Source organism: Gilvibacter sp. (assembly GCF_965601605.1).
In the GTDB taxonomy this organism is placed as follows: domain Bacteria; phylum Bacteroidota; class Bacteroidia; order Flavobacteriales; family Flavobacteriaceae; genus Gilvibacter.
Genome location: NZ_CBFCWJ010000032.1, coordinates 57,672 through 173,014 on the forward strand (window position 1 = coordinate 57,672; position 115,343 = coordinate 173,014).

Sequence of the window (115,343 nt, forward strand, 5' to 3'; positions counted from 1 at the left end):
AAGAAAGAGAAGCTATTACGCGACTGTCTCGTGTTGGTTATGATGGGGTTATTGGATATCTACTCGGCGGCTTCCAATACTGGAAAAACTCAGGAAGAGAAGTCGATACTATTGGACGAATCAATGCCAAGACTTTTGAAAACATGATGATCACTAACGGCATTGAACTCTTTGATGTACGCAAAAGAAGTGAGTTCAACTCCCAACATGTTTTGGAAGCCACTAACATTCCACTCAATGAATTGAACCAGCATTTGGCGAGCTTCCCCAAAGACAAACCGCTGGTTTTGCATTGCGCCGGAGGTTACAGAAGCATGATCGCGGCTTCTATGCTCAAACAAAGAGGCTGGGAAAATATTACCGATGTACAAGGTGGTTTTGCAGCTATTAAGGAGACCACTGTGCCTTGCACAGACTATGTCTGCCCAACCACGCTCTTGTAGTTTTTTTTAGTTGTTGCACGCCCGGGGTTTAGACTCCGGGCTTTTTTCTTTAAGTGTAACTCAAGTTACCGTAGTTCCCGTAATGGGCTGCTAATTTTGGCAGAAATCCTACAGGTATGAACATATTGATGGAACCATGGCCCTGGTATATTTCGGGTATTTTGATCACCGGGGTCATGGCCCTGCTGTTGTGGGGAAATAAGAGTTTTGGGGTTTCGGGAAACTTCAGAACGCTGTGTACACTATGCGGCGCGAATAAAAGAGCTTCTTTTTTCAAATTTGACTGGAAGGCACAACGCTGGAACCTCTGGGTGATGGTTGGAACTATTTTGGGCGGATTCATTGGAGCGAATTTTTTGAGTGATGAATCTACTGTTTCGATCAACGAATCCTCTGCAGAAAGACTCCGACAAATTGGAGCCGCTGATGCAGGCGAGGCCTACTTACCAGAATTCCTCTTTGGAACCGAGGCTCTAACAGAACCAAAATCTCTAGCCTTATTGATCATAGGCGGATTCCTCGTTGGATTTGGGGCGCGCTATGCCGGTGGATGTACCTCTGGCCATGCCATTTCTGGCCTGAGTAATTTGCAATTGCCTTCGCTACTGGCTGTAATGGGTTTCTTTATTGGCGGCCTTGTCATGGTTCATTTAATCTTTCCAATTCTTTTTTAACATGCGCACGATCTACTTTTTAGCTGTCGGAGTTCTATTAGGCATTACTTTGTTCAAATCAGAAGCTGCATCTTGGTTTAGGATTTACGAGATGTTTCAGTTTGATTCTTTCCATATGTATGGGATCATCGGTACGGCAGTCGGACTGGGAGTCCTCGTAGTTCAGCTCATCAAACGTAAAAAACTCAAAGGATTTAACGGAGCTCAAATTCAAATCAACCCTAAAGAAAACAGACGCTACAGCTACCTTTTAGGTGGAATACTCTTTGGATTGGGTTGGGCCTTGGCCGGAGCTTGTCCTGGTCCTATGTTTACGCTATTGGGCAGTGGTTATCTAAGCATGCTCGTGGTCATTGCAAGTGGTTTGTTGGGCACCTTTGTTTACGGCTTAATCAGGGAAAATCTCCCGCATTAAAAAAGCAGAATTTAGTACATTGGCAGCACCAACCAAACAATCATGAAAAAGCTGCTGATGCTTTTGTTGCTGTTCACTTCTGAAGCACAAGCTCAAATTCTAAACGCTGAATCTTTAAGAAAAGTAACCGATACCTCAGGCTGGTCTGGTTCTGCGACCGTGAACTTTGCCTTGGTGAGAAACGTGAATGATATTATCAGTTTGGGGTCTGATATACATGTGCAATACAAGACCGAAAAACAATTGTTTCTTATCAAAAATCAAATCGCTTTTAGAAAACTCAACGAAGACGATTTCTCCAATTTTGGAATCACTCACCTGCGCTATAATTATGTGCTTTCTGACCGTTGGCGTTGGGAAGCCTTTGCTCAAGGGCAGTACAACCGCGTGGCTTTAATTGACTTTAGAGGGCTTTTGGGAACTGGACCGCGCTACAAGATTTCTAATTCTGAGAATTACAAGTTCTATTTGGGGAATCTGGTGATGTTTGAATACGAGGAAGTAGCCGATGGGATCACGCCAAACCAGCGCGATGTGCGTTTGAGTTCTTATTTATCATTCAGCCTTTATCCTAACGAAAATGTGAGTTTCGTTAGCACCACCTACTACCAACCACAGCTGGACCAATGGTCTGATTTTAGGATCTCATCAGAATCAACCCTACTGGTCAAAATGTTTAAAAACCTAAACTTGAATGCGACCTATGTGTTCATTTATGACGCCTTCCCTGCTGTAGGGATTCCCAACTCACAATACCGCTTCAGCACTGGGGTAACCTATACATTTGACTAGAAATGAGCGCCTTTTACCGAAAGGGCTAAAAAAGTCATATTTCTGCGTAAGCTATTCCCCCATAGCGAGACTACCTTTGTATCTTTACGAATTACAAAACCAGAACGAGCAAAATCTCGTATGTAAAACAAAGAGAACTTATGGCAAATTCTTATTACGATCCTGCCGATCTGCGCAAATTTGGAAAGATCACCGAATGGAGTGAAGAACTCGGAACCAAATTCTTCGATTACTATGGAAAAGTTTTTGAAGAAGGCGCCTTGTCTGCCCGTGAGAAATCATTGATCGCCTTAGCCGTATCCCATGTGGTTAAATGTCCATATTGCATTGACGCTTACACCAAAGACGGTTTACAGCGAGGAATCACCAAGGAAGAAATGATGGAAGCGGTTCATGCTGGAGCGGCTATTGAGAGCGGAGCCACACTCGTTCATGGTGTTCAAATGATGAACAAATACAATAAACTGAGCATGTAGCTCACTGCTTTTATGGCGACAAAATCCTTAAAGAAACGCGAAAGCGAATTGGCCAACGCGCAAAGGCAATTGGAACTTTTGTCCAACGGTATTTTTGCCGATGGAGAATTGCCCACTTTTGCCGATAAGATCAAAGGCGTAGGACATTTTCCTTTGCGTCCAAACAAATTGGAGATCCTTCAGATCAATGTTGGGTATATGTGTAATCAAGTCTGTGAGCACTGCCATGTGGATGCAGGTCCGGATCGGAAAGAGATCATGACCCGTGAAACCATGCAGCAGTGTTTGGATGTGATTCGCAATACAGGTGCGCATACATTGGATCTTACCGGAGGTGCTCCTGAGATGAACCCAGACTTCAGATGGTTCGTGGAAGAAGCCGCCAAAGCAGGTATTAAGGATTTTATTGTTCGATCCAACCTAACGATCATTCGCGCCAATAAAAAGTACTACGACCTCCCCGATTTCTTTAAGAAACACAACATTCACGTAGTTTCTTCTATGCCGCACTGGACGCGTGGCAAAACGGACAAGCAACGCGGTGACGGTGTTTTTGACAAATCCATAAAAGCTTTGCAGGAACTCAATGACCGTGGCTACGGTATGCCAGACAGTTCGTTGCGCTTAGATTTGGTTTACAATCCTTCTGGAGCATTCTTACCCGGAGATCAAGCCAGTATGGAAAAGGATTTTAAAAAGGCTTTGATGGAAGATTTTGGAATTCAGTTCCACAATCTGTTCGCCATTACCAATTTGCCGATCTCGCGCTTTTTGGATTATTTAATCGCCTCAGACAACTACGAGGACTATATGTATCAATTGGTGGAAGCTTTTAATCCAGCTGCAGTTGCCAATGTGATGTGCACCAATACGCTTTCCATAAGTTGGGACGGCTACCTGTATGATTGTGACTTCAATCAAATGTTAGGGTTACCTGTAAATTCCAAGGTAAAACACATCTCGGAGTACAATGAGGACTTACTTCAAAACAGAAATATTGTGATCTCTCAACACTGCTATGGCTGCACTGCGGGTGCAGGAAGCAGTTGTCAGGGAACCGTTGCCTAATGAAAAGATTACTGTTTTTATTGCTGCTGATTAGCTCTTTGGCCTATGGTCAACAAGATTGGGATGCGTTGCTCCAAAAGTATAATGAAGACTCTGTGCCTTATATCACGGCCTCCCAAACCGCGACTGCCTTAGAATCAGATCAAAAAGTGGTGGTTTTGGATGCTCGAGAAACAGCAGAATACCAAACCAGTCATTTACCCAATGCCATTTTTGTGGGATATGATGATTTCAAACTGAGCAAAGAGGCTAAAAAGTCCCTGAAAGAGGCGGATCAGATCATCGTGTACTGTACCATTGGGGTGCGATCCGAAGACATTGGTGCACTGCTGCTGCAAAAAGGGTACACCAACGTTCACAATCTCAAAGGCGGAATTCTCTCTTGGAAGAATAACGAATTTGAAGTCTACAATATGGATCAGCAACCCACGGAAGACGTACATGTCTACGGCCCAAGCTGGGGCAAATATTTACTTAAAGGAACCGCTGTACATGACTGATTCAGCTTTAATCATATTTACGCGCAATCCTGAGTTGGGCAAATGCAAAACACGTTTAGCGGCCACCATTGGTGATCAAAACGCTTTGGAGGTTTATCAATTTTTGTTAGATCATACGGTTTCCATTTCCAAAAACCTGCCTTTTGATCGGTATGTATTCTATTCTGAGAAAGTTCATCACAACGACCGCTGGGATGAGAACATCTACCAAAAAGAGGTTCAAAGTGAGGGAGATCTAGGCCTAAAGATGCGCGCAGCCTTTGAGCAATTGTTTGCTAAAGGCTATAAAAAATTGGCCATTATAGGAAGCGACCTTTTTGATCTGCAGAGTAAAGATCTGATTGACGGCCTGGAGCTTTTAGACCAGTACGAAGCCGTTATTGGCCCTGCGCAGGATGGAGGTTACTACTTTTTAGGCATGACCCACCTCATCCCAGAAGTATTTGAAAACAAAGAATGGGGAACCGATACCGTGATGATGGATACTATCAATGATTTACTGAATAAAAACTTCAGTAGTCTTCCGGTTCGTAATGATATTGACTATTTTGAGGACATTAAAGACAAAGCGGAATTCCAACGATTTATACCTGAACACTTGCAATGATAAACCTGATAGAACAAACCACTGATTTTTTAAAAGGCAAAGGATTTGACAATCCGGAGATCGGAATCATTTTAGGAACTGGCTTAGAACGCTTGCCAGAACATGTCGAGATTCAAAAGGAGATCTCTTATAATTTGATCCCGAATTTCCCCACTGCTACCGTGGCCTTCCACAAAGGCAAACTCCTATATGGAACCTTAGCGGGAAAACGAGTGATCATCATGCAAGGACGCTTTCACGTCTATGAGGGATACACTTTGCAGGATGTGACCTATGGCGTGCGAATCATGCATGCTTTGGGCATTAAGAAACTTTTGGTTTCCAACGCAGCGGGCGCCATCAACCTCAACTTTAAAAAGGGAGAATTGATGCTTATTGATGATCATATCAATTTGCAAGGAGGTTCACCACTTGCTTTTAACGGCGTGGATCAGTTGGGAGAGCGGTTTGTAGATATGGCAGCGCCATACGACACCGAGATCAACACAACTCTTGAAGCTTTAGCCAAAGCGTCTGGGATTCAATTGCACAAAGGAGTTTACGCCAGCGTTGTAGGCCCGCAATTGGAAACGCGCGCAGAATATCGCTACCTCAAGATCATTGGAGCCGATGCCGTAGGTATGAGTACCGTACCGGAGGTCATTGTGGCCAATCATTTGCGTTTGCCAGTTGTCGCAGTTTCTGTATTGACAGACGAATGCGATCCAGACAATTTGCAGCCCGTTGATATTCCGGAGATCATCGCAATGGCAGAAAAAGCAGAACCGGATATGATAGCCTTATTCAAAGGCCTGATAGAATCACTGTAAAATGCAGTAAGGTCAGCTAATCAAACACGACTGAGACTTACGTTAACAAACCACTATGAGTTACTTAGAGACAACCCACGATGTATATAAAGAAGCAGCACTAACACCAGATGTAGGGCTGTGTTGTACCACCAATCCAATCTGGGAATTGCCCGGGCTGAAGATCCCAAAGATCATGCAAGAGATGAACTACGGCTGCGGAAGCACGGTTCACGCTCGTGATTTGGTAAACGACCCTAAGATCCTTTACGTAGGAGTTGGTGGAGGTATGGAGCTGTTGCAGTTCAGCTATTTCTCACGCCAAAAAGGTGGAGTAATTGGTGTGGATGTGGTGGACGAAATGTTGGAAGCCTCTAAGAAGAACTTTATTGAAGCAGAAGCTCAAAACCCATGGTTTAAAAGTGAGTTTGTAGAGTTGCGCAAAGGTGACGCGATGAACCTCCCACTAGAAGACAATAGCGTGGACGTCGCGGCTCAGAATTGTTTGTTCAATATCTTTAAAGAAGACGATCTAAAACAAGCCATTGCAGAAATGTATCGCGTGCTAAAACCACACGGACGCTTGGTGATGAGTGACCCGACCTGTGAGCAGCCAATGAACGATACGCTGCGTAATGACGAGCGTCTGCGTGCCCTTTGCTTGAGCGGAAGTTTACCAATTTCAGAATATGTAAAAGCCTTGACTGATGCTGGTTTTGGAACTATCGAAATTAGAGCGCGTAAGCCTTATCGCATCTTGGATCCAAAGAACTATCCGACCGACGAGCTCATCTATATTGAAAGTATAGAAGTAGCTGCCATCAAAGACCCAATGCCAGAAGACGGTCCGTGTGTCTTTACAGGAAAAGCTGCGATTTACTTTGGAGAAGAAGAATATTTGGATGACAAAAAAGGACACATCCTATTAAAGAATCAACCCATTGCCGTTTGTGATAAAACCGCTGGTAATTTGGCAGATCTGGGCCGTGATGATATTTACATCAGCGAGTCTACTTGGCATTACGACGGTGGCGGTTGTTGCTAATACAAATCCCATGAAAACCCAAAACCTACTTATTCGCTTTGCCTTAGTTGGCTTTGTGGCTTTGAGTCTGCAATCTTGTGGTCTCTTAGGAGCCGCTGGACTCAGCAAACAAGGGCTTTCTGCTAAGAAAGCTCCAGCAAATCTTACCGCTGCAAGCAATACGTCTTCTGAAATGTTGGACCACAGCAATTGGACCACTTTGCTGCAGAAACATGTAGATGAAGCCGGATTTGTAAATTATAAAGGTTTTCAAGAAGATAAAAAGGATTTAGATGCTTACTGCAGCTATCTCTCGAGTTTTCAGCCGGATGAGACCTGGTCTGTGCAAGAGCAATTGGCTTACTATATCAACCTGTACAATGCCTATACCATCAAGTTGATCTTGGAAAATTACCCAACTGCAAGTATCAAAGACTTAGACGGGCCTTGGACCAAAGCTTTTGTACCGGTAGGAAATAAAAATCTCAGCCTTGGTGGCATAGAGAACAGTCTGCTTAGAAAAATGAACGAACCGCGGATCCACTTTGCGATCAACTGCGCGTCTTTTTCATGCCCAAAATTGCTCAATGAAGCTTTTACTGCTAATGACATTGACGCCCAATTGAACCTGGTCACCCGTGACTTTATCAATTCTGAGCGCAACGAGATCTCAGAAAATCAGGCCAAAGTATCTCAACTTTTCAATTGGTATGCGAAGGATTATTTAGCCAATGGAACCCCAAGTGTAAAAGAATTCATCAATCGATACAGCGATGTACAAATTGCTCCAGAGACCACTTTGGAATTTTTGGAGTACGATTGGTCCCTGAATGAACAATAAGTCACCCAAACTCAGTATAATTGTTCCGGTGCTCAATGAGGCCGACCAACTCTATACCCTTTTACAACATCTGTATCAGCAAATGAGCTTCCCTGAGCAGGTGGAGGTACTTATCATTGATGGCGGAAGTACTGATGAATCAGCAAAAGAGTTTGAACGCTACCACAATCAGCACACGGAATTTAATCTCAAATGGATAAGTTCTTCGGAAAAAGGAAGAGCTGTCCAAATGAACTTGGGAGCACAAAATGCTATTGGCGCCATATTCTACTTTTTACATGCAGATAGTTTGCCTCCAGTAGGTTTTGATGCCTTGATTTATCGCGAGGTGGAACGAGACAACCAGGCCGGTTGTTTTAGAATGCGTTTTGATTCTTCCCATTGGTGGTTGCGCTTGGCGGGATGGCTTACTAGACTGAACTGGAAGATCTGTCGCGGAGGAGATCAAAGCCAATTCATTACACGGGAGCTTTTTGAAAACATAGGTGGTTTTGATGAATCCTACCGCATCTTTGAAGACAATATGCTCATAGAAGCCCTTTACAAACGTGGACAATTCACGGTGATTCCTAAAACGCTGGTCACTTCTTGCAGACGTTACGAAAAGACCGGAATTTGGAAACTGCAGTACCATTTCTGGATGATCCAGCTCAAACACCGTCGCGGAGCCGGACCAGAACACCTTTACGCCTACTATCAAAAACACCTTGCGAAATAGCACAACTTCACTATCTTTAAAGAAGTGGAAGCTTGGGAAGTATTATTGGTCGTATTGCTCTGTGCAGGAGCTATTCAAGGCATAACCTTTGGGATCATTCTCTGGCGCAGTCAAGGACCACATGCTTTGGCCAATCGATTTTTGGCCGCGATCCTCTTCTTTTTCTCTTACCGGCTCATTGTTGAGACCATGAAGATCTTTGAACTGGGACGCTATGACTTCTGGTATCATGTGCTCTTGGAATACAATTGGGTCTACGGACCACTGCTATATTTGTTTGTGCTGAGTTATGTGCGACCCAAGTTCAAATTAGAACGCATACACTTACTGCACTTCCTTCCCGTGATCATTGAGGTTATCTGGAGTTTCTTTATCAAAAGTCAGAACTTTTACTGGGATGGCACCCGAGAAAGTCTGAGCTGGCTAGGCTATTGGGGTTATGTAGTTTGGATGCACTACCCGACTATGTTTGTGATCTCAGCGACCTTGATCATTATTTATGCCCGTAAGTCTGTTAGGGTGCTCAATGAAGCTTTGAACGATCCCCAAATTCGAATCATTCCAGAGCGGGTCGTTTGGATCAAGCGCGTGATTCAAGTACTGCTCGTTTTTACCGCACTCTATTTGATCGGTATTGGGATCGATTACTTCTTTTTCAGTTACAACAGCAATCTGTTTTATGGGCATCCTGTTTTTGTGGGAATGGCAGCCATTACCTATTGGATGGGATTGGAAGGGTTCTCCCGCCGCAATGAAGACGCCTTTAGAAGCAATGCAACAGTTTCTGATAAGAACTTGGATCAGCTGCAACAAGTAGCCGATAAGATCACCACAGCTATGGAAGAGCAGCAGCTCTATAAAGATCCCGAGTTGAGTGTAAAAAAACTGGCTGATCTCTTAGACACCAAATCCTATTTGATCACAAAAGCACTTAATGTAGTCCTTAAAACCAAGTTCAGTGATTTTGTCAACGGCTACCGTATTGAAGCGGTAAAAACTCTTTTAGCCGACCCCAAAAACGAGCAATTCACCCTCTTGAGTTTGGCTTTTGATGCCGGATTTAACTCCAAAGCTTCTTTTAATCGTGCGGTTAAAAAAATCACGGGAAAATCTCCTAGCGCCCTGAAATAGCGCTTTTTGAGGTCTCATTTTTCAAAATGACACCTGCAGTTTTCTTCTAATCAGGTCTCATTTCTCCAATCGAGACGATTGGCATCATTTCTTGCCGCATCTTTGGCTTGTCATTGCGAATCACCCATTGGCGATCGCTTAAAAATTTACTCAGATGAAAAACACATTCAAGACTCTTTTACTAATCTGCTTTTTAATTCCATTAAGTGCCTGCGGACAAAACAACACACAAACTCAAGAACTCATTGGTACTTGGAAACTGGATATGAGTCCACAAGACACCACCGATGACAATTTTGCAATGATGCGAATAGAAAAGATCAGTGGCAACAGCTTTGAAGGCACCTTTTACAGAGAAGGAGTCAAGTTGACCAACGGTCAATTAAATACACAACTTGGGATTGTATACGGCGCACTGGTCTCTGGAGACAATAGCGGCTCATACAACACAACCTTCTACCTCAAAGAAGGAAAACTTTACGGCACTACTCATGCTATTGACAGAAACTTTTTAGCTGTCTGGATCGCCACTAAAACTCAGAACTAATGAGAACCCTGCTGCACCTGATTCTTTTGGTAACTGCCGTGAGCTTTGCTCAAGTCAATTACGGCACACCGCCAGAGGGGCTCATCCCAGAAGCCTTGGAAGGGATTCCACAAGCTTTGGAAGTCATGCACTTCCCCAAAGTGAACCACCCGGTCAAGATTGATGAGCGTTACTATTGGAAACACGCTACGGGTGTGATGAGTAATCAGGCACCGGTAAAGATCATTGAATACGGCGCTTATCTGTATTACAACGACCAATGGAACCTCAGAAAGAAATACCCACTTAAAGAACTCAAAAAGAGCTTTGGGATCAAAGATCAAGAGTTGTTGCAAGGTCATCCTTATGTCTGGACAGACAACTGGCGCACAGACGATAGACTCTTTGGCGGATGGGCCATGTGGTATTTCATTGCAGAAACTCAGGACGGGCAGCGCGTATGCGGATACGCCACTATTCACACCACCGATCAATTATTAAATCCTTAAAAAAACTTGTTATGAAAGCTATTGTTTTACTATTTACTTTGATGTTGTTTCCTCACTTCGGACTTGGACAAGAAACGCTCGAACTCAAAAACACCAAACCCCTAACTTGGCAGGGTAAAGCCGCCATGGGAAGCTATGCACCAGAAGGAACCTTGGATGTCGACAAGGCCATAATCACTATAGAAAACGACCAAATTACCGCCTTGACCGTTGCCGTAGATATGAAAAGTCTTTCTCAAGAGAATAAAAAACTTGAAAGGCATTTGCGCAATGAAGACTTCTTTGATGTTAAGGTCTTTCCTCAGGCTGTTTTCACCCTTACGGCACCGGTGAATCTCAACAACGGAAACTGTCAATTAGAAGGCGTGATGTCTATTAAGAACAAAGCGGTTGCTGAGGAGATTCCAGCTTGGATCAATATTACCGATAAACTGATCACCATAACTTTTGATGCCGAACTGGATCGTACGGCCTACGGTATTACCTATAACTCGCCGAGCATATTCACAAAGTTGAAAGATCAGGCAATCGCAGATGCCTTTAATTTGAAAGGTGTGCTGAGTTTTCCGAATCGATTCTAGAAGTACTGCCCAATTCCGAAGACAAATCCGCGGGTTGCCTTATCGGAGATCCCATAGCCGTAATCAATCCTAAAAATTGCGTTGAAGATTCTTTTGTGAATAAAACGCAAGCCAACACCCGGATAGATCCGAACGTTCTGACTGTCACCAAAATCACTGAGGTCTCCCCCAGGATTGCGCCAGCTTCCACTGTCGACAAAGACATTGCCTTGCAGCACAAACCAATCTTTGTCGACCAGGGTGTGACGGTATTCGGTATTGAGCACGATCACTCCAGTACCCCGATCAATGATGTTCCCCACCCCGCGAATGTTCAAGTTGTTATCCACGGCAAAAGGCGCAAATGGCGATTCGTCATTACTGGCCAAGCCCACACGTAAGCGGGAAGCCCAGTTTCCGCGTTTACCCACACGTTTGTAGTAGATAAAATCGTTCCAACCGATTACAAAATCAGGCAGAACAGGATCTGAACTCAATACGTATTGCAGGTTGAGCATGCTGCGGAATCCCTCTAAATACTGAAAGTAGAAGTCTACGTTACGGTATTCATAAATACCCTTGAAAAGGACCTTATCTACGTCAAAGTCTAAGGGAACTCCATCCTGAGTTGCACCTTCCACATAATCGTAATCTTCATTAAAGAAATTGATTCCGAATTGGGCGCTGTGGAAAAAATTGAATTGATAAAGCGCTAAGGCCTCAATAGAAGTATTGTTGTAGCGATAATCGGCATCGCCATCATTCAAAAACACAGGCTCTAAGGTGGTGATGTCTCCAAAGTTTACCGCCAAACCAAACTTACGCGAAAAGAGGTTGGGCGCCCTAAAATTCAATCCGAAGGAGGAAAAGATATCGTCTTGATAAAAACCGCCAATCGTAATGTTTCGGCCTAAAAAATTGTACTCATAAAGACCTACACGATAAGCAAATTCGTCATCATTGGTCGTATAAACATTGAGCTGTGGAATGAGTGTAAAATTGTCCTGAACCCCAAAAACCACTTTAACCGTGCCGTCCTCTTTGGGATGTACTTGGTAATAGGCGTGAGAAACTCCCGCAAGGCGAATCATAAAATTCACATCGCGTTCCAATTGGGCCGAGTCCAGTTTCATTCCGGGACGTAGCTCTACCAAGTTCTTTAAAAAAGCGGTCTTAGAGCGTTTGTTTTCTTGGAAGACGATCTCAGAGACCTCTTGCCCAAAACTGGCTGCGCTTAGCAGCATAAACGCCATGCAAAATATTGCTCTCACTGTTTGCCGTACTGTTGTTGAATGATTTTTTCTACCGGTTTGTTCTGCGGAGTGAACTGGCTGTCTGTCTCGCCATTGATGCGCTCGTCAAAGGTGAACCATTTCCAGATGAATCCGCCGGCGAACCAAGGCTCTGACCAGACCGATTCAAACAGCGCCTGAGTGGTATTGGTCTGCGCTTCCAAGTTAACTACAGTTTTGGTGTGATCACTATCCCAGGGTTCCTTCCCAGAGAAATCTGTAGATCTGTAGCCGTACTCCGTAAAGATGATCGGCCGCTCCTCTCGAGCACTGACCGATGCGAGTTCCTGCTTCCAGGGCAACCAACCCGCTTTGGCTTCTTCCACGCTTGGCGTTTTACTGTCCGCAACAGGGAAATAAGCATCTACGCCGATATAATCGAGTTCTGACCAAAAGGGAACACGCTTGTACTCATCCCAATTGGCTGCATAGGTCAATTCCCCTTTATAAATGGTTTTGATCTGCTGAATTAATGAGGTCCAATATTCCGGTCTGTTCACAATGAACTGCTCCAACTCCGTCCCGATACAGAACATTTCGGCTTGGGTATCTGCCGCCATCTGGGCATACTCCAAAATGAACGCGCTGTAAGAGGCTTCCAGGGTTTTCCAATCTGCTTCGGAGGTCATTTTCATATAACCGGTGAATTCGCCACGCCAAATCCAAATTTGTGGCTTGACCATGACTTTAATTCCATTTTCTTTAAGGACTTTGATATACTGAGTAGCACCTTCACGAGTCTCTCCAAACCATTGTCGCTCCGTATTGTGTATAATGTTTGGATTGTCCAAAGACCGAATAAACCCAAAAGGCATCACTGCAGCAAAGTTTGCATTGACATTCAGCACATGTTGTACCTCTGTATTGTCTGTCGGATTCCTGGCAGCGACATAACTCACACCATTGATCAACTGCTTTTGCTGTTGAGCGCAGCTCCATGTCACCGCGCCAAGCAATCCAACAATAAAAATCTTTAGGGTAGCCTTCATCTGCAATTTTATTTGCATATGAATTTACAAAATACCCACGGTTAAAACACCGCTCTTAACCCAATATTAAAGGTTTCACCAAGTCCTGTATCGTTCCCACGAACAAAGTTGGTATACAGACCTTCGATATTGAGTTCTTTGGTCAATTGGTATTTAACACCGCCACCAACGGCAGTAAAGTCTTGTGAAAAATCACTTCCCAGATCGATCAACTGAGAATGTTGTGCTAAAGCAAGTACCGTAAACTTACTGCTCGGGAAGTAACTCAAGAATACTCCAGGAGTTAGTCTCAAACTGTTATTGGCAAAACTGGCCTCTTTATCTCCAAAGTTTAATTCAGAATTCAGCTCTGTAAATAACTGCCAATCTCCACCTGGGAATGTATAGTCATAAAAGAAGCGGTTCTGCCAAATGAATCCGTCCTGATCTAAAAAGACACCGTCTTCTACTTCATTATCTACCAAAGGAATAAAAAACGAACTTTGAATGGAGAAGTTGTTTACGTTTTTAAGCGGAACAAACTTTACCGAGGGTGCAATGGAGGTCAATCCCGAACGCGCCGTTCCCCGTTCTCCATCAAATTGAAATACCTCTAAAGCGCCGCGATCTGCGATCACATTACTTCTAAATTCCAAGATCACCCCTAAATTCCAGCGGCGGTTCTCACCAATACCGGTATAGGCCTCTAAGGTTGATGTAAAGAACGTTTCACGAGGCTCCGTGCCGTCTGTAAAGGTACTTTCTGTTTGGGTGTATAGGTTGTTGAACCATTTAAGGTCATACTGACCTTTTCCGATCAATTTAGAAGGGGTTAAGGTTTGAATTACAGAACCTTCTGTTTGATCGTCGTCTTGAGCGCTTAGCCCTAAGCTAATCAGTCCTAAGAAGACCGTTAGCAATATTTTCTTTTGCATAGTTGTTTTTTTAGTTTGTGCTTCTTGTGGTTCAAGAGTTATCGTATCAAACTCTTGAACACACAGAAGACTTTGGATATGTATTATTGAGCGTTTAGACGCCAATCATAACTGTAATAGCTAATCTTAGCTCCATCCGCGATGGGTGTAGTTCGGTACTTGTTCAAAAACCCAACTAGGGTTTGATCCTTCGTCACAAAATCTTCCTTGTACCATTTAAAAATCTCAGAGACTCCAACTTTCTTGCCCTTTACTTTGATAAAGCTCGGGTTGTTGACCGCCAGTTTGGTTTGTTGTTCCAAAAGCGAATCTACATTGGCTGGAGTGTAGGCCTGACTGATGAGCGGGGGGCATCCTTGCGCACCACAGACCAAGACAAAATGCACACGCGCGTCATTAAATACAGCACGTAGCTTTTTATTTTCAATATCATTTAAGGTGATCTTCTCTCCTCCTACGGCGTATTTGGTCTTATCAAAAAAGCCGGCTTTGTCTAGTGGAGAATTGATTGGGTAGTTGTCAATGATCCCTTTAATCACCAACAAGTTGTAAGTGTTGATCCAAAAGGCGCGATACGTATCGGCATCTGAGGCATTAACCTTAATATCGCGGGCCTGATCCAAAAGTGCATTCAAGGCAGATGGATCGGCATTGATTCCTTTATAATCTACTTTTCCGTCAGTGACATGAGCGGCAAAAAAGCGCTCCGACCCACTAAAGAAATCTTGTGTAGATTGAGCTACAGCCATCCCTGGGAGTAGCAACCATAGTAATGTTATATATATTAAACTTTTCATAGTTCTTTTTGGTTTTGATGCCTTTTAGGTCGAAGGGTACAAACCATTACTTACAACATATTTTGAAAAATTTTGCGTAGTAATAAAATTCAATTCCTTACAAGACTTCCAAAATTTAAAGCCATTCTAAATTGCTGATCTGTGTAATGTTACTAACTTTAAGTACGACTGATCGCTCAACTAACTCTCCAAAAATGGAACACATTGTAATCATTGGCAACGGTATTTCCGGCATAACTACAGCGCGTCATATCCGCAAGTTATCCGACCATAAAATAACCGTCATCTCTGCCGAAACGGACCATTTCTTTTCACGTACTGCCCTGATGTATATCTATATGGGACATATGAAATACGAGCATACCAAACCCTATGAGGATTGGTTCTGGAAGGAAAATAGAATCGATCTTAAACGCGGATTCGTGGAATCTGTAGACACTGCAAACAAAAGCCTGCAATTTGCAGACGGCGGCAGTATGAATTATGACAAATTGGTATTGGCTACCGGCTCTAAACCGAATAAGTTCGGCTGGCCTGGTCAAGATCTAGACGGCGTACAAGGATTGTATTCTAAACAAGACTTAGACGCTTTAGAGGTCAATGCTCCTAATAATAAAGTCTGCAAGCGCGCGGTGATCGTAGGTGGTGGACTTATCGGTATTGAATTAGCAGAAATGCTCAGTACTCGTGGAATTCCGGTGACCTTTTTAGTTCGAGAAGAGAGTTTTTGGAACGGCGTATTGCCCAGCGGAGAAAGCGGCATGATCAACCGACATATTGTGAGTCATCACATTGATTTGAGATTGGGTAGCAACTTGCGTGAAATTCTCGCCGATGAAAACGGCCGCGCACGTGCGGTGGTAATCGATGAAACTGGAGAAGAACTGGCCTGTGATGTAGTTGGACTGACTGCAGGAGTATCACCAAACATTGACTTTTTAAAAGACAGCGGTATTGAATTAGGCCGCGGAATCAAGGTAAACCGTTTGTTGGAGACCTCAGCAAAAGATGTTTATGCCATTGGGGATTGCGCAGAACAGCGAGAAGCCATTGGTAATAGACGCCCCATAGAAGCCGTGTGGTACACCGGCCGTATGATGGGCGAAACGCTGGCTCAAACCCTATGCGGAAATCCTACGGAATACAAGCCCGGTCATTGGTTCAATTCTGCTAAGTTCTTTGACATTGAATACCAGACTTACGGTTGGGTATTTAGTGATCGCAACAAAGCAGACCACGAACAACACTTCCACTGGGCCCATGAAGACGATACCAAATGTATTACTGTGGCCTATCACAAAGACTCTCGCTTGTTTTTAGGAATCAACACTTTTGGGATCCGCATGCGTCACGAAGTTTTTGACCGCTGGCTCACAGAAGGCCGCGATGTGGACTACGTTATGTCCCATTTAAAACAAGCGAACTTTGACCCCGAGTTCTTTGCACATTTTGAAAACAATATTAATCAGGCGTTCGCCGCACAATTACAAACCGCATAATCATGAGTAGATTTGATAAATCCATGAGCTTAGCCGGAGGACCTCCGGTAGCTATGAAAACAGGTCAAAAAATTGGAACCCTGCTCGGTTTGTTCGGTTTGGGTATTCTCACTTTGGCAACGTTCAATGTGAGCCTTCCCAATCAAGGATTGTGGCTGGCCCTAGCCTTATTATCTATAGGCGGAGGTATTTTAGTCTACAGCAAATCCTTGTATAAAGACACCCTTCCGGGGATAAAGAATCACGGAGTTTGGTTAAAATCGGTTTCGAGCCGAGGCTTTTGGGCCTGGGTGGCCGGTATTGCCTTAACCGGATTCTATATTGTTCTATACTTTTTTGCCGAACTTTTAGGACAAGGCAGCGGAGGCGCAGAAAATACAGGGCTCATCGGTCTTTTTGATCCTCTGAGTTATGCCTTGAAAGGTCAACCTGCTAGCCAGTGGTTTGTTTACGGAACGCTATACACACTGGCCATTCTTGCCTTCGGAATCAAATTCATCTGGAAGTATCGCCACAACAGTTATGAAAAGATCCGTACCGGAAGTGTGATGTTCTTTCAAACAGTTTTTGCCTTTTTGATTCCAGAGATCATGGCGCGATTGAATGGCGATCTGCCCTATTACGACCTTAAGAACGTATGGCCTTTGAATTACTACCTTTTTGACCAGTGGAATGTAGACGCATTATTGATCAACGGTAGCTTTGGACTGACCTTACTGATCTGGGGAATCGCTTCTATCTTGGTGATCACGCCTATCCTAACGTACCGTTACGGAAAGCGCTGGTACTGCAGCTGGGTATGTGGTTGTGGAGGTTTGGCAGAAACTGCCGGAGACTCTTTCAGACAGCTTAGTGACAAATCCAGATCTGCTTGGCGTGTAGAACGCTGGGTGGTACATTCTGTATTGGTGTTCGCTGTGGTGACCACAACTGGAGTTATTCATTCTTATTTAGGCGATGGCAGCCAGTACTGGTTTAGCCGCGGCACTTTCTTGATCACCGTAGGAGTAGTGCTTACCATTCTCTTCGGATTGATCTGGAAGTACAAAAGACACGAACTTAAAAAAGACGCACGTTACGGCGCTATAGGATATTTAGTCATCATTTTGGCACTTATTGGATTGCACTTCAGTGCTGCGTCAGACAATTTATTGATCTTTCAAACGCACGAAGTACGATCTACCTACGGCTTTTTGATTGGATCTGTTTTTAGCGGTGTAATCGGAACTGGCTTCTACCCTATCTTTGGGAATCGCGTTTGGTGCAGAATGGGTTGTCCAATGGCAGCCATTCTAGGATTGCAACAGCGTTTATTTTCTAAATTTAGAATCACCACCAACGGCGGTCAATGTATTTCCTGCGGGAACTGTTCTACCTATTGTGAAATGGGAATTGACGTTCGTGCTTACGCGCAAAAAGGTGCCAATATTGTACGTGCTAGTTGTGTTGGCTGCGGAATCTGTTCAGCAGTTTGTCCACGTGGCGTGCTAAAACTAGAGAACGCCGATACCAAAGGCCGTATCAATTCTAACGATGTATTGTTAGGAAATGATGTTGATCTGATGGACTTGGTAAATCAGCGCTAAAAAAATTGAAAATTTATTGAAGAAAATCGTTAGGGTCAACCCGAGGCTTCGTCTAAGGTTGTGTAATGAAACTTCAAAAAACCATAATCTTTTGCAGCTTGCTTTTCCTTCTGGGAATGCAAGCTGCATTTGGTATGGAAAAGTCCTACCACAAAAGCTATTATCCCGATGGAACTATCAAAGCAGAGGGCTGGTTGATGGACACTCAAAAGGTTGACTTTTGGATCTATTATCATCCCAACGGAAAGGTAGCCTCCAAAGGACATTATAAAGCCGATATCATGCACGGCTACTGGCACTTCTACTATCCGCAGGGAAAATTGAAAAAAGAAGGTCACTTTGTCCTGGGAAGCGTGGAGAATTGGTGGATTTTTTACGAACTTGGCAGCCGTAAAAAGAGCAAGTTTCAATTCAAAAACAACCAAAAAAACGGGTTTTGCCTGCGATATGAAGGCAGTAAGCTCATTTTAGCCGAGAAGTATATTGCCGACAAAAAAGTGGGACAATGGACTTCAGTTCGCGCCTTTAAAAGAGATAATCCCGACGTTTCGTTTCGATGAATCCCCGTATCAAAGTCATTATTCCTGCCTATAATGAAGAAGATTCCATAGGCAAAGTCATTGCAGACATCCCTGAGCTGGTGCAAGAGGTGATCGTGGTGAGCAACAATTCCACGGACCAAACTGAGGCTAACGCAACCAAAGCCGGTGCTACGGTTCTAAAAGAAACGCGCAAAGGATACGGTTATGCCTGTTTAAAAGGAATGCACTACATCGCAGAATCTGAACCCTTGCCCGATATCGTTGTGTTTTTAGATGGAGACTACAGCGATTACCCTGAGGAACTCACTAATCTTGTAGCTCCAATTATTGAAGACGATATTGATTTTGTCATTGGCGCTCGCGTTCCAGAACTGCGAGAAGCAGGTTCTATGACTGGACCTCAAGTATTTGGGAATTGGTTGGCCACAACTTTGATGAAGCTGTTTTTTAGATCGAGCTTTACAGATTTGGGCCCGTTTAGAGCGATCAAATACGATAAGCTCTTGGCTTTGAACATGGAAGACAAAACCTACGGTTGGACCGTGGAAATGCAGCTCAAAGCCTTAAAAAAGAAATACAGTTATCGCGAACTTCCAGTGAAGTATCGCAACAGAATAGGGGTTTCCAAGGTTTCCGGAACGGTAAAAGGTGCTATCTTTGCTGGCGTAAAAATCTTGGGTTGGATTTTTAAATACAGTCTTAAAGGATGATACTTGAAACGCTAATATTGATAGTCTATTCGGCAGCCTTGATCATGATCTTCATGTACGCCTTGGCACAGCTGAATCTGCTTTTCAATTATCTGCGTGCCCGTAAAACCCAAAAAGATTCTCCCAAGTTTGACCTAAGTAAAAGTGATGAAGTTCCATACGTCACTGTACAGCTTCCTGTGTACAACGAGATGTATGTGATGGAGCGTCTTCTGAGCAATATCGCCAAGCTAGAATATCCTAAAGACAAGCTGGAAATACAGGTTTTGGACGACTCCACTGATGAGTCCTTTGCCAAAACTGCGGCACAAGTTGCGGAACTACAAAAAACCGGGCTGGATATTATTCACCTGAGTCGTGAAGATCGGGTTGGCTTTAAGGCAGGAGCACTCAAGGAAGGTTTAAAAACCGCCAAAGGCGAATACATCGCGATTTTTGATGCAGATTTCCTACCACAATCGGATTGGCTTAAAAAGACCATTCCTTACTTTAAAGACGAGCAAGTTGGTGTAGTACAAACCCGTTGGGGACACCTCAACAGAGACTATTCTTTGCTCACTCGTGTACAAGCCTTTGCTTTGGATGCGCACTTTACCCTAGAACAGGTGGGGCGCAATTCTCAAGGACACTTTATAAACTTCAACGGGACGGCTGGTGTTTGGCGTAAGCAATGCATCATTGACGCGGGAAACTGGGAAGGCGATACCTTGACAGAAGATCTTGACCTTTCTTATCGCGCGCAACTCAAAGACTGGAAGTTCAAGTATTTGGAAGAAGTGGAGACCCCGGCAGAATTGCCCGTGGTTATTTCTGCAGCTCGCTCGCAACAGTTCCGCTGGAACAAGGGTGGCGCAGAGAACTTTAGAAAGATGCTTTCACGACTTTTAAAAAGCCAAAACATCTCAGCCAAAACTAAAGTCCACGGCATACTGCATCTGTTGAACAGTACCATGTTCTTAAACGTGCTCATAGTAGCCATTTTAAGTATTCCTATCCTCTATATCAAAAATGAATACGAACACCTCAAGGTATACTTTGTGGTGATGAGTTTCTTTGTGATCAGCACGGTGATCTTCTTTATTTGTTATTGGTTCACCTATCGGAATATTTACGGCGGTGGTTGGAAGAACTTCCTGGAATACGTCGGGATGTTCTTTACATTCTTCTCGGTGGCCATGGGCTTTTCCCTGCACAATTCCATCGCAGTACTGGAAGGCCATTTGGGTAAAAAGAGCGAGTTTATCAGAACGCCAAAGTTCAACATCAGCAGTTTAAAAGACAGCTGGAAAGGCAATAAATACCTCAGAAAGAATCTGTCTCCAAACATCATCATTGAAGGTTTGTTGATGCTCTATTTTGGATTTGGAATGTACCTGGCTTTTGTGGTGGGAGACCAAGGTGGTGATTTTGGACTCTTCCCCTTCCACTTGATGCTCTTTATTGGCTTCGGATATGTATTCTTTAAAAGCTTGTTTAGTCGGGCTTAGAACTCCACATTTACGGTGACCTCTTCGCCTTCGCGTTGTACGGTAACCTTGGTAGATTGGCCTTTTTCAAAAGACGATAGTGCACGCATATAACTCATCATATCCGTCACTAAAGAGTCTCCCATTTTAATAACGATATCGCCTTTGATTAGTCCGGCTTTCTGTGCGGGACGATCTTCTGAAACACCATCAATGCGCATGCCTGTTCCACTGTAAAGATAATCAGGCACCACACCAAGACCAACCTTAAAACGAGGCACTTCCTCACTTTCATTCTTGGTTTTTCTAAAGGCTAGATCTCCTTGAGTACTGAGGTCTTTAATCAGATCCAAAATAAAACCTGAGATGCTTTCCATGCCTTCATAGTTTAGCTTTTCTGCGTCGTCACCGGGTTTGTGATAATCTTCATGCTGCCCAGTAAAGAAATGCAATACAGGAACGTCTTGCAGGTAGAAGGAAGTATGGTCTGACGGCCCAACACCTGATTCATGCTCTGAGATCTGAAAACGATCGTTATTATTGACAAAGATTGTTTGCTTGAAAATAGGTGAAGTTCCAACACCATGAACAGCCAACTGCTTGTCTTCGTTCAAGCGACCTACCATATCCATATTGATCATATAGGTGACCTTTTCGAGATCAATGGTTGGGTTCTTTACAAAGAAATTAGAACCCAATAGGCCCAATTCCTCTCCAGAGAAAGCAATAAACAAATAATTGTTTTTGGTCATAGCGCTATCCTGAACCTTCTTGGCCAGATTGAGCATGATGGCAACTCCGCTGGCATTATCATCGGCGCCGTTGTGAATAGCCGCTTCACCACGGTGCAACGAGCCTTCACTTCCCATTCCCAAGTGGTCGTAATGCGCTCCAATCACAACAGTAGTTTCTGCCTGATTGTCTAGATATCCAATTACGTTGGTTCCTGTGATGGTCCCGTCTGAGCTAATGGTATCAAAGGTAGCCTCGCGATGCGGATCGTTGGAAGGAGTAAAGGTGAAGGTTTGGTAATATCCTCCAGCACCTTTTGGTTCTAGACCTAAGGCGCCGTAGCGCATTTGAATATAATCCGCAGCCATGAGCTCATAGGGAGTTCCGGTATCTCTTCCCTTTAAAGAATCCGAAGCTAAAAAAGCCACATCGTCTTTCATGCTCACAGGGGTCTCAACCTCATTTTTACAACCGATCAAAGCGATTGCTGCTAGGATGCCAATAATTGCCTTCATATCCTTATTTTTGCACAAAATTAGTTCAAAAATGATCCGTATCCCAATCTTTGCTTTACTATTATTACTGATTGGTTGTAAGCAAAATACAAGCGAAACCCCTGCTGAAAATCTAAGCGAAGCCACTCCTAAAGCTGAGGAGCGCCCGAACATGATGGAGATGAGTTCTGATACCCTCATTTACCCAGAAGAGAAACATTTTAAGAGCATCAAACAGGTGACCTTTGGCGGAAACAATGCCGAAGCTTATTGGAGTTTTGACGACAAACAAATGGTGTTTCAAGCAGATTACGGAAAATGGGGCGTGGAATGCGACCAAATGTTCTTATTGAATGTAGGTGAGGATTTAATGGACAAACAACCACCAATGGTTTCTACAGGAAATGGACGTACAACCTGTTCGTATTTCTTACCCGACAACAAACACATCATTTATGCTTCCACCCACTTAGTGGATGAAAATTGTCCGGAAGTTCCATTACGCGAGAATGGAAAGTACGTTTGGCCTGTTTACGATTCCTTCGACATTTTCGTGGCCGACTTAGAAGGAAATATCACAGCGCAACTTACCAACGAGCCTGGTTATGATGCAGAACCAACAGTATCCCCTCAAGGAGATCGCATAGTATTCACTTCAACGCGTTCTGGAGACCTGGAGCTGTACACTATGAATTTAGACGGAAGCGATATGGTCCAGATCACCGACGAACTCGGTTACGACGGAGGCGCCTTCTTCTCACCTGACGGAACCAAACTGATTTTCAGATCTAGCCGACCCAAAACGGAAGCAGAGATCAAAGAGTACAAGGACTTATTAGCTCGCGGATTGGTGCAACCTACCGAGATGGAGCTTTACATTTGTAATGCAGACGGTTCTGATCTGCGTCAGTTGACCAACTTAGGAAATGCCAACTGGAGTCCGTTCTTCCACCCTTCTGGGGAGAAGATCATCTTTTCCAGTAACCACGAAAACGCAGGTGGATTCCCCTTCAATTTATATATGATTGATTTAGACGGACGCAATTTGGAGCGCATCACACACGGAAAGACCTTTGATGCTTTCCCAGTTTTCTCAAACGATGGGCGCTACTTAGCCTTCTCGTCTAATAGAAACAATGGCGGAACACGAGACACCAATCTGTTCATTGCTGAGTGGAAAGACTAATTTTTGAACGCGCTTAAAACATATCTACAAGGATCGCCTGCAGCTATGCTGGCGATCCTTTTTAGTTTAGTAGCCTATTATTTTATGGGCTATGAATTGGACCGCTCTGACTTTGGCCAATTGATGGGCGGCGTACTCATTTTATTTGCAGCAGCAGGGCTTTTGATCAACAATCCCAAGCTTAAGTTTTGGCATTTGGTTTTGATCGGTTTGGCCTTTAGGTTGATTCTGATTGTGGTCACGCCGAATTTATCGCAAGACTTTTACCGCTTTATTTGGGATGGAAGAATCATACTGACCGGACTTAACCCCTATGATTTCACCGTTTTTGAAATTCTAACGGAACAATATATCAGCAGCTTTCAAGACCCTGTAAGCATTCCAGATGCCCAAACGCTGTTCAACGGAATGGGAGATCTCAATGCGAGCCATTACAGCAATTATCCACCTTTAAACCAAGGATTCTTTGTACTGGCAGCATGGTTAGGCGGAAACTCTATCTTAGGTACGGCAGTAGCTATGCGCGTCTTGCTAATTCTTGCGGACTTGGGTATTCTCTGGATCGGCAAAAAGGCTTTAGAATACCTCAAAATGGACAGCAAGCGCATCTTTTGGTATTTTTTAAATCCTTATATCATTATTGAACTTACTGGTAACCTTCATTTTGAAGGTAGCATGTTGTTCTTTTTACTGGCAGGGATCTATCTGGTTCTGCGCAAACACTATGTTTTGGCAGGTTGCATGATTGGTTTATCTATTTCTGTTAAGCTGATTCCGCTGATGCTGTTGCCTTTGTTCTTCCGCTATTTCATTCCCAAAAAGACTTTTCAAGGTGGTTTCAAAAACCTCTTTGAGTTCTACGGCTTTGCTTTGATCGTTGCAGCCGGAAGCTTTTTGGCCTTTTTATCTATGGACTTCTTGGATAACTTTTCCAAGTCCATTGGCCTTTGGTTTCAAACCTTTGAATTCAACGCGAGTGTGTATTATATCATTCGCTGGATAGGCTATCAAACTGTAGGTTGGAATATTATTGCCGATGTGGGCAAGATCCTACCGCTGATCATTGTCAGCGTGTTGTGTTTGCTCGGTTTGTTTAGAAAGATCAGCAGTCCAAAAGACCTCTTTAGCGGTCTTCTTTTGGCGGTTAGCTTTTATTTCTTGCTTTCAACTACAGTGCATCCTTGGTATGTAGCAACTCCATTGTTGCTCTCCATCTTTACACGCTACCGTTTTGCCTTGGTTTGGTCATTGATGATCTTCTTATCCTACAGCGCATACGGACATAAAGGCTTTGATGAAAAGCTGCATATGGTTGCGATAGAATACTTGGTAGTACTCGCAGTATTTATTTGGGATTTAAAGCGGATTGGGTTTAGAGCATCTTCAAGTACGCCACTTCCTGCTCCGTCAAATGACGCCAGCGGCCTCGAGGCAGATCCTTCTTAGTCAAACTCCCGATGGTCACACAATCCATACGCACCACTTGATATCCGAAGTGTTCAAAAATGGTACGCACAATGCTGGTTCCGGTATGTTTGATCTTTAAACCGACCTCCTTTTTAGGGGCTTTATCCACATAGGAGATGTCTTCCACCATTACCTCTTTGTTGTCGATCTTAAAACCTTCTTTGATCTTACGCAGATCTTCTGCTTTTAAGTTCTTGTCCAACTCAATATGAAACAAGCGTCCAGGCGCCTTGGGAGAATTGGTGAATTTAGTATTGATGCTCGCGTCGTTAGTAAAAAGCAACAATCCAGTAGCATTGCGCCCTAAACGTCCGATCGGTTTTATATTGGCTTTAGTGCTATTACCGACCAAATCCATAACGGTATTGCCCTTCTCTTCACTGGTAGTGGTTGCGAAGCCTTTGGGCTTGTTCAACAAGACATAGGCGTTAGGTTCTGGCTGAATTCGCGCACCGTCAAAACGCACCTCGTCTCCAGGTTGAACTCGGAATCCCATTTGGTCAATTACCTTGCCATTGACCATGACCTGACCCGTGGCAATATACATATCGGCCTCACGGCGGGAACAAACTCCGCTGTTAGCGATATACTTATTCAAACGAATCCCAGATTGCTCTTTGGACTCCGCTTTTTTGGCTGGTGACTTTTTAAAGTTACCGCCTTTGTTTTTGGGATTGCCTTTTCTACCTCCGCGCTGCATGTCTTAAATTTTGCCGCAAAGATAGTATAAAGGGCAATGCAAAAATTTTTAATCGTTAAAACTTACTGTAGACTGTCTGGCCCTATTGACTTGAAGCTGAGTCACGTCTGGACGTGAATAATGACCAACCGGGTCAAAGTTCTGGCGTTCTTGTAAAACCCGCTCGTAATCGAGTTCTGCGTAGATATTGCCCTCTTCATGCAAAACCGGACGAATGATCCACTCACCGTCGGGACCGGCAATAGCGCTTCCGCCATTGGCCATAACATCCGGAGCATTTTTAAGCAACTCTTCTAAATATGGGGTATCCTTTGGAAAATCCGAAGGACGCATTAAAGCAGAAACAGAGATCACATAACTCCTGCCTTCACGAGCCATGAATCTGGTGATGTCCTTGGTGTTGTGATCACTTCCCGGCCACACGGCTATGTGTAGGTCTTCTCCTTGCGCATAGAGGGACGCACGCGGCAGAGGCATCCAATTCTCCCAGCAATTCAAGCCTCCGGCCGTGAAACGCTTTAAAGGATGTACCCGCAAACCGTGGCCATCTCCTGGTGACCAAGTGAGTCGTTCATCGTAGGTGGGTTGTAATTTTCTATGTACCGATTGGATTTTTCCTTGTTGATCGATATAGACCAGTGAAGCATAAATACTTTTTCCGCCGCGATCTAATGGACGTTCAATAATTCCTAGATAAACGGCCATCTGATGTTTAGCGGCTAAAGCGCATACGGCATCGAGCTCTCCTTTTTCAATACAAATTGCATTGTTCACATAATGAGCATGTAGGGTTTTGTTGATGTCTAAATTCCAGCCAGCACCATGAGTCAGGGCCAACCAAAAAGGGTAACCTGGAACTACGCCTTCTCCAAACACGATCAGCTCTGTGCCTTCATCAGCGGCCTGATTCATTTGGTCCAAGACCTTATCTAGGGTTGCTGATTTATTTAACCAAACCGGCGCAATCTGCGCCATGGCTACTTTAAGGGTGTTTGAATTGCTCATTATAAAAATCGTTTCAGGATCAGATCGACATTGATCAGTACTATACTAAAGACGCCCAGGACTATGATTCCTTTCAATAGGCCGTGTAAAATTAAGTAATGTAATTTTCGCTTGGAACGCCAAAGGACAACTAAAAATAAGATCAAGGCCAGTGCGCTTGCGTAAAAGTAATAGTCCATATAACCCACCTCAAAATACCTCAGCAGTAAGGCAATGGGCACTAGCGTAGTCAAACAAAGGGCTGAAATCAGACCTTTTGCAACACGCTCTCCATAAACCACAGGTACGGTTTTATAGTTCAAGGTGAGGTCTCCAGTTAAGTTTTCAAGGTCTTTGACAACCTCTCGCATCCACAACAACAAAAACAAAAAGGTCGCATGCACAAAAATGACCGTGTCAAAATTGCGGTAATAGATAAACACCGCAAAGAATGGAGTTACAGAAAGCATTGCGGCAATGATATTGCCCAGCCCAGTAATTCTTTTAAGCTTATGCGAGTACAACCAAATTCCAAAAATATAGGCGGAAAAGAAGATCACTGCCCTAAAGGACACATAACTGGCGAAGATCACCGAGAAGAAGTTCAGCACAAAGTACACGCTGAGTTTGGTTCGCTGACTGACCAGGCGATCCAGCATAGACTTTCGCGGTCGGTTGATCAGATCCTTTTCACTGTCGTAAAAATTATTGATAATATATCCAGAGGCTATTGCCACTGAAGAGGCCAAGACCAGCATCAACAAATTGGGATCAAAAACCACCTCTTTTAAAGGTAATTGAGGCGCCAAAATATAAATGGACGTCAGGTATTGAGCGAGGACTAAAACGAGAACATTATAGCCGCGTACCACTGAAAACAAACTCAGTGCCTTGGTAATAAGCAGTTTGTTTTTGCGAGACAACATCCTGTTGTGAACTATTGAAAGTTGGGGGTATTTCTTTTAAAAGGTATAAACTACCTCGAGCTTATGGCCTTGTAAAGCTTGGCGCGCCTTATCCATGTCTTGCGTGAACCCTAGCATATAGCCTCCCCCACCAGAACCGCATAGTTTGAGGTAATACGCATTGGTTTCAATTCCTTTCTTCCAAAGGGTATGAAACTCTTTAGGGATCATCGGTTTGAAGTTGTCTAAAACAACTTTTGAAAGGTCTTTTACATTTCTGAACAGGGAACTTACATCGCCTTTTAAAAAGTCCTCTACGCAGGCATCAGTATGCTTGACAAACTGATCCTTAAGCATTTTTCTAAAGCCTTCTTGCTTCATGTTTTCCATAAAGATCTGCACCATAGGAGCAGTTTCTCCAGTGGTTCCGCTATCCAATAAGAAAACGGCACCTTGACCTTGTTGGTCTTGCGAAGGAATCCCAGCAGGCTCAATACTGTCTTTGGAATTGATCAAAATAGGTAGGCTCAAATAGCTGTTCAATGGATCCAAACCGGATGATTTGCCGTGGAAAAAGGATTCCATAGCGCCAAAGATCTGCTTGAGCTGTAAGAGCTTTTCTCTGGTTAGATTTTCTAATACGGTAATCTTCTCACTGGCGTATTTATCATAAACCGCAGCCACCAACGCACCGCTACTTCCAACTCCGTACCCTTCTGGGATGCTTGAATCAAAATACAAGCCGTTGGCAACGTCTGCTTCTAATGCTTCCATATCAAATTGAACCAATTCCGGCTGCTGTTGCTGCAAGTCTTTGAGATGCGCAGCAAAGCGCTCTAAGCTTTGATTGGATCTTCTCGTAGCCACAGTTTTGTGGGCATCAATCTTTAAAGCTCCGTTGTAAAAGTTATACGGTATGGATAGTCCTTTGGAATCCTTGATGATGCCATATTCACCAAAGAGCAAGATTTTAGAATAAAAGAGCGGTCCTCTCATGATATAGTATTGGGCGAAGATTAGCTCAAAACGTTACAACTAACCTCTTATTACAAAAATACAATATGATTTTGACATTAACAGTAAAATACTGACAATTTAAATCCTTGAGAATTATAGCCTTAGCGCGCCTTGACCTACCTGATCGTGGATGAAAGCCCCTTCTTTGCAATGCGCCTTAAGCTCATTTTCAATCAAATCTCGTACTTGCTGTTTATGCTGAGCTGGATACAAAAGATGCACATTAGCGCCGGCATCTAAGGTGAAACATGCTGGAATACCAGTCTCTTTTCTAAAGCTCCAGATCTTATTGATTATGGCCAGTGTGGCCGGTTTCATCAGAATAAAATAAGGTGAAGAAGTCAACATCATTGCATGAAGACTCAATGCTTCAGATTCTACCAAAGTAATAAAGGCGTCAAGATCTCCTGACGCTAATATTGGCTTAATAGCCTGCATATTGTTATTTGCCTGATCAAATCGTTGCTCGGCAAATGGGTGGCCGTGCATCAAACCGTGACCTACGGTGCTGCTCACTATTTTCTCACCGGTGTCTACCAAAAGGACGGTGTCACAGAAATCGTGAAAAACCTCATGCACAGCTTCTGGATAAGGAACCGCAAAAAGATCGCTAGAACCTGCAATTTCTTGATGCTCACCCCAGACTACCAAACCGCCGTCTATACTTCGTGCGGCACTTCCGGAACCCAATCGAGCCAAAAAGGATGCCTTCTTTTTAAAACCTTCCTCAGAAAGACCATTCCCGTTAAGCTGAGCTTCCAAGTCCAACAAACAAAGAGCGAGAGCACTCATTCCGCTGGCTGAAGAGGCGATACCACTACTATGAGGAAAACTGTTACTGGTATGCACGGTGAAGCTGTAATCCTCCAAAAAAGGAAGATAGGGCATGGCTATGGTGAAGAATTTTTCAATTTTGGGAACAAAATCAGGTTGCGCTTTTCCGTCCAGGAGGACCGTAATGTCAAAACCCTGGTCTTGTTTGGATTGAAATTCCAAACGCGTGGAGGTTGCACAATGATCCAATGTAAAACTGATTGAGGTGTTCTTAGGCAATTGTTGCCCATGCTTTCCCCAATACTTGACCAAGGCAATATTACTCGGAGATTTCCAGGCTACAGAACCTGATTCAACAGAATTGGTGTAGGGTTTTGGAACGAATTCCTGATGCAGTGCTGACATGGGTACAAAGATACTGATATTGGAAGGAATCGGTGGGCGTGGAAAAAAGGAGAAGTTCGGTTGAGAATCTTTTTTGTACATTTATAAAATGAACGTTCATTCATAAATGAAAAAAGAACGCTTACTTATTGCCGCCACTTCGCTTGCTGCCCAACAGGGACTCCATGCTACTTCTATGAAGTCCATTGCAAGGCAAGCCAATATAGCCATAGGGACCATTTACCAATTCTACGCCTCCAAAGATGAACTTTACGGGAATCTGCTTAAGCAGTTCTATCAAAAATTGAACAATAGCATTGAAATCTTAGATTTGGAACTGGACTTTATTCCTTTAATGGAGCAAGCATACCAGAGTTTAATTGATGCCTTAAAGAAAGATCCAACCGCATTTGAGCTCTTTCTGCAACTGCGCACCTTAAACAACTATACTCCCTTTGCCAGAGCACAGCGAGAAGAACTGGAGCAACAACTGGCTAAAATCGCAGAGGTCGGTAAGTCGGCGGTGCTGATCAAGAACTTTTCAAATAAAACAGCGGGTAAACTCTTCTTTGAACAAATTTGCACTCATGCCAAGTTGGCCATAGACCAACCTCATGAGCAAGCTTGGAATACCCCTGAACTTTTTACTCAGGCTGCTATATCGAGTTTGCTTAAAGACTAGTAGCGATTCCTTGAGCGATTAGATAACCGCCCGTCCAAGCATTTTGAAAATTAAAGCCACCCGTAAGCGCATCTACATCAATTACCTCGCCTGCCAAGTGTAATCCTGAAATAACACGACTTTCAAAAGACTTAAAATTGACCTCATGTAGCGCCACTCCTCCTGCAGTTACGAACTCATCTTTATAGGTGCTTTTTCCATTCACAGTGTAGGTGTCTCCAAGTATAGTATTACTGAGTTCTTCCAGTTTTTTGTTGGACTGATCACTCCAGAGACCTTTAGGATCCAATCCTGAACGCTCTAAAAGGTAGTTCCAAAGTCGTTTGGGCATCTCCAAGGTATTGCCATTGCTTAATTGTTGTTTAGCTCGATCCAAACGAAGCTTTTTAAAGGCTTCTTGTAATTGCTCCGGATGCATATCTACCCATCTAACTTTGATGCTGAATTTATATTCACAAGCGGACAGCTCTCTAGCCGCAACCGCAGAAAGTTTTAAGATTCCAGGGCCGCTCAATCCCCAATGGGTTACTAAAACAGGGCCGCTTTGAGAAAGCCAAGGCTTCAGGTTTTCATCCAACAGTTGTACATCTGCAAGCTGACTCAGACCTTGAAGGGCCAACAACTCAGGCTCATTTATATTGAATGTGAATAGCGAAGGTACTGGCGAAACTATAGAATGCCCTTTTTTAGCCAACAGTTGCCAGATCTTTTTAGAACTCCCCGCAGTAATTACCAAACGTTTTGTAGTGTAGTCAGCCGTCGCGGTGTTTACTTGAAATCCAGTGTCAACAGCTTCAAAATCAACTACATTCTGGGAAAGTTTTACTTCTATATTGAACCGATTTGCTTCGGATTCCAGACAGTCAATAATGCTTTGAGAACTATCAGTTACAGGAAACATTCGGCCATCCTCCTCGATTTTAAGCGGAACCCCTCGCTCTTCAAACCAAGCGACAGTATCACCAGTCATAAACTTATGAAAGGGACCTAGCAATTCCTTTTCACCTCTAGGGTAATAGGTCGTTAAGGTTCTTGGATCAAATTCAGCATGAGTTACATTACAACGTCCACCACCCGAAATTCTAACTTTTTGTAGAACCGCTTTTGACTTTTCCAAGATCACGATTTTGAGCTCCGGACGAGCTTCTGCCAAATTGATCGCTGTGAAAAAGCCTGCTGCTCCACCTCCAACAATCACCACATCGTAGGTGAAATTTTCCATTACTTAAAGGTTGAGAACAGTGTGTAGCATACTGGCATAATCAGGGATCCGCCCAACATTCTGCAATTTGATCGCAGCAGTTTTAAGACCTGTACTCATACAATCTCTTGGCGCCATTTCCTTGAGATACGCAAATAAGAAACCGCTCCAAAAAGCATCTCCTGCTCCGGTTGCATCCATGATCTTTTCTACCTTCATTGCGGGTAATTCTATAGGTGCTTCGCCCGGTTGTGAAAGCATAGCACCTTTTTTACCCAAAGTCAAACAGATCATTTTAGCACCCCAATCATGCAGGGTTTTAAACAGTTCATCAGGTGCCATAGGATAACCAAAAATTCGCTCCACATCATCTAAACTGGCTTTGATCAGGGGATTCATGGCACAGTAATTCTTGACTACTTCTAAGGCCTCCGCGCGGTCTGGCCAAATGGAAGGCGCATAATTGATATCAATACTCAAGGTAGCTCCAGCAGCATGAGCCTGTGATGCTGCGGCAAGGATACTGGATCTTGCAGGTTGTCTACTCAATCCAAAACAGCTGCAGTGGAACAAACGGGTATTTTTAAGGTTTTCAGTTGGTAGATGTTTTTCACTGATTTGGAAGTCTGCTCCGCGCATCGGGATAAACTCCGGACTACCCTCAGTCCGGGACACAAAGATCACTGTGGTTGGGTGTGCGTCGACCTCTTGCAAACCTTTGAGGTTTATCTCAGCTTCCTCAAAACGGGCTTTGATATAGGTGCCAAAACCGTCTTTACCAATAGCAGCGATCAAGCCTACATTCAATCCGAATCGGGCTAAATTCATCGCAACATTGGTAGGTGATCCGCCCAAATACCTATGATAGTCTTTGATCTCGGCTATGGGTTTTTCTTTTTGGTTTCCGATAAAATCAATCAAAGTCTCACCGGCGCAAATGATATCTAGTTGTTGGTTCTGTGACATCTTAAAATAAATCTTCAGGAGGAGTTAAAGCGTTGAGCTCCTCGCGTAATTGGTCTGTTAAAAAAGTAAGGCCGTACTGGAAAGAAGCATTCATCCATCCAAAGCCTTCTGTAGTTATGTATTCAAATTCTGTCCCTACGTTCCCGTATTCTGCAAAGACTAAATGGGTGGCTTGTACCACGTCGTATTTCTCCGGAATGGTTCCGTTATAATCGGTTGCATTGCGAACAATCATATAGAGCCAGCGATATACCACTTCATGCAATTGCCCAGTGTATCCATAGTCATGAAGGCCTTTCCAGATCATCATTTGGTGAGGCGCCCAACCGTTGGGGTAATCCCACTGACGTTGAGGTCTTTCAGGGCCAACAGATCCTCGACTTTCTCCATCACAGGAGGCAATTCCGCCTTTCTCCAAGAGCTTTGGCAATAGATTTTCCACCAAAGACGCTGCTTGCTGCTCGGAAGCCAATCCACACCAAAGCGGGGTTAAAGCGGTAGCAGAATTAAAGACGACCTGCTCTTGTTTCTGAACATCATAATCGTAATAAACACCGTCGGATTCGTTCCACAGATACTGATCCACCTGCTTTTTTCGTTCGGCTGCTGCCTTCTCAAACTGATTGCTGTGATAAACTTTATCTCCAACCACAAAATGATCTTCAAAGACCGTTTTAATCAACTCGGCAAAGTCAGTTTCATATTTATACAAAAAGGCATTGAGCTCTACCAAGGCCATATCAGCGCAACGGCCTTCTATTCGGTAAGAAGTATCGTGGCCAGACTCTCGGACAGTACGGTCATGAACAAAATAGTCATCTAGTTCTGCATTGATTATGGAACCACTTGAATAGGCTTCAATAAAAGCTTCAATACTCAAACCAGCTTGTTCTGCATAGGGTTTTAGAACGGCATCATAATGCCCAAATTCTGCCTCTGGCGTGATCCCGATTCCCTCGGCCAAAAAACGATTCAAACCAATTGCAGTAAGGCGCTTTCCTGGAACCATCCAAACAGTTTCGTATTCCTTTATGGCTGTTGCTAAATGTGAAGCCAACCATTGAACATCCTTGTTTTTCTCAAAGACCTCTCTAATCTGACTGGAATAAAATGGCGGTTGTGTACGAGTTAAATAATAAGAACGGTTGGCATTGAGAATCTTGCCGTAATGTTGAATCTGGTACTGGAAATTGTCTGCCATGGATTGCGCTAAATGCGACTTCCCATCCAAGTGCAATCCTATACTTTCAAAATAAGAATCCCAACCGTACATTTCATTAAAACGACCTCCGGGTACCACAAATGGAGCTCCGAGAACAACATCACCTTCTTGATACAAGCGCAAGGCCAGAATCCCAGGTTTGTCGTTTAGATCTGCCACGTAACGTGCAGAAATATCTTCAGGTAAGCGAACCACTTCAATAGGATGCTCCGATTCTAAGGCTTTATAATAATCATAGCCCATCTGATCTTGATAGGGCACATATACTTTGAGTTGTTGTTCGGCTAAAAATTCGTTCTTTGTATCTGAGACAAGAGCCGCTATTCCATCGGCATCAATACTGCGGGTAAGCCCGTGCCAAAAATAAGTACGAATCATTCTGGAAACCCGATCCGCTGGAGGTTCCTCCAATTTGCTCAAAGGTATGATTGCCTCTGTCTGATCACCGCGCCCAGAGATAACCAATTCTTGCAACAGATTGGACAGGACATAAGTGCCTTTTAGGGTATGAACAGCACCTGTTGTGCTGGTCAATGCAAAGGACTTGGGTCCTTGATCATTGATGGTGATCTTCTTGTCTCCATCAGTATCTTCTTGAGTCAAAAGCTCCTTAAGCGTTTGTGCTATATTGACTTTGAATTCCATGAAACTTTCTTCTGATTTAAGCCGTTAACGCTCTTTGTTTTTGAATCATGCGGTAGAATATCCAGATCGCAATCAGGATCAAGGTCACCGGAACTAGCGCAAAATAGAAGGCAGTAGCACCGTCATAGGCCTCAAAAACATGTCCTGTGATAATAGAACCTGTGGTGCCTCCCAAAGCAGAGAAGATCACAATAAGTCCAGAGACCGAACTGTGCATATGCTTGGGTTGCGAACTGAGTATTGTCGAATTGATCGTCGGATAGATCGGTGCCAAAAAGAAGCCCAATAAAGGCATCAAATAGACTACCAAAGGTGCGTTGGTCCAGCTGATATCTCCGCTTACTTCACTATTTCCTGCCAGAGGTAAAGCCAGCAATATGATCGCAGCCACGGCAATTAAACAGACCGACAATACATAGATCCATTTGATTCTAGCCAAGACTGCTCCAGAGGCGAATCGGCCGATCATAGTTGCTCCTCCCAATACGGCTCCAGCTTGTATCGCCATAGAAGAAGGGGTATTGAGAATATCTTGATAAAAGGTCGGAAACCAAGTTTGGAAGCTCTGCTCGATAAGAACGTACAAGAACACGCTCACAATAAACACCAATACCAATGGCTTAGCAATGGTTGTGAACATCTCATAAAAATCTTCTTTTAAACTGCGCGATTCGATCTTAGCTGCACTTTCATCCAATTTAGAGAACCACAGCACCACTAAGGCCAATAGAGACAATGCGCCGAGGAACCAATACATATTGTACCATTCTTGTGACTTCGGATTTGCATCGTCCACAAACAAACTAAAGGCAACGTTTCCAACCAGGATCCCAGCCATAAAAAAAGCTTCCAAAACACTCATAAAACTGGCGTGCTGTTTGGCGTCATCAGTAACTAAACCGATGGTTGCAAAAACTGAAACTTTAATCAGCGCGAAGGAAATTCCAATGGCCATAAAGAGGACTTTAAAATACCAAAAGGCATCTGTAAATGGCATCAAACAACAACATCCTGCAACTAATATGAGCCCAATGATCATGGAGCGTTTTAGACCGATCTTAGGCAAAAAGGAAGCCAGCAAAAAGGAGGTTATTGCGATTGGAAGATCTTTAAATCCCTCTAAGACACTCGCAGCATCTTTGGTGATATCATAATTGCGTTGCACCTGAAGGATCACCGTTCCCACACTGTTCAATAGGATCGCAAAAACGAAATAATTGAGCAGTAATGCGATTTTAATTCCCAGTCCTTTCATTAGGCTTCGTTTTGAGCTTTATTCACATTGAGTCGCATGGCTAATGCTGCAGAGATGATAAAGAACACTCCAGCAAATAATATGGCATTAACTGCGTTTCCGCCCATCAAATGCTCCAAGATTGGTCCAAAAGTCAAAGTTTGAATCCCCATTGGGATCACGATCATCATGTTTAAAATACCCATATACACCCCGCGTCTGTCTTGAGGAACGATTTTAGATACCATGGAATAGGGTATCCCCATCATGGCCGCCCAACCAATACCGAACAGGATCATTGGGAACAAGACCGTGACAGAATCATTGATATGCGGAATGGCTAAGAGAGCCAAACCGGTGCCCAACAAACTCAAGGCGTAAATCTTCTTGCCGCCAAAACGGACCATAAGCGGCACTAAGGCTAAGGCAACGATCATGGTGGTAATATTGTACGTACTGCTCATTTTAGCAGCCTGTGCAAGGGCCTCAGACTTATCAAAGCCCATGGTCTTTTCAAACATCGGCGCAATCATCTGCCAATAACAGAACAGCGCATACCATTGGAATAGATAGACTCCAGAGAGTTTCCACATGAACTTAGGCATGTCTTTGACCGCTTCTTTGATCTCTAAGAAAGGCTGCCGCACCTTTTGCATAAATGGCAGTTTTTTCTGCCGTTTGATTTCTTCGTATTCCTCGTCGGACGGAGGTATTTCTGGCGTGGTATAAACCGACCAGCCAATGGTTATCACAGAGAGTGCGGCTCCTATGAAAAAGGAATAATACAACCAAGTAGGAATGGTTCCTGCTGTTTCCACAGCATCGCCGCCAAACCAGTCTTGGAAGAGAAAGATCGATAGATTCGCAATTACGATTCCTGCTCCCACAAAAAGACTCTGCATTTGATACCCCAGACTCAATTGTTTTTCTGGCAACTTATCTCCCACAAAGGCGCGGTAAGGCTCCATAGCCATATTGTTTCCAACATCTAAGATCCAAAGTAGACCAACAGCAAACCACAATTCTGGACTGTACGGGAACAAGAAAAGACAGATACTTCCTAAAAGGGCACCAATCAAAAAGAAGGGTTTTCGCCTTCCCCATTTGGGAGACCAGGTTTTATCAGAAATAGCTCCAATAATAGGCTGTACGATCAGACCAGTTACAGGGCCAGCGATATTGAGCAAGGGCAGATCTTCTGGCTGCGCTCCTAAGAATGAAAAGATGGGATTGATCGCAGTTTGCTGCAGTCCAAAACTGAATTGGATGCCCAAAAAACCAACATTCATATTAAAGATCTGCCAAAAAGATAGTTGCGGCTTCGGAATCTTAGAAATGATACTCATACCTGTTTATTTAGTTGCGAATGAGTACCTAATATCTGCAATTTTTTAGGCATTTCTAAGAATAGCTCCCACAAATTGAGATATACGCAACGAAAACGTTATCGAAAGGGTGAATTGTTAATTTTAGTGGAAGACCGTTGTGCGCTCTTTTGCTTGTATCATTCGGAGCGCTTCTTGCATAAAGATCACACCAGACGCACTGTAGCCCATTTGAGTTTTACCACCTAGAGATTTGCTGATGGGGTTGAAGTATTCCTGATACGCCCAGTCTGATTTTGAAAGCAACTCTTGCTCAAAGGCGCTAATGATCTCGGACACTAATTCTGATTCACCTTGTGCCGCCAATCCTAGGGTAAACAAGCCCATCCAAACGGGCCAAACCCCTCCATTATGGAAATCTCCCGGATGGTTTTTAAAACTGTAAGAGTAGTTGGTTTTGAGCAGATTCCAGTCGTAAGAATCCTCATTGATCACCGGCCAAAATGCTGGAATTAAACAGGCGCCTGTCTCTTGCTTAAACCCGCTAACACGGCCGTGCAATGCCTCTTTTTGAGCTTCACTTAAATCCCAATACAACAAAGCTAAAGCATTACCTCCTGCGTCAAATCTGAGGTCGTATAAGCCGGGTAAAACAAAAGCTGCAAAATTCTGAACGCCTTTATCTAGAGCATCCTCAAAACCTGCTTTATGGTGGGCTAGATCGGTATTTTTAGACTCTGGCCAAAAATTGATCAGACTCTTTTGATCCACATCAAAACCACGATCATAACCCAATTCGGCGAGGGCTTTTTCTCCCAACATCCGCAGTAAATTGTCATAGAGCGTATAACCGTGAATCGGGTATTCATCTGCCCAATTGCCACTCAAAGGCGTGTAAAGCCAGCCTTTGTTATTGAATTCTAAATTCACCAGATAAGTTCTGGTTTTCAGCACATTAGGTTTAATGCGATTCCAAGTAGTCTCATCTCCAGTATGTTTGAAATACAAACAAGCCCCGAGAATGAACCAGGTATTGGCATCGATACGACCAACTAGCGAGCCGTATGAGACCTTGCCGTTTCTAGGATCAACGTTAGAGGGAATAATTCCTTCTGCGGACTGATTCGCCGCTAAGGTTAAAAGAGACTGTTTGAATGCTTCTAGGTGTTTAGGAGCCTTTGTAATCAAAGCAGCCAAACCACAAACCATAGAATCACGAGACCATATACGTTTGTAATTGTCTTCATCTAAGGTGCTGGCTAAAAACCCATGAGATGTTGAAAGATCGTCTAAGAGTTGCCAAGCAATGGTTTTCTGAGCTGTAATCATGGTGGTGTTATTTTGCCATAATACTGATGGCAAAGCCACCACCTGCAGCCATTGGAATGGTGATCCTTGAATCTTTGGTCACTTCTACGGTTTCAATAGCATAAGCCGTAGGATTGTCGTTCCAATGGGCGCCATCACCGTCTTTGTAAATGGTAGCCGTATAGGTTTTGCCTTCTGGCAAAAAGTCAAAACTCACTTCTTGAGCACGAACAGTCTCACCGGTAATTCCGCCCACAAACCAGTTGTCAGATCCTCTTTCTTGTCGGGCAATTACCACGTAATCTCCAACTTCTCCGTCAAGAACTACAGACTGTTCCCAGTCTACAGCAACATCGCGGATGAACTGGAACGCAGGATGAATTTCTCCATCCACCATATAGTGCTCAGGCAGATCTGCTACCATTTGAATTGGGCTGTATATAACCACATACAAAGCGAGCTGTTGTGCTAGGGTTGTATTGAGTTGATTGGTTGTTTTGTACTCGTCAAACTTGATGTTGAATACCCCAGGGGTGAAATCAATTGGGCCAGAGAGCATGCGCGTAAAAGCAATTGTTGGCAAATGGCTTGGTGGGTTTCCTCCATCTGGAGACCAAGCATTAAACTCCTGCCCGCGCAATCCTTCTCTTGATATAGCATTGGGATAGGTTCTGCGTTTCCCTGTGGCTTTAATGGGCTCGTGGGCATTGATAGCTATTTTCTTTTTAGCCGCTTCTGTCAACACCTTGTGGTAGTGGTTGACCATCCATTGTCCGTGGTGATACTCCCCTTCTGGAATGATCTTCCCGACATAACCTGTCTTTACGGAATTCATGCCATTCTTCTTCATGAAATTGTACGCCACCTCCATTTGCTTTTCATAAGTACGTGGTGCTGCAGAGGTCTCGTGGTGCATGATCACCTCAACGCCTTTTTCTTTAGCGTAGGCCATTACGGCGTCAAAATCATAATCTGGATATGGAGTCATAAAGTCAAACACCCCTTCTCTATCGGTAGTGTTGATCCACTGATCCCACCCGGTATTCCAACCTTCGACTAAGAGGCCTTTAATACCGTTCTCTGAAGCAAAATCGATATAACGCATGGCATTTTCCGTAGTTGCTCCGTGACGAGAAGAATTCTTAGCCCCTTCAATATAAGTGTTCATGTCTTGGCTGCCTTCCATATCCCATGTCGATTTACCAATGTGCATCTCCCACCAAATCCCAACGTACTTCATCGGCGTGAAATAACTCACATCACCGATCTCGTTAGGCTCATTGAGGTTGACAATCAAATTGGATTCAATAAGATCTCCAGCAGATTCTCCGATCTGCATAGTACGCCATGGGGTGTTAAAAGGAACCGTCAATTTGGCTTTCCCACCTAGTCTTTCAGAACCTACCAACTCCGAAGTCATTTTGAAGTTTTGCGTATCAACTTTTAACGTCATCCCGGCATAGTTGGTCAAGTCTGCCTCGTGGAAGCTCAAATAAAGCCCGTCATCCGTTTTCATGGTTACCGGTGTATTCACAGCGTTCTCTGGAATATAAGTAGCTACAAGCGCCGGATGGTCTCGCATGGCTATGGCGTCAATAGCGCTGAATTTAGTATTGCTATAAAGCTGTTCGTAAATGTCCCAATCTCCCGGCAACCACCACACGTCGTGATCTCCGGTAAGAGCAAATTCCGTATGCTCATCCATAAGCAATACTTCCGTCATATATTCTTGTTCTGGGAACTCATAGCGCAAACCAAAACCGTCGTTGAAAACGCGAATGAAAATATTGAACTTTCTTGGTGAATCCCCTTGCTCACTATAACTCAATTTGAGCTCGTTATAGTTATTTTCAACCTCACGCTGCTCTCCCCAAGGCATTTCCCAGGTCTCGTCCTTGGAACTGGTGGTGGCTCCTTCAATAATCATATTTTTTCCAAGGTACTCCTGCCCTTTAAACTCAAAACCAACAGCAGAGGTATCAATAATAGTTTTTCCCTTATAACTCACCGTATATACAGGCGTACCTTCCGCATTTAAGGCAGTGTTAACCACCATATTGCCATCCGGAGAGGTAATACTACTTAGGGTTTGTTCCTTTGAACAAGAAATTGAAAAAATCGCCAGAGTAATTAAAGCGATCATCGCTCCAGTAAAAGTTCTCATAGATTATTGGTTTTTAAAAGGGAGATAGATCTCGGCTTCCCATTTAAGTGCATCACCACCCATATGCGGGTCGCTCTTGTACACTTCAAAAGGCAAAGCTTCTACCTCAAGATTCTTATTTTCCGCAGCTCTAAGCAGCCAATACCATGACTTTTCAGAGATGCTGTAGTTTCCATTAAAAATAGTCTTTATTCCGCTAAAAGCCTGAACCTCTTTAAATTTCACGATCGGAGAGGCCCCTAAGCTATCGCTGGGTTTTATCGGAAAGCAAAAGTCAAAGGAAATACTATCTGTTTTTTGATCCCAACGCGTGACCTGTAAAAAAGGATCTCCCTGGAGTTCTAGTTCATTGGTATTGATATAACCCATGACATCTGCAATATTGCCCATCATGGTGCGAGCTTTCTGCTTAGCAGTGGTCTTTACAGAAACGTAGGCACAAAAACGAGTGTCTATTTGTCCTTCTGAGATCTCATTGACTCGATAGCGTTCCCTGTAGTTTACCCATTCGGTTGCGAGATCCTCAACGGTCTTTATACTGCGCTTTACAAAATCAGTCTTATAAACAGGTGCGTAAAAATTCTGAACCCAAGTATTGTTAAGGTCAGTGATATAAGCAGTTACTTTAGTAGTACTATCGGTCTCTGGTTCTATTTCCCAGCGGTATTCAAAAAGGGAATCCTTTAAGCTGACCTTTTGCTGATAGGATTCATAAGGAACTCTTGAGATCAGTTCTACGCTGGAACTATCCGTCTCACCTGGAATAGCTAGCCACGCTCCAAGATTACTGTACACCAAACCCGCAGGATCTTTAGTGACAAAACTGATACGGTAATTGTAAGGCTTGATCAAAAAGTGCCAGGACAAAAGCAGCACCAAAGCCAGCGCCAATACCGTCCAAAATCCACTTTTTTTACTCATTGGTCCAGTCCAGTTTTTCAATAACTAAACTTCCTACACTTTTCCCTTGGTCGATTCCATTCTCCACCGCTGCGCGATAGTGAATTCCACCGTACATACGACTAATGGCCGCTTCCTTGGCGGCAGCATCAAATGATGCAAAGGAACGAGCTGGCAAACCGTAGGCCATTTCTGTATCGTCTAAAAAGGCGAAATCATCTCCGAAAACATCGGTCAAAACAGTGGCTGCGGCATTAGAAACCACAGAGTGTCCACTGGTGTATTCCGGGAACGGGGGTGTTTGCAAAATGGGCTCCCAATTCTCATCAATGTGTTTGTTGATCAAGGTTTCCGGACGCACTAAATTAGAACGGTACTTCTCTGCCCAACAGTTGATAAAACCGTCAAACAAGGCAATTGAGGTTTTGGTGTAGGCATAGATCGTTTTATTAAGATCTGCATCAGCTTGCTTACAAGCAATCTTGGCAATTCCCATCCAGTGGGCGCCAGGAGTGATCTTTTTAGTGGCGAACATCAAGTGACCGCGAGTAACAGAAACATAAGGATTACAGTCCCAGAATTGAGCGATCTCCACCTCTTCTGATTTGTCACCAGAAGCTGTGATCTCCTCACTGATATCATAAACTTCCTTCAGCTCTTTGTAGAAGGCACTACCTGGTTCCAAAGAGAACTTTGGGTGGTTCTTCGGCTTAAACTGAGCCGCCGAATCCAAAACCATTGGCCGGATCTTATTCCAGTGAGGTTCAATTCCTTCCATATAGGCTGGAGGCGTTGGTTGCCAACGAGCCGGATCGTCAATATCTACGGTGAATTTAGGCATGGTACGGGTTTGTTTGTACATATCTCCATCCAACCATGCTTTGATGTGATCGGCCACGGCCAATCCATATTCTTTTGAACGCTCAAACTGCTTTGGGTTCTTTGCTTCCCATTGGGCGTAAATGCTGTCTGAATAGGTCTGCATCATATCCTCAGAAAAGATGAGAGACTTACTGATCTCCATATGCGCAACAAGTGCAGCCACTCCTGGAACGATCGTATCGTTGTTCATTCGAGGAACTGGAGTTAGCCCCGGTAACTGAAGCGCTAAAGATTTATACTTTGGATCTGCTTGAGCCATGATCTCGTAAGCGGCTACATTGGGATAGGCATAGATTCTACTCGCCACTGGAGGCGAAAAGATATCGTGCACCATAACCTGTGTGATTTGATCTACAGCACTCTGAAAATCTGAAGCCTCAACCGTTAAGGGTTCGTAGACCACAGGAGTATCTTCCACTTTATCACCACCGTTATCCTTACAAGCCACTAGAGCTAAAAACAGGAAACTGCCAAAAAAAGGAAGGCTAAAGGTTCTGTTTATGCGATTCAATTTCATAAATCTGTGTTTTATCATTATTGAAGACTGCCAGCAAATACGGCTGACTGCCAATTTTTATAATCTGTAAATGTCGCAATGATTTTCTTAAAAACGCCAATTCTTGCGACCAAATTAGCTGCGGATCTTCCCCTGGAACAATCAAGGTTCCGGGCTGCGAATCAAAGCGTCCGTGGAACGGAATCACTCCGTCGTAATTTCCGCCTAAAAGAAGCTGCGCAGAACCGTCATTGAAGAAATCAAAGACCACTCCTGCATTTAAGGGTGCTAATTGCAGTTTTGAGCCGAATGCTACAAAATTATAACCTCCGTCGTCATTTCGCAAATAACCAGAGGCTAACTCATGTACTTTAAAGGTTTGAGCTTGGGCCAAGGCTTCTTCCCCCATTACATCGGTAATGGATTTTCCTGCAAAATCTGAGAAATTAGGAAACTTCTTTTTAAGGCTCACCATTTGCCCGGCAAGTTCATCCAAAGACAGTAATGGGTAATAGGTATCGCCGGTTTTTTGAGCCAAGACAGTCTCTGTGGCTCCATTAGCATCAAAATCCGCATAATACATCAATAGCGGATCTGCAGCGCTAGCTTTAAACTTCGCGTTGAGTCCCCAGTTACCCAACACCAGATCCTGATCACCATCCGCATCTATATCAAAGGGAATCACAAACTGCCATAGGCCGTTTAAATTTTTATCACTTATTGGGACCGCTTCAGTAAAAGCTCCATCTTTAAACTTAAAGAAACGCGGACGCATCCACTCACCTACTACGATCAGGTCCTTAGTTCCATCGGCATCAAAATCATGCCAAAGCGCGTCGGTAACCATCCCCAAGTCTGCAAAGATCTCCGGAATTGAACGCTCCAATTGACCGTTATTATTGATCAATAAATACGATTGCGGTTGACTCCCAAAATCATTGGTAACAGCGTAGTCTCCAACAAAGACATCCACATCTCCATCGGCATCAAAATCATGAGGAGCAATTACGCTGGCATTGGAATAGGTCTCTGGCAGTACTGTGGCAGCATCTGGCTGAGTTGATGAAATCAAACGCTCCCTTAAAGGATCAGCTTTGCCGTTAAAATCAGCACCCGCTGTGCCCAAAAGCAATTCAGAAGCACCATCACCATTTATATCTATAAAACTGGCAGCTACTTCTTCATAGACCTTGTCCGCCTCTAATTGCGGAAGATCAAGGGCAGTGATTCCAGATTCTTCAAGTCGATACATTGACGCCTTCTCAAACTTGGAACTCCCTATAAAAAGTTCGGTATTACCGTCTTTGTCCCAATCGCCAAGGGCAACTGCCGGACCTTTATCTGAAAGCCGGTAAGGCAAGAGTTTTTGACGGTTAAAATCGAGGTAATTGTCTTCTTTATGCGTGTGATTGAGCCCTAAACCATCAGCCACCAAGGTGAATACGGATTGGTTATCCGTTTCTCTTGAGATGGGATCCGATGATGCAGCTTGATCATTTGAATGAAGTTCAAGTCGTTGTCTTAAAGCTACAGCGCGCTGGACCTGTCTTTTTCCATCTGGCCAAATCACTACCAAAGAGTCCAAGGCAGTACTGTCCGAGAGTCCAAATTCTATCAAAGGTTCGCTGCTTGCCTGGAATCCGCGAGCCGTGTAAAGTTCTTTGTAGTACATTTTCCCTTGCTGATACGCAAAGGCTTTTGCACCGATTGAAAAAGGATTCTCTTCGCTTCCTTGCAATTCTAATTGTATATAATTGCCTGTGGATTCAATATCATTACGATACACTAAAAGCGGCGCATTCAAGACATTACTCACTACGTCCATATCCCCATCAGCGTCTAGATCTGCAAGTACAGTGGCGCCGGCGATCTGCGTGTCCTTTCCGATCCACGCTTCTGATTGATCAGAAAATTTGAGCTCTGCACTACCGCGAAATACTTTGTTGGAAATGGCTCCAGAAGGCATCATTTCCAAGGCCTTTTGATCCATTAACTTGGCGTTGTCTCGACTCTCATCAATAGCTCCAGAAGACACAAATCGAATGAAATCCAAGTCATTTGGGCGCTTTGGGATTCCGTTAGAGATCCAAAGGTCTTGATAACCATCTTGGTCAAAATCGTGAAATAAAGCCGCCCAACTCCAATCAGTAGCAGCGACTCCACTCATTAAAGCCGTTTCTACAAAATTTCCATCCGGCTGATTGAGAAAGAGCATGTTTCGGCTGAACTGATAGTGGTATCCGTATTGCAGCAGGCGCATACGCTGGGTTTGAAAATTTTCATCACCCTCAGAGGCTTTTACCACAGCTTCTTCCTCGGGAAGCATGTCTAAGGTGATCAAATCTGGACGTCCGTCGTTATTGATATCGGCTGCATCGTTCCCCATTGAGAACCGCGAGACGTGACCGAAGGCATCACGTAATTGCTCGCTAAAGGTTCCGTCAGTATTGTTGATGTAGTAGTAATCGTCTTCGTGAAAATCGTTTCCGATGTACAGATCAGGATAACCGTCATTGTTGAAATCAGCCACAGCCACACCCAAACCATAACTGCTGATCCCACCATAGATCCCCGCCGACTCACTGACATCGGTAAAAACACCTCCATCGTTGCGCATTAAGCGATCTCCCGTCTTCTCGTTACGCTTTTCTCGTTGACTGGAACGCCCAAAAGAGCCTTGCGTATGCACGGCATGATTGAGTAAATATAGATCGAGGTCTCCATCTAAATCATAATCCAGAAAGGCCGCAGAGGTACCGTAAGTTTGGGCATCCAAACCGTATTTGGCCGCTTCTTCTTTAAAAGTGCCGTCGCCTTGGTTGACAAAAAGTTCGTGATGACCTGTGAATCCATTGATCCCTACAACCGCACAAACATAAATGTCCAAAAGTCCATCGGCATTGATGTCTACCATTATAGCTCCGGTATTCCAACTGCTACTACCAGCAACTCCGGCAGACTCGGGAGCTTCTTCGAACTGAAAATTGCCTTTGTTGAAATACAATTTATTGGGCCCCATATTGGCGGAAGCATAGATATCCGGAAGGCCGTCACCGTTGACATCGCCAACGGCTAACCCACCTCCGTTATAGAAATAGAGATAATCCAGGATATTAAGACTATCAGTTTCTACTAAAATATTGGCAAAAGAGATCCCCGTGCTATCCGCAGGAAGCTGTTTAAAGGCCAAAGAAGGTGCTTGGTCTCGCTCCGTGCAGGACCACAAAAAGAAGAGTCCAGCAAGCAAGCTCCATTTACTCATTCAAACGATGAATTATAGGTTCCGAGTCGTTAATAGCGGTGATCATAAAACGATTGCCGTTGGCATCGGAGAAGATCTGCATATGTTTTACCTCGTCCTTCACGAAGAATCCAGAATCTTCATAATCTTGCCAAGCAAAGTTTCCTGCTCCATCATTGAGTAAGACGCTACCGTAGTTGGCATCCAATCGGGAATACTGAGGTTTGAATTCATAGTTGTTCCCCCCGAGCAGTAAATCTAAAGTGCCGTCTTTGTTCAAGTCTGTACATTGAATTCCGCAAACACAAGAAAGCTGCGCGCGTGCTGGTAAAGCAACGAATTTGAATTTTCCATCGCCTTCATTGATGGCCACCATGTTTTGAGAAGTGACTACTTCTTTCACCAAAGCACGACCCAATACCGCTGGAGTAAAGAGTTCTTGAATGCTCTTCTTGGCGTATTCTGAAGCGCGAAGGTTTTCCTTTTTAAGCGATACCATTTGGTTCACAATTTCCTTCTTTTGGTGGATCGGCATATCGCGACCGTCTAAGGTTTGTGTTACCAATTGTTCAATAGTCCCATTATTGTCAAAATCACTGATCCAGATCTTCATTGGACTGTCTGCCGTTGGCTTGTAGTGGATGTTCTCCCCTTGGTTTCCTAACACAAGGTCAAGATCTCCATCACCGTCTAGATCCGCAGCTTCAACCGCATTCCACCAACCTGTTTGTTGTTCCAAATCTGTGGTGACCATATTGAGCACACCATCTTGCAATTGATAAACCATTGGTGCTCCCCAGTCAGAAACGGTCAATAGTTCTTTGGTCTCATCGCCCAAAAGATCGATCCATAGAGCATCGGTGACCATTCCGCTCAAACGTGAAAGGTTCTTCAATACCTTAGCGCTGGCTAATTGAAATTGTCCTCCGCCCATATTCTCTAAAAAGACAGAAGATGGATCAATACCGTAAATCCCGATCACAGAACGAGCTGCTAGGAATACGTCCATATCGCCATCGCCGTCGTAATCATAAGGAGCTATAGCAGAGATATTCGTGGTTCCCGGCGGCAAATTCAAGGCTGCTTTCTGGAATACACCATTGCCGTTATTGATATAAATTCTAGCAGTCAATGAAGTGTTCTCATCACGCTGATTACCTCCTGAACCTACCATGAGGTCAAGATCACCGTCGCCGTCCATATCAAAGAAACTCGCTGCCGTGTCTTCAAATTCCGCATCTGCATCTAAGCCGGGTTGTTTTAAAGCACGCATATTTCCATTCCCACTGTGGAGATAGATCATGCCCGCTTGCCCTTTGGCTCCTCCGATGAAAACATCTTCATGTCCATCGGCATTGATATCTGCAATGGCTAAGGCAGGACCTTCCTGAGACATCTTTTTATAGATCATCCCTTCATAGTCAAAGTCCTCGTAATTATTCTCTTCGTGCGCGGCAAGACTAGTTTCCATCTCACTGACAAAGGTGGTCTTTGCCTCTGGCTTTGGAGGATTATAGGTAAGTTTGGCCGCTTCCATATCGAAATCGTAAGTAGAATTGGCAGCTAAATTTGTACGTACCTCCGTGCGGTCGTCTGGCCAGATTACGCGTAGTGAATCTATTGTAGTGGCTTTGCCCAATCCAATGGTCATTGGATGTTCCATAGAAGATTGGAACCCTCTTGACGGAACCAATTCTTGTAGTACCTCTTGTCCGTCATAGTACATGCGAACACGTGTTCCGATGGCAAAGCGGTTTGCCGCTGTCCCTTTGAATCGAAGTTTTACATAGTTATTGTCTAACTGCTCCGAATTATTTCGGTAGAGGAAGGAAGCCGTATTTACGTTGTTGACCACCAAATCCAAGTCACCGTCATTGTCTAGATCTCCGTAGGCAGCTCCGTTAGAGAGTCCAGGCTCACCCAAGCCCCATTTAACGGCCTTGTTGTCAAAAGTAAGATCACGTTGGTTGTGGTAAGCGTAGTTAGGTACAGGCACCACTGGCATCTTATCAATGATACTATCTATAGCCTCTTTTTTACCCGTCAGAGCCATCTTTTGAATGATCTCATTGGCAAAGAAATCCACAAAGTCTAAGTCCGTGAGGTCATGGTTTACCCCATTGGTCACAAAAATATCACGGTAACCGTCGTTGTCCATATCGAACATCAAACCAGACCAACTCCAGTCCGTAGCAGAAACACCGCTGTAATAAGCGATCTCTGAAAAGCTCCCGTTACCGTTGTTGAGCTGTAAGGTGTTCTGTATGTACTGCTGATAGAAATCTTTACTCTGCTTGAGTTTAAAGACGTTGTAGCCCTCAAACTCCATAACAGACTTTACGCGCTGATCGCCATCGGGCAGCATATCGGTAATGAAGATGTCTTGATTCCCATCGTTGTTGATGTCTGCCATATCAATACCCATAGCAGAAAGGCAAAGGTGGTTCATCCAATTCTTGATGTCTTCTGTGAAGGTTCCATCTTGATTGTTGATGTAGAGGTAATCACGCTCGTAGAAGTCATTGGAAACATAAATATCTGGCCAAAGGTCATTGTTGATGTCGGTGACCATAACTCCCAATCCAAAGCCGATCAAACTTCCGTAGATACCAGCTTCTTCACTGACCTCAGTGAAAGTGCCTCCATCATTACGCAAAAGCATATCTCCAACCCCACGGAACATTTTTGGCACGTCCCAATCTTGAGCGCGTACATCACGTTGATGCGCAAATCCTAAGGAAGTCACCGGAATATTACTATTGTTGAGAATGTACGCATCCAGATCTCCGTCTTTATCGTAATCAAAGAAGGTGGCGTGAGTAGAAAAGCCCGTCTCTGCCAAATTGAATTCAGCAGCTTTCTCGGTAAAGGTTAAATCACCGTTGTTGATGTAAAGATCGTTATCGTGATTGTCACCTTCCATGTTTCCGGCATTACTCACGTAAATATCCAAAAGACCATCTTGGTTGATATCAACCATATTCACTCCCGTAGACCAAGGCTTGTTCCCGGCAACGCCAGCAGTCTCTGTAATGTCTTTGAATTTAAAATTCCCCTCATTGAGGAAAAGTTTGTTTGGCCCCATATTGGCGGTCATATAAATATCCGCCAGCCCATCGTTGTTGATATCGCCAATAGCGACACCACCACCGTTGTAAAAGTTTCGGTATTTGAAGATGTTGAAATCTTTTTGATTCACCACAGTATTGGTGAAATCAAAACCAGTCTCTGCAGGGTCTGTCTTGGTAAAAAGGGTATCACTAACAACAGCGGTATCCTTTTCTTGGGGATTGTCCTCACAAGAGGTAAAGATTAGCCCTAAAAGGCCAAAAGTCAATAAGTATTTATTCATTGGGTACTTGAATAACATCATTTGATATTTCTAAAACAACCGCTTTGCCATTGTTACGGGTAACAATCACATGCGGTCGGTCATTTATAGTTATTGGTTGTATTGCTCTGCAGCTCCCCGCCAAATTTAAATTCGGATCGTTAATCGCTGTAAAGCCCGTTTTAGGATCAAAGAGCAATAATGCACCTTTCAGGGCGTCTAAACGTCCTATTTGCGTGCTGACCTCAGTGCGGTTTCCAACAAGGAAAACATCGGGAAAACCATCTGAGTTAAAGTCATTTACAAAGATATCATTCACTGCGGATATTTGTGCAGCAAATGGTAGTATAGTTGTGTTAAAATTACCGTTTCCGAGGTTTTCAAAGTAAGTAGAGGCAAGGGTTTCTACGGATTTTGTCGTTGCAGCACTCCAAAGGGCTTCAGGAAGGATGTCTTTAGTTTTCGCTCCAGCAAAATCAGCATACGACAAATAGTTCTTATTGATCTGCGGAATCTGTTTGGCGAGCTCATCCTTTGACGGTAAAAGCGTCTCTTGACCTTGATAATTATAGGTGATGAGTGTTTCTTCGGATCCATTGCCGTTAAAGTCACCACGATAGAGTTTTAAAGGATCTTGAACGCTCGCAGTAAGTCTGGAATTAAGCCCCCAATTCCCTGCGACGATATCTAAATCCCCATCCGCATCAAAATCAGCAACAACGGCAGTTTCCCACAGCCCGGAACTGATAGAGAAAACGGAAGGACTTTGATCCTCCAGCACGCCTTTATTGTTGATATAGAGTTGTGGAGCCATCCAATGACCTATCACTAAAGCATCGGGCCAATCATCCCCATTAAAATCATCCCAAACAATTTCTTTTACCTTTCCGAGCTCTGCCCAATCAGGCGCTCTCTGAGCTGTGACGTCAATAAATTTCCCATCACCTTCATTGGACAACAATACTTGAGAAGCGCTCGCTCCAAAATCTTTTGCCTTTCCATCTACAGCAATGCTGAGATCTAAGTCTCCGTCTCGGTCAAAATCCACTGCTGCAACACTTGCTGCATTAAACGAAAGACCCGCGAAAGCAGTGTCATCCTTTAGCATTCCACCCTCCGTGTTCCAATAGAGCCTAGGCTGAATGGCTTTACCGTCTGTGAATTCATTTCCTCCACTAACCACGACCAAATCTGGACGCCCATCGTTGTTGAGATCGGCAAAAACAGCCGCTACGTCTTCTGATAGTCTATCTGAAGAAAGGTCAATTCGGGAATCTGCTATAAAACTGCCATCGGATTGCTGCAATTGAAGCTCAGATGCCTGTCCTTTAGCGCCACAGAAAAAAGCGTCATCAAGACCGTCACCATTTACATCCGCTACTGCTACTCCAGGCCCTTCATTGGTACTGGCATAAGCAATGAGTGGATCCAAGTTAAATTCCAATGAAGCATTTTCTTTGTGGGTGAAGAGTTCGATAGCTGTATTCTTGAGATAGGACTCGTCTCCAGTCCACGAAACGCCTGTATGCATAAACTTATCATATCTCGAAACCCTAAGTTTAGTATTTATTTTAGGGTCATAGAATGCTGTATTCCCCGGAATTTCCCCTGTCCAGGATATAATGACAGAATCAATTTTGGTATCTCTGTCCAAACCAAAATGCAAGTTCGCATCCATCGAACTTTGATATCCACGCGTTGGAAACACTTCCTGATATTGCATGCCCGATGGTGTATAAACACGAACTCGAGCACCAATGGCTCTTCCATTGCCATTTGGAAGGCTATCTTCCTCAATCAAGTGACCATAATCATAAAGGCGTAGCTGCCAATAGTTGGTAGAATCTTTCTCTCTAGTAAGATTCTTATAAACCGTTGCAGGTTGATTCACGTTGTTGCAGACTATATCTAGATCTCCGTCATTGTCTAAATCCGCATAAATACTACCATTGCTAAAGGTCGGCACTCCCGCCACCCAATCTTTGGATTGATCAGAGAATTGTTGCCCATTTTCATTTTTGTAGAAATAGTTGAGCGTTTTCTTTTCTGGAATCTTTGCTACAAAGGCCATGTCTTCTTGTGTCATGCCTTTACCCAGACGCTTCTGAATGGCCTCATCTGCAATGAAATTGATGAAATCCATATCGTTGGTAGCACCAACAATTCCGTTGCTGATAAAAATATCCTTGAGCCCGTCATTATCAAAGTCTGCTATAAGAGGGGCCCAAGACCACTCTGTGGCAGAAACTCCACTTAAAAATGCGGTTTCATTAAAACGCATATTGCCTTGATTGAAATGCAAGGCATTTTGCATGTACTGCGGCGCATAACCGTTACGCAGGTAGTTGTTATAGGTGGAATACCCGAATTCAACCCCAGAGGATTTATAGGTTTGCAAATCTTCAGGCAGCATATCTACGGTAAGAATGTCGGTTAGGCCGTCGTTATTGAGATCGGCCAGATCCACACCCATAGTATAATGAGAAGTATGTCCGAGTGGGTTCTGATCACTGCTGATCTGCTCTTGAAAGACATGATCAAAACTGTTCAAATAGAGGTAGTCGTTCTCAAAGAAATCGTTGCCAACATAGATATCTGGCAGGCGATCATAATTCAAATAACTCACGCCCAGACCTAGCCCATAGCCTATAGGGCTTTGGTAGATTCCTGCCTCCTCTGAGATATTGCGGTAAATACCATTTTCATTGACATAAAGTCGATCCCCTGAAAGCGAATCGATTTGCTTGCGTTTACTTCCTCGCCCGTAATTGCTGTTTGGATTGACAGTATGGTTCATTAAAAACACATCAAGATCACCATCTTGATCGTAATCAAAAAAGGATGCCTGAGTGGAATAACCTTTGAAATCTAGGCCATACGCTACAGCCTGCTCTATAAAACTCGGTGTGCCGTCATCAGACACGCCTTGATTGACAAACAGTTTATTCCCTCCAACTTCTGGTGCCAAAGGAGCTACCTTGCTTACATAAAGATCTAGGAAGCCATCATTGTTTATGTCTACCGTTGTTACTCCTGTGCTCCAACCGGTTTCATCTAAGACTCCTGCAGACTCGGCTATTTCCTTGAACTTAAAATTCCCTTGATTTAGATAGAGGGCATTTGGACCTTCATTGGCAGTGAAGTATAAATCAACAAGTCCATCATTATTGAAGTCTCCTGCAGCCAGACCTCCACCATTGTAGTAATAAATATAATTCAGGATGTTTCGTTCGGGTCGGTTCTGTAGTTTATTCTCAAAATCGATTCCACTACTGTCTGCAGCAACGATCTCAAAACGGTAATCTTTAGTTACTTCTGGTTTTGAATCACAAGCCATCATCAGCAATAAAAAAAGGCTGATAAAACCAGCGAGAATGTGTGAATATTTAACCGATGTGGGAATCATTATTAAGCATCCGAAATGTACGATTTCAAGAAGGCTTAAACAAAAAAAACAGGCTCCTAATGGAGCCTGTTTCTATCTTGAAAAAGGAAAATTCTAGTATCCTTCGTTCTGAACCAAGTTAGGGTTAGAAAGAAGTGCGTTAATTGGAATAGGATACAAGTTTCTGAAGGTCGCCCCTACAGAAGCAGCATCTTTGAATTCCCAGTCACGAGTAAACTGTCCGAAACGCAACAAGTCATTACGTCTCCAGAACTCGTACCATAGCTCACGTCCACGCTCAGCTAACATATCAGCTTCTGATACACTTCCAAGTGGAGAAGCTCCACGAAGTGCTCTAAGCTCATTAACCATAGCAGTAGCGTCTCCGCCCATACGCATCATAGCCTCAGCTTTCATCAAGTGAGCATCTGCGTAACGGAATACGATCTCGTGAGAAGTAAACGATCCGTTTACTGGGTGATACTTAATCAAACGTACACCAGTAGCTTCACCGTTACCTTGAAGACCAGGAAGCTCCTTAGTAAATACTAGGTCGTTTCCAGGACGGTCTTTAAGTGGAGTTCCGTCTTCGTTGTACTGTTGGTTGATCAAGAATCCATATCCAATACCTAAGTTAGTATCGTCTGCATTAGATGCATCTGGCACCCATCCACGACGCTCTTCCTGACCGTCACCTACGTAGTTAGATGTTGGGTTTCCTTCAAAGGCATCGTAGAACTCAGCCAAAGTAGTAAATCCGTTCCATCCACCACCAGCGTTGTCTGGAGCGTTGATGTTGTAGTGCATACCATTCCAGATACGGTTACCTACAGAGGTAACAGCCCACCAGATGGTTTCGTTATCTACATCTTGCTTAAATAGATCAAAGTATCCAGCTTGCAAAGCAAATCCATCAGCAGCGATAGCATCAACAGCGTCGATTACCGCTTGATAGTCTGAATTGTCAATAGAACCTTTGTGACGCTCAGCGTTAAGACGCAACTTAGCCAACATAAAGTTAGCCGCAGCTTGAGAAGCACGGTTGGTCTCTGCACTTGGTCCTGTAGCAGGAAGATCTGGCAATGCAGTTGTCAAATCATTCAAAATGAAATCGTAAGCTTCAGCAGATGTAAGAACAGTAGGATTTACCTCTGGTCCATCATCTACATTTCTGAAAGGAGCAACTCCCCAGAAATCCATTACGAAATACATACTAAATGCACGTAGGAACTTCGCCTCAGCAGCTTGTTGAGCTGTCGGGCTTGAACGAGAGTCGATAACTTCCGAAGCACGGAATACGTTCTGGTTCAAGTTGTTCCAAGTGTTCAAAATGTACTGGTGTGTTGGAGACCAAGTGTGCGCGTGAAGCGTACGCCAGATTCCGTTATCACCCCAGTCAGTACCACGAGTTGGTACTAAGGTCTCATCAGTTGATACTTCGTTCAAAGCGAAGAAGTTCGCCTGATCACCAAGTTGCCCGTAAACATCGTTATATACGTTGTTAAGAGCTGCCTCAGCGTTTACCCCGTCAAAACCAACAGATTCGTCAGTAAGTACAGAGTCAGTTGCCTCAATCTCTAAGTCGGTACAAGAAATTGCCAAAAGAGAAACGAGGGCCATCGCTAGTAGCGATCTTGTGTTCATCAAAATGTTTCTTTTCATAATAATTTTAGAATTTAGCATTTATACCAAATGAAATTGTTCTCGGTCTTGGGAACGCCGTGTAATCGATACCATATACTGGGAATCCGTTCAATAGATCTCCACCACCTGGTGATACAGAAACTTCAGGATCAAGACCAGAGTAGTCAGTGATCACGAACAAGTTCTGTCCGATTAGCGACAGTTGTAAAGCGTCAAACAATCCATCTTCTTCCATCGGCACGTTGTATGACAACGTTGCGTTCTGAAGTCTTACAAAATCCCCAGCTTCTAGGAATCTTGTTGAAACATCTGCAGCAGCATCAAACGACTCACCAGAAGTCAATGTCTCTGGCAATACGTTACGACCCCCTCTAAATGCACCAGCCGTAAAGAATGCGTTTGCTGTGTTGTTGTAGATGTAGTGTCCGAACTGACCGTTAAAGAATGCCGATAACGTCCAGTTTTTGTAGTTAAACGTAGTAGAGAGACCAGCAGTAATATCTGGCAAAGCGCTCTTTCCTACGAATTTTTGTACGTCTCCTTCAGGATACAAAGGTTGTCCTGTAGTAGCGTCGAATCCACCAAACTCTCTCAAGAAGTATGAGAAAAGTGGCTGACCTTCTTGCAGCTGCTGAGCAAATGCAAGAGATAGACCTTGACCACGGATAGTACCCGCTGGGAACTGTCCTTGTAGGCTGGTGATTTCGTTTTCGTTATAAGTCAATTGGAAGTTAGCGTTCCAGCTAAAGTCCTCTTGATCAATGATGTCATATCCTAATGCGATTTCAATACCTTGGTTAATTACCTCTGAATCTGGTAAGTTCAAGAATACGAATGGCTGAGCAGCTGGCTGCGCAGAGATAGTACGTAGCAATAGATCAGTAGTAGACTTACGGTATACATCAATAGTAGCCGTGAAACGGTCGTTGTTTACACCAAAGTCGATACCAGCACCGAATTGCATTGTTTCCTCCCACTTCAAGTCTGGGTTAGCAAAAGACTGAGTAGAAGTACCTGGGATGTTGATATCACCACCATCGTTGATCACGTCTCCACCTCCAAAGCGCTCACGCTGTAGGAAGTTACCGTATCCTAGACCATCTTGGTTACCAGTGATACCCCAGTTCAAACGAAGCTTTAAAGTCGATACATTGTCACCAATGAAATCTTCTTCGTTGATCTTCCAAGCAACAGCAGCTGATGGGAAGTATCCGTACTTGTTGTCATCACCAAAAGTAGATGAACCATCCGCACGCATTGTAGCTGTAAATAAGTACTTATCTGCAAGCGTGTAGTTCACACGAGCAAAGTAAGACTGTAGCTCATCAAAGCTATCGAAAGTATCTCCGAACAATGAACGAGTACGTGCACCTGAAGTAGACCCGATGTTATCCTGAAGGATTTCTGGGAATAGACGGTTCACGAAAGTACCGTTGATGTTTGGAGCGTATCCATACTGTTGGTAAGAACCAGTGATTTGGCTCTCTACAGCATCAGCAGAAGATACAAGATCGTCGATCATGTCTCCCATCTGCGTAGTAAAGAATCCGAAACCGCTCAAGTTACGACCGTTACGATCGAACTTTTGGTAAGAGTAACCAGCAAGTACGTCCAAAGAGCTGTTTTCAAACTCTTTCTTATAGTTTACAGTAGCTTCCAAAAGCGTGTTAGTAGCTTCGCGCTCGCTAACTCCAGCAACACCGTTTCCGAATGCACCTTGGTCAACGTTAAGAGCACGAGCACTTGTAGCACTGCTTAAGAAAGTATCAGAATAGTCATAACCTAAATTAACCTTTGCAGAAAATTCCGATGTAATATCATACTCTGCAGAAGCATTAATAAGGATACGGTCTGTGTTACCTAAGTTCTCAGTGTACGCCAATAGCGCAGCAGGAGAAGTTAGACCACCAGTTCCCGTAAAGTCAGGATTGTTTGGCCAAGTTGGGTTTGCTGAGTAAGCAGAACCAAGTAAGTCACCTCTAAATCCGGCAGAACCAGAAAGCGGAGCAAACTCGTCGTTAGTACGACCGTAAGAAGCCTGTAATCCTAATTTAAGTTTATCTTCCAAGAAACGGTGCTGTGCGTTCAAACGCGCAGTAACACGCTCAAGAGACGAGTTCTCTACGATACCGAAGTTCTTAGAGTAACTGAAACTCGCACGTACATTACCATCACCGTAGTTGTTGGTATAAGACAAGTTGTTTGTTGTAGAAGTAGCTCTTCTGAATGCTACATCTTGCCAGTCAGTGTTGGCACCGAAGTCACGCTCCGCGATGTCAAAACCGTTAGCAGCAGAAGCAGCAAGGTATGCGTCAGCATCTAGAAGGTCGTACTCGTTTGCAGCCTCAGCTACAGAGAAAGTAGAACTCAACTCGAAAGATCCTCCGCGACCACTACGACCAGATTTGGTAGTAATGATTACAACCCCGTTCGCACCACGAGAACCATAGATAGCCGTTGCAGATGCATCCTTCAAAATAGAGATGCTCTCGATATCGTTCGGGTTCAAGAAGTTCAACGGGTTACGAGGAGCAGCAGAACCGAAAGAAGTTCCACTCAATTCCTGGCTAGTGTCATTGGCTAATGGCACACCGTCAACAACGAAAAGCGGGTTGTTGTTCGAACGAATCGAGTTCGAACCACGAATTCTAAACGCTACAGCAGAACCTGGTTCCCCAGAATCCTGAGAAATCTGAACCCCGGCAGTTTTACCTTGGATCAATTGTTCCGGAGAAGCGATTACCCCTTGGTTAAAGTCGTCTGACGTAACCGCCGTAACTGCACCAGTTGCGTCTTTCACGGTCGTAGAACCATAACCAATAATAACTACCTCTTCTAGCGCTTCAGTGTCTTCCTGCATCACGAAGTTGATGGTAGTCTGTCCGTTTACTGAAACTTCAGTTGTCACAAATCCAACATAACTAAACACAAGAGTGGCGTTGGAATCAACATCACTTAAGGAATAGTTACCGTCAAAATCTGTTTGTGCTCCGTTAGAAGTACCTTTTACAAGTACATTCACCCCTGGAAGCGGGCCTGTAGCATCAGACACCGTACCCGAGACGCTAATCTGAGCGTAAACTGTACTCCCAAGTAGCGCAAACATCGGAAGTAGAAAAAGTCTCATTAGTAATTTGTTTTTCATACAGTTATTTGGTTTAGATTAATTAAAATTTCAAATTGTTTTTAAGGATTCGACGACACCACTGATTGCTCAGGCTGCCGTCATTATTTTTAGTCTATTACGCTTTAAGGTGATAAGATACGACTTTTTCACCAAAAAGGTAGTTGTCAATTCTATGCTTTGAGCTTCAGTTAAAGAAAAATCAATTCCCCTCCAGTGATGGCTAATTCGCTGCCGCCGCTGAGAGTGTTCACCTGCTGTATAATCGTGTACTTTTACCGCTGTGGCCGTTGCATTTTCCCGAGGGGATTGATCTCCAAAATTAACTGTACTGTTTCGATGGTTTAGAAGATGAACATGAGCCAAATTGTGCATTTCAGGCATGCAAAAAGGGCTCGCATATGGCGGTTTTGCACCATAAGCGGCCTTAACAGTTCTACGATCTGAGCTTTTTTTCTGCACTATCATGTTCATTAACTTCCTGTAAACGAGTGACTTTGGTTGATATCTCTCGCTCTGAAGTCAGACAACAATTAAGCGTACATTTCTTAACGTTGTCTTAATTTAAAGGCTAATATTTACTTTTTTTTTGATTATTAAAAATAAACACTCTTAAAATCTCGGTTTTCATAACCGAAAACGTTTTCGTATTTTCGACTCCTGAATTTAGCAAACAACGAAAAATTAACGAAAACGTATGAGCTATAGTCTTAGCTCGATTTTTTGTTTAACGTTTTCAGGTGTATTTTTGGCCGGATTTTTTATGGTTTTCGTAAATCCATTTCGATTTTAAATCACACGGTTTTCGCTAAGGCCTGATATGACTCGGTCTACGCTAATAACAGAATCAAAAACTAACCTATATTCCCGAGCCGCAGGCTGATCATATGGAACAAGTTACGCTTAAACAAATTGCTGAATACCTCGGTATATCAATTGCCACGGTTTCTAAAGCCTTAAAAGACTATCCAGACGTCAGTCAGAAAACTAAGGCTTTGGTCAAGGCGGAGGCTGAAAGACTCAACTATCAACCCAACAGTTTTGCCGTTAACTTAAGGACCAAGGAGTCTCGTACTATTGGATTGATCATTCCTGAGGTGGTTCACTTCTTTTTCGGCAATATAGTTCGTGCCATCATCACTCAGGCGGAGAAAAAAGGCTATTTGGTAATTATCCTTCAATCGGATGACAATCCAAAACTTGAAAAGAAACAGATTGATCTGCTGATCAGTAAGCGCGTGGATGGTATTATGATCTCTCTTGCGAACAACACCGTAGACACCTCACATTTACAAAAAGTGATGCGATTGGGGATTCCTTTGGTGATGTTTGACAAGATCTCCAAACTGGTGCCCTGTTCCAAAATAATCATCGATGATCGCAAAGCAGCCTATGAAGCAACCAAACACCTCATTGAGCAAGGTTGTACCAAGATCGCGCATTTTAGAGGTCCTTTACTGCCCCAGAATTCTATTGATCGATTCCTCGGATATAAAAAGGCGTTAGAAGACCATGGATTAGAATATAATTCCAAGCATGTTTTTCTATGCGACCCGATCATTTATGAAAAGGGGCGGGAACACGCAAATGCTGTCCTAGATCAAGGAATGGATATTGACGGCATCTTTGCCAACACCGACATGGTAGCCATTGGCGCCCTTTCTGTATTTAATGAACGTGGCATTAAAGTTCCTCAAGACCTCAAGATTATAGGTTTTAGTAACTGGTTCATCTCCTCGGCGATGACACCCACCTTGAGCACTGTAGATCAAGACGGGATCAAAATGGGTAAAAAAGTATTCAAAAGACTCTTCAAGGAGCTACAGGCCAAAAAGAATGGACAACTGCTTCCTCCAGAAACCATAGCCATGCCTACCAAGGTTATAGGAAGAGGCTCTTCTATGGTAAGCAAAGCCGCCCTTGCCGCCAAGTCTTAATCCTTCAAAAGGGAATCCAGCTGAGTCATTGAGATTTCAGCAGTAGCTCCTGGTGTTGCAGCTACTAAAGAACCCAAAGCACAGCCCCGCTTTAAAGCAGCTTGAGGAACTTCTTGCAATAAATAAAATCCGTAGACAAAAGCAGCCAAAAAAGCATCGCCTGCCCCAACGGTATCAGCAACGGTAGTTGGGAAGCCTTCTTGATGATAAATTTTACCTTCATGCCATAAGGCAGCTCCTTCACTCCCCAAGGTTACGCAGAGGGTTTTGGTCTGAGTCGCCTCAGCCAGAGCCGCTAATTGCGACTCAAGATCTTCGTGGCTAATCGACAACTCTGATAGAACAAGTGGCAATTCCTCTTCATTGAATTTGATACAATCAGCAACTTTCATTAGATCAATCAAAGCAGACATCTGATAATGTGGAGACCTAAGGTTGATATCAAAAATGACGGTATCGCAACGCTGAACTAATTTGCGGAGTTGACTCACATTGAAGGCTTCACGTAGAGCCAAGCTACCAAAAACCAAAATGTTATTTCCAATTGGAATTTCAGGTGCCGGAATATGATCCCAAGCAACAGGCTGGCCTATGGTATAAGTGGCGGCACCTGTGTCATCAAGTTCGACATTGACATAACCCGTAGCAAACTCTTTATGCGGATATATACAAGTCGTGTCCAGTCCGAGCTCTTCAAGATCAAAATAGGTTTCATGCCCTCTGGCATCATTTCCCACAGCACTTATGAGTTTTACCTCTGCACCAAACCTGTGCAGGCGAAATGCCACATTAAATGGAGCTCCTCCCAAGACCTCTCGATCCGGAAAACAATCCCAAAGGACTTCTCCATAGCAAACAACCCTAGAGGCATCAGGCGTCTTCATCGACGAGTTTTTTCTCCAAATCTTCTAAAGACACTCCTTTGGTTTCCGGCATTTTAAAGATCGCCCAAAGCAACTGCAAGACCATCATACCAGCAAAGAAGTAATAGATATACCACAACGAGTCTCTGAGGATTCCTTCTTGCTCATCGATAAAGAACGGTGTGATCAAGGTAATCAAGGCTGCAAATACCCAGTGGGTGCTCGTCCCCCAACTTTGGCCGTAAGCACGAACACGATTTGGGAAGATCTCAGAAATGAACACCCAAATCACCGCGCCTTGTCCAATAGCATGAGAAGCGATGAAAATACAGATAAAGGTCAACAGCATGGCCGGAGACGCATCCGCATAGAAACACCAACCCACCATGATAAGACTTACGATATATCCAATGGAACCAATGATGATAAGTTGTCTGCGTCCTAGTTTGTCAATTAAACGCACTCCAATGAGCGTGAATACCAAATTCACAATCCCAATGGCAATAGAATTAAAGAGCGATTCCTCACCTCCCAAACCAGCTTGCTCCAAGATCTGCGGTGCATAATACAGCACAAAGTTGATTCCACTGAGCTGATTGAAAAAGGCGATCAAAAAGCCCAACCAAAGCACGCGGTTGTACTTCTTTTGAAACAACTTTTCACTGGTTTTGGGTTGTAAAAGATCTTTTTTGATCTCTTGTAAAACGTTCTTGGCTTTTTCTGCTCCGAGGTAGATAGTTTCTAAAACTCCAAGCGCAGCTTCATCGTCCTTTTTAACAATGGCCAACCATCTGGGGCTGTTAGGTACTTTCAATACCATGATAGTGTAGAGCAAGGCAGGAATCGCTTCTACTCCGAGCATCCAACGCCAGTCATTGGCTCCATCAAAACCTTTGAGCAACCAATTGGAAATAAAGGCGATCAAAATTCCGAAGACCAAACAAAATTGATACAAGGCCACCATTTTTCCACGATTCTGTGCGGAAGTGATCTCAGAAATATAGATCGGTGCGGCGACTGAGGAAACTCCAACTCCTACCCCACCTATGAATCTAAAAAAGGAGAATGAATAAGGATCTGGTGCCAATGCGCTTCCAACTGCCGAGACAAAAAAGAGCACTCCAATCCAAAACAAGGTCTTCTTTCTACCCAAGCGCTTGGTTGGAATTCCACCGGTCAAAGAACCTAAAACAGTTCCCCAAAGCGCCATCGACATAATAAAGGTTCCATGAAATAAAGGCGAAGTATCCCAAAGGGCTTGAATGGGTTTGTTGGCTCCACTGATCACTACGGTATCAAATCCGAAGAGAAAACCGGCCAGCGCCACAGTGACTGACCACATTACAATTTTGTTCATCTAGTACTAGTTAGTTGGTTTGTTCCAAATAGAAGGTATAGAATCGATCCTGAACCAGCGAACACCTGCTGCGTCTGCAGGCACTACTTGGACCTCATCAAAGGGTTCATTTGGAAATATCTGATTGGTAAAGACATATCGACCCCAATCTACAAAAATCTCAATAGAGGAGGCGTCAATATAAGCCGTGACATAGATGTCATCACCATCAGGTTTAAATGGCTGTTCTTGATGCTGAGCTCCAAAAGAGGACTCAAAATCTACCTTCCCGCTCTGGCTTCTGTCAAAGGTCATTTTTCCAGCCTCTGGGAAGAAGCCGATCTCGATCTCCTCGCGTAGATTGTTGCTCAAAATAAAATAGGTATCCGTTTTGGCCGAAGTTTTGAACTGAATTCTATGCTGATTGAGATTTACAGAGTCAAAGTAAACCTGCCCGGGCCCTTCCGTATAATAAACCGGCTTTCGGTCATATACCAAGGTATCTACCTTATCATAAGGATAGTTAGTCAAGCGAACCCCCTCATTAAAGCGTTTTAGTTTCAAAGTTCTCGGTAAGGTCATGGAGCTTCGCCAAGCTTCTGTGGGTGTATTTCTTGCATAATTCCAATTGCTCATCCATCCTATAAAAATACGCTCGTTATTAGGTTCATTGTTGTAGGTAACACCCGCGTAATTATCCATGCCATAGTCTAGCCAAAGGGGCTCTTCTTGATCTGTGTTGAATTTTTCCCCGTCCCAATCTCCAATGAAATATTGCGTCCCAGAACCTCCATTTGGCGCACCTGGATTCATGCTGATGAGCAGCACCCATTTTTTGGCGTAATGGTCGGGATCTGGATGATCCAATGGAAAAAGATCTGGACATTCCCATACCCCTCCGTGAGCGCCTTGGTCTTTGCCAAACTCACTCATCAATTCCCAATCTTTAAGGTTGGGTGATTTATAGAACTTCGCATGATCGCCAGCGACCAAGATCATCACCCATTGCTCGGTATCCTTATCCCAAAAGACCTTGGGATCTCTAAAATCTTTTATGCCCTCATTACCAATGACCGGATTGCCTTCATACTTGGTCCATGAATCTCCATTGTCTAAACTATAGGCAATGCCTTGGGTCTGAAAGTCGGTGCGTCCGGCCTTTTCCCCTTCCATTAAGTGATAGGTAAAAATTGCAACCAAAGGTGCAACTCCGTCTTTTCCAAAACCAGAAGTGTTGTCGTGATCAACTACCGCACTTCCTGAGAAAATGAGACCGTGCTCATCAGGATATAAGGCAATAGGCTTGTTTTCCCAATGGACCATATCCGTACTGGTAGCATGCCCCCAGTGCATCGGGCCCCAAACAATATCCTCCGGATAATACTGGTAGAACAAATGATAAACCCCATCATTGTATACCAAGCCGTTCGGGTCATTCATCCACTTTGCTGGCGGCGAAAAATGATATTGCAAACGGTAAGGTTCGTCGTAATTGGAACTGAATGCTTGAGCTACAGGAGTCTGCTGGGTTGTAGTTTCCTTGCATCCAATCAGCACCAAGAGCGTTAAAAAAAGAAGGTGTCGCATGTTTCCCAAATTAGTCGTGCCACTAAGATACGAGAATTGTAGAAGTCGAATAAAAACAAAAAAAGCAGCCCCGAGGCTGCTTATTCGCTTTAAGTGTAAAATGATCCCTAATGGGCAAATCGATAGGCCATTTTTGGCTTTACCTTTCCTAAAATGCGATGCTTTAACCAGCGGGTGATTCCTGAGAAATTATAGGCTGAGAAACTAAACTGCAAGCGCAACTCTTGAGCTTGTTCACCCGAAACTCGATATCCTCCTTGAATCTCAAAATCCAAATACGGAGTATCAAAAACCTCCTTCTTGGTGTAATCGTTTAAGATAAAGGAGTTGTCCCAAGCCTTTAGGTAAAAACGAACCTTGGTAAAGTAGGCAGCAGGCAAAGCGACAGCATCACGTGTTTTAATGAATAGTCCGGTGTGTTGTCCTTTAAGTTGCAAACGCGTTTGCTGCTGAAAGGATTCAATGGTTGTGGCCTGACCTTGATCATCAATTAAGGCAAAACCGCTTATGTTCAAAGACATTTCTACCACTTTTAGCGGCTCAATCTCTTTTTGTGTCAAACTTAGGTTAAGGGTGCGCGCAGCTTGCGACTCCCAATGGGCAGCAAGATCCAAACTGTTTGGAAAGGTCTGCCAAATACTCGGATAGAATTTGGTGTTCTTCATAAGTGTGTGTATTAACAATTAAATACACTGCAAATTTCAGTCAGAATTGCAATCTGCCACACAACAAAATCCTCCGATTTATATACTATTTAAACCCAGTAATATTTGCCTAAATCATTGATTTTCAACAATCAATTCTGTTTTCTAAAGGCCGCCGGACTCATGCCTGTGCGTTTTTTGAAGAGTTTGCTAAAGTGCTGCGGATACTCAAAGCCGAGATCATAAGCAATTTCACTAACGGCGGCAGTAGTACCCAAAAGTTCATTCTTTGCAAGATTTACCACAAAGGTGTTGATATGATCTTTAGCGGATCTGCCTGTTTCCTTTTTGAGCAAATCACTGAGATAGTTGGGAGACATGCTCATCTGCTCACCGCAATATCGGACAGAGGGTAATCCCAACTCCGCCGGCTTGTCCGAAGCAAAATAGCCGCGCAACAATTGCTCAAATTCTGAGACGCGATCTTGATTCATATTGGTACGCACAAAAAACTGACGGTCGTAATAACGGGTACAATAATCCAAGATCAATTCTATGGTAGAAACTATGAGCTTTTGGCTGTGGCGATCAATGTTTTGATTGTACTCTACGGCGATCTTATCCACCAGATCTGTAAGGGTCTTTTGTTCTTCTTCGGAGACATGCAGGGCTTCGTGCACCTCATAATCGAAGAAATTGTATTGGTGAATCGTTTGCCCCAAGGGAGATTTGCGGATCAAATCCGGATGAAACAAAAGCATCCATCCCTTGGCATCGGGTTGAATCACCTCTTTGGTTCCACTCACCACTTGATTGGGTCTGGTGAAGACCAAGGTGCCATCTTCAAAGTCATACGAGTTTCTGCCGTATTGCAAGCTACCGACTACCCCATGCTTTAAGGCGATCATATAAAGTCCAGAATTGTACTTCACCCCTTCAAAATCCATCACCTTAGGCAGGTCTTTCATCCGTAGAAAACTCACCAAAGGATGCTTTGGACTTGGGATCTGCAGGAATTCGTGGATCTGCGCCACACTGGTCACATGAATGGTCTCGCTCATAATTCAAAGTTATTAATTGTACTGCAAAACAGCCTGTTAGACCTCTTGCATTTTTCTGATCTGCTTGAGTAAGGTCTTTTTAGGGGTAAATGGAATGGCCTTCATCATAAGGTTTTGAGCAAAAGTCAATCCAGAAACCACGTCTATCTTTCCTTCTTGCATCGCTTGGTAACCGTCCTCTGCTACAGAGCGAGCCGTCACGGTCTTTTCAAAAAGATCGGTCTTGTCCATCCCAGAGGTTGAGGCAAACTCGGTCTCCGTGGCACCGGGCATTAAAGTGGTAACGGTGATGTTGGTATCGTGAAGTTCTTCTGCAATGGCATTTCCTAAAAAGGTCACATAGGCCTTAGTGGCAAAATATACTGCTTGAAGCGGCCCCGGCATAAAGCTGGCCGTAGATGAAGTATTGAGTATCTTTCCTTGATTGCGCGCCACCATATCAGGCAGAAAGAGGTACATAAGCTCCGTTAAAGCGGTCATGTTTAAATGGATCATTTGCTGCTGACGCCCCCAGGTAAGCTCGTGGAATTTACCGCGCAATCCAAAACCGGCATTGTTGATTAGGATATCAACGGTAATTCCAGCGGCAATCACGGCATCATAGAGCTCTTTAGCCGACCCTGCCTGACTCAGGTCCTTGGTGATAGTCTTTACCTGCACTTTATGGCGCTGTTCCAGTTCGTATTTAAGGTCATCTAATTTTTCTTGTCTACGGGCTACAATGACCAAATCGCCACCCTTTTCAGCGTGGATACGAGCCAGTTCTCTTCCTATTCCGCTTGAGGCTCCTGTAATTAGGGCTACATTTTTCATTTGCTTTTACTTTTTGTTTCGATTACAAAATTACCGCAAGCCCTATATGTGGATGTATACATTTTCCCGAAGGATGTATATGTTTTACAGAAAAACAAAAAAGCCTTCTCGATCTGAGAAGGGCTTTGTATGGATGAACGGGGACCGAGCGTTTAAAAAACATCCGGTGGATGTTTTTAGCGAGGGGCCGGCGTTGAGGGAGCTGGCGGTTCGACCCCTGAATCAAATAAAAAAACCTCCAACTTTCGTCAGAGGTTTTAAAGAGATTAATTTTAAGCAATACTCTAGAAGAAGTACTACTGCGATCAACTATAATTATAAGGTTCGCATACTAATTTTTTATATCAAACAGTTTTCTCAGATCGTAAAAACTAAAGGTTCTATTGTTGTTCATAGCAACAAATAACCCGCTGGAAAACATTTCATTCAATCCGATTGTCACTACTTCGCAGCCATCAGTTTCAGCTGTAGATAGGTTCACAGAGCTCACATATTCGTTTGTTATTCGATCAAAGAGATTGAACTGTCCCAATTGCTGATCAGAAACAATTAAATGTCCTGTTCCGTCCGTTCGAGCTGCAATGGCAATACCTTCAATATCATCTAAGAAATATTCACTTCCAAAACAGGAAAGTTCATTATTTCCCATTCCTGGTTCGGCATAGTATTTCCTAATGCATGAACCCTCGTCTGAGTAATAGATGAAGCCAAGCTCGTCATCTACAGCCACTGCCTCGATTTCCTTCAATCCGCTGAACTTTCCAAAAGAGCGCACCAGTTTAGTATGAACACCAGAACTGTCGGTTACAAATTCATACTGATGAAGATAGTTCTCTGTTGGCCCTGCTTTTCTGGACACAATTGCATAAAGTTTTCCACTTTTTTCAGATTTGTAAAGACCTATCCCCATAGGTAAATTATGTTCTGGGATCGTGGCATCTGCAAAGACCTTAAAACCCTGATTGTCTAGTGGTTGCATATCCGGAACAGAAAAGAGTCGAATTTGTTGACGCTCCCTTTCAGTAAACACCATTACATCGACCACGGTGGAATCATTGAGACGAAAATCGTATTCAACATCGACATTGTTAGGTCTTTTAATCCCTCGCAACGATTTTTCATCAATGATTTTCCCTTCAAGATCGAAGGCGTAAATACCACCATCAGTAGCTTTATCCGTTCCAAATACAATACTGTTAGCGGGGTCGGCTCTATCGATCCAAATGGCTGGGTCGTCTGTATCGTATCGGGTCTCTTCGGTCACCACATCAGGTGCAATAGCGGCTAATTTGCTTTTTTTCTGGCAGGCATACAGAATACTGAATACTGCTAGACTAAAGACAATTCTATATTTCATAAACCAATTTTATTTGCCAAAAATATCATAACGCAGCCCAAGTGCGAGTCTTCTTCCGTAGAATTCAATCTGTTGAGTACGAGCACTTACCGACTGAAAATAACGCAATGGCTGATCAGTGATATTGGTGAGATCGGCGTAAATCGTTAATTGATCATTAATGGCAAACCCCATATTGAAATCCAAGAAGAACTGTTCGTCATAATAACGATCTTCGAATGCATTCCCTCCTATTTCATCTATATAAGAATCAGAGTAGTTAGCAGAAAGTCTTGCGCTAAAACGCTTGTCTGCATATCCTAAAGATCCATTAAACATATTTGGCGCAGTATTGGGGAGATCAAGGTCCTGACGTTCGTCTCCATCTTCGTTACGAATACCATCTGCATTGGAAGTCAAAAAGGTATAATTCAAATACAGACTGAAATTCTTTGCAAATCCTGGCAAAAAGTCCAATTGTCTTTGAAAAGCGATCTCTGCACCAAAAATAGAGGCGTCATCACCATTCAATGGTTGAAAAACATCAAAACCCTCTGTATCTGTTCCAAAGCTGTTGTCTGTGGTCTCAGTTTGAAATACGTAGGTAAAATCTTGAATTCGCTTATAAAAAAGACCTCCGGAAAGAATTCCCACATTCTCAAAATAGTATTCACCCAGGATATCAAAATTCATAGATGTGGTAGGTTCCAGATCTGGGTTGCCCAAAAATATTTCTTCATCTCCTGTCACCACATCTGTAAAAGGAACCAAGTCTACATAATTAGGTCGGGCTAAGGTATTGGTCCAGGCAAAACGCAAAATGGTATTCTTGTTCACAGCGTATCTAAAATGTACCCCTGGCAATACATTAGTATAATTGTTAGAACGGGTAATATCTCCCTCGTCAGATTCTTCATCAAGAATATTATTCCCAGTAGCTTCAATATCTGTATTCTCAACACGCAAACCAACAAGCATACTTAGTCCATTGGCTATCTTTTGGTTGGTCATGACATAACCAGCCCAAACATCCTCCGTTACATCGAAATTATCTCTAAGAAATTCATCGGGTACGGATTCACCACCAGATAAGTTCAATCCTCCTAGCCAAGTTTCATCAGCATAGAAACCTGCGCGGTATTGGCTACCTGCCAAATAATCTGGATCCGTATAATCTCTGTTTGGAACTCCACCCAAGGTTGGGAAGTTTTCTTCCAAGTCGAATTCAAAGAAATTGTTATCTCTGATCTTCTTTTTAAAACGTCCGCGAGCACCCCATTTGAGGGACCCGTCACCTTCATCGAATAAGTTCAGCGGCAATTCGAAGTTTATAAAGATGTTCAGATCTTCTTCCTCTGTATATTGGTTCTCATTGGTTATTTCTCCAAATTCGAAGCTGTCAAGGGCATTCGCATCTGCAGCATTGGCGGCAGTAAATAGTGGAAACTCTGGATCTGTAATGTTATTGTTTATAATGTATTCCGATTCAAATTCTGCGTAGCGTTCATTTAAACGCTCTTCTGAAGCCTTGGCATAAGAAGCCATCCAATCTATTTTCAGATTACCCATTATGTGATTCCCTCCAAGGGTATAATTCTGCATGCGCTGATCTTCTAAACGACGGTTCTGGTTTCTGTTATTATCGATACCACCTTTAGTCTGTCTCTTAACCTCAACAGGAAACATAGTTGGCGTGTTATTGGTAATGGTAAAATCACCGATCGCAATATCTTCTGCATCTAAAATCTCATGTTCCACGCGGTACCGGTTCTCGCGATCGTCTCTCCAATTATACATGGTCTTCAAATAGATATTGTTATTATTGTCTATCTGATAGTCCAGATTGGCGGAAAAGCTACGACGTATTCTTTGAACCAAATAGGTGCGTTGCTCAAAAACGTTGGTATACGGATTCACATCTATTTCTTCCTCTTCATTTCCATTAAAGAATCCAAAAGTATTCGCCCATTCCGCTTCCACATTGTCGGAGCCAAAATCGTTGTCGTTTATAGATGCTGCCAACATCCAACCGAACTTTTTGTCTTCTGTGCGGTCCCCGTAAAGGAAAGAACCGTTCAAAATGCGTTTATCAGTGATAAAACTTATTCCAGTTCCCAGGGTTGCTGAAAGTCTGAAATTCTCTGGAGCCGAACGGGTAACAAGATTCACTGATCCACCTAGGGCATCGGCATCCATATCTGGTGTTACTGCTTTATTCACCTGAATGGTCTGGATCATATCAGATGGAATCAAATCCATTTGAATATTTCGGTTATCGCCTTCGGCAGATGGAATGCGGCTTCCATTAAGGGTTACGGAATTCAATTGGGGCGACAACCCACGCACAATGATGTTTCGCGCTTCCCCTTGATCTACTTGCATGGTAATACCGGGAATACGTTTTACGGCGTCACCAATGTTTGCATCAGGGAATTTTCCTATTTGATCGGTAGACACTACATTAGTGATGTTAATGTTACTTCTCTGCGTGTTCAAAGCACCAGCTTGTCCTTCCAGACTATAGGCCGTAATTTGAACTTCTCCAAGAACCTCGCTCTTTTGTGCAAGAACCATTCGCACACTAGTAGTTTGATTGGCCACTACATTTATTTGTTCCTCGATACTCTCGCTTCCCAAATAAGAAACCATCAAAGTATACTCTCCTTCTGGAATTCCTAATAGGGTAAATCTACCATCGAAGTCCGTAATTGCTCCCTTATTTAGCGATTCAATAAACACATTTGCTCCTGTGAGATAGAATCCGTTCTCATCAGTAATAACACCTTGCACAGAGCCATTCTGTGACAATCCCGAAGCAGTATAACCCGCGACGAACAGCGTTACAAATAACAGTTTTAAAGTAATTTTAATTTTCATGATCTTGTTAAGGTTGATTGATATAAAATTAAGTACCACAGAGGCTTACCAGCATTTATTTAGAGCAATAAATGATAAACTAAAAGGTAATTTGATGTCAACTACAAGGCAACATTAACTTTGTCATAAAGTTGTCTTTACGGCAATATTAAAAGACAGCATTTTTACAATTCCAGCATGAAATTCACAAGTTCTGTCTGAGCATTTATAGGCAATTTTTTACGAAGTCGGTAACGAGCTACCCGCACACTATCGGGTGTAACTCTCAAAACTGAAGCAATTTCTTTAGAAGACATATTTAGCCTTAAGAGGACACCCAGTTTAAGTTCAGCTGGGCTCAATTTTTGATCGGAAACAGAGGATAGTCTCTTTATAAAATCCGGATGAACTTCATTAAAAATTCGATTGAATTCTTGCCACTCGCTTTCCTGTTTTAAATTAAAATCTATGTCTTTGACAATTTCATTAATTTTTGAAGGTAGATTCAAGTTACTTCTTTTACTTGCGTCTTTAAGTTTCCGCGAGACTTGTTCTAAGATTTTATTTTTTTGAGCTACATGGAGGCTGTATTTGGCCAAAGCCGCTGTTTTGAGTTCAACTGCTCGCTGCAGATCCCTTTCCTCGATGGCCTTTTTATCTAATTCAGCTTTCATCATGAGCTGTTTGTACAGGTACATATCCATAGTAGATTTTCGCTTTTTATAAAAATAGAAACCTAGGGTGGCTAACAAACCTAATACGGCGCTAAACGCAATGATCATAAGCCTCTGATTGGAACGGTTGACTTCATTCTGATGGGTTAGTGCTTTAATTTCTGCCGCTTTGCTTTTGGCATCATAGTCAGCCTGTAAGGCAATTATCTGCCCTAAATTCTGATCAATCAAGGCCTGTTGTAAATATGTTTCAGCAAGTTCTTTATTGGTGAATGCTTTTTTATAATCCCCTAAGTTGGCATAAGCCTTTGAAAGATCCTTATATGCACTTTTAATGAGATTGTTATCTTTTAAATTCAGAGAAAGATCAAGAGCCTGTTTAGTATAGATTATTGATCTTTCAATTTCACCCTGTTTTCTGTAAACATCCCCAAGATTATTTAATAAATTCACCTCTTCCTTAGTTCCTGAATCTTTGAATACAGCATAAGATTTAGCGAAGTACTCATATGCTTTGTAAAACTGAAATAGATCCTCATAAATACTACCCATATTCCCATTCACCCGCGCAATTCCAATAGAGTCATTTATACGCTCGTACAACTGCTTGCTTTCATTCTCATATAGAAGGGCATTAAGATAATCTCCCTGTTTCTCATAATAAGCACCTAAATAGGATTTGGACATAGCTTCTCCAGAAATGCTTTCTTTGCTTTGCGCAATTGCCAGAGCTTCTTTAAAATAATAATGAGCAGATTCGTAATTGTTAATTGATAAATAGACCCGACCTAATTTATTATTCAAAACCACATGGATAGAATCCTTGATTAGGTCATTGGCCATTAGTAGAGCTTGGTTATAGTAACCTATAGCCTGGGTATATAGACCCGATTTATAACAATAGTCTGCTAAATGACAAGTGCTTTTTGCAATTTCCAATTGACCTCCACTTTTTTCAGCAAGTTTCAGGTTAGTTGCCAAGCGGGTATAAACGGAATCTGTTATAGCTTGTTGGGACATAACTACTGAAACCTTTGCTAAGAGGCATGCAAACAATAAGAATTTCTTGACGCACATTTCCAGAAGAATTTTGAACAATTAAGAGATTTCGAAATGCAACTCCAAAGGATTGCAATTATGAAAATGTTATCTGTTTTTTCTTGAGGGAACGGTAAATCCCATCAGCAATCTTTGAATGGGACCGAGCGTTTAAAAAACATCCGGTGGATGTTTTTAGCGAGGGGCCGGCGTTGAGGGAGCTGGCGGTTCGACCCCTGAATAAAATAAAAAAAACCTCCAACTTTCGTTGAAGGTTTTTTTGTGCGGATGAAGGGAGTCGAACCCCCACGCCTTGCGGCACTAGATCCTAAGTCTAGCATGTCTACCAGTTCCATCACATCCGCTTAGGGCTGCAAATATAATTAATATTGCTAAATCCAAAAGGACTTAATAGAAATTTTTAGCTGTGGATTTATTGCTGATTTTTACCCCTAAACTCAGGCTGATCTATAGCCTGACCAACCTTATGTCATCTACACATTTTTTGATACCTTAGTGAGCCTTAAAAATTTGAGATGAAATGAGCATAAACAAATTTAATTATTAGTATACCCGCCGGCAATAATTAAATTTTTTGTGCGAAAGCGAAGCGGTTGATCTATGCGGATAATTTTTATTTGCTTGATTATCTGAGAAATAAAAATTTTAAATAGATGAAAAGTGCCAAAGACTTTATAGAACAAAACAAAGACCGATTCCTTTCGGAACTCATAGACCTTTTAAAAATCCCTTCCATTAGCGCAGATTCTGCTTACGAGAAAGACGTAATCGCTACGGCTAAAGTGATCGAGCAGCGCCTTTTAGAAGCCGGTTGTGAAACCGTAGAAATCTGTGAGACGCCAGGGTATCCCATTGTCTTTGGAGAAAAGATCATTGACCCGAACTTACCCACGGTTTTGGTATACGGACATTACGATGTACAACCACCAGATCCTCTAGATCTGTGGGACAGCCCTCCTTTTGAGCCGGTGATCAAAAACACGGAACTGCACCCAGAGGGCGCAATCTTTGCGCGCGGCGCATGTGATGACAAAGGACAAATGTATATGCACGTTAAGGCCTTAGAATATATGACCAAAACGGACCAATTGCCTTGCAACGTGAAATTCATGATAGAAGGTGAAGAAGAAGTGGGCAGTGAAAGTTTGGGTTGGTTTGTAAAACGCAATCAGCAAAAACTGGCCAACGATGTTATTTTGATCAGCGATACGGGAATGATCGCTAACGATATTCCTTCCATTACCACAGGGCTCAGAGGATTGAGTTATGTAGAAGTGGAAGTGACCGGGCCTAATCGCGATTTACACTCTGGACTTTACGGAGGTGCCGTTGCCAACCCGATCAACATCTTGACCAAAATGATCGCTTCATTGCACGATGAGAACAATCACATCACCATTCCAGGCTTTTATGATAAGGTAGAAGAACTCACTGCTGCCGAGCGCGCCAAGATGGCGGAAGCTCCTTTTGATCTGCAGGCTTATCAAGATGCTTTAGATATTGACTCAGTTTACGGCGAAGCGGGTTATTCAACCAACGAACGCAATTCCATCCGTCCTACCTTGGATGTGAATGGAATTTGGGGAGGTTATACCGGAGAAGGCGCCAAAACGGTAATTGCCTCTAAGGCTTATGCAAAGATCTCCATGCGCTTGGTACCCAATCAGGATTGGCAAGAGATCACTGAACTCTTTAAAAATCATTTTGAAGCCATCGCTCCTGCGGGCGTTCGTGTAGAAGTACATCCACATCACGGAGGGCAAGGTTACGTTACACCAATAGACTTCCCAGGCTACAAGGCTGCAGAAAAAGCTTATGAGTCTACTTTTGGAAAAACACCAATTCCACAACGCAGCGGGGGTAGTATCCCTATTGTATCCCTCTTTGAAGAAGAATTAAAAAGCAAAACCATACTGATGGGCTTTGGATTGGACAGTGATGCCATTCACTCACCAAACGAACATTTTGGGATCTGGAATTACCTAAAAGGTATTGAGACCATTCCGCAGTTCTATCACTTTTACGCACAAAATCACAACAATTAAACCTCATAAAATCAACGATTATGCAATTCAATAAAACCTATGTAATCGCAGTGCTTTTGACCCTTTTTACAGGACTTACCGCAAATGCGCAATTAGGAGACACCAATCAAAAGAAAACCTTTAACCTCACCATTGCCCAAGACGGGAAAGAGATCGTTATGGCTTGTCGCTCCGGATGTGCTTGGGAGACCTTAAGTTTTGAAAGCCCAAGACGCGGACTCTCTGTTACTGTGGATCAATTCGGAATGAAAGGAGACCGTCAAACGGCGAGCAACCCAGATGAACTTTCTGAATTCTCGTTCAGTATTGCTAAGGTGCGTGGAGAATATAAACTGGTTGGCTTAGAAGGTACTGCATGGGAAACATTGACCTTTACCCTGCCTGAAGACAATTCCAAAGCAATATTAAGTACTGGCGGTGTACGCGTCAAATAAACCGTTTTAATGCTTTTTTCTTTCCAACCCCATGATGAGTGGTCACAGACCCAAAAATGGGCTTTCCGCTTTGTAGCACTCTACAGCTGGCTGTACATTTTAATGATGTTTGGTGGCAGTAGACTGCTCAAACCTTTAACTATATGGCTTGGCCGTGATGTTCTCGGCATTGAAGGGCGTTATGAGTTCTTTGCCACAGGGAGCGGAGATACCACCATGGCTTATGCTGGCCTTTTTACCCAATTGATCTTAGTGATCTTGGGCACCATTCTGTGGTCGGTATTGAATCGGAAAAGACGTTCGTACAATGCTGCCTTTTATTGGTTCACTGTAATCTTGCGGATATTTTTGGTATTCTTCATGTTTACCTATGGCTTTGCCAAAATCTACAAGTCGCAGTTTGCAGGACCTTCATTACTCAGACTCTTACAACCCATAGGGGATATGTCTCCCATGGGACTCGCCTGGACCTATATGGCCCAAAGTGAAGGCTTCAATATGTTCACCGGCTTTATGGAAGTCCTGGGCGGTCTGTTGTTAATTCCAAAGCGCACCCAAGCCCTTGGAGGAATTGTGGTCTTTGGAGTCATGTTGCAGATCTTTATGATGAATATGTTTTACGATATTCCCGTGAAACTATTCTCTGCCCATTTGATGCTCTTTGGCTTGCTGATCTTTGCTGCGGATTGGAAACGCTTCAGTCATGTCTTCATCAAAAACAAACCCACTGAGGCTGTTGAATATTACAAACCCACCAAAGATCCGGTATATCACACCGTAATGATGTGGTTTAAAGTTGCTGGTGTAGCTATCCTCTTTGCCTTGATGGGCTATCAAGGTTATAATGCCGAACACAGCTTTGGCGACAAACGCCCCAAACCTCAGTACTACGGAATTTGGGAAGCCGAAGAATTTGTGAAAAATGGCGATACGATTGCACCCCTAATTACGCGATCGGACCGTTGGCGTTACTTGGTGATTGACCGGAAAGGTTATGCGGCGGTAAAAATGATGAATGACAGTGCCAGGCGCTTCAATTTCATTGTGGATTCGACCGGTTATGGTCTTACCATGCGCTCGCGATCGGATACGCTTACGGAATCAAATTTCACCATCACTCAAACCGACTCCATCCAACTGATCTTAAAAGGAGTTTTGGATCAAGACAGTCTGCAGATTCGCTTGCGCGCTAGAGATCTTTCACAGATAAGACTCATCAACCGCGGTTTCCATTGGATCAACGAAACGCCTTATAATCGATAGTTGCGCGAGGGTCTCGCACTCCTTTTCTGACGTCCAAGTCTCAAACTATTGGTTATATTTGAGTACCAACTAACTCACGGTGAACCGAATAAATCGCTTTCTTCAAGAATTACAGCGACGCAACGTCATTAAAGGTTGCATCTCCTATTTGGTGATCTCTTGGGTCATCCTGCAAGTTGTTGCTTTACTTTCTGATATTTTAGACGCTCCGGATTGGATCGGAAAAACGCTGTTTATTGTTCTCTTGATCTTTTTCCCGGTTTGGCTGTTGATCTCTTGGTATTACGAGTTCACCTCAGAAGGCATCAAGAAAACCAGCGAGGTTCCCGAAGAAGAATCCGAAACTAAGATTACCGGTAAGAAGCTCAATATCTTGATCATTTCCTTTTTGAGTTTGGCGGTGATCTTACTTTTTGTGGATCGTTTCCGGCTTCAAAAACAACAGCAAGTGGAGATTGAAGCCTTGGCGCAATCCGAAGTACCTGAGAACTCTATTGTTGTGCTTCCTTTTACAGACCTCTCACCCAATAAAGATCAAGAATACTTTGCCGATGGCCTGGCGGAAGAGCTACTGAGTTCACTCACGCGGCTTCCCGAACTCAAGGTTACCTCGAGAACCTCAGCCTTTTCATTTAAAAATAAGGCCATAGACATTCCTACCCTCGCCGAGCAGTTGGGGGTCAACTATATTGTTGAGGGTTCTGTAAGGGTTGCAGACAGTATTATTAGAATCACTATTCAGCTCATTGATAGTAGAGAAGATCAAGGCATTTGGTCGCAAACCTGGAATAAAAAATTGGAGAACATCTTTGAGGTTCAAAACTCGATCACCTTAGCGGTGGTAAACAATTTAAAGCTACAGCTCAATGCGCCCCTATTGGCCAACAAGACCAAGACAGATCCGCGAGCGTATGCTTTGTATTTAGAGGCCAAACATTGGTATCAAAACCCAGATTTGATTGCAGAGAACTTTGAAAAAGCCAAGGCTTTAGTTGAGCAATCCCTAGCTATTGACAAACTATATGCTCCGGCCTGGGTACTTCTGGCTAAGATCTATGACTTGCAGACCTCCTCGCGTTTTATTGACTTTGAAGAAGGTTACCCCAAGATCAAAGAAGCCGTGAATACCGCTTTGGAATTGGACCCCGAAAATGCACTGGTCTACACTACGCTGGCCGATTTAGCCTGGCAATACGACTGGGATTTTCAAAAGGCCAGTCAGTACAATCAAAAAGCATTAATGCTCGAGCCGAATAACGACGTAGTATTTGACCAAGCAGCTTCTTTAGCCATTGTTTTAGGCGATACGGACAGTGCGGTGGCCTACAATAAAAGATCTGCAGAATTGGATCCGGTAAATATTGACAACTGGTATAATCTGGGTAATTCCTATTACTACAATCAGCAATATACCTTGGCTATTGCCGCGCATCAAAAGGCTTTGAGCATTGAATCTGAGATCTACGCCGCCCAATACAGCATTGGTCTTAATTACTTGATGCTGGGAGAGACCAAAAAGGCGCAAGAGGCCATAGCCAAAGAATCTGATACGCTTTGGCAAGAACATTTCAATACTTTATTGCTGCATCAGCAAGGTAAAAAGCCGCAAGCCCAACAAGCCTTGGACGCTTTTATTGATCAGTATAAAGGTTATGCCGACTATCAAATTGCGCAGACTTATGCGTATTGGGGCGCCACTGATCTGGCTTTTGAATGGTTGGAGAACGCCTATGAATCCCAAGATTTTGGAATGGTAGAAATGATCTCCGAGCCTTTACTCAAGGGCTTACACCAAGATCTACGCTGGGACGCATTCTTAATCAAAGTCGGCTTAAAGAGCTGATCGTCAAACTCAAAAAAAATAAATCCTGTTAAATTTTTCTTTCTACAGTTGTAGAATTAAAATTTTATTCTACATTTGTAGAGAACAAATATTCTAGCGACTATGTCCTTATCAAAATCAGAAGAACAACTCATGCACCTTTTATGGGACCAAGAAAAGGCTTATATGAATGATCTCATTGCGGCCTATCCAGATCCCAAACCGGCGCAAACTACTATTGCGACCTTGTTAAAGCGCATGCGAGACAAAGGATTTGTGGATTACACACAAGAAGGACGGGCTAGACAATACTACCCTTTGGTGGAAAAGCAATCTTACTTTTCCAAGCAAATGAAAGGCATGATCCAGAATTTCTTTGATAATTCTGCTACTCAGTTCGCCTCTTTCTTTGCCAAGGAAACAGACCTAAGCAAAGAAGAATTAGAATCTTTGAGAAAATTGATCGATCGCGAAATCAAAAACAAATAGTCATGGAATTCTACGCATTGAAAACGGCAGCCTGTTGGGCAATTCTCTACGGCTTTTACAAATTGGTCTTGGAGCGTGAAAGCATGCATCACTTAAAACGCTGGTATTTGTTGGGCGGATTGGTCCTGGGAGCAATCATTCCCTTGATCACTTTCACCTCTTATGTATTGGTAGACGGAGAAGCGGTCATCTATATGGTTCGCGGGGAAGAAAGTGCTGCTCTCGACCAGCAATCCTTTTGGCAAAGTCTGGATTACAGCAAGATCTTATGGACTGTTTATTGGGTCGGATTTGGACTCTTTGCAATCCGTTTTTTGTGGAACCTCAGCAAACTGATCCGCAGTATTTTGGCGCATCCTAAATCCGCAAAAAGACCACTTTTCTTTGTTTTATTGGGACGTCCGGTACAACCGCATACCTTTTTGCAATACATTTTTGTCAATAAAAAACGCTTTACAGCACAAGCCATCCCAGAAGAAGTGCTCCTGCACGAGCAAGCGCATGCCGAGCAGCTGCACAGTGTAGACGTATTGCTCGCGGAAATCATGCAAGTGGTCTTTTGGTTCAATCCTCTAGTCTATTTGATCAAACACAGCATATTACTCAATCACGAATTCTTGGCAGATCAGGCCGTTTTAAAGACTGGTGTACCCAAGAGTCAATATCAAAATACTTTACTGGCCTATTTGAATCCTCGGACCTGTCCGGAGCTGGCCAGTGCCATTAATTATTCATCTATCAAAAAACGATTCACACTCATGAAAAATTCATCATCAAAAAAGACCCAATGGGCCAAAGGCCTATTGCTGCTCCCTTTGTTGGCGGTCTTGCTGTACAGCTTTAGCAGTACTAACGAGGTACTGATTGAAGAAGAGATCCAAGTAGAGGAACTCGCCGACCTGTCTCAGGACACTGAAAAGGAAGAGTACCTGCCTGTAAAGCACCCTACCTTAGACGATTTTGAGCGCTGGCAAGACAGCGATCAATACGGTCTGTGGATAGACGGCAAGCGCGTGGCCAACAAGGAGATCTTTGAGTACCACCCAGATGATCTTCCTTATTTCACAGAAAGCCGCCTGGCAAAGAACGCAGTGAACTACGGTAAGCACTATGTACAAGTAGATGTCATGTCCAATTCTTATTGGCAAGATCAAAAGGGAATTGGCTTTGTCACTGAGCAGATGAAAGAGTTCCTTATTGATCAGGCTGTAAACGGTGATAAGGAATTGCAAATCAGCATTCAAGGAAGCAGCGTGTATGTCAATGGTGTGAAGACTTCGATTAAGAAGTTCAAATCAGTTGTAAATGAAGCTACCAAAAATTGGAGTAGTTCTGATTTCAATAATGTAGATCTGGAACTTATGATCAAAAACCCAGATCAGGACTTTATCAATAAGCTCAATGACATCTTTAAAGAAACAGATGTTTTCAAGGCCGATCCTAGTAAATTCCCATACGGGATCAATCCGCCACCTCCGCCTCCACCACCAGCACCGCCCGTTGTGGAAGAAGTTGAAATTGAAATCAGAGATGCACAAAACGTTCAATACGTAATCGTTGAAAAAGAGGAAATAGAAGAAGTTGAAGAAGAACTTGAAGAGATCATTGAGGTTGAAAACGTACAAACCAAGGTGAAGCGCAAAGCTTATATCAACGGAGGTGATCCGGATGAAGAAGTGATCATCATTGAAGTAGTTGAAGATCCAGATTCTTTAACTCCTCCACCGCCACCACCGCCAAAGGAACCTATTGAAGCCATCAAGGATCTGATCCAACAAGGTGCAACCTTTTATTTGGACGGAAAAAAGATCAGCTCAAGCCAAGCGCTAGAACTTGTAAAGCTCGATAAGATCAACTATATCGATGTGGAAAAGGTAGACAACAATCCGCCTAAAGTGCTGATGAAGCAATAAAGAACATCCACTGATGAATGAAAGCCCCGACAATTCGGGGCTTTTTAATGCTTTATTATGTAACAAATAGGGGTAAATCGCGTTCTAATATTCTCGGATGCAGCTCTGTACTGAATCCGAAAACATTAATTCATCAATCATGTTACAATCTTTTTTCATCTTCTGCTCGGGAGCGGATACGGATATCCTCGACCAATGTTCTCCCGGAGAACGCACCAAGTATGCCGGGATCGGCGCCACAGTATTCTTTACCGCTGTTATGGCTGCCATTGCAGCTACCTATGCCCTATTCACAGTTTTTGACAGCTATCCTGTTGCTATTGCCTTTGGGCTGGTTTGGGGATTACTGATCTTCAATTTGGATCGATTCATTGTATCCACCATTAAAAAGCGTGGGAAGTTTTGGGACGAACTGGTACAAGCCACCCCGAGACTCCTTTTAGCAGTGATCATTGCTATTGTGATTGCTAAGCCTTTAGAGTTGAAGATCTTTGAGAAGGAGATCAATCAAGTCTTGTTGGAGGAAAAAAACCAAATGACCTTGGACAATCAGGGGCAGATCGCTTTACAGTATCAGCCTAAAATTGCCGAACTCAACGGGCAAATAGAAAGCCTTAAGCAAGAAGTTGTAGACAAAGAGACCAGTGTCAATACGCTTTATGAGACCTATATCGCAGAAGCTGAAGGTCGCGCAGGTACCGAACTGGTTGGCAAAGGTCCTGTGTATAAAGAGAAACGTGAAAAACACGATGCAGAACTGGCCGCTTTGACGGAACTCAGAACCGCAAATGCTGCAAAAATTGCTGGCCTGGAAACCGAGATTGCCGAACTCCAAACCCAATACGACGACAAGGTAGTAGAAACCCAACCCGTCATTGAAGGTTTTGACGGTTTGATGGCTCGAGTGAATGCTTTGGATAAATTGCCTTGGCTGCCTTCGTTCTTTATCTTTTTACTCTTTTTAGCGGTGGAAACCTCTCCAATTTTTGCAAAGCTACTTTCTCCAAGAGGTCCTTATGACCATAAATTGGAAGAGCAAGAAGGAGCTATTGCTTCTTGGGCTGCACAGCAGAAACAGCAGCGCAATGTTTTAGTAGAAACGGATCTGCAACTCAACAACCGAGTTTATGAAGATATTGCAGAAGAACAAGAAGCTTACGATTATAAACGAAAAAAGGCCCGCGAACTTATGCAGTTGCAGGCCGATGCTTTCTTTGAAAAACAAAAACGTCTCTTATAACTAGGCAGCGATGCTGATCTCTGCTAGGGCTGGAGCTTGAACATTCTGCTGCCACTGTAGCTCAACAGTTTTGTTAGAAGCTAGCAGATTTAAGTTGTTATAAGAAAGGTAAATGCTCAATAGGCGTCCTGGGATCTGAAGGCTCGCTTTTAGATCAAGCTTAGAACCTTCTTCGTGAATCCATCGCATTAGGGGCTGCTCATGGATATGGTTCATGACACGTTTTGCTCCGAAGTGCCTTTTCAAGCGCAAGAAGATCTCCACGTCAAACAACCAACGGCTCACGAAAGGCTTGCTGTAGATCACAGGAATAATGTCGCGGTGGAATACTTTAGCACCACATTGGGTGTCCTTAATAGGCAATCTCAAGATGAAACGGATACACATCCCAACGATCTTAGACATGATGCCACGATCTTCTTTACGTTGGATGTTTCCTCCTCCTAGGTTTCTTGATCCGAATACACTTACCAACTCTCTTTGGCTTTTGAGCCTATCCACTAAAACTTTGAAATCTTCAAAGTCTGTGGATAGGTCTGCGTCCATAAAGCCTACATACTCAATGTCTGAGCGTGTATGCAAGTAGCGAGCACCAGCTCTTACTGCGGCAGCTTTTCCACCATTGCGCTTAATATCAACAACAGAAATACGATTGTCAGCGTTGCGCTTAAGTCGGTTTAAAACGGTGATAGTCTCATCAGAACTTCCATCATTTACAAAACAAAGATGGTATTGACCATTTTCTTTTATAAATTGTAAAAAAGCAATCTGGTTGATTCTATCGGCTTCGTTGTAGCAAGGGATAATAATTCCAGTTTTCATCGTAATTGAGCTTTGAGTTTGTTTTTGTTTGATGCAAACATATCCCAGCGCGGCGGCTTTTTGTGGGGCTTTTCGGTCAGCATCAGTTTACTGTAGACGAATGCCATTCATCGACAGATGTACCACTCAGCGATAGTTGTAACTTTGGTGAAAAGCTTTAAAACCTATTGAAGACACTTAACTATAAGACCAATCCCTATCTGTTAGCAGCCCTTATTATGGGGGTCTTGCTTCACGGGGCAACCATGTTTGGTACTTTGGAACGGACCTATGATGCGTTGATCCATTTGTTCTTTGCCAACCATTACGCTTCTGATTGGTTCTCCCATTGGAACCAAAGCTGGTATACAGGCTTTACCGTTTATGGCTATCCACCTTTGGTACATCAAGCCATAGGCTTGTTCTCCTTAGTTGGGGGACTCAAATTTGGACTCTATACAGTATCTTTAATAGGAGTACTGCTCTTTGTGAGCGGCGTGTTTAGATTTGCCCGTTTGGTCTTACAGAACTCTAAGGCGGCCGGTTATGCTGCACTGCTTTGTGTTTTCTCCACGTCTTATATAGAAACCCTGCACTTATTTGGCCAATTGCCTAGTATCATAGGAATGAGTTTGCTGATGCACTCCTGCCCGGAAGTATACAATTGGATTCGATATAAAAAACGCCGTTCGTTAATCCGCAGTTGGATCCTTATAGCAATTATGGTTTGTTCGCATCACGTGACGCCCATCTTTGGAATGGTATTCTTTTTATTCCCGGTTATAGGAATGGCTTTGGTAGATGCTTCTGAAGACCCAAAACGCAACACCATAAAAACTCTGATCATCCAAGTGCGCAAACGCTTTTGGCCTATCGTAGGATTTGGATTTGGTGCTTTACTACTTATTGTATTCTGCATCTTGCCGTATTGGCTCAACACCAAAAACAATCCTATTAACCAGATTCCTATTCCGCATGGGTCTAGAGACAATTTCTTTGAGGTCGGCTCTTCCGGATTGTTGTTCTTTTTAATACCCTGGGGCTTGTTCCTATTATTATGGCCTTACGCGTTTAAGACCTTATATAAACGACGCTTGGTTTTCTTTTGCTTGTCCTTTGGATTGCTAGCACTATTGGGTACAGGTGGCACCACCCCATTGCCACGAATGATCTTGGGCGACAATGCCTTTGACATACTGACCTTAGACCGTTTTACCTTATGGGGCTCCTTAATAATGCTGCCTATTGCAGGGCTCTTTGCTGCGGACTTCTTTGAAGGTGACCTGCGTGCTCGTTTGCACAAAAAATGGGGTCGTAAGAGTTACCGCCTTTTGGGAGCGCTCATGATAGGAGGCTATATTATGGCAGCAATTGCTACACTAAATCTTGGAAAAATGCGCCCTTCGCAGCCCAAGACCATAGACATGCTACCCATTGTAAACTTTCTAAACCAAGACGAACATTATAAATGGCGCTATCTAACCCTAGGGTTTGGCGATCAAATGGCCTGGCTATCAGCCCAGACCAAGGCTTTAACGGTTGACGGTAATTATCATTCAGCCCGCAAACTACCCGAACTTACCACAACACCCGTAGAACGCTTAGAGAATTCAAAATTCCGAGGTATAGAAGGGCTGGGCTCGTTACAGCAGTTTTTGGCCAATCCTAACAAATACAATTTAAAATACGTTTTCTCCAACGATAAGTTTTACGATCCACTCTTGCACTTTACAGGTTGGAAACGCTTACCGGTATTAGAGAATGGCATAGTGGTTTGGGAGCGTGAAGGGGTGAACACCCTTCCCTCCGTATTGGCGACACCTCCAATTTCAAAATTCCAAATGCTCATTTGGGGTATTGTCCCGGTCTCTGTAGCGGTATTGGGCATCTTCATTTTTCTCTTTATTCGCTCTAAAGACCCATTAAGCGAAGATTTGAAGGCCCTCACGCCTCAGCAAGCCCCTAAATCCTTATTTAAAAAGCTATTCAGTTGGGGGCAATTGGGTTGGGCCTTAGCAGTGATTGCTGTATTCTTAAAATTGAGTTGGGACTACTATGAGGAATCTCAACCTTATAAAGATCCGGAGAAACTAGTTCTAGCCTATTACGATGCCATGGACTTTAAAGAGTTTGAGCGAGCACATAGTTATCTCGACCCGGATTCAGGAAAAACCTTAGACCGTTTTATGTTGGAGATTGCCATTACAGACGGTTTATTGAGCTCTTATGGTAAACTAGATGACATCAGCACAGAAGTACTCTTTGAATCCGAAGATCAAAAAGAGATTGCTGTAAAGACCGATTGGATCACCGCACTCAAGAATTACAAGCAAGAAGACACCCTAACTGCCAGGAAACGCGATGGACGCTGGGTGCTTGTTCCTAAAGCCTTGGACTTAGACATTCCTGTAGATGTCTATCTCAGCAAAGAAAACGTGGAGTTTTACAACCAAGGCAGACGCAGAAACACGCTTAAAACAACTTTCTATGAAGATGTTTTAAAACGCCCAGAAGTTGCCGTTACCAGTGCAAAACTCATAGAATATGACGATCAATACTTTTTGGTCGGAAGCATTAAAAACATAGACTATCACCCGGCGAGTTTATTGATCAGTGCGAGTTTATACGATGAAAACGGACAGGTACTTGCTCAATTTGCCCCTAAGGATGTTATCAATTATAGGGTGATGCCTGAGCAGCAAGTTCCGTTTAGGATTCCGTTTGAGGAAATTGCCTGGTTAGAAGACACTTCACAGATCGATGAGACCTTTAGTCCAGACTTTGCTCCGGCCTTGACCTTGAGCAGCCAACCGGTGAGTTTCGAGATTGCCGTTACTACCAATGTTACCAGTGATATCAGCCCACAGAATTACAGCATAGAAAAACAGTTCATAGCCGACAGAACGTTGGAATTAGAAATGCTAAACGCCAATACTTCAGACTGTACGATTCCGCAGTTTTTAGTAGCGATTTACAATAAAGGAAAAGAACTGGTTTGGGTAGAACCATATTATGGAGATCAAGCTCTTAGGCCGTATCGTCGTGGAAAATATTTGATAGATATCGCAGAATTTGAAAGTCATCCAATGCCAAAAAAGAGCGAAGTGGTTATTCTCATCAACGGAAAGCCAAAACCCATTTTAGAGAATAAAGGCCCCGAAAGACTCATGCCGCTTCCGGCAGAAGCTTTTTATATAGACGTAACTTTAAATCCCTACCACGCACAAAACTGATGAAACATCTAGTATACATAGGGGTTTTTCTCGGAGCGCTGTTTTTTACAAGTTGCAAGCAAGAGCAAGTGTCACCATTGGTTCCTAAGGCAGAGTTTAGCCTATCAGAATCCTACGCAATAGGTGAACTCAAAACTGCAGAAGCTAAATTCAAAGCAGAAGCAGGCGTTGACACTAAGCAGGTAAAACTGTTCTTGGAGGCTGGAGTCTATCAAGCCACGCTTGCGCCTACGCACTGTGAATCGGGCAATTGCACCTTTGAAATTCCGGAGATACTATCCAACAAAACAGGCTTGAGCCAATGGCGATTGAGTTTTGAAGACACCTCTTTAGGCTCAGGAAGTTTCCAGGTGGTTCCGGCAGACAGTTCAGTTTACAGTATCAACACCTATATCGGTCCACCATCTGCCAAAGCGGGAAAAGTACGGGCAGCCATGGCTGTGGCCATACCCAGAGATGCGCATGACAATTTGATCCGCAAGCCAGACAGTGTTCAAATGGACTACAGATATTTGAATCAGCAAACCACTACAGAATCTAGCATTCGTTACGGTTTGAGTTTTATAGAATTTGATGCGGGTCCAATTGCCGGTAATTTCCAGTTGGGCGGATCCTACAAAGGAGCGGAGGCCAAAGCCGCGCAATTTATAATCATGCCCAATGAGGCGGTGGATTTTGAATTGCAACCCCTACCCGAACACGATATTGCAGACGGCCAACAAGAACTCGAGGTGATTACTTCTGTTATTCGCGATCGATTTGGAAACCCGGTTGCAGACGGTACAGGAGTCAGCCTGCGCATTGATCAATCTGATGGAGTAACTGCCTATGTTAGTGCCATTACGGCGAATGGTATAGCCCGATTTATTGTGCTTCACCCAGATGAAGCCATGGATTGGAGCCTGCAAGCTAGTTTGAATAATGGCGCAATCTCTAACCAAACAAGCCTGTCCTACAGATCATTTATGGATGCTTTTCCTGTGGAGCTAACGGCAGAAGATCAAATTAATGTGGGGCCTATTACCGGTAGACTCAACGAGCGCGTTACCGATGGAATCATTGTGCGCCTGTTTGATGCAAACGATATTTTACTGCTTGAAAATCAAACGCGCAACGGTATGGTCTTTTTTGACCTGATTGGTCTTTCTAAAACACCCAAACTGCCGTTGCGAATTAACGCCATGGGGATTAATCAAACTGTGGAATGAAAATGAGCGAAAACATAACTCGCATTTTGGGCAGAGTCTTTCTGGCAGTATCGCTCTTGCTTACCATGGCTATTTTGGGCAAGGTATTGATCTACTTTAATGAGGGAGCAGATCGCAGCAGTTTACTCGCCGATGAGGCCGCCGTTTCTGGCCGAATCACACCCTTTGACTTTGATCTGGGTAGTGATTATATAGGCGATCCGGACCGTGTGGTGTTGCAACGTATTGCACAAGATTACAGCCTCGCGCTCAATCAACTCCAAGCGGCATTCAGTCTGCAGGATACCACGCTGATCGCAGACCAATTCACTCCACAACTCCGTAAAAAACTGAATATACTGCTGAGCGCAGGACAAGATCCGAGTATTGAGCAGCAGTACATCAAACACAATCTGGTCTTTAGATTTCTATCTGCAGACAGACAGATCGCGGCCTTTACCGATAAAGATGCCTTGCGCATCAGTAGTCAAAAACTAAGCAATGGCGACTTGGAGGTTCTCAACACCCAAGAGATCTCTCAAGAGGTTATTATGTTTTTACAAGACGGTTTTTGGCGCATTGCGTATCTAGAACAAATTGCCATCAATCCTTACCAAGGCAAAACACAAACTGCGGCTATTGCCACTCCCAACCTTAAAGGAATAAACTACTACCCTAAGGACTACCCTTGGGATACATTTAATGAAGAATTGGACCTAGATACCATTGCCAAAGACTTTAAGTTCATCCGTGAGCAAGGTTTGAATGCAGTGCGACTTTTTGTGGATTTTAATGATTTTGGCGGAGGCAATCCAGATCCAGAACACATATCACGTCTTGAATCCATTCTAGATCTTGCACAAACCGCTGATCTCAAAGTTGTACTCACACTCTTTGACTTTTATGGCGATTATTCTTTAGCCAATTGGCCCGCAGCTGCCAATCATATAGCACTGCTTACGGCAGCATTGGGTGATCATCCTGCAATTCACAGTTGGGATCTTAAAAATGAACCCGACTTGGATTATGAAGGTCAGGGAAAACAACGCATTCAGGCTTGGCTGGAGTTTGTGGCGGATCAACTCCGCAGTCAAAAAGTAAAACAACCCATTACCATTGGTTGGAGTTCTGCCGATGCTGCTCAGAAACTCACTGAGCTAGTGGATTATGTAAGCTTTCATCATTATACGGCTCCAAACAATCTTCCTGAAAACCTGAAGAATTTGCGCGCTGTAACTGACAAAGCCTTGGTGGTTCAAGAGTTTGGTATGAGCACCAATCGCGGACTATGGGCGCCCTTTGGAAATTCACAGGACGATCAACTCGACTACTACGAAACCATGCTCAAATCCTTTGAATCAGAATCGCTTTCTTTTCTGTGTTGGACGCTTTATGACTTTGAGGAAATCCCCGGTAAAGTCAGCAGTTGGAAACCTTGGATAAAGAACAAGCAAGCCAACTTTGGCTTGCTCGATCATTGGGGGGTTGAAAAATCAGCGCTTCAAGCGCTTCGAACTTCACTAAGCCGCTAGTGCGGACTGTTCACTCAATGTTGGGGAGATAGTTTCAAAAAGATCTAAATATCTTGAGCTAATGGTTTCCATTGAAAGGGCTTTGGCCGCTTCATAGTTGTTCTTAGCCAATTGCAAACGATACTCTTTATCGATACACAATACTTTCAGTGCAGTCACTAGAGAATCAACTTCTCCTGGCTCAAAGTATACTCCTTTGTATCCTTCATCTGCAACTAGATCGGCAAGATCACCAATATTTGGCATCACTACAGCTTTTCCATAGCTTCCCGCTTGGTGCAATACACCAGAGCTTCCAGTTGTAGCGGTATAAGGGAACACTACTACATCACTGTTTCCAAAGATCACAGGAACGTCTTCTTCTTCGACATATCCGGTGAATTCGACTCCTGGTACATGTGCATACTGCTCTTGTACTCCAGCCAAATATCCTTTTACGTTCGGATTGTCTGTTCCAGCGATTACCAATTCGATCTCAGCAGGTACATCTTTACGAAGTACTTCTACGGCCTCGATCAATTGCTCTACTTTCTTATAGGTTCCGAATTTACCAAAGGTCATCAACTGAACTTTGCTGTAATCGGCATCAAAACTTACGTCTTTAGGTACTTCAAAAGTTCCGTGAGGGATCACTTGAACGTTTTGAGCATTGTATTTGTCTTGAAGGATCTCTGCGTAGCGATCAATAGTTACGGCTACTTTGTCTGCTTGCAATACCAAGCGAGTCAATTGAGTTCCGATCCATCCAAAGATTTTCTTTTTAATTGGGCTTTGGGTAAAGCCTGCTTCTTCTAGATCTACAGTCTCCATAATGTTGTGCAACAATACGGTTGTTGGGATCTTGGCCCACTTGCTCAACATTGGGGTTGCCAATCCTAGAGCAGCTGGGATCTTCTTGTCTCCAAACTTCATGAATTGTAGGTTGTACAATACGGCGTCTGGTGCTTCTTTCTTCAGGGTCTTAACAATGTTGATTGGATTCATCACACTGTTGAACTTCCAACATGGGATGATGCGCATGGTGCAACCTTCGTTGCTGGCTTCTACTGTTGAGGCTTCAACAGTTTTGTCTGTTAGTACTACTACTTCGGTTACGCGCTCCTGCATGCGGAAGTGCTTGATCAGGTGATATGCGTACTCATTCAATGTGAGTTTACTCGGTGGGTAGGCTGTTACGATTGCTAGTTTCATAGGTATTAGTTTTATACTGCAAATGTGGGGCAAATGCTTGTTTTTCAAGGCCGAACGTCGATGGCGAGCCATTTACCTTCGACGAATGGAAATTAGGTTTAGATTAACGATTTTCGCGCTTGTGGCGTTGGATCAGTAAGAAGGCCTGAGTAAGCATCAGCAAGCTCATATAGAACACTTGGATGTAAACGATGGACTTCAAACTTTCGTGGAACAATGTAAAGGTTACCAGTTGCAAGGCTCCGAATCCTAAAGCGATCCAAACCGCGCGGTAACGGTCTACACTTAAAGCGTAGTAGACAAATACATTGGCTAGGGCAAAACATCCGGTTGCTAAGGCGTAAGGTCCAAGCAGTGGGGCTACTTCTAAATAAGCATCCGTAAACATGATGGTCACGATCTGCTCGGAGAATAAATAGCATCCTACTACCAATACAAATACGATAGCTGCGATACCAGATAAGTACTTCAAGAATAGTCTCAAGTGGTTTCCACCATTCTTTCTAAGGGTCACTACTTCCGGTAAAAGTAGCATTACGATCATCCAAGTGATGAAGAACACGATGCGCCCTATTAAGGCCATGGCGGCATACTGTCCGGCATCAGCTGCAGAGAAATAATGCTTAACCATAAGTAGGTCAGCGTTGCTACATACAATCTGCAAGCATTCGTACAAGCAGATGTACATAAAGAAGATCCCTATCCGCTTCTGAAGCTTTTTAGAGACACTGAAGGATTGAAACAGTGCCAACTTGTGGGGATTAACCCCAGAAGCGAGGATTACGGATCCGCCAATTGCTAAAGCAACTGACCAGGATGGGTCCAGATTAAAAACCTGGATCGCTAATAAAGTGATGGCAAATCGCGCCAACATTTCAATTTGGTAAGTGGCAGCCAAGGCAATGTACTTGCGTCCGCCTTGTGCTTTTCCACGGGTAATACTCAACCAGAGATAAAAAGGTACACTAACACCCAGTGGGTAAAAAACATCAACATCTCTCATCGAAAACAATGTCGCTAAATTGGGGGCAAAAGCGACAATAAGTAGGCCAATGACAACACCTAGGATTATGGCGTATCGTGACATGAATGCCATGCCAGCCTCTTTTTGTGTACCTTCTAACTCTGCGTAGAATTTGGTCGCGGTAAGTTGGATTCCTGTGGCCAAGAAGGACAAGGCCAACAGTAGTGTGATCAAAAGAACCGCCTCAGCAAAAACGTCAGGACTTAAACTGCGACCCAGCCAAACGTTATAAGCATAGTTTCCGGCATTTACCAGCACAGCGCTTATGGTAAATAACTGTGCAGGCGTTCGTAAAATGCTCCAGATATACTGAGGCGATAATAAACTGAATTTCTTAGCTAGCGAGTGCATGGATCTGATTTGTATGACGGAATGCTCCGAGAATTTTACGATTCTTAAGTCCATACACTACGCAAGTCTTGTTGCGTAATTCTGCTTGAGAGAACAGTTGCTTGAACATTAGGGCTGCAGAGATATCCACAACGTCTAACTTTGCTAAAGAGATGTGCAACTCTTGCTCAGCGTGCAGTTTCAGATTGAAAAAACGTCCGATCTCAAATACTTGATCTGCAGCTAGGTTTCCGCTTAGGACGTATACGTTTTCTTGTTTTGTAATTTGTAGTGCCATGGTAGTTTGTTTTAAGTAGTTATTGGGTTTTTAATTAGGCAATTTGTAATTGTGTGTTTGAAATTGTATTATGAACAATTCGCATAGTTGGGTAAAGTTTTATAACTTTTGAATTGTGTACGAGTGTTAATTTAGTTTCCATATCGTTTCGTTTTCTGATACAAAAGTGCAGCAAAACAACAGGCTTAAAGGACGATATTCGGTGAGCGTCGGTTTAGTGTAGACGAATGGTATTTTAGCTTCGTTTGAATATGTTGAGGACGGATTTAACTTGGGAGTATGAAAACGAACTACCTATATATACTAGTAATTACAGCGGTTTTTAACTGCTTGACAAGTTTTGCCCAAGACTTCTCAGAAGGATTCAAACTCCTAGAAAACGGTGATTTCGCTGCTGCGGAGACCTATTTTGCCGAAAAACGCCAACTGTATCCAGACAATAAGACCGTAGCCATCTGCTACGCACGTGCATTGGGATTGTCTTCGGATCCTGAGGGAGCGCTCAATTTATTTAAAGACTTAGAGAACCAATACCAAGGCGATTACGAGATCGGATTGAACCTGGCAGAAGCTTATCTGTGGAACAAACAATTCGATCAAGCCCTAAAAGACTATAAGGTATTAACGGCCAAAGATGCGGAGTCTTTCCCAGCTCAGTTGGGATTGGCAAACACCTACAGCAACCTAAAGCAATATCCACTCGCATTAGAAACTATAGAAAAGGCCTTGGCAATAGATCCGGGAAACCCAGGAGCGATGAACAGTAAGTTCTATATTATATTAGGGTATGCGGATCAAGAGAAGAAAGCCAAGAACTTTGAAAAGGCAGATGCGCTCTTTCAAGCGCTAATAAAACAAGCTCCAGAAAACAGCCTGGCTCGTATTGTTTATGGAATGTTCTTTTTTGAGCAGAAACAATGGGATGCTGCAGAGGATCAATTCCAACTCATTCCAGATGCTGTAGAACGTTACAGACATTTAGCCTTGCTTGAACAGGCTAAAGAAAACTCCAAAGAAGCTTTAGTCTTAGCTAAAGTAGCTGTGGACTCTTCCCAAACACAAGATGCAGCGGCACAACTTAAAGCCAAAGAGCGTTTGGTTCAAGCTTATCTCTGGAATGCCAAGTTCAATGAGGCTAAAGCCGCAATTGATCAGTTGCAATTGGAAGATTCCAAACAAACCACTTACCTCGCCTTATTAGCGAATTACTACAACTATACGGATCAGCCACAAAACAGTTTGGATACCTATAATAAGATCTTGGATATTGATTCTAGCTCTTATGACGGGTTGATGGGCAAGGCTGGCGCCCTGCGTGCACTGAATCAGAAAAAGCTATCAGTGGCGCAATTGGACAGTGTTTTAAAATACTATCCCGGACAGGCAGACGCCATCCAACTCCAGGAGACTATTGCCAACTCTTTAAAGACCAATGTAAAGACTGAGTTTGCCTATCAAGAAGACAACGACACTAACGTGACTTATTTAGCAGGATTAACGCTAACGCTTCCATTAAATGACAGACACGGTTTAACCTTGAATTACAACAACCGAAACACCACCCGTGAATTGTCTGATTCTGAAGCGACGAGTAATACGATCTCTTTAGGTTACACCACCCGTATTCACAACAGAACTACGGCAACCATTAGCGGTGGATTCACCAAAGTAACTGCCGGACCTCAGGCTTACACCCAATGGAACGCTCAAGCAGAGGTTAAGACTGTACTTTTACCGCGTAACAATTTCAGCCTGGCCTATCAGAGAAGCATTCAAGACTTTAATGCTACGCTTTTGGCGTCGGAGTTGGTGTTGAATAACTTCATATTGAACAACAATTTAATGTTGATCGGGAATCTAGGCTGGTACACGCAGGCTCGCTATGTAGCACTTTCTGATGACAACCAAAGTCAGCAAGTATTTACCTCATTGTATTACAGCTTGGGTAAAAAGAGCATTTTTAAGTTTGGAGCGAATTATCAATTCTTGACCTTTAAAGAAGATAGAGCCGAACTTTACTTTAGCCCGGACAGCTTCAATAATGTTGAAGGTTTTGCCAGATTTGATCATAACGGCAAACGCTTTGTAGCCGCCATTGAAGTTGCAGTGGGTACCCAAACCATAGACGACCAAGACGCCATGAACACCTTACGCGGGTTCGCGGAGTTCAAATACAACTACAACAAAAGATTGGTATTGGGTGTGTTTGGACGATACTCCAACAGTGCTTCTGATGCCGCAAACGGCTTTTCATTCTATCAAGTAGGTATCAGCGGACAGATCAGACTCTAGTTAGAGTAGATTCAGTCTTTTCATCAATTCCGGTCTGTTGGATCTGGAGATCGGGATCACATCGCGCTCAATAAGCACACTGTTATCCTCAATATCTACGATCTTGGTAAAGTTGATGATATAACTTCGGTGTACCTTGATGAATTGAGATTCGGGAAGCTTTTCCTCAATCTTCTTTAAGGTGGAATGCACCGTATAATTCTTTTCGTGGGTTTTAATGAGGATGTAATCGCCTTTAGCCTCAATTAAAAAGATCTGATCAAAAGCGATCTTAATGAGTCTACGATCTATGTTGACATACAGCTCTTTTCCTTCTGTACTGCCAGAAGAGGATGCTGCTGCTGGCGCAGTAGCAGAACTTGCCTTGGGCTGCGCCTTGAGTTTTTCTACCATTTTTAAAAAGCGAGGCAGCGTAACCGGCTTTACCAAATAATCCTTAATTCTCGGGTATTCAAAGGCTTCAATAGCAAATTGCGGATCACTGGTGGTCAAGATCACTTGAACCTCCTTAGTAACCGTATCTAAGAAATCAAAGCCGGAAAAAGTAGGCATGTGGATGTCCAAGAAAATGATATCCACTTCATTTTTATTGATGAATTTGATCGCTTCAATGGCATTGTCAAACTGCGCTACTACGTCGAGGTCATCAGTCTGCTGGCAAAGTTGCTCAATGATGGCTCTCGCCATGGCCTCGTCATCAATAATAATACACTTCATAAGAATCTAGTTGTTTTTTAAGAACTGATCGATCTGATCCAGTACTGCAGCGAAGGCATCGGAGTGTTGGTAGTCCTCTTCTTTCAAGGCTTCTTCATGCTCTACCGCCAATGCGCGCCCCTGAACCAAGCCTAAAATACTAATTTTATGTTTAAGCTTATGCACCATTGCAGCAGCTTTTGCAGAATCCTTGGCCGCAATCAGGGCTTGATACTCTTCAAACTCCCCTGGGAATTCTTTCGCAATGATGCCGACAAATTGGGCAACAACTTCGGGTTGACCGTCAGCAATTTCGTTGAGGTAATCTAAATTTGGGTGCTCCATAGTACTCAAAGGTACTATTTTGGATGGGTAAAATAAAACGTTGCGCCTTGTCCCGCTTCACTTTCCAAACGGAGTTGTCCGCCGTGGTCCTCTACAATTCGACTCACTATAGCCAAGCCAATTCCACTTTTGGTAGAATCCGCGTCCAATTTTTGGAAAACTTGGAAAACCTTTTGCTGATGAGCCTTGGCAATTCCAGGTCCGTTATCCTTCACGAAGAACTCATAGCTGTTACCCAGATCTTCAAATCCAATTTGAATACGATCCCCTTGAACCTTCATTGCTGATAAGGCATTATCTATCAAGTTTTGGAACAATTGACTCATCCGCAAGCGATCTGCCCTAACCTCCGGCAAAGCAGCAACCTCAATTTGTATAGATTCCGGGACCTGAATCAGAGTCAATACCTCATCAATAAGTTCATTGAGATTAACGCGTACCTCTTTTTCTTGAGAAGTCTCTCTCAAGTTGGAGTAACGAAGTATTCCTGCAATAAGCCCATCCATTTTCTCCAAACTGGAATATATATGTGGCATATGCACCACGGCCGACTCCGGTTGATCTCCATCTAAATCCTCCTGAATCCATTGGACCAAAGAGTAGATGTTCCGCAGAGGTGACTTTAGATCGTGAGAGACTACATGTGCATAATCATTGAGATCCTTATTGTTACGCTCCAAGCGTTTGAGCAAGCGCTTCTGCTCTTCAAAATCTGAAGAGGCCAACAAGGACATTCCAAATTTTCTGATTACCGGATCCAATTGACGTAGCTCTGCATCTGCCCAAGGTTCTTTTTTTGGACTGTGAACAAAGAGCACACTTTGATTCGCCATGGGGAATGCAACAACATAACCTCCAGAAACAGGAACCGGACAAACATTGCTGATCTGCTCGTCTACAGGAACGCAGAGGGGTTTGTCTTGATCCAAAAATTCGCGGATGTACTTTATTGTAACTTCTTCCTTAGGTTTATAGGGCGCCGGAATCGCATAACGCAAGCGCACGTTTTTGTTTTGAATTTGTACAATCCAACCTGCCTTAAGCATTTTACGGCTCAAGAACACCTTCATAAAATGATCACAATTGGCCCGATAATTCAATGACTTACCAATGGCCATTGACAGCTCATAAAGACTGAATATGGTTTGTACGGTACCCGACATGACTATTCAAAAAGTCCCACCACAGTGGTTTTGTTGAAGAACTCGAGAAATCCTTCTCCAAATGAAGATATCTCGCCTAATGTCAAAGCACCACGCATAGTGGGTTGCACTCCATTATCTTGAAGGGCTTTGGTCACCGCCTTTACTTCCTGCTCAAAGTTATCGTCTAAGAACAATACTCGAGAAATACAGTCAATAACCATGGCCGCTGCAGGCTGCTTAGCCTGATCTGCTGCAATCTTGGCTGCTTGTTCTGCCGCGGCGATAAGCTCTTGATTTTTTCCTTTCAACACATCGAGGAAGGTGTTTTCAGGAACCTCTCCCACACAGATCAAATGCCCGTCATCATTGACCGCAATAGGATCACGAACTACACATTCAGAGCCTTCACGGACCATCCCAAACGGATAACCCTTGGCAATATCAAAGAAAGGTTGGCTGTCAAAGGAAGCGCCATAATCGGCTTCAACCACCTCTCTGTAGACTTCAAAGGCTGGTCTCCAATTGATCTCCTCCACCACATTTGCAGAGGTCTTGGTAGCCACAAAAGGACCGCCCAATTTCTCCCAACCGTGCTTCACGCCTAAGTGCGTGGATTGATTCAACAAACAGTAGATAGCAGCGTCTTGCAAAAAGCCTTCTCGACTGAATAAACAAGGGGCCTGTTGTAAACTTAAGCTTCCCGCTCCTCCACCAAAATAGCGGATCTCACTTCCATAACTTCGATAGAGCTCAGACAAGAATCCGGAGATGCCTGAAGCCAAACCGTCAACCAAAGTGAAAACACAATAATCACTGCCTAAAGCAACTGGATGTTTCTCCAAATCGTAACTACCCGCAGCCAAGCCACGCGCAATGTGAATCTTTTGTAAACCCTGAAGTTGTGTTACCACAACGCCTTGATCAATTAAGGCATCATCAAAGATCAATTTTGGAAACAGCCCGCCAATATACTGACAAGAGGTTTCATTAAGTGCAGTCATGAGTTCATCAATGTCTACACCTGTGTTTTCAGCAACCATAACAACAAATAAAGCGTCGGGGGTTGCTTTTTGCTGCATTGCTGCTGCAATTTCTTTTGGATTAGGATTGGTAAAAATCATTTTTTCTTGCTGAGGGTAAAATAAAAGGTCGCACCTTGGTCAATAGTACTGTCTAGCCAAATTTCTCCGTGGTGTACTTCCACGACTTTTTTAACTAGTGCTAAACCAAGGCCACTTGATTCTCCATCTGGATTGAGAGATTGGAAAATCTTAAAGATCTTATCGTGATATTCTGGAGCGATACCCATGCCGTTATCGGCAACAGTAAACTCAAAGAATGTGTCTTTATCTACACAGTCGATCTTGACAAACCCACTGGGCTTATCATTGTATTTGACAGCATTTACAATTAGGTTTTGAAAAAGCTGTTGCAGCATCACACGATTTCCAGAGACTACAGGCAAGTTGTCCGCTATCTGCAATTCAATGTGTTCTGGCACAAAAATGAGGTTTTCAATTTCTCGAATGAGTTCTTTGGTGTCCACAGGAAGGAATTCTTCTGCCACACGGTCCACAGATGCATATTCAAGTACATTAGAGATCAACTCCTCCATTTTTGAAATGGTACCTTCTAAAAGCGTAAAGTGTTCTTTAGATTCTTCCGGAAGTTGTTCGTAATTATCTTCTTTGATCCATTCTGCCAAGGCGCTAATGCTGCGCAAGGGTGATTTAAGATCATGCGATACCATATGGGCATACTCGCTGAGTTCTCTGTTGGACAACTCCAACTGATCTAAAAGTTTTACGTTACGAGCTTCACTTTCCCGTCGCGCACTTACGTCCATGGCCGAGCGCAACTGCAAGGCCACTAAATTGGAAACAGAAGTGAGGGTCTTAAGCTGATCTTTGGTAAAAAAGTCTGCTTGAGCATGTTCTGCATCAATAACGCCAAGCACCTGATCATCTACACTTATGGCCACTGCCAACTCAGACAATCTTGAGGCATCATCTCTTATATAGCGTTTGTCGGCTTTAGTATTTCCAATAAGCTCTGCTTGCCCAGTTTCGGCTACTGACCCAACAATACCGGTACCTACGGGAATGATCAAAGGATTGACAATATTGCCTTCTTTATCGAGCTTAGCACCTACTGCCGATATCTGCTGCAAATATTTTTGTTCGGGCATTTTGAGATAGACCACACAATCATCCGTCTTCAAAAAGGCAGAAACCTTTTCAGCCAATATGGTCCCAATCTCTCTAAAATTGGTCTTCCCAAGGATCTCTTGGGCTACCTCAGAAATAAAGGCCAAAGCATTGGATTCATTGAGTTGTTCGGTGATATCACGAACAATTCCTTGAGCGGCTATGGGTTTCTTTTTGTTGTCTAATACTACTGAGGCATTGATCTGTACCCAACGCACGCCTTGGTTTCTGGTTAAAACACGGGCTTGGTAATTGGTGAAGTAACCTTTCTCATTTAAGGATTGAAAGGACTGCATGGCATAAGGGACATCTTCTGGATAGATTAAGGTGGTGACGTTAACCGATTCCTTCTCCAGATCAATACCAAAAAGCCGATTGGCCGCCTCGTTCATGCGCAGGATATTACCCGCCAGATCCATGACCACATAGGCGTCAACTATATTCTCGAAAATACCCTGTAATTGGGAACTCTTTTCTCCCAACAACATTTCCAATTGCTCATTGGCTTCATGTAATTGTTGGGTGCGCTGATAGAGCTCAGCGGCTTTGTCTTCTAGGATTTTTTCTGCCTGCTTGCGCGCGGCTTTCTCCCGTTCTATTTTTCTGAGCAGGAGCTTATGCTCATTACTATCCATCCGTTGAAATTACGAATTTAACCTCAGATCCGTCTTCTTTAAGCATATCCATGGTAATCGTAGCTTCCTGGTTGAAATATTTGAAAGTTTGCTCCATTAGTCCTAAACCAAAATTGTACATCGCACGGGAAGAGGTATAAACCATTACCAATTTGGTGTCTGTTTTCTCTTGCACATCGAACGTAGGCAACTGAGCATCTGGATAGATTTTGCGGACCTCTACGTGAATGTGATTTTCAATGGAGGCCAACATCTCTAAAGGGTCTTTATACATTGTTAAGAAGGAAGGGTATTCACGTTCTATGACCTTGTAGAAATGTTCTGCAAAAACACGTTGCAAGGTACCGATATCAATGCCGGTCTTTGCACTTAAGTGCGTTAGCAGTTGTAGCATTTCTCCAAATTCATAAGTTCCTACCGCTGTGTAAACACCGCCAGAAGGCAAATCGGATTCATCGATGATCTGGTCTACCATTTCTAGACCAAACTTTTCCTCGACTAGTTCCAATAATTCTGTAAATACAATTCCTTTCATATGATTAGTTATTAAGCCATTACGGGTTTAACCAATTCGTTGTGTTCCCAATAGGCCAAAACGGCGCCCAATCGGTCCACATAATCTTGATACTGTAAAGGCTTAAGCACATATCCGGCCACGCCAATCTCGTAACAAGCGAAAAGGTCTTTTTCGTTGCTCGAAGTGGTCAAAACCACTGTCGGCAAAAACTTCAAACGATCGTCTTTTTTTAATATCGCTAAAAATTCGAGACCATTCAAACGCGGCATGTTCAGATCTAAGAAAATTAGATCAGGAAGTCGATTAGCATCTTTGAGATATTCTAAAGCATCCTCTCCGTTATTCACAGGAATTACTTTATGAGTTGTTCCGAGCTTTTTAAAGGCCCGTTGCAACTTCATGATCTCGATCTGATCGTCTTCTAATAAAAGGATTTCAAGTGTTTTCATAGGGGGTTCTTTACTTATACAAAATTGCCGATTTTAAGGGTTTTATCGGATTAAGTTTCGACGAATCCCCCATTTAGTGTCGACGAATGGTAAAAATGGAGCGTTTAGTGGAAAAAAATATCCGTTAAAAAACTGCAGTTTGCGTACCTTTATTTCTGCAAAAACTGTCGCCCATGACTCCAGCTGCATTTACAGAATTGCACAGAATAATAAAGAACGAATATCACTTGGAAGGCAGTCTAGAACTGCTCTATGGCGAATTTACTCTAAATTATAAATTTACGACTAGCTCGGGTGAAAAATTCCTCGTAAAACTAGGCCCAACAAACCAAGAACAAGACAGCGCCAGCTTTGAACAACCCTTACTTGAATTCTTATCAAACCAAGGGCTAAAGGTTCCTAAGGTAATCGCAACACAAACAGGGGAATTGCATACTTATGGGAGCTTTGATAACCACAGACGCTCCTTACGGATCATTTCCTGGATTGATGGAAAGCTGTGGTCTGGGATCAATCCGCATGCAGAAAAATTGCGGCAAGAACTTGGCCAGCTCACCGGTCAATTACTCAATGCACTTAGCTTGTACAAGGAAAAAGGGGAAAGCTTGAATCCGACTTGGGAATTGAATTCTTCTCACTGGACCGTAGCACATTTAGATTTATTTGATTCGGCAGAACAAAAACTGCTTCAGTTCTTTATCGATCGATTCAAATTAGAATCTACTGCCTATAATACTTTAAGAAAGCAGTGGATTCACAACGATCTTAACGACAATAATATCCTTGTTGCTAATGACGGAAGTCAAATTAACGGGATCATTGATTTTGGCGATGCCAGCTACGGTCAAAGCATCAATGAGGTCGCAGTCTGCGGAGCTTATTTGATCAGCGGATTCCCAGATCCGTTGGACGCGTTGACCCCATTTCTGAAAGGGATTCAAGAATTCTTTCCGCTACAAGAAGCAGAACTTGCCCATCTTTACACCCTTATTGGCATGCGTTTGGTTTTGAGCGCAGTTCACGGAAAGCGCAATGCAATTGCACAACCAGAAAACACCTATTTACAGGTCAGTCAAAAAGCGGTATGGGAAAGTTTAAAACTTTGGAGTCAAGTACATCCGCGCTTTGCACATTACAGTTTCAGAAAAGCCTGCGGTTATTCAGCGCATCCAAAAACCACTGCCTTTAAGCAATGGGCAAACGCCAACAAGGCAGAATTTGATACTGTATTCTCAACCACAACTTTTAAAAAGGCATTGCATTTGGATTTAAGCGTGTCCAGCCTTTGGATCGGGACCCAGTCTGAGTTCAATGACTTGGAGCTGTTTGAATTCAAAATTGATCAGCTGCAAAAAAAGCATCCTGAACAGATCATTGCCGGCGGTTATCAAGAACCTCGCCCGCTATACACAGACCCTGCCTACGACACTGTCGGTAACTACGGTGCTCAAAGCAGAACAGTGCATTTGGGAGTCGATTTTTGGTTGCCTGCGAAAACGCCGGTCCATACCCTCCATAAGGGAGAAGTAGTCATTGCAGTGAATGATCAAGGCAATAAAGAATACGGCGGTTTGGTGGTCTTAAAGCATCAAGAAGCTGGTTTAGAGTTTTATACCCTCTACGGACATTTGATACCAGAAACAGCCTTGGCTCATCAATTGGGCGACATCATTGAAGCTGGCGGATTGGTTGGTCAACTAGGAGCAGCTCATGAAAACGGGAGCTGGTCACCACACCTGCATTATCAATTTATGCTGGATCTGTTAGATTATACAGAGGATTTTCCCGGAGTTTGCTACGCACATCAGCGCGAGATCTGGCAAGATCTATGTCCTGATCCGAATTTGTTTTTCCAAGATCCAGAACTAGAACCTCAGACTGAATTAAGTCCGAATCAAATCCAACAAAAACGCAAAAAGAGCTTGGGACACGGCATGAGTCTTTCCTATCAAGAGCCCTTGCACATTGTTAGAGGGCAAGGTGTCTATCTGGTGGATTCTTGGGGACGCAAGTACATTGACACAGTGAACAATGTAGCTCATGTTGGGCATGAGCATCCTCATGTGGTTAAAGCTGCGCAACAGCAGATTGCCGCGCTAAACACCAACACCCGCTATTTGCATAAGAACGTGGTGGAATTTGCCGAAGCCTTCTTAAAGACCTTTCCAGACAAATTAAGCGTGGTGCATTTTGTGAATTCGGGCAGTGAGGCAAACGAGCTTGCCTTGCGTATGGTTGAAGCTGTCACAGGTTCTAGGCATATGTTGGTGTCTGAAAGTGGATACCACGGCAACACCCGTACTTGTGTGGACCTGAGCCATTATAAATTTGACCGTAAAGGTGGATATGAGCCTCCTGAGACCACTCACGTCTTTGACCGACCCGACACCTTTAGAGGAAAACATAGAGGTCTAAATGCAGCGGCAGATTACGTCAAGGATTTGCAAAAGCAAATACAAAGTCTGCAAGAGCGAGACATCAAAATAGGCGGGCTCTTGTTGGAATCCGTTTTGAGTTGTGGGGGACAAATTCCATTGCCTGAGGGCTATTTGCCTGAGGTTTATAAGCTAGTTAGAGCCGCTGGTGGTATTTGTATTGCTGATGAAGTTCAGGTAGGCATGGGCAGAATGGGTGATAGCTTTTGGGGCTTTGAACAGTACGGAGTTGTCCCAGACATTGTTACCATCGGCAAACCCATTGGCAATGGACATCCGTTGGCTGCAGTGGTTTGTACTGCGGAGGTGGCCGAAGCTTTTAATAACGGCATGGAGTTCTTCAATACCTTTGGCGGCAACCCGGTCTCTGCAGCTGTCGGCAAAGCTGTGTTGGAGGTTATTCATAAAGAAAAGCTCATGAACAATGCGCTCGATACCGGTCAATTTTTAGTAAACGGCCTGAAAGCGTTACAAACACAATTCCCAATCATTGCAGACGTACGTGGGAAAGGTTTCTTTTTAGGTTTTGAGCTTTGTGATGCCCATCGAAATCCACTAACCGAACAAGCCAAATACCTGGCTAACCGTATGAAATACTTCGGTTTTTTAATGTCTGTAGATGGCCCAGATGATAATGTGATCAAGATCAAACCGCCCATGGTATTTAGTCGTCACAATGCAGAACAACTTTTACACTATCTTACTAAAGTATTAACCGAAGATAAAATGCAACACTATGAAGCTTAAGCACCTCATCACAGTAGTTTGTTTGCTCTTTTTGAGTCAACAGCAGTTTGCTCAATCGCAGCAAGAACAAGATAAAACGGCTATTTTAAAAGTAATGGCAGATCAATCCAAAGCGTGGTCCAACCATGACCTGGAAGGTTTTATGGAAGGCTATTGGAAAAGCGATTCCCTTAAATTCTACGGCAGTGGCGGCTTGGTGAAAGGGTGGCAAGCTACCTTAGAGCGCTATCAAAAAAGTTATCCAACAGCTGAGCATACCGGCGTATTGAAGTTTACTATTGATGATGTGAGCCCTGCGGGAACTGATTCTTACACCGTTATGGGCAGGTTCTATCTTTCGCGCGATGTTGGTGATGCCAATGGGGTATTTTTGGTGGTTTTTAGAAAGATCAATGGGCAATGGAAGATCGTTGCCGATATGTCCTGTTAAATGACTCCTACGATTCGCAAGGCCACTTATGATGATCTAAAGGTGTTGCAAGAGTTCAAAATGGGACTCATTGCTGCAGAGTTACCTATGGATCCGACCATCCGTCCGGATACAACAAGTTATTACGCCTTCAAACCCTTAATTGATGGCCCTAACTCCACACTTCTAGTGGCAACTATAGATGAGGAGATCGTTGCCTCCGGCTATGCAAAGATTCTGGAAGATCGGAGGTATTTAAAGCATACTCACTACGGCTATTTGGGCTTTATGTTCGTTCCTGAAAAGCACCGCGGTAATGGCTACAACGGCGTAGTGACCGAAGCCTTAATTGCTTGGTGCAAAGAGCAAGGTATCACTGAGATCCGTCTGGATGTTTATGATGTAAATGAGGCTGCAATCAAAGCCTACGAAAAGTCAGGCTTTAAACCGCATTTGATCAATATGCGTTACGATCCTTAAAACTTCCTGTCGGGATTGAATGGACTTAAGTCCATAGAAGTGGGTTTGTCTGAGAGCAATTCTGCGATCAATTTCCCTGTTGCGGGACCCATACTCCATCCCATCATGGCGTGACCCGTTGCAATGGCGAGGTTACCAAACTTAGCTGTACGACCAATATAGGCCATTCCATCTGGTGAAACTGGACGCAACCCGCAAGCAGCTCCTTTTTTCTCAGCATCAGTGATATGTACTTCTGGATAGTATTTTGTCGCTGCCGCAGCGATGGCGTTGACCCGTTCAGGTCTTATTTTATGGTTGATCCCAGCAATTTCCATAGTACCCGCAAAACGCGTAAAACCGTGCATAGGCGTAACGGCTACTTTGGATTCGCAGAGAATGGCTGGCATATTGATTCCGAGATCTTGGGTAGAATTTATGCGGTAGCCTTTACCCGCTTCCAAAAGCATTGGGACTCCTAAACTACGCGCTAATTGCGCACTCCAACTTCCAGAGGCTAAAACCACTTCATCGGGTTGATATTCACCTTGGTCAGTGATGACCTTTTGAATCTTTTGGCCATTGGTTTCCAAACGCTCCACAGCTTCTTCCGTTTGAATCTTTACGCCCATCTGTGGCAGGCGCTGCTTGAGTTCTGCCATTAGTTGATTGGGTGTAGTATGTCCGTCGCATCCAAAATGAACTCCGCCAATGGTATCAATTTTTACGTCGGGTTCCATGGCAATAATCTCTTCTCGGGTCACTGGCGCGACCTCCAATCCTTCTTGTGCGGCCAGATCGGCCACGGCCAATTCCGCATCTAACATCTTTTGCGTTTGACAAAGCATGATCAAGCCTTTGCGTTCCAATTGAAACTGAAAGTCTTCCTTTGCTTTTAGTTCTGGGAACAATTCTCTACTCAACAGATTGATGTCGCGGATCGCACGAACAGATCGATCCACATTAGCCTGTGAACACGAACGATTAAAAGCCAGCGTCCACTTAATAAAATTAGCATCTAAACGCGGTTTGATATACAAAGGACTTGCGGAATTGAACATCCACTTCAACCCCTTTTTCATGACTCCCGGAGCAGCCAAAGGAATGATATGACTCGGGGTCAAATAACCAGCGTTGACATAAGAGGCTCCATGATCCATAGCTGATTTATCGATCACGCGGACCTCGTGGCCTTCTTGTTTTAAATAGTAGGCACAGCAAAGGCCTACAATTCCTCCTCCAATTACCAGAACTTCTTTACTCATATTACTTGAAATCCATGTGCATAGGGATCATCCTCTGGGTCAATGCTGATGGTATTCTGACCGTATACCTTTGCCCAGCCTTGAATTTGAGGCAATATAGCCTCAAAATCACCAACTGTGGTAGTCCCAATTATTTTACAATTAAAGGTAGAGCCAATAAAGCTCTCGTGTATAAATTCTTCTTGCTCTTTCAATTTGCCTTGAGCGTGCAATTGTGCCAAGCGTGCAGAGGATCCCGTTCCACAGGGAGATCGGTCTATGGCCTTATCGCCATAAAAAACCGCATTGCGTCCGTGTGAAGTCTCGTTAAGGGTTGCTCCTGTCCATTGCATATGCGAAATCCCATTGATATTTGGATCCTCAGGATGCACAAACTTATCCGGATACTTTTCATTGAGGCGTTTGCGAACTACCTGTGAATAGGCAATGATCTGCCCAGCGGTAAAATGTTGTAGGCCGCTAAAGTTCTCTTGCGGATCTACAATGGCGTAGAAGTTCCCTCCATAGGCTACGTCTACCTTGAGAGTTCCTAAATCAGGACAATCAATGGTAAGTCCTTCCCCAGCGAGAAAACTCGGTACGTTTTGAATTTGAACCCATTTGACCTTGTCGCCTTCTTGGTGATAATTAACCTTGACCAAACCTGCTGGCGTTTCTAGCCGCAATTGTCCTGGGTTCTTAGGTTGAATAAGACCTGCTTCAATGGCAATGGTGACCGTACCTATAGTTCCGTGGCCACACATGGGCAAACAACCCGAGGTCTCAATAAAAAGCACGCCGCAATCGTTCTGAGCATCTGCAGGCGGGTATAAAAAACTACCACTCATCATGTCATGCCCGCGCGGCTCGAACATCAATCCTGTTCTGATCCAATCAAATTCCTCTAAAAAGTGCAAACGCTTTTCAGCCATGGTTGCTCCCTTTAAATCAGGATGACCTGTTGTGACCACCCGAACCGGATTCCCGCAGGTATGCCCGTCAATGCACTTAAAAACGTTATTGTTCTTTGTTGCGCTCAATGTAGCTGTTGATTCGTTGTTCTAGAATATCCAAGGTCACTGTTCCTTGTCCTAAGATCACCTCATGAAAATCGCGGATGTCAAAATCTGCTCCCAATTCCTCCTCCGCCTTCTTTCTGAGTTCTCTGATCTTCAATTCTCCAATTTTATAAGACAAAGCCTGTCCTGGCCAAGAGATGTATCTATCGGTTTCTGTGTTGACTTCGTGGATGGAAAGCGCGGTATTGCTCGCCATATAATCCACAACTTCATCGCGCGTCCAACCTAGAGCATGGATCCCTGTGTCTACTACTAAACGACAAGCGCGCCACATTTCATAGGTGAGTTGACCGAATTCCTCATAGGGAGTAGTATACATGCCCATCTCTGCCGCTAAATATTCCGAATACAATCCCCAACCCTCGCCGTATGCGGAGAGGTAAAGGTTCTTTCTAAACTGCGGAATACTATCTCCCAATTCATTGTTTAGAGCCCCTTGTAAATGATGTCCAGGAACAGCTTCATGCACCGTAAGGGCGGGTAAGGTGTATAGGGTTCGGCTGGGTAAATCATAGGTGTTAACCCAGTAATAACCAGGATCTGTACTGTTTTTAGAAGTCCCTACATAACGACCTCCTGTGTATTTTGGAGCGATGGCATCCGGTACGGGAGCGACTCCGTAAGGCTTTCTTGGTAAGGTTTTGAAAAACCTTGGCAATTGCTCATCGGCGCGTTTGGCCATATCGCGAGCAATCATTAAAAGCTCCTCCGGAGTCTTGGCATAAAACTGCGGATCAGTCCTTAGGAAACGTAAAAAATCAGCAAAAGAACCTTTGAAGTTTAACTCCTCAATGATCTCTTGCATACGCGCCTTGATCCGAGCTACTTCCGCTAGGCCAATCTCGTGAATGTCTTGTGCCGTATACTGCTCAGAAGTAGTGTAAAAGTTTATCCGATCTTGATATTGCTCTGCACCTCCAGGCACACTGGAAACACCAATATCTTGGCGGGCGTTTGGGTAATATTCCTCTTCAAAGAACTGCTTGATTCTCATAAACTGCGGAATCACGTTTTTGGAAACGGCTTCCTGTGCAGCCACTAAAACAGAATCCTTTTGAGCCTCTGTTAAACTGGAAGGCAGTTGTTTAAATGGAGAATAGAAAAAACTGTCTTTAAAATCCAAAACAATGTGATCATCATAGGTGGATTCATAGCCTTCAAAAATCACTGCGGCCTGCACTTGCCCAGTTGCGATGCCTTCTCTCAGATTGGCGAAATGCTGGTCAACATAGTCTGGAATGGCATTGAGCACATGCAAATAGTTGATTACAGCGGCGTAACTGTTTAATGGTCTTACCCGATAATTCAAATTCAAATGAAAGCCAGAATCCGAAAGTAAGGGATTCAAATAGCGCTTAAAATCGTTAAAGGCCACATCGTCTTTCAAAACAAAGGTCAGCAGCTCTTTGGAGATCTTTTCGGAATCGCAAAGTCCAGTGGTATCTAGCTTTGCAAGTTGAGTGAGCAAAGAATCGGCAAAGTCAGCCTCCTTTTGATACCGCTCTGGAGTATACAGTCCGAGGCGATATTTCTTTTTATCGTAGCTGTCAAAACCTTCGTGGGCGGCAATGAGCGCCTCCAGTTGCTCCGAATTACTCAAAGAGGTATCGGAACAGCTCGCCATAAAGGCAAATGCAATTGCACTTAGCGCAACTAAACTCTTTCTAAAGTCCATCTGTAGTCCATTTATTATTTACCAGACGATGTATCCCCAAAGGATTTGCGTTTTGTAGTTCTTGTGGCAATTGAGCATCAGGCCAATCTTGAAAACTAAAGGGTCGAACCCATCGTTTAATACTGTGTATTCCAACAGCAGAAAAACGAGAATCCGTAGAAGCCGGATAAGGCCCGCCATGCAACATAGACGGACACACCTCCACTCCAGTAGGCACCCCGTTAAAGATCAATCGGCCCACTCGGTTTTGCATGGCATTTACTAAATCCTGTTGCCCGTTTAAGTCTTTTTGCGTGGCGAGAATGGTTCCGGTCAACTGTCCTTCAAGATTTTTGATAATTGCCAAAAGTTCTTCTTTACTAGCACAACTCACCAACAGAGAATACGGACCAAACACTTCGTGGTGAAGTTTGTCGTTCGCTAAAAATTCAGCACCGCTCACTCGTAGCACCATTGGGCTGGCATAGTTTGCAGTGTCCACAGCTGCTTCTGCAACTACCGTTGTAGTTCCCGCCTGGGCATCGGCCTGTTGTTTGCCGTGATCAAAAGCTTGTTTGATCTTTGGATGCAGCATGCATTGCGGTGCAATATCTTCAAAGGCCTGTTGCAGGTGATGTTCAAAAGCCTCAAACTCTTCAGAAACAATCCCTAAGATCAATCCGGGATTGGTACAAAACTGTCCCGTACCCAAATTAATAGAACCCGCATATTTCTGAGCCCAGCCCAAAGCATCTTCTGACAAGGCAGAAGGTAAGGCTACCACAGGATTGATACTTCCCATTTCCGCAAAGACAGGAATGGGTTCTTCTCTCGCTGCGGCGAGATCGTACAAAGCACGTCCGCCTTTTATACTTCCAGTAAACCCAACAGCTTTAATTCCAGGATGAGATACCAATTGAGTACCTACTTCTATACCGCTGCTGTTTAGGTTGGAAAAAATCCCAGGGTGCATCCCAACTTGGTTTACGGCAGTACTGATGGCTTGAGCCACTAACTCCCCGGTTCCAGCATGCATAGGGTGAGACTTTACAATTACCGGACAACCGGCTGCAAAAGCCGCTGCGGTATCTCCTCCTGCTGTAGAATAAGCCAATGGAAAATTACTCGCCCCAAAGACCGCCACCGGACCTAAGGGAATGTTCATTTTGCGCAGATCGGGTTTGGGCGCCGGAGTTCGATCGGGATCTCCAGTATCGATATTGGCTTCCACCCAAGATCCATCGGCCACTAAATCAGCAAAGGTTCTGAGCTGAAAAACCGTACGCCCGCGTTCACCTTGAGCACGACCTGCCGGCAAGCCAGATTCCGCGCAATACGTGTCGATAAGTGTATCGCCCAGATTCATGATTTGATCAGCAATGGCGTTGAGCAGCGCTGCTCTTTGCGCTCCAGTGCTGGAACGGAAAGATTCAAAAGCCTCCGTAGCCTTATTAACCGCTTCATCAACCTCTGCCTGAGTAGCTTCTGTAAAGACCCAAGGGTTGTCTGCATTTTTTTGCGGATCAAATGTTTTGAAGGTATTCCCAGTACTTGAGCTAGGCTCACTGGCGATATAACTTTTTCCTGTTATCATCAGCTAAAATATTTTTGATAATGTGCTTCTAAGTCGACGGGTTTATGAATCACCTGTTCACTCACCGGATATTTACTTAACATATGTTGTGGCCGAATAGGTCTTTGAACCAAACCGCCACCACAATTGGGACAAACCTCTCTTAAAGGTCCTTTGACACAATCCAAACAAAATGTACACTCAAAAGTGCAGATCATAGCATCAGTAGCATCTACTGGAAGCTTTTTATTGCAGTTTTCGCAAGTCGGTCGGATCGCTAGCATCTCTTAATAATTAGGGAGTGTAGGTCTATTGGCTAAACCTTCTTTAATGACATTAAGTACGTGTTCACGCTCTGCTCCTGCCAAAGGCAATCGAGGGGCACGCACCCATTCTGAACCTAGATCCACCGCTACCTCAGCCAACTTAATGTTCTGAACTAATTTAGGGTTAATATCCAACTCCAGCAACGGTAAGAACCAACGATAGATGGCTAAGGCCTCATCAATCCTTCCTTGTTTTTGCAACTCATAGATCGCTACTGTTTCCTTTGGAAAAGCGCAAACCAAACCAGCGATCCAACCATCAGCTCCCATAAGCAAACTCTCTAAAGCCAAGGTATCTACACCAGTCATGATCTTTAATCGATCTCCGAAAGCATTCTTAATACGTGTAACATTGGAGATGTCTCGCGTGGACTCTTTAACCGCTTGTATGTTATCACATTCCAACAAGGACTCAAACATCGGCAAGGTGACCTCTATAGCGTAATCTACTGGGTTGTTATACACCATAATAGGTAAGTCCGTGCTATTTGCCACCGCCTTGAAGTAAGCCACCGTCTCCAAAGGCCCTGCCTTATAGCGCATGGGCGGTAACATCATCAGGGCATTAGCGCCATCTTCCTGAGCTTGCTGTGCAGCAAGAACTGCTCCTTTGGTTGTTTGCTCTGCGATATTGATCAGTACCGGGACTTTACCATTGACAAGTTCTGAAGTATAACGAGTTAGCGTTCTCTTCTCTTCTACTGATAAAGTACTCGCCTCTCCGAGAGTGCCCCCAAGTACTATTCCGTGGACACCTGCAGCTACTTGAGCTTCAATGTTTTTTGCAAATAGCGGAAGATCTAATTCATCACTTTTGGTGAATTTGGTAGTTACTGCGGGCATCACACCCTGCCATGCTACTTTCATATTAAATCGGTTTTAATAGACTCAAAAATACAACCCAAATTGTGCATTCTCTCAGCATAATTTTTCCATTATTCCTACTATTTTGTCTAGTTTTGACAATATATATATAATTATAAGACAATAAGTGAGAGGTTCTAAGGTTCTTCCATTCACAATTCCAAAGTCTGAAAAGGCTTCGATAACGGTACAAAGAGACCGTCAATCAGCCTTTTACGGTCATTTACACCAGCATCCGGAGACTCAATTGAGTCTGATCCTTTCCGGAAGCGGCACACTGTTTTGCGGCAATACCCTAGTACCGTTTCAACCATATAGCCTCATCTGTGTACGAGGAGATAAACCGCATTTGTTTCGCAGTGAACCCAATGACGGTCAAGCTGTTGAGCGAATATCCATCTTCTTTTTGGAGTCCTGGTGGTCTGCGCTTTGCGAATTGACTCCGGAGATCGCTCAACTGCAAATGCCTTTTAAAGATGATTGGGCAGGTTGGTTTTTGAATGATGTTGATCTGAGCGTTTATAATCTCATGGACGGTTTGGAACACCTCAGCTCCGCAGCTAAATTCGAACAGTTTGTGACGCTGATTGCTAAATTGAGTAGACAAAAAGTACAGGTCATTCGCGAAAGTTCTACAAGACCCAACTACCGCGGAGAAGATTCTGACCGCATGAGCCAGATCATTGAATACACCATGAATCACTACAAAGAGCCTATCTATTTGGCAGATATTGCCGATAAGATCGCGCTGACACCTTCTTCCTTTTGCAAATACTTTAAAAAGCGTACCGGGAAGTCTTATGTGCAATTTCTAAATGAAATTCGTTGTGAAGCAGCTAGAAATCTGCTAACTCAAGAGCTAGAGCTCAGCATGCCTGAAGTCGCCCTAAAAAGCGGTTACAATTCCATGGCCAACTTTAACAGGCAGTTTAAAAAATACCAAGGCATGTCTCCCTCAAGCTACCGCAAGATCAAAGTGATTCCCACTCTTGACGGAGCTTCTTACTAAACTTAGCTACAACGAGCTCGTAGGAGTGATCAATCAACTCACGGATCAACTCTGGCGGCAGACCAGCATCTATCAACACCGTGTTCCAATGCAATTTGCTCATGTGGTAACCGGGTAAGATAAGCCCATCGTATTGTGCACGCAGTTCAACGCTTCTGTCCGGATCGCATTTTAAATTGGCCTGTGCGGGCAAGCGTTCCAAACCTGAAAGCGCAAACATCTTCCCCATCACTTTAAATACCAAGGTCGATTCATCAAACGGGAAGGACTCGGTCACCCCTTTTTTGGTCAAACAGTATTCTCTAAAAGCCTCTATATGCATCTCAATCTATCTTATACACCACACCCGGGCGCTCGTTAAAATGTACAATGAGAAATTGAGCTCCTAAAGGGATATCCAACTCAAACTCGTAGCATTGATCTGCTGCATTCCAATTTGCAGCTAAGGGCCTCATGGAAGCACCGTCCACACTAATCCCCAAAGCAGTCTCTTGAGGTATGGGCAAGCGGAATTGCCATTTGCCGGAACTCGCCCCACTGTTTAGAATTCCTGTGGAAGGTAAAAGTGAGTCGTACTGTACTAAGGAATCGTCTACAATTATGGGCATGGTTTCAAAAGTGGTTCTGTCTAATGGTTGGGCAAGTAATTGATCTTCTGCCAAGAGCGGGAAATGGGTATAGATGAATTGCTGCGGATTCGATTGAAAAAATCGATAGGTAGGATCCTTTTCAAAACGATCGGTATAGCGACCGGCTCCCCAAGTAGCGTCGAACAAATAGGCCGTACCGTCAATCAAGGCTATATTCCACATATGATTGACATCGAACTCACGTCCGATATCTGTCAATGAAGCTTTAGAATCTCCACGCACCAAATAAGAGGTGACTCCGGTGAGTTCACAGAGGCGTTCAAATAAAAAAGCGTAGCCTTCACAAACTGCAACTCTGGTTTCAATAACACGATTGATCAATTGTTGTCTAAACTTTTCCTGTTTTTTATTGCGCTCTGTTACCGTTGTGAAACTGTAGTCCAGCGCTTTATATTCGTTGGGATCATAGGCGATATTGTTGATGATCCAGCCGTAGATCGCTCTGAGTTTTTCTGCTTCTGAATTAAAATCTCTATTGATAAAGCCCGCTATTTGCTCGACAGATTCGGCCTGTCTAGGATAGAGCTGTATCACCGCGTCTACGCGCTCAAAATCAGCTTGAGAATGAGCAGGAGTCGTGCTTAGAAAAAGCATGAGTATCATCGCAGAGGATAGGAGATTTTTCAAAGAATGCATCGCAGGAATTAAGCGTTATCTTGTTTACCTACAGGCCCCAGGTGCGTGTTTTGAAAACTGTCTGGATACTTTAATCCATAACCCAAAATACGGTCCATAGCAGAATGACCAAACAGGATACAACCCACAAGCAGAAGCTCTTGGCTCTCTAAAATCACCCCAAGCAAATAAACTGCTAGCGCTACGCCTTTATGATGAAATAGGTTGTAAGTCAGCGCACCGATCTTTGGATTCACCAAATAGCCAAGCATGCCGACATCTGGCGTTAAAAGTAAGGCAGGAAACCACCACCAAGCGAAATCCAAAAGGGAAAACAAATAGATCGCCAGCCCAAACTGAGCCAATTCTTCCAATTTTAAACTCAGTTTCATGATATGGATTTTATGCGATATAAAACAGGTCTGCTGGGAACAGCATCGGCTTCAATATTGGCCAATTGCATCTCCAAAACGTAGTGATCATCTTTTATGGATTCATCGGCATAAATGAATTCCGTGATCGTGGCATGTTCTCTGGGAATGCCATCCATGTCCCAAAAGGCACGATGCGCCTCTAATTTACCGCCATCTTCTTCTCGATCCACAGAAGGCGTATCAATCAACAAATGTTGAATTCCTTTGCGGCAGAGATAGGCCGCTGCAGCCTTGGTCAAATAAGGCCAATTGGTGTGCGAGTACTGCCGCGTTCTTTTAGTGGAGTCGTTTGGTAAAGTTCGAATCACTAAGGCTTCCACGTCGGGATCCTTTAAATGATCTTGAATTAAATGCAGATCAATAATCTGATCTCCGCCTTTTGTTTCTGGCTTGACACTGATCAAACTGGCTCTGTAAAAATACCGGTGAAACGCTCTATTAACGTTTGCAGGTTCTGCCGTGATATGCCCTAAAGTTTCTGTATGTGTTCCTTGCGCATGCGGAATGATCTGCATGCTGGTGAAATTCACCGCAGCGCCTTCTTGAACAGCGCCCACCCAATCGTCTAAAACCACAGGCTTAAATTCTGGATGACCCACATACCAGGCATTGGGATTCTCCGGCCCGGATTGCATGGGAATCGAAATATCAAGGGGCTGATCCAGATCGATCTCGATCTGCTTATCAGCAATGCGAAGTACTGCGATCATAGCGTCAAGGTACGCAATCTGGCTTAAAGAAGCTTAAAAAGTTCAGCCGCTATTCCATCAGATACAAATTTTGACGATCTAGGGACATGCAAGTCATCGCCATCCAAGAAAATCCAATTCTTGGCCTGTAATTCTGGCAACAAAGATTCTGCATATTGGCGGTAGACCGCTCCAAACTCCTCAGAAATTCTAGAAAGTGAAACGCCTTTGGCGGTGCGTAACCCGGTCATGATATACTCGTTGTAACGATCGTTTAGGCTGAGTTTTTCTGATTCGTGCGGACGTTTTCCGGCCTGTAATCCTTTAATGTAAAGCGGATTGTTGGAAATGTTCCAACTGCGGACGTGACCGACCAGCGAATGGGCACCTGGGCCGACGCCCAAATATGGAACCCCTTCCCAATAAGCCGTATTGTTCTGGGATTGAAAGCCTGGCTTTCCAAAATTGCTGAATTCGTAATTGACATACCCTGCTTCTGAAGTCATATCCAAAAGCAAATCGTAATGTGCCTTAGCCAAGGCTTCGTCCACTGGGGTGACCACTCCTTTTTGAATAAAACGATCTAAGGCTGTATCAGGTTCAACCGTCAAAGCATAGCAGGATAGATGCGGCACGTTTGCGTCAAAAGCCAATTGTAGGTTTTGCTCCCAGATCTCAAGCGGCATATCAGGCACGCCGTAAATCAGATCAACAGAATAGTTCTCAAAATGCTCAGCCACCAAGTTTAGGGCTTGCTCCGCTTGCTGCTGATTATGCGCCCGATTCATGAATTTAAGGTCTTGCTGTCTAAAGGATTGAATTCCCAAACTGAGTCGGTTGACACCAATCGCCTTATAGGCAATTAAAAGGGATTCGTCAATATCGTCAGGGTTAGCCTCAAGGGTAAATTCAATGGCACTACTAAGTTGGTAATGAATCTGAATTGTTTCAAAAAGTTCCTCCAATTGCGCTGGCGTCAACAAACTGGGTGTCCCTCCCCCGAGATAAATGGTTTGAATAGGATCTGTGAGCTCTTCTTTGCGCAAGGTCAGCTCCGCTTTCATGGCCACAACCATAGCCTCTTGATGCTTTAAAGAGGTTGAAAAATGAAAGTCACAATAATGACAAGCTTGCTTGCAAAAGGGTATGTGAAGATACAATCCGGCCACAATCAGAAGAACAAAACAATTAAAATAGATAACCCAAAACTCAAAGCGAGGTAAAACAAAAATGCCAAGAAAAAGACAACCACTGTTTTGAAAATGCTTAGCACTCTATTGCCTTTAAGCCAGGAGGGAATCGCAAAAACCAAATACAACCCAAACAACAGGGCTGGAATAAAGTTGGGTTGGGTACCGCTCAATTTAAGATAGATCTGAAACAATGTATTTATCAAAGTATACACACAGAGCAGATAAAAGCTAATGGCGACAAACTCGGCATAGGAGTGTTTTTTGTAAAAGAAGATCTTCAAAAAGCCTCCAAGGGTAAACACAAAAATGAACATGAAGTTGTTGATGTTGCTTGACATGAACTTGCCGGCATCATACAACCATTGAATATCTGTATTTAAAGTGGTGTCTGTCTGAACACTTTTAAAAGGGTCAAACTTTAGCAGACTACGGATCATAATAAAGAGCGCAGACCACAGTATAAAATAAGCTACGGGCTTGTAATATTTTTTGCGTTGGCCATTTAAATATTCCGCAAAGAGTTGATTGGGAGTTAGCAAAAGAGCTCTGGTGGTTCGCCAAATTGGTGCTTCAAGCGTGAAAAGGCCTGAGGCTAAATCACCAAAGGTCTCACTAAAACTAACCTTGTGAATCCCCGAGCGCTGTCCGCAATTGTGGCAATAAGCCCCTTGAGTTAGGGTACCGCAATTTTTGCATGTGGATTGGTCTGCCATAGGGGTTATCTATTAGCCAATTCGGTCTTGATTGTCTTTGATAAAAGCTCCCCAGCTAGAATACGATTTCCCAGTGCTGATCTTACCAGCATTGTAAAAATGGCAAACCGCAGCCGCGAGTCCGTCTGTACTGTCAAGATTTTTAGGAAGTTCCTTGATTCCAAGGATGCTTTGAAGCATTTTGGCCACCTGTTCTTTACTGGCGTTTCCGTTGCCAGTGATGGCCATTTTTATCTTTTTAGGCGAGTATTCTGTGATGGGCACTTCTCTAGAAAGTCCGGCTGCCATGGCAACTCCTTGCGCACGTCCTAATTTGAGCATGGATTGGACGTTCTTACCAAAAAACGGTGCTTCAATCGCGATCTCGTCTGGATGATAAGTGTCAATGAGCTGTACAGTTCGTTCAAAGATATACTTGAGCTTCACATAATGATCTGAATATTTTTGCAATTGCAATTCATTCAATTGCATGAACTCCATCTTTTTATCCACCACGCGGATGAGTCCAAAACCCATAATAGTGGTTCCAGGATCAATACCTAAGATGATACGTTCGGATTTGCTCATAATATTTTTCAAGTCCATCCCCTGCGGATTGATTAAATTAGCAAACAATGGTCTTGTCAGACAAAGCTAATCAATATCTCTTAGTCGCCCTAAAATTGATCATTTTGGTGGCGATGGGTCTGTTTCTCTACCAAAAGGTCTTTGTGGACAACAGCGGACAACTGGAACA

Annotated in this window: 98 protein-coding genes and 1 tRNA gene (2 of these 99 cut by a window edge); 41 read left to right on the plus strand and 58 right to left on the minus strand. The window is 43.6% G+C overall.

Going from position 1 to position 115,343, the window contains the following annotated elements; all coding sequences use genetic code 11:
• The 16 genes from ACSLP7_RS08690 to ACSLP7_RS08765 all read left to right on the plus strand — a co-directional run.
• Positions 1 to 443, plus strand: the final stretch of a protein-coding gene (locus tag ACSLP7_RS08690) for an MBL fold metallo-hydrolase (protein ID WP_435578926.1). 973 nt of this gene lie to the left of the window's left edge; only the last 443 of its 1,416 coding nucleotides appear in the window; its start codon lies beyond the left edge, outside the window; the stop codon is at positions 441 to 443.
• A 116-nt stretch (positions 444 to 559) separates the two neighbouring features.
• A complete protein-coding gene (locus ACSLP7_RS08695) occupies positions 560 to 1,117 on the plus strand; it encodes a YeeE/YedE family protein (RefSeq protein ID WP_435578927.1) in 558 nt (185 codons plus the stop codon).
• A 1-nt stretch (position 1,118) separates the two neighbouring features.
• Positions 1,119 to 1,532 carry a DUF6691 family protein gene (locus ACSLP7_RS08700; RefSeq protein ID WP_435578928.1) on the plus strand — a complete coding sequence of 138 codons (414 nt, stop codon included), beginning with the start codon at positions 1,119 to 1,121 and terminating at the stop codon, positions 1,530 to 1,532.
• Between the two features lie 42 nt (positions 1,533 to 1,574).
• Positions 1,575 to 2,324, plus strand: coding sequence for a DUF481 domain-containing protein (locus ACSLP7_RS08705; RefSeq protein ID WP_435578929.1), 750 nt, complete (start codon positions 1,575 to 1,577; stop codon positions 2,322 to 2,324).
• A gap of 140 nt (positions 2,325 to 2,464) precedes the next feature.
• Positions 2,465 to 2,800 (plus strand): arsenosugar biosynthesis-associated peroxidase-like protein, encoded by a 336-nt coding sequence (locus tag ACSLP7_RS08710; protein WP_272831521.1) that lies wholly within the window; start codon positions 2,465 to 2,467, stop codon positions 2,798 to 2,800.
• Positions 2,801 to 2,812: 12 nt separating this feature from the next.
• Positions 2,813 to 3,868: an arsenosugar biosynthesis radical SAM (seleno)protein ArsS gene (arsS, locus tag ACSLP7_RS08715; RefSeq protein ID WP_435578930.1), complete on the plus strand. Its 1,056-nt coding sequence runs from the start codon at positions 2,813 to 2,815 to the stop codon at positions 3,866 to 3,868.
• Entirely contained in the window at positions 3,868 to 4,368 is a 501-nt protein-coding gene (locus tag ACSLP7_RS08720; RefSeq protein ID WP_435578931.1) for a rhodanese-like domain-containing protein, read from the plus strand. Before arsS ends, ACSLP7_RS08720 begins: the two co-directional genes overlap by 1 nt.
• Complete coding sequence (locus ACSLP7_RS08725; RefSeq protein WP_435578932.1) at positions 4,361 to 4,975, plus strand: TIGR04282 family arsenosugar biosynthesis glycosyltransferase; 615 nt, start codon at positions 4,361 to 4,363, stop codon at positions 4,973 to 4,975. Before ACSLP7_RS08720 ends, ACSLP7_RS08725 begins: the two co-directional genes overlap by 8 nt.
• Complete coding sequence (locus ACSLP7_RS08730) at positions 4,972 to 5,784, plus strand: purine-nucleoside phosphorylase (protein WP_435578933.1); 813 nt, start codon at positions 4,972 to 4,974, stop codon at positions 5,782 to 5,784. Before ACSLP7_RS08725 ends, ACSLP7_RS08730 begins: the two co-directional genes overlap by 4 nt.
• 55 nt (positions 5,785 to 5,839) lie before the next feature.
• Positions 5,840 to 6,808 carry an arsenosugar biosynthesis arsenite methyltransferase ArsM gene (arsM, locus tag ACSLP7_RS08735; protein WP_291183609.1) on the plus strand — a complete coding sequence of 323 codons (969 nt, stop codon included), beginning with the start codon at positions 5,840 to 5,842 and terminating at the stop codon, positions 6,806 to 6,808.
• 10 nt (positions 6,809 to 6,818) lie between these two features.
• On the plus strand, positions 6,819 to 7,628 hold the full coding sequence (locus tag ACSLP7_RS08740; RefSeq protein ID WP_435578934.1) for a DUF547 domain-containing protein: 810 nt from the start codon (positions 6,819 to 6,821) through the stop codon (positions 7,626 to 7,628).
• Entirely contained in the window at positions 7,618 to 8,346 is a 729-nt protein-coding gene (locus ACSLP7_RS08745; protein ID WP_435578935.1) for a TIGR04283 family arsenosugar biosynthesis glycosyltransferase, read from the plus strand. The genes ACSLP7_RS08740 and ACSLP7_RS08745 overlap by 11 nt, the downstream gene beginning before the upstream one ends.
• Positions 8,347 to 8,370: 24 nt before the next feature.
• Positions 8,371 to 9,477 (plus strand): helix-turn-helix domain-containing protein, encoded by a 1,107-nt coding sequence (locus ACSLP7_RS08750; protein WP_435578936.1) that lies wholly within the window; start codon positions 8,371 to 8,373, stop codon positions 9,475 to 9,477.
• Between the two features lie 154 nt (positions 9,478 to 9,631).
• Positions 9,632 to 10,024 carry a hypothetical protein gene (locus ACSLP7_RS08755; protein ID WP_435578937.1) on the plus strand — a complete coding sequence of 131 codons (393 nt, stop codon included), beginning with the start codon at positions 9,632 to 9,634 and terminating at the stop codon, positions 10,022 to 10,024.
• Positions 10,024 to 10,512, plus strand: coding sequence for a hypothetical protein (locus tag ACSLP7_RS08760; protein WP_435578938.1), 489 nt, complete (start codon positions 10,024 to 10,026; stop codon positions 10,510 to 10,512). Before ACSLP7_RS08755 ends, ACSLP7_RS08760 begins: the two co-directional genes overlap by 1 nt.
• Positions 10,513 to 10,523: 11 nt before the next feature.
• The gene (locus tag ACSLP7_RS08765) at positions 10,524 to 11,093 is read left to right on the plus strand and encodes a YceI family protein (RefSeq protein WP_435578939.1); all 570 of its coding nucleotides are present in this window, start codon (positions 10,524 to 10,526) and stop codon (positions 11,091 to 11,093) included.
• On the opposite strand, the gene ACSLP7_RS08770 is transcribed toward ACSLP7_RS08765, so the two are convergent.
• The 4 genes from ACSLP7_RS08770 to ACSLP7_RS08785 all read right to left on the minus strand — a co-directional run bounded on the left by ACSLP7_RS08770 (position 11,090) and on the right by ACSLP7_RS08785 (position 15,064).
• On the minus strand, positions 11,090 to 12,343 hold the full coding sequence (locus tag ACSLP7_RS08770; RefSeq protein ID WP_435578940.1) for a POTRA domain-containing protein: 1,254 nt from the start codon (positions 12,341 to 12,343) through the stop codon (positions 11,090 to 11,092). The two genes, ACSLP7_RS08765 and ACSLP7_RS08770, sit on opposite strands and share 4 nt — an antisense overlap.
• On the minus strand, positions 12,340 to 13,353 hold the full coding sequence (locus ACSLP7_RS08775; RefSeq protein WP_435578941.1) for a glycoside hydrolase family 113: 1,014 nt from the start codon (positions 13,351 to 13,353) through the stop codon (positions 12,340 to 12,342). The genes ACSLP7_RS08770 and ACSLP7_RS08775 overlap by 4 nt, the downstream gene beginning before the upstream one ends.
• 41 nt (positions 13,354 to 13,394) lie before the next feature.
• Complete coding sequence (locus ACSLP7_RS08780) at positions 13,395 to 14,267, minus strand: hypothetical protein (protein WP_435578942.1); 873 nt, start codon at positions 14,265 to 14,267, stop codon at positions 13,395 to 13,397.
• 83 nt (positions 14,268 to 14,350) lie between these two features.
• The gene (locus ACSLP7_RS08785; protein ID WP_435578943.1) at positions 14,351 to 15,064 is read right to left on the minus strand and encodes a DUF547 domain-containing protein; all 714 of its coding nucleotides are present in this window, start codon (positions 15,062 to 15,064) and stop codon (positions 14,351 to 14,353) included.
• A 194-nt stretch (positions 15,065 to 15,258) separates the two neighbouring features.
• Here ACSLP7_RS08785 and ACSLP7_RS08790 point away from each other — a divergent pair, with 194 nt between their 5' ends.
• From ACSLP7_RS08790 to ACSLP7_RS08810, 5 genes are all read left to right on the plus strand, one after another.
• Positions 15,259 to 16,563, plus strand: coding sequence for an NAD(P)/FAD-dependent oxidoreductase (locus ACSLP7_RS08790; protein ID WP_435578944.1), 1,305 nt, complete (start codon positions 15,259 to 15,261; stop codon positions 16,561 to 16,563).
• Between the two features lie 2 nt (positions 16,564 to 16,565).
• Positions 16,566 to 18,149, plus strand: coding sequence for a 4Fe-4S binding protein (locus tag ACSLP7_RS08795; RefSeq protein ID WP_435578945.1), 1,584 nt, complete (start codon positions 16,566 to 16,568; stop codon positions 18,147 to 18,149).
• 134 nt (positions 18,150 to 18,283) lie between these two features.
• A complete protein-coding gene (locus tag ACSLP7_RS08800; protein WP_435578946.1) occupies positions 18,284 to 18,709 on the plus strand; it encodes a toxin-antitoxin system YwqK family antitoxin in 426 nt (141 codons plus the stop codon).
• Complete coding sequence (locus tag ACSLP7_RS08805) at positions 18,706 to 19,401, plus strand: glycosyltransferase family 2 protein (protein ID WP_435578947.1); 696 nt, start codon at positions 18,706 to 18,708, stop codon at positions 19,399 to 19,401. Before ACSLP7_RS08800 ends, ACSLP7_RS08805 begins: the two co-directional genes overlap by 4 nt.
• Positions 19,398 to 20,888, plus strand: a complete 1,491-nt coding sequence (locus ACSLP7_RS08810) for a cellulose synthase family protein (protein ID WP_435578948.1) — start codon at positions 19,398 to 19,400, stop codon at positions 20,886 to 20,888. The genes ACSLP7_RS08805 and ACSLP7_RS08810 overlap by 4 nt, the downstream gene beginning before the upstream one ends.
• Here ACSLP7_RS08810 and ACSLP7_RS08815 read toward each other — a convergent pair.
• On the minus strand, positions 20,885 to 22,114 hold the full coding sequence (locus ACSLP7_RS08815) for a M28 family peptidase (RefSeq protein WP_435578949.1): 1,230 nt from the start codon (positions 22,112 to 22,114) through the stop codon (positions 20,885 to 20,887). The two genes, ACSLP7_RS08810 and ACSLP7_RS08815, sit on opposite strands and share 4 nt — an antisense overlap.
• Positions 22,115 to 22,145: 31 nt before the next feature.
• On the opposite strand from ACSLP7_RS08815, the gene ACSLP7_RS08820 reads away from it, so the two are divergent.
• Both ACSLP7_RS08820 and ACSLP7_RS08825 read left to right on the plus strand, forming a co-directional pair.
• Positions 22,146 to 23,279, plus strand: coding sequence for a TolB family protein (locus tag ACSLP7_RS08820; RefSeq protein ID WP_435578950.1), 1,134 nt, complete (start codon positions 22,146 to 22,148; stop codon positions 23,277 to 23,279).
• 3 nt (positions 23,280 to 23,282) lie between these two features.
• Positions 23,283 to 24,725, plus strand: coding sequence for a glycosyltransferase 87 family protein (locus ACSLP7_RS08825; protein WP_435578951.1), 1,443 nt, complete (start codon positions 23,283 to 23,285; stop codon positions 24,723 to 24,725).
• Here the strand turns inward: ACSLP7_RS08825 and ACSLP7_RS08830 are convergent.
• From ACSLP7_RS08830 to ACSLP7_RS08850, 5 genes are all read right to left on the minus strand, one after another.
• Positions 24,652 to 25,446 carry a pseudouridine synthase gene (locus tag ACSLP7_RS08830; RefSeq protein ID WP_291183135.1) on the minus strand — a complete coding sequence of 265 codons (795 nt, stop codon included), beginning with the start codon at positions 25,444 to 25,446 and terminating at the stop codon, positions 24,652 to 24,654. The genes ACSLP7_RS08825 and ACSLP7_RS08830 overlap by 74 nt on opposite strands.
• A gap of 48 nt (positions 25,447 to 25,494) precedes the next feature.
• A complete protein-coding gene (locus ACSLP7_RS08835) occupies positions 25,495 to 26,451 on the minus strand; it encodes a carbon-nitrogen hydrolase family protein (RefSeq protein ID WP_435578952.1) in 957 nt (318 codons plus the stop codon).
• Entirely contained in the window at positions 26,451 to 27,356 is a 906-nt protein-coding gene (locus ACSLP7_RS08840) for a geranylgeranylglycerol-phosphate geranylgeranyltransferase (protein WP_435578953.1), read from the minus strand. The genes ACSLP7_RS08835 and ACSLP7_RS08840 overlap by 1 nt, the downstream gene beginning before the upstream one ends.
• Before the next feature lie 36 nt (positions 27,357 to 27,392).
• Positions 27,393 to 28,331, minus strand: a complete 939-nt coding sequence (locus tag ACSLP7_RS08845) for a mevalonate kinase family protein (RefSeq protein ID WP_435578954.1) — start codon at positions 28,329 to 28,331, stop codon at positions 27,393 to 27,395.
• Between the two features lie 114 nt (positions 28,332 to 28,445).
• A complete protein-coding gene (locus tag ACSLP7_RS08850) occupies positions 28,446 to 29,531 on the minus strand; it encodes a diphosphomevalonate/mevalonate 3,5-bisphosphate decarboxylase family protein (protein WP_435579042.1) in 1,086 nt (361 codons plus the stop codon).
• 106 nt (positions 29,532 to 29,637) lie between these two features.
• Here ACSLP7_RS08850 and ACSLP7_RS08855 point away from each other — a divergent pair, with 106 nt between their 5' ends.
• The gene (locus ACSLP7_RS08855) at positions 29,638 to 30,192 is read left to right on the plus strand and encodes a TetR/AcrR family transcriptional regulator (protein WP_435578955.1); all 555 of its coding nucleotides are present in this window, start codon (positions 29,638 to 29,640) and stop codon (positions 30,190 to 30,192) included.
• Here the strand turns inward: ACSLP7_RS08855 and ACSLP7_RS08860 are convergent.
• From ACSLP7_RS08860 to ACSLP7_RS08925, 14 genes are all read right to left on the minus strand, one after another.
• Positions 30,182 to 31,414 (minus strand): NAD(P)/FAD-dependent oxidoreductase, encoded by a 1,233-nt coding sequence (locus tag ACSLP7_RS08860; RefSeq protein WP_435578956.1) that lies wholly within the window; start codon positions 31,412 to 31,414, stop codon positions 30,182 to 30,184. The genes ACSLP7_RS08855 and ACSLP7_RS08860 overlap by 11 nt on opposite strands.
• A gap of 3 nt (positions 31,415 to 31,417) precedes the next feature.
• A complete protein-coding gene (locus tag ACSLP7_RS08865; RefSeq protein WP_435578957.1) occupies positions 31,418 to 32,359 on the minus strand; it encodes a carbohydrate kinase family protein in 942 nt (313 codons plus the stop codon).
• Between the two features lies 1 nt (position 32,360).
• On the minus strand, positions 32,361 to 34,226 hold the full coding sequence (locus ACSLP7_RS08870; protein ID WP_435578958.1) for a trehalase family glycosidase: 1,866 nt from the start codon (positions 34,224 to 34,226) through the stop codon (positions 32,361 to 32,363).
• 16 nt (positions 34,227 to 34,242) lie between these two features.
• Positions 34,243 to 35,481, minus strand: a complete 1,239-nt coding sequence (locus ACSLP7_RS08875; protein ID WP_435578959.1) for an MFS transporter — start codon at positions 35,479 to 35,481, stop codon at positions 34,243 to 34,245.
• Positions 35,481 to 36,806 (minus strand): MFS transporter, encoded by a 1,326-nt coding sequence (locus ACSLP7_RS08880; RefSeq protein WP_435578960.1) that lies wholly within the window; start codon positions 36,804 to 36,806, stop codon positions 35,481 to 35,483. Before ACSLP7_RS08880 ends, ACSLP7_RS08875 begins: the two co-directional genes overlap by 1 nt.
• Before the next feature lie 123 nt (positions 36,807 to 36,929).
• The gene (locus ACSLP7_RS08885; protein WP_435578961.1) at positions 36,930 to 38,114 is read right to left on the minus strand and encodes a glycoside hydrolase 100 family protein; all 1,185 of its coding nucleotides are present in this window, start codon (positions 38,112 to 38,114) and stop codon (positions 36,930 to 36,932) included.
• A 7-nt stretch (positions 38,115 to 38,121) separates the two neighbouring features.
• Positions 38,122 to 40,257: a glycoside hydrolase family 97 protein gene (locus ACSLP7_RS08890; protein ID WP_435578962.1), complete on the minus strand. Its 2,136-nt coding sequence runs from the start codon at positions 40,255 to 40,257 to the stop codon at positions 38,122 to 38,124.
• Positions 40,258 to 40,260: 3 nt separating this feature from the next.
• On the minus strand, positions 40,261 to 41,178 hold the full coding sequence (locus ACSLP7_RS08895; RefSeq protein ID WP_435578963.1) for a hypothetical protein: 918 nt from the start codon (positions 41,176 to 41,178) through the stop codon (positions 40,261 to 40,263).
• Positions 41,171 to 42,556, minus strand: coding sequence for a vanadium-dependent haloperoxidase (locus ACSLP7_RS08900; protein WP_435578964.1), 1,386 nt, complete (start codon positions 42,554 to 42,556; stop codon positions 41,171 to 41,173). The genes ACSLP7_RS08895 and ACSLP7_RS08900 overlap by 8 nt, the downstream gene beginning before the upstream one ends.
• Entirely contained in the window at positions 42,525 to 45,797 is a 3,273-nt protein-coding gene (locus ACSLP7_RS08905; RefSeq protein ID WP_435578965.1) for a VCBS repeat-containing protein, read from the minus strand. Before ACSLP7_RS08905 ends, ACSLP7_RS08900 begins: the two co-directional genes overlap by 32 nt.
• On the minus strand, positions 45,790 to 49,128 hold the full coding sequence (locus ACSLP7_RS08910; RefSeq protein WP_435578966.1) for a CRTAC1 family protein: 3,339 nt from the start codon (positions 49,126 to 49,128) through the stop codon (positions 45,790 to 45,792). Before ACSLP7_RS08910 ends, ACSLP7_RS08905 begins: the two co-directional genes overlap by 8 nt.
• Positions 49,121 to 52,513: a VCBS repeat-containing protein gene (locus tag ACSLP7_RS08915; protein WP_435578967.1), complete on the minus strand. Its 3,393-nt coding sequence runs from the start codon at positions 52,511 to 52,513 to the stop codon at positions 49,121 to 49,123. Before ACSLP7_RS08915 ends, ACSLP7_RS08910 begins: the two co-directional genes overlap by 8 nt.
• Before the next feature lie 93 nt (positions 52,514 to 52,606).
• Entirely contained in the window at positions 52,607 to 54,154 is a 1,548-nt protein-coding gene (locus tag ACSLP7_RS08920) for a RagB/SusD family nutrient uptake outer membrane protein (protein WP_435578968.1), read from the minus strand.
• A 7-nt stretch (positions 54,155 to 54,161) separates the two neighbouring features.
• Positions 54,162 to 57,263 carry a SusC/RagA family TonB-linked outer membrane protein gene (locus tag ACSLP7_RS08925; protein ID WP_435578969.1) on the minus strand — a complete coding sequence of 1,034 codons (3,102 nt, stop codon included), beginning with the start codon at positions 57,261 to 57,263 and terminating at the stop codon, positions 54,162 to 54,164.
• 884 nt (positions 57,264 to 58,147) lie between these two features.
• On the opposite strand from ACSLP7_RS08925, the gene ACSLP7_RS08930 reads away from it, so the two are divergent.
• Positions 58,148 to 59,197: a LacI family DNA-binding transcriptional regulator gene (locus ACSLP7_RS08930; RefSeq protein ID WP_435578970.1), complete on the plus strand. Its 1,050-nt coding sequence runs from the start codon at positions 58,148 to 58,150 to the stop codon at positions 59,195 to 59,197.
• Here ACSLP7_RS08930 and ACSLP7_RS08935 read toward each other — a convergent pair.
• The 10 genes from ACSLP7_RS08935 to ACSLP7_RS08980 form a co-directional block, all read right to left on the minus strand.
• Positions 59,194 to 60,081, minus strand: a complete 888-nt coding sequence (locus ACSLP7_RS08935) for a carbohydrate kinase family protein (protein ID WP_435578971.1) — start codon at positions 60,079 to 60,081, stop codon at positions 59,194 to 59,196. The two genes, ACSLP7_RS08930 and ACSLP7_RS08935, sit on opposite strands and share 4 nt — an antisense overlap.
• On the minus strand, positions 60,068 to 61,417 hold the full coding sequence (locus ACSLP7_RS08940) for a sugar porter family MFS transporter (RefSeq protein ID WP_291183181.1): 1,350 nt from the start codon (positions 61,415 to 61,417) through the stop codon (positions 60,068 to 60,070). The genes ACSLP7_RS08935 and ACSLP7_RS08940 overlap by 14 nt, the downstream gene beginning before the upstream one ends.
• Before the next feature lie 6 nt (positions 61,418 to 61,423).
• The gene (locus tag ACSLP7_RS08945; RefSeq protein WP_435578972.1) at positions 61,424 to 62,983 is read right to left on the minus strand and encodes a glycoside hydrolase family 32 protein; all 1,560 of its coding nucleotides are present in this window, start codon (positions 62,981 to 62,983) and stop codon (positions 61,424 to 61,426) included.
• A 107-nt stretch (positions 62,984 to 63,090) separates the two neighbouring features.
• Entirely contained in the window at positions 63,091 to 63,648 is a 558-nt protein-coding gene (locus tag ACSLP7_RS08950) for a hypothetical protein (RefSeq protein WP_435578973.1), read from the minus strand.
• 131 nt (positions 63,649 to 63,779) lie between these two features.
• Positions 63,780 to 64,688 (minus strand): helix-turn-helix domain-containing protein, encoded by a 909-nt coding sequence (locus ACSLP7_RS08955; RefSeq protein ID WP_435578974.1) that lies wholly within the window; start codon positions 64,686 to 64,688, stop codon positions 63,780 to 63,782.
• A 36-nt stretch (positions 64,689 to 64,724) separates the two neighbouring features.
• Entirely contained in the window at positions 64,725 to 65,501 is a 777-nt protein-coding gene (locus tag ACSLP7_RS08960) for an SDR family NAD(P)-dependent oxidoreductase (RefSeq protein ID WP_435578975.1), read from the minus strand.
• Positions 65,502 to 65,832: 331 nt separating this feature from the next.
• Positions 65,833 to 66,858, minus strand: coding sequence for a phytase (locus ACSLP7_RS08965; protein ID WP_435578976.1), 1,026 nt, complete (start codon positions 66,856 to 66,858; stop codon positions 65,833 to 65,835).
• A 9-nt stretch (positions 66,859 to 66,867) separates the two neighbouring features.
• Positions 66,868 to 69,714 carry a TonB-dependent receptor gene (locus ACSLP7_RS08970; protein ID WP_435578977.1) on the minus strand — a complete coding sequence of 949 codons (2,847 nt, stop codon included), beginning with the start codon at positions 69,712 to 69,714 and terminating at the stop codon, positions 66,868 to 66,870.
• Between the two features lie 164 nt (positions 69,715 to 69,878).
• Positions 69,879 to 71,444 carry a tetratricopeptide repeat protein gene (locus ACSLP7_RS08975; protein WP_435578978.1) on the minus strand — a complete coding sequence of 522 codons (1,566 nt, stop codon included), beginning with the start codon at positions 71,442 to 71,444 and terminating at the stop codon, positions 69,879 to 69,881.
• Positions 71,445 to 71,688: 244 nt separating this feature from the next.
• Positions 71,689 to 71,770: transfer RNA gene (locus ACSLP7_RS08980), tRNA-Leu, on the minus strand.
• Between the two features lie 309 nt (positions 71,771 to 72,079).
• On the opposite strand from ACSLP7_RS08980, the gene ACSLP7_RS08985 reads away from it, so the two are divergent.
• From ACSLP7_RS08985 to ACSLP7_RS09015, 7 genes are all read left to right on the plus strand, one after another.
• Positions 72,080 to 73,471 (plus strand): dipeptidase, encoded by a 1,392-nt coding sequence (locus ACSLP7_RS08985; RefSeq protein WP_435578979.1) that lies wholly within the window; start codon positions 72,080 to 72,082, stop codon positions 73,469 to 73,471.
• Between the two features lie 20 nt (positions 73,472 to 73,491).
• On the plus strand, positions 73,492 to 73,905 hold the full coding sequence (locus tag ACSLP7_RS08990) for a hypothetical protein (protein WP_291185895.1): 414 nt from the start codon (positions 73,492 to 73,494) through the stop codon (positions 73,903 to 73,905).
• Between the two features lie 9 nt (positions 73,906 to 73,914).
• Positions 73,915 to 75,168 (plus strand): hypothetical protein, encoded by a 1,254-nt coding sequence (locus ACSLP7_RS08995; RefSeq protein WP_435578980.1) that lies wholly within the window; start codon positions 73,915 to 73,917, stop codon positions 75,166 to 75,168.
• A 79-nt stretch (positions 75,169 to 75,247) separates the two neighbouring features.
• Positions 75,248 to 77,011 (plus strand): hypothetical protein, encoded by a 1,764-nt coding sequence (locus tag ACSLP7_RS09000; RefSeq protein WP_435578981.1) that lies wholly within the window; start codon positions 75,248 to 75,250, stop codon positions 77,009 to 77,011.
• A 102-nt stretch (positions 77,012 to 77,113) separates the two neighbouring features.
• On the plus strand, positions 77,114 to 77,479 hold the full coding sequence (locus tag ACSLP7_RS09005) for a BlaI/MecI/CopY family transcriptional regulator (protein WP_435578982.1): 366 nt from the start codon (positions 77,114 to 77,116) through the stop codon (positions 77,477 to 77,479).
• Between the two features lie 2 nt (positions 77,480 to 77,481).
• Positions 77,482 to 79,392, plus strand: coding sequence for a M56 family metallopeptidase (locus ACSLP7_RS09010; RefSeq protein WP_435578983.1), 1,911 nt, complete (start codon positions 77,482 to 77,484; stop codon positions 79,390 to 79,392).
• Positions 79,393 to 79,531: 139 nt separating this feature from the next.
• Positions 79,532 to 80,632 (plus strand): DUF4407 domain-containing protein, encoded by a 1,101-nt coding sequence (locus ACSLP7_RS09015; RefSeq protein WP_435578984.1) that lies wholly within the window; start codon positions 79,532 to 79,534, stop codon positions 80,630 to 80,632.
• On the opposite strand, the gene ACSLP7_RS09020 is transcribed toward ACSLP7_RS09015, so the two are convergent.
• The gene (locus ACSLP7_RS09020; RefSeq protein ID WP_435578985.1) at positions 80,633 to 81,454 is read right to left on the minus strand and encodes a dolichyl-phosphate beta-glucosyltransferase; all 822 of its coding nucleotides are present in this window, start codon (positions 81,452 to 81,454) and stop codon (positions 80,633 to 80,635) included. It abuts the gene before it with no gap.
• A 167-nt stretch (positions 81,455 to 81,621) separates the two neighbouring features.
• On the opposite strand from ACSLP7_RS09020, the gene ACSLP7_RS09025 reads away from it, so the two are divergent.
• From ACSLP7_RS09025 to ACSLP7_RS09035, 3 genes are read left to right on the plus strand one after another with little or no spacing between them, the layout of a single operon-like run.
• On the plus strand, positions 81,622 to 84,666 hold the full coding sequence (locus tag ACSLP7_RS09025; protein WP_435578986.1) for a hypothetical protein: 3,045 nt from the start codon (positions 81,622 to 81,624) through the stop codon (positions 84,664 to 84,666).
• Positions 84,666 to 85,874 (plus strand): Ig-like domain-containing protein, encoded by a 1,209-nt coding sequence (locus ACSLP7_RS09030; RefSeq protein ID WP_435578987.1) that lies wholly within the window; start codon positions 84,666 to 84,668, stop codon positions 85,872 to 85,874. The genes ACSLP7_RS09025 and ACSLP7_RS09030 overlap by 1 nt, the downstream gene beginning before the upstream one ends.
• Before the next feature lie 2 nt (positions 85,875 to 85,876).
• Entirely contained in the window at positions 85,877 to 87,385 is a 1,509-nt protein-coding gene (locus ACSLP7_RS09035; protein WP_435578988.1) for a cellulase family glycosylhydrolase, read from the plus strand.
• Here the strand turns inward: ACSLP7_RS09035 and ACSLP7_RS09040 are convergent.
• The 3 genes from ACSLP7_RS09040 to ACSLP7_RS09050 all read right to left on the minus strand — a co-directional run bounded on the left by ACSLP7_RS09040 (position 87,374) and on the right by ACSLP7_RS09050 (position 90,228).
• Entirely contained in the window at positions 87,374 to 88,576 is a 1,203-nt protein-coding gene (locus ACSLP7_RS09040; protein WP_435578989.1) for a glycosyltransferase, read from the minus strand. The genes ACSLP7_RS09035 and ACSLP7_RS09040 overlap by 12 nt on opposite strands.
• Positions 88,577 to 88,679: 103 nt before the next feature.
• Positions 88,680 to 89,951, minus strand: coding sequence for an oligosaccharide flippase family protein (locus tag ACSLP7_RS09045; RefSeq protein ID WP_435578990.1), 1,272 nt, complete (start codon positions 89,949 to 89,951; stop codon positions 88,680 to 88,682).
• Positions 89,935 to 90,228 carry a hypothetical protein gene (locus tag ACSLP7_RS09050; protein WP_435578991.1) on the minus strand — a complete coding sequence of 98 codons (294 nt, stop codon included), beginning with the start codon at positions 90,226 to 90,228 and terminating at the stop codon, positions 89,935 to 89,937. Before ACSLP7_RS09050 ends, ACSLP7_RS09045 begins: the two co-directional genes overlap by 17 nt.
• Before the next feature lie 279 nt (positions 90,229 to 90,507).
• Between ACSLP7_RS09050 and ACSLP7_RS09055 the strand changes: the two genes are divergently transcribed.
• Positions 90,508 to 92,520 (plus strand): tetratricopeptide repeat protein, encoded by a 2,013-nt coding sequence (locus ACSLP7_RS09055; protein ID WP_435578992.1) that lies wholly within the window; start codon positions 90,508 to 90,510, stop codon positions 92,518 to 92,520.
• Here the strand turns inward: ACSLP7_RS09055 and ACSLP7_RS09060 are convergent, their stop codons facing one another.
• From ACSLP7_RS09060 to ACSLP7_RS09090, 7 genes are read right to left on the minus strand one after another with little or no spacing between them, the layout of a single operon-like run.
• Positions 92,521 to 93,237 carry a LytR/AlgR family response regulator transcription factor gene (locus tag ACSLP7_RS09060; RefSeq protein WP_435578994.1) on the minus strand — a complete coding sequence of 239 codons (717 nt, stop codon included), beginning with the start codon at positions 93,235 to 93,237 and terminating at the stop codon, positions 92,521 to 92,523.
• Between the two features lie 6 nt (positions 93,238 to 93,243).
• Positions 93,244 to 93,561 carry an Hpt domain-containing protein gene (locus ACSLP7_RS09065; protein WP_435579043.1) on the minus strand — a complete coding sequence of 106 codons (318 nt, stop codon included), beginning with the start codon at positions 93,559 to 93,561 and terminating at the stop codon, positions 93,244 to 93,246.
• A gap of 14 nt (positions 93,562 to 93,575) precedes the next feature.
• On the minus strand, positions 93,576 to 94,724 hold the full coding sequence (locus tag ACSLP7_RS09070; protein WP_435578995.1) for a sensor histidine kinase: 1,149 nt from the start codon (positions 94,722 to 94,724) through the stop codon (positions 93,576 to 93,578).
• Positions 94,725 to 94,726: 2 nt separating this feature from the next.
• Positions 94,727 to 95,785: an FIST signal transduction protein gene (locus ACSLP7_RS09075; protein WP_435578996.1), complete on the minus strand. Its 1,059-nt coding sequence runs from the start codon at positions 95,783 to 95,785 to the stop codon at positions 94,727 to 94,729.
• A 38-nt stretch (positions 95,786 to 95,823) separates the two neighbouring features.
• A complete protein-coding gene (locus ACSLP7_RS09080; protein WP_435578997.1) occupies positions 95,824 to 97,548 on the minus strand; it encodes a PAS domain-containing sensor histidine kinase in 1,725 nt (574 codons plus the stop codon).
• Complete coding sequence (locus ACSLP7_RS09085; protein WP_435578998.1) at positions 97,541 to 98,083, minus strand: heme NO-binding domain-containing protein; 543 nt, start codon at positions 98,081 to 98,083, stop codon at positions 97,541 to 97,543. Before ACSLP7_RS09085 ends, ACSLP7_RS09080 begins: the two co-directional genes overlap by 8 nt.
• Positions 98,084 to 98,094: 11 nt before the next feature.
• Positions 98,095 to 98,514 (minus strand): response regulator, encoded by a 420-nt coding sequence (locus tag ACSLP7_RS09090; RefSeq protein WP_435578999.1) that lies wholly within the window; start codon positions 98,512 to 98,514, stop codon positions 98,095 to 98,097.
• Positions 98,515 to 98,687: 173 nt separating this feature from the next.
• On the opposite strand from ACSLP7_RS09090, the gene ACSLP7_RS09095 reads away from it, so the two are divergent.
• The 3 genes from ACSLP7_RS09095 to ACSLP7_RS09105 are packed head-to-tail and all read left to right on the plus strand — an operon-like array spanning position 98,688 to position 102,585.
• Positions 98,688 to 101,696, plus strand: coding sequence for an aminotransferase class III-fold pyridoxal phosphate-dependent enzyme (locus ACSLP7_RS09095; RefSeq protein WP_435579000.1), 3,009 nt, complete (start codon positions 98,688 to 98,690; stop codon positions 101,694 to 101,696).
• Entirely contained in the window at positions 101,686 to 102,126 is a 441-nt protein-coding gene (locus tag ACSLP7_RS09100; RefSeq protein ID WP_435579001.1) for a YybH family protein, read from the plus strand. The genes ACSLP7_RS09095 and ACSLP7_RS09100 overlap by 11 nt, the downstream gene beginning before the upstream one ends.
• A complete protein-coding gene (locus ACSLP7_RS09105) occupies positions 102,127 to 102,585 on the plus strand; it encodes a GNAT family N-acetyltransferase (RefSeq protein ID WP_435579002.1) in 459 nt (152 codons plus the stop codon).
• On the opposite strand, the gene ACSLP7_RS09110 is transcribed toward ACSLP7_RS09105, so the two are convergent.
• From ACSLP7_RS09110 to ACSLP7_RS09135, 6 genes are read right to left on the minus strand one after another with little or no spacing between them, the layout of a single operon-like run.
• Positions 102,582 to 103,829, minus strand: coding sequence for an NAD(P)/FAD-dependent oxidoreductase (locus tag ACSLP7_RS09110; protein WP_435579003.1), 1,248 nt, complete (start codon positions 103,827 to 103,829; stop codon positions 102,582 to 102,584). The two genes, ACSLP7_RS09105 and ACSLP7_RS09110, sit on opposite strands and share 4 nt — an antisense overlap.
• Positions 103,826 to 104,848: a 4-hydroxyproline epimerase gene (locus ACSLP7_RS09115; RefSeq protein WP_435579004.1), complete on the minus strand. Its 1,023-nt coding sequence runs from the start codon at positions 104,846 to 104,848 to the stop codon at positions 103,826 to 103,828. Before ACSLP7_RS09115 ends, ACSLP7_RS09110 begins: the two co-directional genes overlap by 4 nt.
• On the minus strand, positions 104,826 to 106,562 hold the full coding sequence (locus ACSLP7_RS09120; RefSeq protein ID WP_435579006.1) for a DUF885 domain-containing protein: 1,737 nt from the start codon (positions 106,560 to 106,562) through the stop codon (positions 104,826 to 104,828). The genes ACSLP7_RS09115 and ACSLP7_RS09120 overlap by 23 nt, the downstream gene beginning before the upstream one ends.
• Complete coding sequence (locus tag ACSLP7_RS09125) at positions 106,552 to 108,135, minus strand: aldehyde dehydrogenase (NADP(+)) (RefSeq protein ID WP_435579008.1); 1,584 nt, start codon at positions 108,133 to 108,135, stop codon at positions 106,552 to 106,554. Before ACSLP7_RS09125 ends, ACSLP7_RS09120 begins: the two co-directional genes overlap by 11 nt.
• Positions 108,135 to 108,398: a DUF1272 domain-containing protein gene (locus ACSLP7_RS09130; protein ID WP_435579009.1), complete on the minus strand. Its 264-nt coding sequence runs from the start codon at positions 108,396 to 108,398 to the stop codon at positions 108,135 to 108,137. Before ACSLP7_RS09130 ends, ACSLP7_RS09125 begins: the two co-directional genes overlap by 1 nt.
• A 3-nt stretch (positions 108,399 to 108,401) precedes the next feature.
• Positions 108,402 to 109,307, minus strand: coding sequence for a dihydrodipicolinate synthase family protein (locus tag ACSLP7_RS09135; protein WP_435579010.1), 906 nt, complete (start codon positions 109,305 to 109,307; stop codon positions 108,402 to 108,404).
• Between the two features lie 124 nt (positions 109,308 to 109,431).
• Between ACSLP7_RS09135 and ACSLP7_RS09140 the strand changes: the two genes are divergently transcribed.
• On the plus strand, positions 109,432 to 110,313 hold the full coding sequence (locus tag ACSLP7_RS09140; RefSeq protein ID WP_435579011.1) for a helix-turn-helix domain-containing protein: 882 nt from the start codon (positions 109,432 to 109,434) through the stop codon (positions 110,311 to 110,313).
• Here the strand turns inward: ACSLP7_RS09140 and ACSLP7_RS09145 are convergent.
• From ACSLP7_RS09145 to ruvC, 7 genes are read right to left on the minus strand one after another with little or no spacing between them, the layout of a single operon-like run.
• Entirely contained in the window at positions 110,276 to 110,635 is a 360-nt protein-coding gene (locus ACSLP7_RS09145; protein ID WP_291186497.1) for an MmcQ/YjbR family DNA-binding protein, read from the minus strand. The genes ACSLP7_RS09140 and ACSLP7_RS09145 overlap by 38 nt on opposite strands.
• A gap of 1 nt (position 110,636) precedes the next feature.
• Positions 110,637 to 111,590, minus strand: a complete 954-nt coding sequence (locus ACSLP7_RS09150; protein ID WP_435579012.1) for a transglutaminase domain-containing protein — start codon at positions 111,588 to 111,590, stop codon at positions 110,637 to 110,639.
• A gap of 17 nt (positions 111,591 to 111,607) precedes the next feature.
• Entirely contained in the window at positions 111,608 to 111,970 is a 363-nt protein-coding gene (locus ACSLP7_RS09155; protein WP_435579013.1) for a DUF4260 domain-containing protein, read from the minus strand.
• Positions 111,967 to 112,722, minus strand: coding sequence for a cyclase family protein (locus ACSLP7_RS09160; protein WP_435579014.1), 756 nt, complete (start codon positions 112,720 to 112,722; stop codon positions 111,967 to 111,969). The genes ACSLP7_RS09155 and ACSLP7_RS09160 overlap by 4 nt, the downstream gene beginning before the upstream one ends.
• Before the next feature lie 23 nt (positions 112,723 to 112,745).
• A complete protein-coding gene (hemW, locus tag ACSLP7_RS09165; protein WP_435579015.1) occupies positions 112,746 to 113,870 on the minus strand; it encodes a radical SAM family heme chaperone HemW in 1,125 nt (374 codons plus the stop codon).
• 2 nt (positions 113,871 to 113,872) lie between these two features.
• On the minus strand, positions 113,873 to 114,607 hold the full coding sequence (locus ACSLP7_RS09170) for a DUF3667 domain-containing protein (RefSeq protein ID WP_435579016.1): 735 nt from the start codon (positions 114,605 to 114,607) through the stop codon (positions 113,873 to 113,875).
• A gap of 12 nt (positions 114,608 to 114,619) precedes the next feature.
• On the minus strand, positions 114,620 to 115,174 hold the full coding sequence (ruvC, locus tag ACSLP7_RS09175) for a crossover junction endodeoxyribonuclease RuvC (RefSeq protein ID WP_435579017.1): 555 nt from the start codon (positions 115,172 to 115,174) through the stop codon (positions 114,620 to 114,622).
• 53 nt (positions 115,175 to 115,227) lie between these two features.
• On the opposite strand from ruvC, the gene ACSLP7_RS09180 reads away from it, so the two are divergent.
• Positions 115,228 to 115,343, plus strand: partial view of a hypothetical protein gene (locus ACSLP7_RS09180; RefSeq protein ID WP_435579018.1) — the 5' portion only. The gene runs 826 nt beyond the window's last position; the window shows 116 of its 942 coding nt (coding positions 1–116); the start codon lies at positions 115,228 to 115,230; its stop codon lies beyond the right edge, outside the window.

What these genes read in the sequence shown, in the direction of transcription:
- ACSLP7_RS08695 (WP_435578927.1), top strand. Translation starts at nt 560, where the DNA reads ATGAACATATTGATGGAACCATGGCCCTGGTATATTTCGGGTATTTTG.
- ACSLP7_RS08700 (WP_435578928.1), top strand. Translation starts at nt 1,119, where the DNA reads ATGCGCACGATCTACTTTTTAGCTGTCGGAGTTCTATTAGGCATTACT.
- ACSLP7_RS08705 (WP_435578929.1), top strand. Translation starts at nt 1,575, where the DNA reads ATGAAAAAGCTGCTGATGCTTTTGTTGCTGTTCACTTCTGAAGCACAA.
- ACSLP7_RS08710 (WP_272831521.1), top strand. Translation starts at nt 2,465, where the DNA reads ATGGCAAATTCTTATTACGATCCTGCCGATCTGCGCAAATTTGGAAAG.
- arsS (WP_435578930.1), top strand. Translation starts at nt 2,813, where the DNA reads ATGGCGACAAAATCCTTAAAGAAACGCGAAAGCGAATTGGCCAACGCG.
- ACSLP7_RS08720 (WP_435578931.1), top strand. Translation starts at nt 3,868, where the DNA reads ATGAAAAGATTACTGTTTTTATTGCTGCTGATTAGCTCTTTGGCCTAT.
- ACSLP7_RS08725 (WP_435578932.1), top strand. Translation starts at nt 4,361, where the DNA reads ATGACTGATTCAGCTTTAATCATATTTACGCGCAATCCTGAGTTGGGC.
- ACSLP7_RS08730 (WP_435578933.1), top strand. Translation starts at nt 4,972, where the DNA reads ATGATAAACCTGATAGAACAAACCACTGATTTTTTAAAAGGCAAAGGA.
- arsM (WP_291183609.1), top strand. Translation starts at nt 5,840, where the DNA reads ATGAGTTACTTAGAGACAACCCACGATGTATATAAAGAAGCAGCACTA.
- ACSLP7_RS08740 (WP_435578934.1), top strand. Translation starts at nt 6,819, where the DNA reads ATGAAAACCCAAAACCTACTTATTCGCTTTGCCTTAGTTGGCTTTGTG.
- ACSLP7_RS08745 (WP_435578935.1), top strand. Translation starts at nt 7,618, where the DNA reads ATGAACAATAAGTCACCCAAACTCAGTATAATTGTTCCGGTGCTCAAT.
- ACSLP7_RS08755 (WP_435578937.1), top strand. Translation starts at nt 9,632, where the DNA reads ATGAAAAACACATTCAAGACTCTTTTACTAATCTGCTTTTTAATTCCA.
- ACSLP7_RS08760 (WP_435578938.1), top strand. Translation starts at nt 10,024, where the DNA reads ATGAGAACCCTGCTGCACCTGATTCTTTTGGTAACTGCCGTGAGCTTT.
- ACSLP7_RS08765 (WP_435578939.1), top strand. Translation starts at nt 10,524, where the DNA reads ATGAAAGCTATTGTTTTACTATTTACTTTGATGTTGTTTCCTCACTTC.
- ACSLP7_RS08775 (WP_435578941.1), bottom strand. Translation starts at nt 13,353, where the DNA reads ATGAAGGCTACCCTAAAGATTTTTATTGTTGGATTGCTTGGCGCGGTG.
- ACSLP7_RS08780 (WP_435578942.1), bottom strand. Translation starts at nt 14,267, where the DNA reads ATGCAAAAGAAAATATTGCTAACGGTCTTCTTAGGACTGATTAGCTTA.
- ACSLP7_RS08785 (WP_435578943.1), bottom strand. Translation starts at nt 15,064, where the DNA reads ATGAAAAGTTTAATATATATAACATTACTATGGTTGCTACTCCCAGGG.
- ACSLP7_RS08790 (WP_435578944.1), top strand. Translation starts at nt 15,259, where the DNA reads ATGGAACACATTGTAATCATTGGCAACGGTATTTCCGGCATAACTACA.
- ACSLP7_RS08795 (WP_435578945.1), top strand. Translation starts at nt 16,566, where the DNA reads ATGAGTAGATTTGATAAATCCATGAGCTTAGCCGGAGGACCTCCGGTA.
- ACSLP7_RS08800 (WP_435578946.1), top strand. Translation starts at nt 18,284, where the DNA reads ATGGAAAAGTCCTACCACAAAAGCTATTATCCCGATGGAACTATCAAA.
- ACSLP7_RS08805 (WP_435578947.1), top strand. Translation starts at nt 18,706, where the DNA reads ATGAATCCCCGTATCAAAGTCATTATTCCTGCCTATAATGAAGAAGAT.
- ACSLP7_RS08810 (WP_435578948.1), top strand. Translation starts at nt 19,398, where the DNA reads ATGATACTTGAAACGCTAATATTGATAGTCTATTCGGCAGCCTTGATC.
- ACSLP7_RS08815 (WP_435578949.1), bottom strand. Translation starts at nt 22,114, where the DNA reads ATGAAGGCAATTATTGGCATCCTAGCAGCAATCGCTTTGATCGGTTGT.
- ACSLP7_RS08820 (WP_435578950.1), top strand. Translation starts at nt 22,146, where the DNA reads ATGATCCGTATCCCAATCTTTGCTTTACTATTATTACTGATTGGTTGT.
- ACSLP7_RS08830 (WP_291183135.1), bottom strand. Translation starts at nt 25,446, where the DNA reads ATGCAGCGCGGAGGTAGAAAAGGCAATCCCAAAAACAAAGGCGGTAAC.
- ACSLP7_RS08835 (WP_435578952.1), bottom strand. Translation starts at nt 26,451, where the DNA reads ATGAGCAATTCAAACACCCTTAAAGTAGCCATGGCGCAGATTGCGCCG.
- ACSLP7_RS08840 (WP_435578953.1), bottom strand. Translation starts at nt 27,356, where the DNA reads ATGTTGTCTCGCAAAAACAAACTGCTTATTACCAAGGCACTGAGTTTG.
- ACSLP7_RS08845 (WP_435578954.1), bottom strand. Translation starts at nt 28,331, where the DNA reads ATGAGAGGACCGCTCTTTTATTCTAAAATCTTGCTCTTTGGTGAATAT.
- ACSLP7_RS08850 (WP_435579042.1), bottom strand. Translation starts at nt 29,531, where the DNA reads ATGTCAGCACTGCATCAGGAATTCGTTCCAAAACCCTACACCAATTCT.
- ACSLP7_RS08855 (WP_435578955.1), top strand. Translation starts at nt 29,638, where the DNA reads ATGAAAAAAGAACGCTTACTTATTGCCGCCACTTCGCTTGCTGCCCAA.
- ACSLP7_RS08860 (WP_435578956.1), bottom strand. Translation starts at nt 31,414, where the DNA reads ATGGAAAATTTCACCTACGATGTGGTGATTGTTGGAGGTGGAGCAGCA.
- ACSLP7_RS08865 (WP_435578957.1), bottom strand. Translation starts at nt 32,359, where the DNA reads ATGTCACAGAACCAACAACTAGATATCATTTGCGCCGGTGAGACTTTG.
- ACSLP7_RS08870 (WP_435578958.1), bottom strand. Translation starts at nt 34,226, where the DNA reads ATGGAATTCAAAGTCAATATAGCACAAACGCTTAAGGAGCTTTTGACT.
- ACSLP7_RS08875 (WP_435578959.1), bottom strand. Translation starts at nt 35,481, where the DNA reads ATGAAAGGACTGGGAATTAAAATCGCATTACTGCTCAATTATTTCGTT.
- ACSLP7_RS08880 (WP_435578960.1), bottom strand. Translation starts at nt 36,806, where the DNA reads ATGAGTATCATTTCTAAGATTCCGAAGCCGCAACTATCTTTTTGGCAG.
- ACSLP7_RS08885 (WP_435578961.1), bottom strand. Translation starts at nt 38,114, where the DNA reads ATGATTACAGCTCAGAAAACCATTGCTTGGCAACTCTTAGACGATCTT.
- ACSLP7_RS08890 (WP_435578962.1), bottom strand. Translation starts at nt 40,257, where the DNA reads ATGAGAACTTTTACTGGAGCGATGATCGCTTTAATTACTCTGGCGATT.
- ACSLP7_RS08895 (WP_435578963.1), bottom strand. Translation starts at nt 41,178, where the DNA reads ATGAGTAAAAAAAGTGGATTTTGGACGGTATTGGCGCTGGCTTTGGTG.
- ACSLP7_RS08900 (WP_435578964.1), bottom strand. Translation starts at nt 42,556, where the DNA reads ATGAAATTGAATCGCATAAACAGAACCTTTAGCCTTCCTTTTTTTGGC.
- ACSLP7_RS08905 (WP_435578965.1), bottom strand. Translation starts at nt 45,797, where the DNA reads ATGAGTAAATGGAGCTTGCTTGCTGGACTCTTCTTTTTGTGGTCCTGC.
- ACSLP7_RS08910 (WP_435578966.1), bottom strand. Translation starts at nt 49,128, where the DNA reads ATGAATAAATACTTATTGACTTTTGGCCTTTTAGGGCTAATCTTTACC.
- ACSLP7_RS08915 (WP_435578967.1), bottom strand. Translation starts at nt 52,513, where the DNA reads ATGATTCCCACATCGGTTAAATATTCACACATTCTCGCTGGTTTTATC.
- ACSLP7_RS08920 (WP_435578968.1), bottom strand. Translation starts at nt 54,154, where the DNA reads ATGAAAAGAAACATTTTGATGAACACAAGATCGCTACTAGCGATGGCC.
- ACSLP7_RS08925 (WP_435578969.1), bottom strand. Translation starts at nt 57,263, where the DNA reads ATGAGACTTTTTCTACTTCCGATGTTTGCGCTACTTGGGAGTACAGTT.
- ACSLP7_RS08930 (WP_435578970.1), top strand. Translation starts at nt 58,148, where the DNA reads ATGGAACAAGTTACGCTTAAACAAATTGCTGAATACCTCGGTATATCA.
- ACSLP7_RS08935 (WP_435578971.1), bottom strand. Translation starts at nt 60,081, where the DNA reads ATGAAGACGCCTGATGCCTCTAGGGTTGTTTGCTATGGAGAAGTCCTT.
- ACSLP7_RS08940 (WP_291183181.1), bottom strand. Translation starts at nt 61,417, where the DNA reads ATGAACAAAATTGTAATGTGGTCAGTCACTGTGGCGCTGGCCGGTTTT.
- ACSLP7_RS08945 (WP_435578972.1), bottom strand. Translation starts at nt 62,983, where the DNA reads ATGCGACACCTTCTTTTTTTAACGCTCTTGGTGCTGATTGGATGCAAG.
- ACSLP7_RS08950 (WP_435578973.1), bottom strand. Translation starts at nt 63,648, where the DNA reads ATGAAGAACACCAAATTCTATCCGAGTATTTGGCAGACCTTTCCAAAC.
- ACSLP7_RS08955 (WP_435578974.1), bottom strand. Translation starts at nt 64,688, where the DNA reads ATGAGCGAGACCATTCATGTGACCAGTGTGGCGCAGATCCACGAATTC.
- ACSLP7_RS08960 (WP_435578975.1), bottom strand. Translation starts at nt 65,501, where the DNA reads ATGAAAAATGTAGCCCTAATTACAGGAGCCTCAAGCGGAATAGGAAGA.
- ACSLP7_RS08965 (WP_435578976.1), bottom strand. Translation starts at nt 66,858, where the DNA reads ATGAAATATAGAATTGTCTTTAGTCTAGCAGTATTCAGTATTCTGTAT.
- ACSLP7_RS08970 (WP_435578977.1), bottom strand. Translation starts at nt 69,714, where the DNA reads ATGAAAATTAAAATTACTTTAAAACTGTTATTTGTAACGCTGTTCGTC.
- ACSLP7_RS08975 (WP_435578978.1), bottom strand. Translation starts at nt 71,444, where the DNA reads ATGTGCGTCAAGAAATTCTTATTGTTTGCATGCCTCTTAGCAAAGGTT.
- ACSLP7_RS08985 (WP_435578979.1), top strand. Translation starts at nt 72,080, where the DNA reads ATGAAAAGTGCCAAAGACTTTATAGAACAAAACAAAGACCGATTCCTT.
- ACSLP7_RS08990 (WP_291185895.1), top strand. Translation starts at nt 73,492, where the DNA reads ATGCAATTCAATAAAACCTATGTAATCGCAGTGCTTTTGACCCTTTTT.
- ACSLP7_RS08995 (WP_435578980.1), top strand. Translation starts at nt 73,915, where the DNA reads ATGCTTTTTTCTTTCCAACCCCATGATGAGTGGTCACAGACCCAAAAA.
- ACSLP7_RS09005 (WP_435578982.1), top strand. Translation starts at nt 77,114, where the DNA reads ATGTCCTTATCAAAATCAGAAGAACAACTCATGCACCTTTTATGGGAC.
- ACSLP7_RS09010 (WP_435578983.1), top strand. Translation starts at nt 77,482, where the DNA reads ATGGAATTCTACGCATTGAAAACGGCAGCCTGTTGGGCAATTCTCTAC.
- ACSLP7_RS09015 (WP_435578984.1), top strand. Translation starts at nt 79,532, where the DNA reads ATGTTACAATCTTTTTTCATCTTCTGCTCGGGAGCGGATACGGATATC.
- ACSLP7_RS09020 (WP_435578985.1), bottom strand. Translation starts at nt 81,454, where the DNA reads ATGAAAACTGGAATTATTATCCCTTGCTACAACGAAGCCGATAGAATC.
- ACSLP7_RS09030 (WP_435578987.1), top strand. Translation starts at nt 84,666, where the DNA reads ATGAAACATCTAGTATACATAGGGGTTTTTCTCGGAGCGCTGTTTTTT.
- ACSLP7_RS09035 (WP_435578988.1), top strand. Translation starts at nt 85,877, where the DNA reads ATGAGCGAAAACATAACTCGCATTTTGGGCAGAGTCTTTCTGGCAGTA.
- ACSLP7_RS09040 (WP_435578989.1), bottom strand. Translation starts at nt 88,576, where the DNA reads ATGAAACTAGCAATCGTAACAGCCTACCCACCGAGTAAACTCACATTG.
- ACSLP7_RS09045 (WP_435578990.1), bottom strand. Translation starts at nt 89,951, where the DNA reads ATGCACTCGCTAGCTAAGAAATTCAGTTTATTATCGCCTCAGTATATC.
- ACSLP7_RS09050 (WP_435578991.1), bottom strand. Translation starts at nt 90,228, where the DNA reads ATGGCACTACAAATTACAAAACAAGAAAACGTATACGTCCTAAGCGGA.
- ACSLP7_RS09055 (WP_435578992.1), top strand. Translation starts at nt 90,508, where the DNA reads ATGAAAACGAACTACCTATATATACTAGTAATTACAGCGGTTTTTAAC.
- ACSLP7_RS09060 (WP_435578994.1), bottom strand. Translation starts at nt 93,237, where the DNA reads ATGAAGTGTATTATTATTGATGACGAGGCCATGGCGAGAGCCATCATT.
- ACSLP7_RS09065 (WP_435579043.1), bottom strand. Translation starts at nt 93,561, where the DNA reads ATGGAGCACCCAAATTTAGATTACCTCAACGAAATTGCTGACGGTCAA.
- ACSLP7_RS09070 (WP_435578995.1), bottom strand. Translation starts at nt 94,724, where the DNA reads ATGTCGGGTACCGTACAAACCATATTCAGTCTTTATGAGCTGTCAATG.
- ACSLP7_RS09075 (WP_435578996.1), bottom strand. Translation starts at nt 95,785, where the DNA reads ATGCAGCAAAAAGCAACCCCCGACGCTTTATTTGTTGTTATGGTTGCT.
- ACSLP7_RS09080 (WP_435578997.1), bottom strand. Translation starts at nt 97,548, where the DNA reads ATGGATAGTAATGAGCATAAGCTCCTGCTCAGAAAAATAGAACGGGAG.
- ACSLP7_RS09085 (WP_435578998.1), bottom strand. Translation starts at nt 98,083, where the DNA reads ATGAAAGGAATTGTATTTACAGAATTATTGGAACTAGTCGAGGAAAAG.
- ACSLP7_RS09090 (WP_435578999.1), bottom strand. Translation starts at nt 98,514, where the DNA reads ATGAAAACACTTGAAATCCTTTTATTAGAAGACGATCAGATCGAGATC.
- ACSLP7_RS09095 (WP_435579000.1), top strand. Translation starts at nt 98,688, where the DNA reads ATGACTCCAGCTGCATTTACAGAATTGCACAGAATAATAAAGAACGAA.
- ACSLP7_RS09100 (WP_435579001.1), top strand. Translation starts at nt 101,686, where the DNA reads ATGAAGCTTAAGCACCTCATCACAGTAGTTTGTTTGCTCTTTTTGAGT.
- ACSLP7_RS09105 (WP_435579002.1), top strand. Translation starts at nt 102,127, where the DNA reads ATGACTCCTACGATTCGCAAGGCCACTTATGATGATCTAAAGGTGTTG.
- ACSLP7_RS09110 (WP_435579003.1), bottom strand. Translation starts at nt 103,829, where the DNA reads ATGAGTAAAGAAGTTCTGGTAATTGGAGGAGGAATTGTAGGCCTTTGC.
- ACSLP7_RS09120 (WP_435579006.1), bottom strand. Translation starts at nt 106,562, where the DNA reads ATGGACTTTAGAAAGAGTTTAGTTGCGCTAAGTGCAATTGCATTTGCC.
- ACSLP7_RS09125 (WP_435579008.1), bottom strand. Translation starts at nt 108,135, where the DNA reads ATGATAACAGGAAAAAGTTATATCGCCAGTGAGCCTAGCTCAAGTACT.
- ACSLP7_RS09130 (WP_435579009.1), bottom strand. Translation starts at nt 108,398, where the DNA reads ATGCTAGCGATCCGACCGACTTGCGAAAACTGCAATAAAAAGCTTCCA.
- ACSLP7_RS09135 (WP_435579010.1), bottom strand. Translation starts at nt 109,307, where the DNA reads ATGAAAGTAGCATGGCAGGGTGTGATGCCCGCAGTAACTACCAAATTC.
- ACSLP7_RS09145 (WP_291186497.1), bottom strand. Translation starts at nt 110,635, where the DNA reads ATGCATATAGAGGCTTTTAGAGAATACTGTTTGACCAAAAAAGGGGTG.
- ACSLP7_RS09155 (WP_435579013.1), bottom strand. Translation starts at nt 111,970, where the DNA reads ATGAAACTGAGTTTAAAATTGGAAGAATTGGCTCAGTTTGGGCTGGCG.
- ACSLP7_RS09160 (WP_435579014.1), bottom strand. Translation starts at nt 112,722, where the DNA reads ATGATCGCAGTACTTCGCATTGCTGATAAGCAGATCGAGATCGATCTG.
- ACSLP7_RS09170 (WP_435579016.1), bottom strand. Translation starts at nt 114,607, where the DNA reads ATGGCAGACCAATCCACATGCAAAAATTGCGGTACCCTAACTCAAGGG.
- ruvC (WP_435579017.1), bottom strand. Translation starts at nt 115,174, where the DNA reads ATGAGCAAATCCGAACGTATCATCTTAGGTATTGATCCTGGAACCACT.